The organism is Kitasatospora sp. NPDC089913, from assembly GCF_044748625.1.
Lineage (GTDB): Bacteria > Actinomycetota > Actinomycetes > Streptomycetales > Streptomycetaceae > Kitasatospora.
This window is the reverse complement of sequence record NZ_JBIVGI010000001.1, coordinates 113525-227751: the sequence shown is the minus strand read 5'-3', so window position 1 is coordinate 227751 and position 114227 is coordinate 113525. Positions and strand designations below refer to the sequence as shown.

Here is a 114227-nt window from a genome sequence, read left to right as displayed (position 1 = left end):
AGCCGAACCACCCCTCCGGAAGGCGCCCGCCATGGCCGCTCAGCCCGCTCCTCCCGCCGCCCCGGAGCCCGGGCTCCGCGCGCGGAAGAAGCAGCGCACCCGGGACGCCCTCATCGAGGCCGCGCACCGGCTGTTCCTCGGGCAGGGCTTCGCCAGCACCACCGTCGACGAGATCGCCGCCGCGGTCGACGTCTCGCAGCGCACCTTCTTCCGCTACTTCGCCAACAAGGACGAGGTCGCCCTCGCCGTCCTCGCCGAGGCCGAGGACCACTTCATCGAACTGCTGCGGGCCCGCCCCGCCGAGGAGGGCCCGCTCCGGGCGCTGCGGGCCGCGATCGTCGGCTCCTGGCGCGAGCGCGGCTCCGCCCACCCCACCGGACCGTGCTCGGTGACCGCCGCGCTGGAGCTCATCCGGATGATCGAGGACACCCCCACCCTGCTCGCCGCCCACCTGCGCCGGGTCGCCGAGCAGGAGCGCGTGGTGATCCGGGTGCTCGCCGAGCGCGAGGGCCTCGACCCGGCCGAGGACCTCCGGCCCGCCGTCCTCGCGGCCGCGTTCGGCGCCGTGCTGCGCGCCGCCCACCTGTCCTGGACCGCCGACCAGGAGGACATCGGACCGGAGGGCATGGTCGCGCTGATCGACCGCCACCTGGACCAGCTCGGCCCGGCCCTGGTCGGCGACTGGCGCTCCTGAGCCGCCCGCCCACCCCCTACCGGGGTACTACGCGGGACCCGGGACCTCGGGGGGACGCCCGGCGGCCCGGCCCGCCCTAGGCTGACCGGATGATCGAGCCGTCCCCCGGGCCCGCCCCGACCGGTCCGGTGCGCGCGCTGCTCGCCCCGCTGACCCGCCCCTCCGCGGACCACACCCCGCTGCTCGGCCACGCCGCGCGCCCCTGGGTCCGCCGCCTCCCCCAGCTCGCCGCCGTGGCCGCGATCGCCTCGCTGCTGCCCAGCGGGATCAACGTGCTCAGCAACGACTACGGGATCTCCGGCGGCCTGGCCGCCGCCCTCTCGGTCGCCCAGACGGTGCCGCTGCTGCTCGCCGTCACCCGGCCGCTGCCCGCCTGGTGGATGATCGGCGGCGCCGACCTGCTGACCGCGCTGGCGGTCCTCGTCGTCGGCACCGGCCCCACCGGCCCCTGGCCGTGGCCGCCTCCCGTCCTGGTCGGCTACCTCCTGCTGATGCTGACGCTGGCGCTGCGCGAGCCCCGCCGGACGCTGGTCGCGGTCTGGCTCACCACCGCGGCGGCCGGCCTGACGATGTCCTTCCTCGGCTTCACCGACCGGTTCGGCGGCGACAACAACCTGCTCGCCACCGCCCTGGCCGGCGCCGTCCTGGTCCTCGGCGGGGCACTGCGCGAACGTGCCGAGGCCGCCCGGCGGCTCGCGGAGCAGGAGCACATCAGCGAGGCCGAGCGCGAGCGCCGCACCCTGCTGGAGGAACGCGCCCGGATCGCCCGCGAGCTGCACGACGTGGTGGCCCACCACATGTCGGTGATCGCCGTGCAGGCGGCCAGCGCGCCGTACCGGATCGCCGGGGTCCCGGACGAGGCGGCGGAGGAGTTCACCGCGATCGCCGGAACGGCCCGCGAGTCGCTGACCGAGATGCGGCGGCTGCTCGGCGTGCTGCGCAGCGAGGACTCCGGCGCCGAGACGGCGCCCCAGCCGGGCATCGGCCAACTGGCCCAGCTGGTCGACACGGTGCGCCGGGCCGGGGTGGCGGCCGAACTCGCCGTCGACCCGGGGCTGACGGACGACGCGCTGCCGCCGGCCGTCGGCCTCTCCGTCCACCGGATCGTCCAGGAGGCGCTGGCCAACGTGGTCCGGCACGCCCCGGGCGCCAGGGCCTGGGTCTCGCTGACCGTCGACGAGGGGTCCCTGCTGGTCACCGTGGTCAACGCGGCCCCGCCCGAGCGCACCGGGTCGCTGGAGGGTTCGGCCGAGGGCACCGGCCACGGGCTGGTCGGCATGCGGGAACGGGTCCGGCTGCTGGGCGGGCGGCTGGACACCGGCCCGCTGGCCGACGGCGGGTTCCGGGTGGCCGCCGTGCTGCCCGTCGACGGTCTGACGGATACTCGGTCGCAGGACAGCCGGCCGAGCGGCACCGCGTCCCCCGATCCGGACGGGACGCCGGCCGGGCCGTAGCGCGCCCCGGGGAGAGCACCGTATGACCATCCGCGTGATCATCGTCGACGACCAGGCGATGGTACGGGCCGGATTCGCCGCCCTGCTGGGCGCGCAGAGCGACATCGACGTGGTGGGGGACGCGGCGGACGGCGCCCAGGCCCTGGAGGTGACCGGCCGCACCCACCCGGACGTCGTGCTGATGGACGTCCGGATGCCGGTCATGGACGGCCTGGAGGCCGCCCGGCGACTGCTGGACCCGGCGGTGCCCGGCGCCCACCGCCCCAAGGTGCTGATGCTCACCACCTTCGACGTCGACGACTACGTCTACGAGGCGCTGCGGGCCGGCGCCAGCGGCTTCCTGCTCAAGGACGCTCCGCCGGCCGACCTCATCGCCGCCGTCCGGGTGGTGGCGGCCGGCGAGGCGTTGCTCGCACCCTCGGTGACCCGCCGGCTGATCGAGGACTTCGCCCGCACCCGGCCGGCCCGGCGCCGGGACCCGAAGCTGCGGCTCAACGGCCTGACACCGCGGGAGACCGAGGTGCTGGAGCTGATCGCCCGGGGCCTTTCCAACCAGGAGATCGCCGCCGGGCTGGTCCTCGCCGAGCAGACCGTGAAGACCCACATCGGCCGGATCCTGGCCAAGCTGGACCTGCGCGACCGCGCCCAGGCCGTGGTACTCGCCTACGAGTCCGGCCTGGTGACCCCCGGGCAATGACGCCTCCCCCCGGCCCGCGGTGGGGTTCTCCCCCGGGGGAGAACCTCCTGATACCCGGGTAGCACAGGGGAGTTGGCCCCGCGGTGTGACGTCCGCAGGGCCGCCCCGCTCCTACCGTCCCCTCCTGTCGAAGCCGAAACGGCCCGGGAGGGAACGGACATGGGGAAGCAGCGGATCCGGCGCGCACTGGCGGCCGCCACGCTGGCACTGGTCGCGGCACTCGGCGCGGGCGGCTGGGCCGCCGGCGGCGAGCGGGCGGTGACCGGGCCGCCGCCCGGCAGCACCGAGTGGCTCGCCGACACCACCCTCGGCCTGCCGCTGCCGGACCCGGCCACCGCCCGCCCCGCCGAGGTGGCCGCCTTCTTCGCCCGGCTGCCGCCCGCCGCCCGGGAGGAACTGGCCGTCCGCCATCCGCTGGTGGTCGGCAACCTGGACGGCGCGCCCGTCGAGCTGCGGCTGCGGGCCAACACCCGGGCGATCGCCGCCGAACGCGACCGCGCCGCGGCCCGGGCCGTCGACCCGGCACTCACCCCGCAGGACCGCGCCGACGCCCGGGAGCGCGCGGAGCGCTGCCGCACCCTGCTCGACGGATCGGCGCCCGGCGGTCCGCGCCGGTTCCTGGCCTTCGACCCGCGCGGCCGGGGCCTGGTCGCCGAGGTGTCCGGCGACCTCGCCACCGCCGGACGGGTCGCCGTGGTGGTCCCCGGCTCCGACATCGACCTGCGCACCTTCGACCGCGCAGGCGACCCCTACGGCACCCCCGCCGGAATGGCCCGCGCCCTGTACGGGGCGACCGGCGGACGGACCGCGGTGATCGCCTGGGCCGGCTACACCACCCCGCTCGGGCCGGGCCCGGACGCCGCCACCGAGCGGCTGGCCCGGGCCGGCGCCGGGAGGCTGACCCGGCTGCTGGACGGACTCGCCGTCAGCACCCGCCCGGACGCCCCGCCCACGGTGTTCTGCCACAGCTACGGCTCGGTGGTCTGCGGGCTGGCCAGGCCGGGCCCGGACCTCACCTCCGGTGTGGTGGTGCTCGGCTCACCCGGCCTCGGCGTCGACTCGGCCGCCGAGCTCGACCCGCGGGTCCCGCTCTGGGCCACCACCCGCAACGACTCCGACTGGATCGGCCGGGTGCCGTTCGTCCGGCTGCTCGGCCTCGGCCACGGCGCCGACCCGACCGACCCGGCCTTCGGCGCCCGGCCGCTGCCGTCCACCGGCTCGCACGGCCACAGCGGCTACTTCGCCCCGGGCACGGCCTCGCTGGCCGCCTTCGCCGGGCTCGCCCTCGGCCGCTGAACCCTCCCCTTCCTTCCGCTCCACGACCGCCGCGCCGCACCCCGCGAACGGAGACCTCGTCATGCCCGGTTCCCCGCTGGCCCCCGTACTGGCCCCCCTGCACCGCGCCGCCCGCCGGGTGGACGCCCGCACCCCCGAGAGCCGCGACCGCGCCCTCGACGGCCTGCGCGCCCTCGCCCTGCTCGCCGTCCCGGTCGGCCACTGGCTGCTCGGCGGCTTCACCCGCTCCGCCGACGGCGCCCTGCACAACGCCAGCCCGCTGTCCTCCCCCGCACTCGGCTTCTTCGCCCCGGCCAGCTGGGGGCTGCAACTGCTCGGAGTGTTCTTCCTGGTCGGCGGGTACTCCGCGGTCCGCTCGCTGGAACGGGCCCGGGCCCGCGGCACGGGCCCGGCCGGCTGGCTGCGCGGCCGGGCGGTGCGACTGCTCCGCCCGGTGCTCGGGGTGGCCGCCGTCTGGGCCCTGCTGATCCCGCTGCTGCCGCGCCTCGGCGTGCCCGCCGACACCGTCCGGACCGGATCGACGCTGGTGGTGCAGCCGCTCTGGTACATCGCGGTCTACCTGGGGCTGACCGCCCTCACCCCGCTCTGCGCGGCCGCCGCCCGCCGGCTCGGCGGCTGGTCCGCCGGCCTGCCGCTGGCCGCGGTCGCCGCGGTCGACCTGCTGCGGTACGGGCCGTGGGCGGAGGCGGTGCCGTCCTGGGTCGGGCTGCTGAACATCCTGCCGGGCTGGCTGTTCGGCTACCAGCTGGGCGTGCTCTGGGCCGGGGGCCGGCTGGGCCGTCCGGCGGCGCGACTGCTGCTGGGCGGGGGCGCGGCGCTGTTCGCGACGCTGCTGCTGGTGTTCCACTACCCGGCGTCGATGGTCGGAGTCCCGGGCGCCGCCCGGACCAACTCGCACCCGCCGTCCCTGCTGGTGCTGGCGCTGGCCTCGGTCCAGTGCGGCGCGGCGGTACTGCTGCGCGACCGCCTCGGCCAGCTGCTGGCCGGGCGTCCGCTGCTGTGGCTGCCGGTGGTGGCGGTCAACCTGTCCGCGATGACGATCTTCTGCTGGCACCAGAGCGCGATGCTCGCCGTCGCGGTGCCCGGCGCGGCCGCCTTCGGCGCGGTGCCCGGACTGACGGTGGCGCCGGACTCGCTCGGCTGGGTGGCGCTGCGGCTGGCGCTGCTGCCGCTGTTCGGCGCGGCGCTGATCGGGATCGGGTGGTTCACCCGCCGGTTCGACGGCCCGTGGACGGCGCTCTCCCGGCCGGCCAAGGCGGCGGCCGGCGCGGCGGCGGCGTTCTTCGCCGCGTACGCGCTCGGCGTGGTCTGAACGCGCGGGCCGGAAGCCGTTTCGACGGGCGGCGGCTGCGGACCGGTCAGGGGGGACGAACCGGTCCGCAGCCGACGATTTCCGCGCGAACGACCGAAACCCCTCCGGGACACCCCGCGTTCATGTGATCCATCCCACAGTTTAAGGCGCTCCAGGTGCTGCTCCGGCCCCCTAGGCTTGCGCTGAAAGTTGGCAGTCGTACCACCCTCGGGCCCCGTCCGGGATCGGTGACGGGACTCTCTGGGAGCTGAGACGATGCGCCGTCGACGGTGGAAGCACGTCCTGATCGGCGCCTTCGCGGGCGCCGCCGTCCTCGCCGACGCCGGTGCGGCCGCCGCCCAGGCCGCCGCCGCCACCGAGCAGTTGGCCATCTCGACCCCGCCGGCCGGCAGCGCCGCCTGGGTCGAGGACCACTCCTACGGGCACGACCTGCCCGACCCGGCCACCACCGCGCCGGCCGCCGCCGCCGAGTTCTTCGACCGGCTCTCCCCGGCCGAGACCGACCGGCTGGTCGCGGCCTACCCGCTGGTCGTCGGCAACTACGACGGCGCGCCGCTCGCCCTGCGCTACCGGGCCAACCGGGTGGCTCTGGCCGCCGAGCGCGACCACGCCCGGGCCCGCGCCGCCGACCCGGCGCTCGACCAGGACCAGCGCGCACTGGCCGTCTCCCGCGCCAACGACGTGCAGAGCCTGCTCGCCCCCGGCCGGCAGATCCTCGCCTTCGACCCGCGCGGCCGCGGCCTGCTGACCGAGGTCTGGGGCGACCTCGGGGCCGCCGACCGGATCGCCGTGCTCGTCCCCGGCTCGGACGCCGACCTCGGCCACTTCGACCAGGCCGTGGAACCGCTCCGCTCCCCCGCCGGGATGGCCCGCGCGCTGTACGAGGAGGAGCACCGGCAGGTCCCGGGCTCCCGCACCGCCGTCGTCGCCTGGACCGGCTACGTCACGCCCTCCGGCCTCGGCCCGGACGCGGTCACCTCCCGGCTCGCCGACGTCGGCGCGCCCCGGCTGCGCCGCCTGCTCGCCGGGCTGAAGGAGACCACCCGCCCGCAGGCGCCGCCCGCGCTGTTCTGCCACTCCTACGGCTCGGTGGTCTGCGGCACGGCCGCGCCGGACATCCCCCGGGCGGCCGCCTCCCCGGCGGACACCGACGGGGTGACCGACATGGTGGTCTTCGGCTCCCCCGGCATGGGCGTGGAGAGCCGCTCCGAACTGGGCGGCGGGGTGCGGGTCTGGGCGACCCGCAACGAGACCGACTGGATCGGCAACGTGCCGTACCTGGAGGTCGGCGGGCTCGGCCACGGCGCCGACCCGACCTCGGTGGACTTCGGCTCCGAACGGCTCTCCTCGGCCCGCTCCTCCGGCCACAACGGCTACTTCGCGACCGGCACCGACAGCCTGTACAACTTCGCCGCCGTCGCCCTCGGCCGGGACCAGGACGTGGTCCGCCCGGCCCCCGAGGCCTGAGGCCCCCGCCACTCCGGCCGCCGACCACCGGCTGCCCGCCCGCCGCAGGCCGCCCGCCCCGGCCGCACGGCCCCCGAGGCTCCGCGCCGCCCCGGGCCGCCCCGCATCGCCCGTCCCCGATCAGACCGGGTCGGGCCGGCGCGGCTCCTGGTAGAGCCGGACGGCGTCGGCCGCGGTGCGGGCCATCTCCCGGCGGGCGGCGGGCGGGTGGAGCACCTCGGCGTCCGCGCCGAACGCCAGCAGGGCCCGCACGGCCGGCAGCGACTGGAAGCCGAGCGCCAGCTCGACCCACTCCTCGGGCGCGCCGCCCCCGCTCTCCGGCGGCGGCGCGGTGAGCCGGGAGCCGTGGATCCGGACGAACATGTCCAGCCGCCCGCGCCGGACCCGCACCTTCACCGTCAGCTCCTTGGGCAGTCGCTCGACCTGCTCGCGCAGCACCGTCCAGACGTCACCGAGCCCCACCCCCGGCCGTCGCCGCACCGACTCCTCGGCGGTCTCGGCGTACAGCACCCGGTCGGCCCGGAACAGCCTCGGCTCGCCGCGCAGATCGGCCACCAGGTACCAGACGGCGGCCTTGCTGACCAGGCCGTAGGGGTCCACCGTGTACTCCGCCGGGGCCGGCGAGCCGCTGTGCCGGTAGCGCAGCCGCAGCCGGCGGTCGGCGAACACCGCGTACTGCAGTTCGCCGAGGTCGGGCCCGGGCGCGGCGCCGGCCTGGAGCCAGCGCGCCGGGTCGACCAGGATCCGCTCGCTGATCCGCTCGGCGCCGGGCCGGTGCGGGGCGGGCAGCGCGGCCATCACCTTGCGCAGCGCCGAGCCCAGCGCGCCGTCCAGCCCGAGGTCGCTGTGCGCGCCCTGGGCGGACAGCACGAACAGGGCGCGCGCCTCGTCGGCGGTCAGGCCGCTGACATCGGTGCGGTAGCCGGGCAGCAGGCTGATCCCGCCGTGCCGGCCGCGTTCGGTGTAGACGGGCACACCGGCGGTGGAGAGCGCCTCGACATCGCGGTAGATGGTGCGGACCGACACCTCCAGCCGTTCGGCCAGTTCGGTGGCGGGCACCCGGCCGCGGGTCTGGAGCAGCAGCAGGATCGAGAGCAGGCGGTCGGCCTTCATGTCCCGAGGATCCCAGAAAACATGACGGCGCTTGTCAGGTTTTACCGGGAGATTGCCTCCGTACCGCAAAACCTTCCGCACCAGTGGAGTTGAACATCCCCATGGACACCACCCAGGACCCGCGCCCGCTGTACCTGCTCGCCCTCGACCAGCTCGAGAAGCTGATCGCCGAGGCCGCCCCGGAGACCCTGGACCGGCCCACCCCGTGCACCGCGTACGACCTGCGGACCCTGCTCAGCCATGTGGTCGGCGGCATCCACCGGCTCGCCTACATGGGCGAGGGCGGCCGCTGCGAGGACGTCGTGGCCGCGACCGGCGAACTCCCCGACGACGGCTGGCCGGCCGCCCTCGGCCGGGCCCGCGCCCGGGTGACCGCCGCCTGGGCCGAGGACGCCAAGCTCGACCGTCCGGCCTTCGCGCCCTGGGGCGAGGTGCCCGGCCGGGCCGCGGTCGGCGGCTACGTCCTGGAGACCGTCACCCACGCCTGGGACATCGCCCGCGCGCTCGACACCGACCCCCCGCTGGACGAGCGGCTGGACGCACGGCTGGCCGAGGCCGCGCTGGGGATCGCCCTGGCCGTGCTGCCGGCCGAACCGCGCGGCGGCGCCGTGCCGTTCGGCCCGGTCCGGCCCGCCCCGGCCGGCGCCGACGCGTACACCCGGCTCGCCGCGTACCTCGGCCGGGAGGTCTGACGGCGGCGACCGACCCCCGCGCACCGCACGGCTACAGGCACGCGACCCGGCCGTCGTACAGCTCGATCTTGTGGTCGAGCACGGCCAGCGTCGCGTGCAGGTCCGCGATCCGCTGCCGCACCTCCTCCCGGTGGGCGAGCAGCAGATCGCGCCGGTCGGCGGAGGTCCGGTCGCCCTCGCGGGCCAGTTCCACGTACCGCAGCATGTCCGCCACCGGCATCCCGGTCAGCCGCAGCCGCCCCAGGAAGGCCAGCCGGTGCAGGTCGGCGTCGCTGTAGCGGCGCTGCCCCGAGGCCGAGCGGTCGACCGGGTCCAGCAGGCCGATCCGCTCGTACCAGCGCAGGGTGTGCGCGGTCAGCCCGCTGGCCGCCGACACCTCGCCGATGGTGTGCCGCGGCGTCCGGTCCGGCGCCCCGACCGGATCACGGAACACCTCGCCGCAGGTGCGCTGTCCGGCCTCGATCGCCGCCAGTACGGTCATGTCGGTCCCCCCGGTGCTGAACGTGCCGACGCCACCGGCGCCGTGCAGTGCGGTCGGACCAAGCCTGCCATCCCGGCGGGGCGGGCGGCCCGGTCCCGTTAGAGTCGGGCCCATGGAGAGCTTGCGGAAGATCGAGACCTGGCCGGTGCCGCACGCGGCGGCGGCCGTCGTACGGGGCGCGGACGGCGCGCTGCTGGGTGCGCACGGGCCCCAGGAGCACCTGTTCCCGCTGGCGTCGGTGACCAAGCTGCTCACCTCGTACGCCGTGCTGGTCGCGGTCGAGGAGGGCGTCTTCGAGCTGGACGACCCGGCCGGGCCCGAAGGTTCGACCGTCCGGCACCTGCTGGCCCACACCTCCGGGCTGGCCTTCGACGAGCACCGGGTGATGGCCGAGCCCGGCAACCGCCGGCTCTACTCCAACGCCGGCTTCGACGTGCTGGCGCGGACCCTGGAGGAGGCGGCGGGCATCGAGTTCGGCCGCTACGCCGCCGAGGCCGTGTTCCAGCCGCTCGGCATGCACGCCACCCTGATCAACACCGCGCACCGCACCCCGGCCGGGGCCGGCGGCCTGTCCACCGTCGCCGACCTCGCCCGTTTCGCCGCCGAACTGCAGTCGCCCAAGCTGCTCGACCCCGGCACCCTGCGCACGGCGACCCGCGAGGTGGCCTTCCCGGGCACCGGCGGCGTGCTGCCCGGCTTCGGCCACCGCCGGCCGAACGACTGGGGCCTCGGCTTCGAGATCCGCGACGGCAAGACCCCGCACTGGACCGGCACCACCAACTCCCCGGCGACCTTCGGCCACTTCGGCCAGTCCGGCACCTTCCTGTGGGTGGACCCGGAGGCCGGGGTGGCCTGCGTCGCGCTCACCGACCTCGACTTCGGCCCGTGGGCGGCCGAGGTCTGGCCGGTGCTCTCCGACGCCGTCCTCGCCGAACTCCGGGGCTGACGGCTCCGCTCACGGCCGCACCGGCCGTACCGCGGCGGCGCCGTCAGCCGTACGAGACCGGCGAGTGCATCTCCCACAGGAGCAGCTCCGCGCCGGCCTGGCCGGCCGTCGGCGCCGCGAAGGCGTCCCCGGTGATCCGCACGCTGTCGCCGGGCACCATCGACCGGCCGCCGCCCTGGGGCCCGGGGACCGTCCGGTAGCCGAGCGAGCCCGCCGTCAGGTGGGCGTAACGGTAGGCGGCGGCCGGCAGCGCCGGCAGCGGCTGCCACGGCCCGGCGGTCACCAGCCACAGCGCGGCGTCCCCGCGGCGCAGCCGCAGCGCCCGCGTGCCGGCGTCCCGCGCCATCCCGGAGGCGAGCAGCGTCAACCCGTCGACCGACCGCTCCACCCCGCGGAGCCCGTAGACCGGCGGCGCGTCGAAGACGTCCGGCTGGAGCCACATCTGGACGAAGCGGACCGGGCCGTCGGCGCCGCCGGCATTGCGCTCGGTGTGGCTGACGCCGGAGCCCGCGCCCAGGTGCTGGACCATGCCGGGCCGCACCACCCCGCTGTGCCCGTGCGAGTCCCGGTGGGCCAGCGCGCCCTCCAGCACCCAGGTGAGGATCTCGGTGTCCCGGTGCTTGTGCTCGTCGTACCCGGCGCCGGGGGCGAGCTGTTCCTCGTTGCACGCGAGCAGGGCCCCGAAGTGCGTGTTCTTCGGGTCGTAGTGCCCGGAGAAGGAGAACGCGTGCCGGGTCTCGACGCCCTCGGCGGGGGTCGAGAGGTAGCGCTCGGCGGTACGGCGGAGATCGGCCCTGGGACGGGCTGGGGCATCGGTCACGGCCCCACCGTAGTGCCGGGTCCGGCGGGTGTGACCGTCACCACCCCGCCCGTCCGCCGGGGCCTGTGCACGAGCAGTCGCTCCGGTGAGGCAGTCTTGTCCCTGTGCCAGCCGCCTCCGCGAACTCCAAGAGCGATCCGACCGCCCCCGACAGGAACGGGAAGAGCCCGACGTCCGGTGCCGGAAGAGACCGGCCCGGGCGGGCGGCACCGCGCCTGACCGCGCAGGAGCGCCGGCTCGCCGCCGACCGCGCCGAGCGCCGGGCCGCGACCCTCAAGCGGCTGGAGAAGTCCTCCGGCAAGCTCGCCTCCGCCGCGATCGCCAGGATGGACGACCAGCTCGGCTGGTACCGGCGGATGCCGCCGGAGCACCGGTCCTGGATCGGCCTGGTCGCCCAGGCCGGTATCGCCGCCTTCACCGAGTGGTACCGCAAGCCGGACGCCCCGCAGGCGATCTCCACCGATGTCTTCGGCACCGCGCCGCGCGAGCTGACCCGGGCGATCACCCTGCGCCAGACCGTCGAGCTGATCCGCACCACCATCGAGGTGATGGAGGAGGCGATCGAGGAGGTCGCCGCCCCCGGCGACGAGGCCGACATGCGCGAGTCGGTGCTGGTCTACGCCCGGGAGATCGCCTTCGCCACCGCCCAGGTCTACGCCCAGGCGGCCGAGGCCCGGGGGGCCTGGGACGCCCGGCTGGAGGCGCTGGTGGTCAACTCGCTGCTCTCCGGCGACGCCGACGAGGGCGTGCTGTCCCGGGCCGCCGCACTCGGCTGGGGCCAGCCCAGCCAGGTCCGGGTGGTGATGGGCTCCGCCCCGGACGGTGACAGCGAACTGGTGGTGGAGGCGATCCGCCGGGCCGCCAGGTACGCCAAGCTGCACGTGCTGACCGGGGTGCTGGGCAAGCGCCTGGTGGTCGTGGTGGGCGGCGACAAGGAGCCGGTGCACGCGGCCCGGGCGCTGATCGGCCAGTTCGCGGCCGGTCCGGTGGTGGTCGGCCCGACCGTGCCCGACCTGCTCTCGGCCACCCGCTCGGCGCACGCCGCCGCCGCCGGCCTGCGGGCCTGCGCGGCCTGGCCGGACGCCCCGCGGCCGGTACTGGCGGACGATCTGCTGCCGGAGCGGGCGCTCGCGGGTGACCAGGCGGCCCGGCGGCAGCTGGTGGAGGAGATCTACACACCGCTGGACGAGGCAGGTTCGGCACTCCTGGAGACCTTGAGTGTCTACCTGGAGCAGGCCTCCTCACTGGAGGGGGCCGCCCGAATGCTCTTCGTCCACCCCAACACGGTGCGCTACCGGCTCCGACGTGTGACCGACGTCACGGGCTACGCTCCCTCCGACGTGCGTTCGGCCTTCACCCTGCGTATCGCACTGGCGCTGGGACGGCTCACGGCCACGGGAGAGTCGGGCTGACCACGCTGTAGGGACCTTACAATCCCGGATGCTTTTCTTCGTTACCGTCGCCTACCCGCCCCCGGGCGCCTGGCGAGAGAGGGTTGAACCGTGCTCGTAATCGTCGCCCCTGGACAGGGTGCCCAGACCCCCGGTTTCCTCAGCCCCTGGCTGGAGCTCGACGGCGTCGCCGACCGCCTCCGCGGTTGGTCGGAGGTCGCCGGGCTCGACCTCGTGCGCGCGGGCACCGAGGCGGACGCCGAGGAGATCAAGGACACCGCCGTCGCGCAGCCGCTGCTGGTCGCCGCCGGCCTGGTGACCGCCCGCGCGCTGTTCCCGGACGAGAAGGCCGCCCGCGGGCTGGTCGGCGCCGTCGCCGGCCACAGCGTCGGCGAGATCACCGCCGCCGCCGGCGCCGGGGTGCTGAGCGCCCACGACGCCCTCACCTTCGTCCGCGAGCGCAGCCTGGCCATGGCCGAGGCCGCCGCCGCCACCGAGACCGGCATGGTCGCCCTGCTCGGCGGCGACGCCGAGGAGGTCGCGGCCAAGCTGGCCGAGCACGGCCTGACCGCGGCCAACAACAACGGCGGCGGCCAGATCGTCGCGGCCGGTACGCTGCCGCAGCTGGACGCGCTGCGCGAGGACCCGCCGGCCGGCTCCCGGCTGGTCGCGCTGAAGGTGGCCGGTGCCTTCCACACCTCCCACATGGCCCCCGGCGTCGAGCGGCTGGCCAAGCTCGCCCCGACCCTGACGGTCGCCGACCCCGAGGTCGCCTACGTCTCCAACCAGGACGGCCAGGTGGTCGCCTCCGGTGCCGAGGTGCTGAGCCGCCTGGTGTCGCAGGTGTCCAACCCGGTCCGCTGGGACCTCTGCATGGAGACGATCCAGCGGCTGGGTGCGACCGCCGTCATCGAGCTCGCCCCGGCGGGCACCCTCACCGGACTGGTCAAGCGCAACCTCAAGGGTGTGGCGACGCTTGCCCTCAAGACCCCCGCCGACCTGGACAAGGCACGCGCCCTGGTCGCGGAGCACGGCGGTCAGGAGCAGGAGCAGGCATGAGCAACACCCCCCAGATCCGCCCCGTCACCGGTGCGCAGTACTCGCGCATCCACGGTGTGGGCGGCTACCGGCCGGTCCGGGTGATCCCGAACGCCGAGGTGCTGACCTGGATCGAGTCCTCGGACGAGTGGATCCGCACCCGCAGCGGGATCGCCGAGCGCCGCTGGGCCGGTCCGGAGGAGTCCGTCGCCGAGATGTCGGTGCAGGCCGCCGGCAAGGCGATCGCCCAGGCCGGGATCGACCCGGCGCGGATCGGCGGCGTGATCGTCGCGACCGTCTCGCACCTCAAGCAGACCCCGGCCGTCGCCACCGAGATCGCCGAGCGGCTCGGCTGCGGCACCGCCCCGGCCTTCGACATCTCGGCCGCCTGCGCCGGCTTCGGCTACGGCCTGGGCCTGGCCGACGGCATGGTGCGCGGCGGCAGCGCCGAGTACGTCCTGGTGATCGGCGTGGAGCGGCTCAGCGACCTGACCGACACCTCGGACCGCTCGACCGCGTTCATCTTCGGCGACGGCGCCGGCGCCGCGATCGTCGGCCCGTCCGACACTCCCGGCATCGGCAAGGTCGTCTGGGGCTCGGACGGCTCGCAGAAGGACGTCATCTCGCAGACCGAGGCCTGGGACACCGCCTTCGCCAAGGAGGACGCCATCAACGGCGCCGGCGCGGAGACCAGGTGGCCGGCCCTGCGGATGGAGGGTCAGACGGTCTTCCGCTGGGCGGTCTGGGAGATGGCGAAGGTGGCCCAGCAGGCACTGGACGCCGCCGGGATCACCGCCGACCAGCTCGGCGCGTTCATCCCGCACCAGGCCAACATGCGGATCACCGATGCCATGATCAAGGCCCTCAAGCTGCCCGAGTCGGTGCCGGTCGCCCGCGACATCGCGGAGACCGGCAACACCTCGGCGGCGTCCATCCCGCTCGCGATGGAGCGCATGCTGGAGAGCGGCGAGGCCCGCAGCGGGGACCTCGCTCTGATCATCGGGTTCGGGGCGGGTCTCGTGTACGCCGCGGCGGTCGTTACGCTCCCCTAGGCGTTTTCCGCCCGATCCACCACAAACCTGCGTCCGTCCGCCGGGCGGCCGCATTCAACACCGAAGAGGAGCAGCCAGTATGGCTACCAAGGACGAGGTTCTGGAAGGTCTCGCCGAGATCGTCAACGAGATCGCCGGCATCCCGACCGAGGACGTCGAGCTCGACAAGTCCTTCACCGACGACCTGGACGTCGACTCGCTGTCCATGGTCGAGGTCGTCGTGGCCGCCGAGGAGCGCTTCGACGTCAAGATCCCGGACGACGAGGTCAAGAACCTGAAGACCGTCGGCGACGCGGTGAACTACATCCTCACCAACGCCTGAGCCGTCGACTCCGTCGATGCCTGAGATCGGCCGACTCCACCGGGTCGGCCGACCCGCCGGCCGGGACGCCCACCGGGCGCCCGGCCGGGCCCACCTTCGGCCCGCCGCCGACCCCCCGCACGAACGTGAGAGAAGAAGATCCAGTGACCGTTGAAAACCGTACCGTGGTCGTCACGGGTATCGGCGCCTTCACGCCGCTGGGCGGCGACGCCGCCACCACCTGGGAGAACCTGCTCGCCGGGCGCTCCGGGGTGGCTGTCCTGACCGAGGAGTGGGCCGCCGAGCTGCCCGTCCGGATCGCCGCGCGCACCGCCGTCGAGCCGGGCGAGATCCTCCCCCGTCCGCTGGCCCGCAAGCTGGACCGCTCGGCGCAGTTCGCGCTGATCGCCGCCCGCGAGGCCTGGGCCGACGCCGGTTTCGAGACCCCGGCCACCGACGAGTCCTCCAAGCTGGCCCCGGAGCGCCTGGGCGCCGTGATCGCCTCCGGCATCGGTGGCGTCACCACCCTGCTCGACCAGTACGACGTGCTGAAGGAGAAGGGCGCCCGCAAGGTCTCCCCGCACACCGTCCCGATGCTGATGCCCAACTCCCCGGCGGCCAACGTCGGTCTGGAGGTCGGCGCCCGCGCGGGTGTGCACACCCCCGTCTCCGCCTGCGCCTCCGGCGCCGAGGCGATCGGCTACGCGATCGAGATGATCCGCAACGGCCGCGCCGACGTCGTGGTGGCCGGCGGCACCGAGGCGGCGATCCACCCGCTGCCGATCGCCGCGTTCGCCAACATGATGGCGATGTCCAAGAACAACGACGACCCCGAGCGCGCCTCCCGCCCGTACGACAAGGGCCGGGACGGCTTCGTCCTCGGCGAGGGCGCCGGCGTGGTCGTGCTGGAGTCCGTGGAGCACGCCGAGGCCCGCGGCGCCCGCATCTACTGCGAGGCGGTGGGCCAGGGTCTGTCCTCGGACGCCCACCACATCGCCCAGCCCGAGCCGACCGGTGCCGGCGTGGCCCGCGCGCTGGCCGACCTGTTCGAGCGCAACCAGCTCGACAAGGCCGAGATCGTGCACGTCAACGCCCACGCCACCTCGACCCCGCAGGGTGACACCGCCGAGCTGAAGGCGCTCCGCAAGGAGCTCGGCGAGGAGCTCGACCACATCGCGATCTCGGCGACCAAGTCGATGACCGGTCACCTGCTGGGCGGCGCCGGCGGCATCGAGACCGTCGCCACCGTGCAGGCGCTCTACCACCGCCTCGCCCCGCCGACCATCAACGTCGACGAGCTGGACGACGACGTGGACGCGGACATCGTCCGCGGCGAGGCCCGCCCGCTGCCCGAGGGCCGGATCGCGGCGCTGAACAACTCGTTCGGCTTCGGCGGCCACAACGTGGTGCTGGCCTTCCGCTCCCGCTGACCCGGGCGGTCCGCACCCGGGCCCAGCACCAGGGTCCCGCGCCCGGAACAGGACCCGCACCCGGACCCGCGTCCGACGAGGAGGAGGGGCCGGCGCTCAGTACGAGCGCCGGCCCCTCCTCCTCGTCGTCCCGCGGCGGGTCAGACCACCTGGTGCAGCCAGCGCACCGGGGCGCCCTCGCCGGCGTAGCGGAAGGGCTCCAGTTCGTCGTCCCAGGGCTTGCCGAGCAGCATGGCGATCTCGGCCTCGAGGTCCGCCCCCTCGCTGCGGGCGCGCAGCAGGACGGCCCGCAGCCGGTCCTCGGGGATGAGGATGTCACCGTGGATGCCGGTGACGGCGTGGAAGATGCCGAGCGAGGGCGTGCTGCTGTAGCGCTCGCCCTCGGCCGTGGCACAGGGCTCGCTGGTGACCTCGTACCGCAGCAGCTGCCACCCGCGCAGTGCGGAGGCGAGCTTCGAGGCCGTGCCGGGCTCGCCCTGCCAGGAGAGCTCGGCGCGCCAGTGTCCGGGCGCGGCCGGCTGGCGGATCCAGTCCAGGCTCACCCGCACACCGAGCACCCCCGCGACGGCCCACTCGACGTGCGGGCACAGCGCGCGGGGCGCGGAGTGGACGTACAGGACTCCACGTGTCGTCACCGGGACCTCCAGGCTGTGGACGAGGGTCGCCTTCCCCAGCTGCCTCGCGTTCGTGCCCGTAGTTGATCCACAGTTACCCACGTTAGCCGACATTAAGCCACTAAATTGAGCAAAACGGACAGGCTTTCGCTCAATGCTAGTCGAATCCGCAACGAGGTCCACCCCCCGGTGGGATCTCTCCCCCGAACGGCCCCATCGCCAGGCGGAACCACCGTACCGCGCCTCCCCGCAGCGGTGCTGACGCACTTTCGGATCCGGCCGGAATGCGGTAGTGCGGCCTGATCCCCTCCGCCGGGTACGCAAACCGCCTCGCACCGGCGACAGCCGGTACGAGGCGGGGGCGGAACCGGACGGGAGCGGAACCCGAGGAGGCGTCAGCCCTTCAGCCGGACCACCATCTTGCCGGTGTTGGCACCGCGCAGCATGTCCAGGAAGGCCTGGGCGGCGTTCTCGAAGCCGTCCACCACGGTCTCCTCGGAGCGCAGCTTCCCCTCCTGGAGCCAGCCGCCCACCTCGGCGACGAACTGCGGGCGGAGCGCGTCGTGGTCGCCGACCAGGATGCCCTCCAGACGCAGCCGCTTGCCGATGACCTGCATCAGGTTGCGCGGGCCGGGGGCGGCGGCGGTGTCGTTGTAGTGGGCGATCGCACCGCACAGCACGGCCCGGCCGTGCACGCCCAGGGCGTTGATGGCGGCCTCCAGGTGCTCCCCGCCGACGTTGTCGAAGTAGAGGTCGATGCCCTCGGGGGCGACCTTGGCGAGCTGCTCGCCGACCGGGCCGTCCTTGTAGTTGAAGGCGGCGTCGAAGCCGAACTCCCCGGTCAGCCGGTCGACCTTCTCCGCCGAGCCGGCCGAACCGACCACCAGCGAGGCGCCCTTGAGCTTCGCGATCTGGCCGACGATCGAACCGACCGCGCCGGCCGCGCCGGACACGAAGACCCGGTCGCCCTCCTTGAGGGCACCGACCGCGAGCAGGCCCGCGTAGGCGGTCAGGCCGGGCATGCCGAGCACGCCGAGGTAGGCGGAGAGCGGGACGCCCTCGATCTCCGGCACCTTGACCGCGTGCTTGGCCGGCAGGGTGGCGTACTCGCGCCAGCCGAGCCCGTGCAGCACCGCGTCGCCCGGGGCGAAGCCCTCGGCCTCCGAGGCCACGACGTAACCGACGGCGCCGCCGTCCATGGCCGCGCCGAGCTTGAACGGCGGGATGTAGGACTTGGCGTCGTTCATCCGGCCGCGCATGTAGGGGTCGACCGAGAGGTCCGTGTTGCGGACCAGGATCTCGCCCGGACCCGGGGTCCGGACCGGCGCCTCGACCAGGGCGAAGTCGGCCGGGACGGGCCAGCCCTCGGGGCGGGCGGCGAGGTGCCACTCACGGGCGGTGGCGGGGGCTTCCGGAGCGGCGGTGGGCTCGGCGGCCATGATGATCTCCCCACATAAAAGGTTGAGTCGGTGAAGTAACAATGGGCATGAAAGGTTCATGTTGTCAACTGTTCAGGTATGATGGGAACCATGGACACCCAGCACAGCCGGGAAACCGCACCGCAGGCCGACGAGATCACCCGCGAGGTCGTCGATCTCATGGCCAACGTGGTCGCGCTCTTCCATCGCGAGTACGAGGAGGCCGCCGCCGCCCGCTCGCTCACCGGGGCGCAGGCCAAGGTCCTCGCACTGCTGCGGCGCGGCCCGATGCCCATGCGCCAGATCGCCCAGACGCTCAGCTGCGAGCCCTCCAACATCACCGGCATCGTGGACCGGCTGGAGACCCGCGGCTTCGTCACCCGCCAGCCCGACCTCCAGGACCGCCGGGTCAAGCTGGTCGCCGCCACCGAGACCGGAGCGGGCGCCTCCGAGGAGCTCCGCGAGTCGCTGAACTTCGCCCGCGAGCCGCTCGCCGCGCTCGGCCCCGAGGAGCGGACGCAGCTGCGCGACCTGCTCCGCCGGATGCTCACCGGCGCCACCACCACCGGCACGTGAGGAGCATCACAGCTCGGGCCCCCGTTTTGTCCGCCGGTCGGAGGTAACCGAACACTCCCCCGAAACGTCTAACGTTCGAAGACGAGGCACCCGCCCGCCGACCGGCGGCCGGGTGGGATCCCAGAACGGAAAACGGGGGGACGGGAAGGATGAGCGGCAGCTCGCGCCGTCGGCGTGTCGTACGGACCGTCATAGGACTCGCGGCCGTCCTGGTACTGACGGTGGCCGGAGCCGGGGCCTGGTTCTACCACCGGCTGGACACCAACATCAGCACCTTCGACGCCGACGGCGTCGCCACCGAGCGCCCGCCCGCGCCGGTACCCACCGCCCCCGGGGCCTCGGTCCCGGTCAACGTCCTGCTGCTCGGCTCGGACACCCGCAACGACGGGAACGACGACCTCGGCGGCGGCGACGTGGGGGTGGGCCACTCGGACACCGCGATCCTGCTGCACGTCTACGCCGACCGGAAGCACGCCGTCGGCGTCTCCATACCCCGCGACGCCCTGGTCACCGTCCCGTCCTGCCGGCTGCCCAGCGGCGACTGGACGAAGCCGCGGACCAACCAGATGTTCAACGAGGCCTTCACCGTCGGCGAGTCCCCCAAGGGGAACCCGGCCTGCACCCAGAACACCGTCGAGGCGCTCACCGGGCTGCGGATCGACCACACCATCGTGGTCGACTTCAAGGGCGTCGCCGCGATGACCGACGCCATCAACGGTGTCGAGGTCTGCGTCCCGAACGACGTCAACTCGCACAACATCAAGCTCCGCAAGGGCCTGCAGAAGATCGCCGGCCAGCCGGCCGTCGACTACCTCCGCGCCCGCTACGGCTTCGGCGACAACTCCGACATCGGCCGGATGAAGCGCCAGCAGGCCTTCCTCTCCTCGATGATCCGCAAGATCCAGTCCCAGGGCTTCTCACTGCCGACCCTGCTCCCGCTCGCCGACGCCGCCACCCGCTCGCTGACCGTCGACGAGGGCCTCGGCACCGCGATGAAGCTGGTCGACTTCGCGCAGTCGCTGCAGCAGATCAAGCTGTCGGACATCACCTTCGTCACCACCCCCTGGCGGTTCTCGGTCGTGCAGAAGGGCCGGGTCGACCTGGTCCGCCCCGACGTGGACACCCTGTGGCGACTGCTCCGCGAGGACCGCACCCTGGACGGCCAGAGCACCGGCCTGCTCCCGGAGGCCGACACCGCCGCCCCCTCGGCCGCCGCCACCGACGGCGCCGCGACCCCCGCGCCGGCCGCCACCCCGCTGAGCCCCGAGCAGCTCGCCACCACGATCACGGTGGTCAACGGCGTCGGCACCGACGGACTCGCCGGCGCGGGCTCCGCCGCGATCCGCGCCCAGGGCTTCACCAACGTCTCGCTGGGCGCCACCACCGGCGGCCGGCTGCGCACCGAGATCGCCTACGACCCGCCCTTCAAGGCCGTCGCCGACCAGCTCGCCACGCTCTTCCCCGGTGCCAGGACGACCGTGGAACCGGGCTCCGAGGGCGTCACGGTCACCCTCGGACGCGATTACCGCCCGGCCGCCACCGCGACCGCCACCGCTCCGGCCTACCGGCCGGTGCCCGGCGGCAAGGCCGCCGCCGTGGGGATCGCCGCCGCCACCGACACCCCCACCGGCGCTCCCACCGCACCGCCGGCCGCCACCGGACCGCTGCCCACCGGCGTGCCCAGCGCCATCGCCGAGAACAGCCGCAGCGCCGACGCCGACCCCTGCGCCAACCTCACCTTCGGCTGAGGCCGGCACCGGGGACGAGGCCGGGGCGACGAGGCCAGGGGGACGAGGCCGGGGGCGGGAAGGCCGGGACCGGAGCCAGGACCGGCCTTCCCGCCCGCCCCTCACCGCTGCGCCGGGCCCGGCCCGGCCGCCGTCACGGCCCGACCGGGTCGGGCAGCCCGGTGACCACGGCCGTCAGCCGGGTGCCGGGCGGGAAGGCGCCGGCCCCGGCCAGGTCGTGCACGGCGGCCAGCAGCTTGGCCACGTAACGGCGCTCCAGGGCGATCCCGTGCCGCCGCTCGAAGCCGGCCGCGAACTCCTCCAGCTCGGCCGGCACCCGGCCGTACCCGCCGCCGTGGTGGCCGTGGTCGATCCGCCAGCCGTCGAACTCCCGCCCGTACGCCTCCCGGTGCAGCCGGGTCACCTCGGCCTCCAGGTACCCCTCGCCGCCGCGCAGCACCGCCACGCCCAGCGCCCGCGCCCCCGGCGGCAGCCCGGCCGCGATCCCCGCCAGCGTGCCGCCGGTGCCGACCGGGCAGCAGACCACGTCGCGCCCGCCCAGGTCGTCGAGCTCCGCGACGATCTCCGCCGCGCCGGTGACCGCGAGGCCGTTGGAGCCGCCCTCCGGCAGCACCAGACCCGGGCCCCAGCGCCACCCCGGCCCCTCCCCGGCCCGGCCGGCGGCCTCCCGGTACTCGGCCCGGGTCAGGAACACCAGCTCCATCCCGGCCGCCTCCGCGGCCCGCAGCGACCAGTTGCGCGGCCGGCCGGCCAGCTCCTCGCCGCGGACCAGCCCGACGCTCTCCAGCCCGAGCACCGCGGCCGCCACCGCGACCGCCCGCAGATGGGTGGAGTACGCCCCGCCGAAGGTCACCAGCCGGCGGTGGCCCCCCTCGACGGCGGCCGCCAGGTTCGGCGCGAGCTTGCGCCACTTGTTCCCCGGCACCAGCGGGTGTGCCAGGTCGTCCCGCTTGAGCCGCAGCTCCACCCCGGCCCGGGCGAGCGTCTCGTCGGTGCAGTCCGCCAGCGGGGTCGGCAGCAGCGCGGGTTCGAGCATCCGGCCAGCTTACGGGCGACCGGTGGGGGTGAGCAGGCCCAGGTTGAAGCCGGCGGCGACGGCCGAGGCGCGGTCCTTGACGCCGAGCTTGGCGTAGACGTGGATCAGATGGGTCTTCACGGTGGCCTCGCTGACGAACAGCCGGGCCGCCGCCTCCCGGTTGGTGGATCCGGCGGCGACCAGCTCCAGCACCTCCAGTTCGCGCGGGCTCAGCGGCTCCCGCGCCGGCTCCCGGACCGGCTCCCGGACCTGGCCGAGCAGCTTGGCGGCGACGGTGGGCGCGATCACCGAGGCACCGCGGGCGGCCTCCCTGACGGCGTGGAAGAGGTCCTCCCTGGCGGCGTCCTTCAGCAGGTAGCCGGTGGCGCCGGCCCGGACGGCGGGGAGCACGTCGGCGTCGGTGTCGTAGGTGGTGAGCACCAGGACCCGGCCGGGCAGGCCGCGCTCGGCCAGCTCGCGGATCGCCGTGACACCGTCCATCCGCGGCATCCGCAGGTCCATCAGCACCACGTCCGGCCGCAGCGCGGCGACCAGCACCAGTGCCTCGGCGCCGTCCCCGGCCTCGCCGACCACCTCGAAGCCGGGGGCGGCGGCGAACATGCCGCGCAGCCCGTCCCGGACCACCGGGTGGTCGTCCACCAGCAGCACCCTGATCGTCGTCGCGTCGTCCACGGTCCTACTCCTCCGCACTGATCGCCGGCAGGGTCGCCGACACCGTCGTCCCGGCGCCCGGTTCGGTCTCCAGGTCCAGCCGTCCGGCCAGTCGTGCGACCCGGCGGCGCATCACGTCCAGCCCGTAGCCGCCGCCGGTGGCCCGGGAGGCCGGCTCGGCCCTCGGGTCGAAGCCGACGCCGTCGTCCCGGACGTCCAGGGTGACCAGCCCCGGCATGTACGAGAGGGTCAGCCCGACCCGCGAGGCCCGGGCGTACCGGCCGGCGTTGGCCAGCGACTCCTGGGCGATCCGCAGCAGCGTCACCTCGACCTCGGGATGCAGCGGGCGGGCGTCCCCGGTGACGGTCAGCGAGGCGGCGGCGCTGTTGCGCCCGCGCCACTGCTCGACCAGCTCGGCGACGGCCTCCGGCAGCGCGGCCCGTTCGAGCTCCAGCGGGCGCAGCGCGTGCACGGCCCGGCGGGCCTGGGTGAGGCTCTCCCGGGCGATGCCGACGGCGTTGGCCAGGTGCCGGTCGGCGTCCGCCGCGCTGCGCTCCCGGACCTGCTCGGCGGCCTGGAGCTGGGTGACGATGCCGGCCAGGCCCTGGGCCACGGTGTCGTGCATCTCCTGGGCGAACCGGCGGCGCTCGTCGGCGGCCCCGGCCTCGCGGGCCTGGACCAGCAGTTGGGCGTGCAGTCCGGCGTTCTCGGCGAGCATCCCGGACAGCCGCCGGTTGGCCTCGGCGAGTTCGGCGTTGGCCCGTTCGCGCTGGCGGCCCAGCCGGTCGGCGACCTCGCTCAGCGCGAGCAGCACCCCGACCACCACCAGGTTGAAGGCGAGGACGGCCAGGAAGCCGCCGGCCCGCCCCGGACTCGTCGGCAGCGCCCCGCCGCTCTGGGCGAGCGCGGTGGGGACGGCCGCCACCACCGTGCCCAGCACCCTGGCCGGACCCCGCAGGTACTGGGCGGCGTGCAGGTAGCAGCTGAAGGCGAAGAAGCCGTAGAGCGGGTTGTCCAGCACCAGGACGGTGGTCACCGCGAGCAGTCCGAGGAAGTGGGCGACGGCGAACCGCGCCCCGCCGTCGGGCCGGGTGCGGCGGTCCAGCGCCGAGCGCAGCAGCAGCCAGAGCAGGGCGAGCGCCGCGGCCGGCAGGGTGACCCGGACGGACCGCGCGGTCGGCACCGGCACCAGCAGCACGAGCCCGGTGGCGATCAGCAGCCCGACGTAACCGAGCAGCCCGGCAGCGCGGTCCAGCCGCCGCTGCCAGGCCCCGAGCGCACCCCCGCCCGCCGGGTCGGCCTTGATCATTCCCACCGGAACAGCCTGGCAGCCGCGGCACCGGCGAGCAGGGCGTACGCGGCGAGTGTGAGCAGGGACACGACGTGCGGGAAGCGGCCGTCCCAGGAGTCCTGCAGGGCCTGCGCGGCGGCCCCGCCGGGGGTGAGGTCGCCGATCCGGTTCAGCACCGCGGGCGCGAACTCGCGGGGCAGCCAGAGTCCGGAGAAGAACATCATCGGGAAGAGCGCCAGCGCGCCGACCGCGTTGCCGGCCTTCGCGGACGGGACGACCGCGGCGAGCAGCAGGCCGACCGAGAGCATCGCGGCGGCGGCGAGCAGGAAGGCCAGCGCGAAGGCCGCCGGCCGCCGCGGCAGCCCCACCCCGAGCACCGGTGCGAGCGCCGTCACCAGCAGCATCGACACGGTGGCGATGCCCAGGTACAGCGGCAGCAGCGCCCCGAACAGCAGCGCCGGGCGCACCGGGCTCGCCGACATCCGGCGCAGCACGCCGCGCTCGCGGTAGGTGGCCAGCAGCGAGGGCAGGCCGTTGAGGCCGAGCATCATCAGCGCCAGGACGGCCAGGATCGGCGCGTACAGCTGGACCGTGCTCAGGCCGTGTGCGCCCGGCGAGGCCTTGCGCAGGGCCGGGACGGAACCCAGGACGCCGAACAGGGCGACCGGGAAGAGCAGGGTGAAGAAGGCGGTCATCGGGTCGCGCAGGAACAGCCGGGTCTCGGCGACGGCCAGGCTGCGGACGGCGTGGGCGGTGCGGTTCACGGTGGTGGTCCCATCGGGTGCGGTGGTGGTGGCGGCTCCCGGCCCGGGAGCGGTGCGGCGCGGACGCCGTCGGACGCCGTCGGACGCCGTCGGGCGCGGGCGCCGTCGGGCGCGGGCCTCGTACGGTCAGGACTCGTGCCGGGTGAGCGCCAGGTAGGCCTCGTCCAGGCCGTGCTCGCGGATCCGCAGACCGGTGACGACGATCCCCTCGCGGGCCAGCAGCCCGGTGACCCGGTCGGCGAAGTCCCCGGTGCCGGTGACCTCGATCCGGCCGCCCCGCTCCTCCACCGAGGTCACCCCGGGCAGGGCCGCCAGCCGGGCCGGGTCCAGCGGCACGGAGGGACGGAAGCCGAGCGTGCCGCCGGCCCCGGAACGGGCGACCAGCTCGGCGGGGGTGCCGGCGGCGACGATCCGCCCGCCGTCGAGCACCGCGGCACGGTCGCACAGCGCCTCGACCTCGTCCATGAAGTGCGAGACCAGCACCACCGTCACGCCGTTGTCGCGGATCCGGCGGACCAGCTCCCAGGTGTCGCGGCGGCCCTGCGGGTCGAGCGCGGTGGTCAGCTCGTCCAGGAACACCACCTCGGGGTCGCCGATCAGCGCGAGCGCGACGAACAGCCGCTGGCGCTCGCCGCCGGAGAGCTTGTCGAAGGGGGTCCGGCTCCGGTCGGCGAGCCCCCACTCGTCCAGCAGCTCCCGCGGGTCCCGGGGGGCCGGGTAGAGCCCGGCGTACAGCTCCAGCGCCTCACCGACCCGCAGCGCCCCCTGCAGCTGGGCCTGCTGGAGCTGGACGCCGATCCGGGGCCGCAGCCGGCGGGCGTCCCGGACCGGGTCCAGGCCGAGGACCCGGACCGTTCCGGCGTCGGCCCGGCGCAGGCCCTCGCAGCACTCCACGGCGGTGGTCTTGCCCGCGCCGTTGGGTCCGATCAGGCCGAACACCTCGCCCCGCTCCACCCGGAACGAGACCTCCTCCAGCACCTGCCTCCGCCCGTACGCCTTGCTCAGCCCCGCCACCTCGATCACGGCCATGGTGCCGCTCCCCCCTCGTTCCGCTCGGCCGGCCGTGTTCCCGGCCTGCTCCGAGCCTCCCGCGCGGGGCCCCGCCGGCGGATCGACCGAACGGTCCCGGCGGCGGGCGGGCGCGGTGGAGGGGGGATCAACCGATCGGTGGACCGGGGAAGGGCGTCCGGGAACCACGCCTCGGACGGAGGGGGTGGCGGGACGGCCGGGCGATGCCCACGAGCGGGTGAATTCCGGCGCGTCGTGGCGTGCGGGCGGGCTTGATCCCCTAGGGTTTTCCCAGCCGGGGGCCGCTCGCGCGGGCGAGAGAGGTGGGGCGGGTGGGACTCGAACCCACGACCAAGGGATTATGAGTCCCCTGCTCTAACCGGCTGAGCTACCGCCCCGGTTCGCAGCGCGCGACGGCAGGCCGGTCGCGGCAGCAGCAGACGGCCCCGAAAGGCCGTCCCGGGCAGCATAGCCGGTCGATCACCCGTGGTGCGCGCCGGGGGCGCACACGGGTGCGCACCGGGGGCGGCCGACCCCGGTCGACGCTCCGGCGGGGCCGGGTGACGGGGGGTCGGGAGTCGGGCGGCGGCAGTGGCGCGGCCGGGCCCGGCCTGATAGATCTTGCTCTCGAACGGCGGACGCATGACCGGCGGCGACCGCCCCCGAGGACCAGACGGAGCACCGATGCCCTCCCGCCCGGTTCGACCCGCGCGCGCGGCCAGGACGCTCGCCCTGTCGGCCCTGCTGCTGGCCGCCGCCATCGCCTGCGGCGGGGGCGAGGAGGGCCGGACGGCCTCGGTCGCGCCGCCGAACCCCGCCTGGGACCGGATCGGCACCCTGTCCGTGCACACCCCGGAGGGCCCCAGGGCGTGCACGGCGAGCGTGGTGAGGAGCCCTCGGCGCAATCTGCTGGTCACCGCCGCGCACTGCGTGCAGAGCCGCCGGATCGGCCTGCTGGACGGGCTGGTGTTCACTCCCGGCTATCGCAACGGGTATTCACCCTACGGGAGTTGGCCGGTGGAGTCGGTCACCGTCGATCCGCACTGGGAGACCGACGACGATCCCGAGTACGACGTGGCGTTCGTCACCGTGCGGCCGGTGAACGGCCGCCAGGTGGAGGACGCCGTCGGCGGCAACCCGCTCGGCACCGACCAGGGCTTCGGCCTGGCCGTCTCGGTCACCGGCTACCCCAACGAGCGGGACGAGCCGATCACCTGCTCGGGCCTGACCGCCTCGCAGAGCCCGACCCAGGAGCGGTTCGACTGCGGCGGCTACACCGACGGCACCAGCGGCAGCCCGTGGCTGACCACCAACGGCCGGGTGATCGGGGTGATCGGCGGCTACCAGGAGGGCGGCGCGACGCCGGAGACCTCGTACAGCGTCACCTTCGACGAGCGGGTCTCCGAGCTGTACCAGCAGGCCCTCGCCTGAGCAGGTCCGCCGAAGGCCGACCCGCGGGGGCCGGCACCGGAACCGGGAACCGGGGCCGCGGCGGGGAGCCGGAGTCCGGCGGAGCGGGGGACCCGGGCGGGCCCGGGCAACACGAAGGCCCCCCGGTCTACCGAGGGGCCTTCGCTCTGAGCAGTCACCGGGCGGACCCGGCGCAGCTCCCGCAATTGGACTCGAACCAATAACCTGCCGATTAACAGTCGGCTGCTCTGCCAATTGAGCTATGCGGGATCGCGGTACGCAACAGCCGTACCACGTACGGGTGATGGACCCGGAGGGCCAACACCTCGGCTCCCCCAATTGGACTCGAACCAATAACCTGCCGATTAACAGTCGGCTGCTCTGCCAATTGAGCTATGGGGGATCGAGCTTCCGCTTCGGCCCCCGGTCTCCCGGGCTCCTCGGCGCTCGCTGCGGGACATACATTAGCGCACTCGGGGGGGTGGTCCGCCAATCGCTTTCCCCGGCCGCCACCGGCCGGTCCGCCGGGCGCGCTCCCCGCGCGCTCCGGGCCCCGTCCGTGGATGCTGGGGTCACCGACGGTTCACCGTCCCGACAGACGGGTAGGGCAACGCGGCAATGGCCGCCAGGAGAGGGTGGAATCCGACCATGTGGAAGCTGTCGTTCGGCGTCGGACTCGCAGCGGGCTACGTACTCGGCACGCGGGCCGGTCGCCAGCGGTACGAGCAGATCGCCAGGGTCACCCGGCAGGTCGCCCAGAACCCCAAGGTCCAGGGCGCGACGGACAAGGCCCGCCAGCAGGCCGGCGCGGTCGCCGGGAAGGCCGCCGGGGCCGTGGCCGACAAGGTCGGCGACCGGCTGCCCAACGCGGTCACCGACCGGGTGCCGTACTTCAACCGGCCGAAGGCCGAGGACGACGCCTGGGGCACCTTCCGCCCCTGACCGTCCTGCCCGGCACCCGCCCCGGACCCGCCCCGACCGCCGTGCCGCGGGCGGGTCCGGGGAGCCGGGCGGCACCCCGGTGGCGCCCGGCCGCGAGCGGGCGTCCGGACGCGGTACCGAACGGGCAAAACTTGCCCGGCCGGGCCGCGTCCGGACGCCCGCTGAGGCATGATCTCGACTATGGCCATCGTCGCGGGGATAGACAGCTCCACCGGTCGCACCAGGATCGTCGCGTGCGACTCCGCAACCGGCGCCGTCCTGCGTTCCGGCAAGGCCGAGCACCCCGCACCGGAGGACCCGGACACCCGCCCCGGCGAGGCCGATCCGCAGCTCTGGCTGCACTCCCTCGGCGACGCGGCGGCCGGCGGCCTGCTGGAGGGCGTCCGGGCGATCGGCGTCAGCGCGCAGCAGCACGGCATGATCGGTCTGGACGCCGGCGGCGTGCTGGTCCGGCCGGCGATCCTGTGGCACGATCCGCGCGCCGGCGGCGCCGCCGCGGCCCTGGTGGACGAGCTGGGCGGCCCCGCGGCCTGGACCGCGGCGATCGGCGCCGTCCCCGGCCCCACGTACACCGTCGCCAAGCTGCGCTGGCTCGCCGAGTTCGAGCCGGCCAACGCCCGGCGGGTCGCCGAGGTGCTGCTCCCGCACGACTGGCTGGTCTGGCAGCTGCTCGGCCACCCCAGGCGCCGCACCACCGACCGGGGCGACGCCTCCGGCACCGGCTACTGGTCCCCGATCACCGCCGAGTACCGCCAGGACCTGGTCGAACTGGCCCTGGGCCACCAGCTGAAGCTGCCGGACGTGCTCGGCCCCGCCGAACCCGCCGGCCACACCCCCGAGGGCCTGCTGATCTCGGCCGGCACCGGGGACAACATGGCCGCCGCGCTCGGCCTCGGCCTCGGCCCCGGGGACGCGGTGGTCTCGCTCGGCAGCTCCGGGACGATCTTCGCGGTGCACGAGCAGGCCGTGGTGGACGCCACCGGGCTGGTCTCCTCGTTCGCCGACGCCACCGGCCGCCACCTGCCGATGGTCGCCACCCTGAACGCCGCCCAGGTGCTGCGGTCCACCGCGGCCCTGCTCGGCCGCGACCTGGAGGGTCTCAGCGACCTCGCGATGCAGTCCTCCCCCGGCGCGTACGGGCTGGTGCTGCTCCCCTACCTGGACGGCGAGCGGACGCCCGCGCTGCCGCACGCGGCCGGCACCCTGACCGGCCTGCGGGCCGAGTCGATGTCCCCGCAGCACCTGGCCCGGGCCGCCGTCGAGGGCATGCTCTGCAACAGCGCGGACGCCCTGGACGTGCTGCGCGCCCGCGGCGTCGAGGTGAACCGGGTCTTCCTGCTGGGCGCCGCCGGACGGCTGGCGGCGGTGCGGCACGTCGCGCCGCAGCTGTTCGGCGTCCCGGTGGTCGTCCCGCCGCCGGGCGCGCACGCGGCCCGCGGCGCGGCCCGGCAGGCGGCCTGGGCGCTGGCCGGGACGCCCGAGCCGCCGCGCTGGGAGCTGCCGGGGGCCGTCACCGTCGCCCCGGACGCCGACCACGACCCGGCGGTCGGTTCCGCCGTCCGCCAGCAGTACCGGGCCGCGCGCGAGCAGATCCACCCCGAGACGGCCGGCTGAGAGCGCCGGGGCCGGGGGTACCGGGCCGGGGGTACCGGGCCGGGGGTACCGGGGCGGGGGTACCGGGCCGGGGGTACCGGGCCGGGGGTACCGGGGCGGGGTGTCCCGGCCTCACGGCCCGCCCCGCAGCGGATGCGGCACCCGGCGACCGGTGGCAGCGTGGAGAGCGATCCCGGCCACCGGACGGAAGGGCGGCGGATTCGCGATGGCACTGCACAAGGGCGCCGGTGACGACCGCCGGCTGACCGTCGGACCGTTCGTCGGCACCGCCGCCGACCCGCTCGGCGGGATGGCGCTGTCGCCCCCGCTGCACCGGCTCTCCGACGGCCCGGTCCCGGCCGACACGGCCTACCAGCTGATCCACGACGAGCTGCTGCTGGACGGCAACGCACGGCTCAACCTGGCGACCTTCGTCACCACCTCGATGGAGGTCCAGGCCACCCGGCTGATGACCGAGTGCCTCGACAAGAACATGATCGACAAGGACGAGTACCCGCAGACCGCCGAACTGGAGCGGCGCTGCGTGTCGATCCTCGCCCACCTGTGGAACGCCCCGGACCCGGACGCCGCCGTCGGCTGCTCCACCACCGGCTCCAGCGAGGCCTGCATGCTGGCCGGACTCGCGCTCAAGCGCCGCTGGATGGCCCGCAACGCCGAGCGCTACGCCGCCGGTGCCCGGCCCAACCTGGTGATGGGCGTCAATGTGCAGGTCTGCTGGGAGAAGTTCTGCACCTTCTGGGAGGTCGAGGCCCGCACCGCGCCGATGGACGGCGAGCGCTTCCACCTCGGCCCCGAGCAGGCGGTGGGGCTCTGCGACGAGAACACCATCGGCGTGGTCGCCGTGCTCGGCTCGACCTTCGACGGCTCCTACGAGCCGGTGGCGGCGATCTGCGCCGCGCTCGACGACCTCCAGCGGCGCACCGGCCTGGACGTGCCGGTGCACGTGGACGGCGCCTCCGGCGCCATGGTCGCGCCGTTCCTGGACGAGGACCTGGCCTGGGACTTCCGGCTGCCCCGGGTCGCCTCCATCAACACCTCCGGCCACAAGTACGGACTGGTCTACCCCGGCGTCGGCTGGGCGCTCTGGCGGGACCACGAGGCGCTGCCCGAGGAACTGGTGTTCCGGGTCAACTACCTGGGCGGCGAGATGCCGACCTTCGCGCTGAACTTCTCCCGGCCCGGGGCCGAGGTGGTCGCGCAGTACTACACCTTCCTGCGGCTGGGCCGGGCCGGCTTCCGGGCCGTCCAGGGCGTCTGCCGGGAGGTGGCCGGATACCTGGCCGGGGAGATCGAACGCCTCGACGGCTTCCGGCTGATCACCCGGGGCGACGAGCTGCCGGTGTTCGCGTTCACCACCACGGACGAGGTGCCGTTCGACGTGTTCGACGTTTCGCGGCGGCTGCGCGAGCGGGGCTGGCAGGTGCCCGCGTACACCTTCCCGGCGAACCGGGAGGACCTCGCGGTCCTGCGGGTGGTCTGCCGCAACGGGTTCTCCCGCGACCTCGCCGACCTGCTGCTCGCGGACCTGGAACGGCTGCTGCCCGAGCTGCGCAGCCAGCCGGTACCGCTCAAGGAGCTCGGCATTCCCGCCACGACGGCCTTCCACCACTGAGTCCCGCGGCGGAGGCTTCCCCGGCGGGCGTCTCCCGGCGGGGCGGGCGGACGGGCCGGTGGGACCGACCGTGGGACGGGCCGACGGGACGGCGGAAGGGCGGGCGGACCGGCGGGAACCGCCGGAAGCGGGCGCTCGGGGTCGTGGGCACGGTGGGAAGGGCCGCTCGAGAGAGTCGGAGACGCCCTTCCCACCGTGCTTCCCTGCGGTCCGGGGCAGTATCCCCCCGTGAGACTGTCTCGGACCGGTGGGGGTCAGGGAACGACGGCACCAGGGCCGTAGGGGACGGCACCCGGGCAGTGGGACCGGGGTGGCGGACCGTCCCGGCGGAAAGAACAATGCCCGACCGCCATATGAATGTTCGAGCGTCTCCCGGTGTTGTGAGACACTTCCGTCCGTCTCAGAGCCAGGACCTGGGTCTTGGGACACCGGGCCGTCGAGGGTTGAGACGCGGACACCTCACCGGGGCCCGGACCGGTTCCAGCACCGCCCGCCCGCCCGCCTCGTACGTTTGGAAGAGACCGCATGGGTTCCGCCTGGAAGCAGCTGCCCGACGACCTGTCCGACCCTGCCAGGCGCCTCACGGAGGAGCTGCGGGCCGTCAAGGACGCCACCGGACTCTCGCTCTCCGAGCTGGCCGCCCGGACCCACTACAGCCGGGCGTCCTGGGAACGCTGGCTGAACGGCAAGCGGGTCATCACCGAGCAGGCGCTCGACGCGTTGGTCGGAGCCGTCGACTGCGACGGGCCGAAGCTGCGGGCGCTGTGGGAGCTGACCGCGGCCGAGGGAGCCACCTCGGGCGACACGACGGCGGACGACACGACCGCGGCTGACACGACCGCGGACAACGCCGCGACGGGCGCCGAGGAGGCCGCGGCGAGCGCCGCGGAGCCGGCCCTGCCCGAGCGGGCCCGGAGCACCGGCGCGGAGTCCGCCACGGCCGACGGCTCGCCGGCCGGCGGCACCGGGCCGGACAGCCCGGCCGAGGACGCGGACAGCCCGGCCCAGGACGGGACCGGGAGCGCGGCCGCCCCCGGCTCCGTTCCCGCCGTCGAGCCCGACCTCGACCGTGCCGCCGCCACCGACCGACCGGCCGGCCCGGTGCGCCGCCGCTCGGTGACCCTGGTCGCCGCCTCGGTGGTCGTGGTCCTGCTGCTGGCCCTCGCCGGGGTGCGGTACTTCTCCGACGGCGCCGACGAGGACAGCGTCGGCCCGACCGCCGCCACGGTGCTGTCCTCTCCCCCGGTGACGCCCGTCGACTCCGCCTCGCCGAGCGCCTCCGCGCCCGCCGTACCGGCCAACCCCGCTCCGGCGGTCCCGGCCTGCCAGGCCCTCGGCTGCGCGCACAAGGACCCCAAGGCGGCCGGCTGCGGCGGTGACGCCCGCACCCTGCTGACCACCAACATCGGCAAGGTCGTCGTCTACCTCCGGTACAGCCAGAAGTGCCAGGCGGCCTGGGCCGCCATCACCGAGGGTCAGCCCGGCGACCAGGCGACCATCACCACCACCGCCGGTGACTCCGAGACGGCGCTGATCCACTGGGGGTACGACAACTACTCGCAGATGGTGAACGCGGGCGACCCCTCGACCGTCCTCCAGGTCTGCGGCAAGCAGGCCCAGCCCGAGGGCGGCTCCTGCACCGCCAGCATCTCCGACCTGGCCCGGGTGGTCGCCAACACCCCGATCCCGGTCGGCCCGGCCTCGCCGCCGGCGGTCGCCACCGACGCCGCCCCGTCGCCGACCCCGTCCGGCTGACGGTCCGCCCGGCAGCCTCCGGCCGACCGGCCGCGCGGCGCACCCCCGGGTGCGTCGTGCGGCCGACCGCTATTCGAGGTACCCGCGGAGCTGCGCGGCGAAGGCGTGGTCGCGGAGCTTGACCAGGGTCTTCGACTCGATCTGGCGGATCCGCTCCCGGGTCACCCCGAACAGCACGCCGATCTCCTCCAGCGTGCGGGCCCGCCCGTCGTCCAGGCCGTAGCGGAGCTGGACCACCTGGCGCTCGCGCTCGCCGAGGGTGGCCAGCACCGCCTCCAGGTGCTGGCGCAGCAGCAGGAAGGCGGCGGATTCGGCGGGTGAGGCCGCGTCGGCGTCCTCGATGAGGTCGCCGAGCGCGACGTCGTCCTCCTCGCCGACCGGGGTGTGCAGGGAGATGGGCTCCTGGGCGAGGCGGAGCAGCTCCCGGACCCGTTCCTCGGTGAGCTCCAGGGCGGCCGCGATGTCGGCCGGGCCGGGCTCGGTCCCGCGCTCCTGGAGCAGCGAACGCTGCACCCGCACCACCCGGTTGATCAGTTCGACGACGTGCACCGGCACCCGGATCGTCCGGGCCTGGTCGGCCAGGGCGCGGCTCATCGCCTGACGGATCCACCAGGTCGCGTAGGTGGAGAACTTGTAGCCCCGGGTGTAGTCGAACTTCTCGACCGCCCGGATCAACCCGAGGTTCCCCTCCTGGACCAGGTCGAGCAGGGTGAGGCCGCGGCCGATGTAGCGCTTGGCGACGGAGACCACCAGCCGCAGGTTGGCCTCGATCAGCCGGCGCTTGGCGAGCCGGCCGATCAGCACCAGGGTGCCGAGTTCGGCGGCCAGCCGGTCGGTGGGCGGCGGATCGCGGTGCAGTCGCTCCTCGGCGAACAGGCCGGCCTCGATCCGGCGGGCGAGGTCGACCTCCTCGGCCGCGGTGAGCAGCCGGATCCGGCCGATCTCGCGGAGGTACTGGCGGAGCAGGTCGGCGGCGGGCCCGCTCGGGTCGGCCACCGGGCGCGCCCGGCCGGTCGTCCCCTCGGGGTGGTCCTCGGGCCCGTCCCGGCCGGCGCCCTCGGCGGCCTCGGCGTCGTCGGAAGCCCCGGTGTCCTCGGCGGCCTCGGCGTCACCGTCCTCGGGTTCCTCGGTGTCCCCGGGTTCCTCGGTGTCCCCGGTGTCCCCGGGGCCGCCCGCCCCCTCGGCCCGGGGGTGCCCCGGCGGGTGGCCCTGGGCGGACACGCGCGCGCCGTCCGCGGGCGGCGCCCCCGCCCGGCCGTGGTCCTCCGGCGGGTCGGCGGTGCCGTCGTACGGCGGAGGCGGGGCGAGCGGATCGGTGGTCGGCTGGGCGGTCGCGGCGGGGCCTCGGTCCACGGGCATCCCCTCTGGGCGGGCGCGACTCTGGCGGACCCGCGCTGTACGGAGGCAGGACGCCCTCCAGTGTGCGGCACGCCACGCTCCGTGGCCGAGACTCGTGCGCGGACTTTCTGAACGGGGGCGGGGGCGCGAACGGGCCCGGGGGGAGCGGGTCTTCGCCAGGTGGGCCCGGTCCGGGGGCCGGACGCCCCCCGGGTCCGGACGAGCCCTAGGGCGTGTCTTCAAACCCGCGCCTGCGGGGCGACGCCGGGGCACGCACCTCGCCGGCTTCTCGTCGGTCGCCGATGCTCCGCATGGACTCTCTCCTCGGCGCCGCCGATGCACGCACCCCAACGCCGCCCCGCCCGCCCTTCGGGCGGACGGCGGGGGTTTGAAGACACGCCCTAGAGGGCCGCGGAACCGCCGCTGCGCAGGGACTGCCCGTACTGCTGGAGCTGCCACAGCTCGGTCTGCACCGCGTGCAGGTCCTCCGCGGCCGCGCGGTTGCCGAGGCGCTGGAGGTGGGCGCGGACCTCGTCGACCCGCCGGTCGACCGCCAGCAGCCGCAGCTTGACCAGGAACTCCCCCGCGTAGATTGCGTCGACCTTGCGGCGCGAGCGCACCGGCTCCACGGTCAGCTCGGTGACCAGCGAGCGCACCCGGTCGTCCGGGCAGATCTCGCGCACCACACTGGTGAAGTCGGCCAGGGTGGCCCCGTAGGCGGCGCCGCCGGCCTGGCCGATGGCCCGCCGCACGGCGGTGTAGGGCGGGGTGGGGAACTCGTCCTCGGCGTAGTTGTCGAAGGCCGGCGAGACCAGGTCCGGGTACTGGAGGGCCAGTTTGAGCAGTTCGCGCTCGACGAACTGGGCCGGGTCGCGCGGGTTGAGCACGAAGGCGGGCCGGGCCGGGCGGACCGGCTGCGGCGGCTCGGGGCGGCGCTGGCCGTTGGCCCGGGGGTTCTGCTGGCGCTCGCGGTCCCAGCGGGCCAGCTGGGCCACCCGGCGGACCACGAACGGCTCGTCGAGGATGCCCAGCATGCCGGCCAGCCGGACGGCGTACTCGTGCTGGATGGAGCGGTCCTTGATCCTGGCGACGATCGGTGCCGCCTCCTCCAGCGCCGCCGACCGGCCCTCGGGGGTGTCCACCCGGTGCTTGGCGACGGCCGAGCCCAGCGCGAACTCGAAGAGCGGGACGGGGTTGTCGATCAGTTCGCGGACCGCGTCGTCGCCCTTGGCGAGGCGCAGCTCGCACGGGTCCATGCCGCCGGGGCTGACCGCGATGGAGGTCTTGGCCGCGAACTTCTGGTCGTCCTCGAAGGCCCGCAGCGCGGCCTTCTGGCCGGCCGCGTCGCCGTCGAAGGTGAAGACGGTCTCGCCCCGGTACTGCGAGGTGTCCATCAGCAGCCGACGGATGATCTTGATGTGGTCCTCGGCGAAGGCGGTGCCGCAGGTCGCCACGGCGGAGGTGACCCCGGCCAGGTGGCAGGCCATCACATCGGTGTAGCCCTCGACCACCACCGCGCGGCCGGACTTGGCGATCTCCTTCTTCGCCAGGTCGATGCCGTAGAGCACGTGCGACTTCTTGTAGATCGGCGTCTCGGGGGTGTTGAGGTACTTCGGGCCGTTGTCGTCCTCGCGCAGCCGCCGGGCGCCGAAGCCGATCACCTCGCCCGCGATGTCCCGGATCGGCCAGACCAGCCGCCCCCGGAAGCGGTCGATCAGCCCGCCGCGCTGGCCCTGCGAGGCCAGGCCGCCGAGCAGGATCTCCTTGTCCGTGAAGCCCTTGCCGCGCAGGTAGCGCACCAGGTGCTCCCAGCCGACCGGGGCGTAGCCGACGCCGAAGGTCCGCGCGGACTCCTCGTCGAAGCCGCGCTCGGCCAGGAAGCGGCGGCCGATCTCGGCCTCGGGCGAGGCCAGCTGCTCCTGGTACCAGGCGGCGGCCACCTTGTGCGCCTCGACCAGCCGGGTGCGCTCGCCCTGCTGGTGCCGGGGGCTGTAGCCGCCCTCCTCGTACCGCAGGGTGATGCCGGCCTGGGCCGCCATCCGCTCGACGGCCTCGGCGAAGGTGAAGTGCTCGATCTTCATCAGGAAGGCGATGGTGTCGCCGTTCTCCTGGCAGCCGAAGCAGTGGAAGACGCCCTTGGCCGGATTGACGTAGAAGGAGGCGGACTTCTCGTCGTGGAAGGGGCAGACGCCCTTGTACTCGCCGCCGCCACCGTTGGTCAGCTGTACGTAGTCGCCGACCACGGCGTCGATCGGCAGCGCGCTCCGCACCGCCTGTACGTCTTCGTCCCTGATCCGCCCGGCCACCCCGGAAGTCTACTGGGGCGGCCGGGTCGTCCGGCGGGTCCGCCCGGCACCGCCCGTCAGGACCCGGCCGGGCCGGTCAGCCGGGCGTGCAGGGCCAGCGCCGAGGCGTCGGTGAGGGTCGCGATCTGGTCGATCACGGTGCGCAGGGCCGCGCGGTCGTCCTCCGCCTCCTCGTACATCGCGGCGAACACCGGGTCCAGCACCTCGGGCGCACGCCGGGTGAGGACCTCGGCCAGCTCGGCGATGACGATCCGCTGCCTGGCCCGCAGCTGGGCCTGCTCGTCGCGCTGCATGACGTACCGGACCGCGACAGCCTTGAGCACCGCGCACTCCAGCCGGACCTCGCGCGGCACCACCAGCTCGGCCCCGTACCTGGTCAGCGGGCCGGGGCCGTAGCGGGCCCGGGTGGCCTGCTCGGCGGCCAGGCAGAACCGGCCGATCAGCTGGCTGGTGAGGTCCTTCAGCCCGGCCCGGGCGCGGGCGGTGCCGTCGTAGGACTCGGGCCACCAGTCCTTGTCGAGCAGCCGGTCCAGGGCCTCCGCCAGCTCCTCCGGCTCGGCGTCCCGGGCGTAGCGCTCGGCGACCTTGAACAGCTCGGACCGCTCGCTCGGGGCACGCAGCGCGACCGGGTCGATGTGGCCGGCCTGCAGGCCGTCCTCGACGTCGTGGGTCGAGTAGGCGACGTCGTCGGACCAGTCCATGACGGTGGCCTCGAAGCACTTGACCCCGGCCGGGGCACCGGCCCGCAACCAGCGGAAGACCGGCAGGTCGTCGGCGTAGACGCCGTACTTGGGCGAGGCCGGGTCGGCGGGGTGGGCGCCGTGCGGCCACGGGTACTTGGTGGCGGCGTCCAGGGCGGCGCGGCTCAGGTTGAGGCCGACGCTGCGGCCCGGCCAGGGGGCCAGCCGGGCCGGCGACCCGTCCTGCGGGGCGAAGCGCTTGGGCTCCAGGCGGGTCAGGATCCGGAGCGACTGGGCGTTGCCCTCGAATCCGCCGCAGGTCTCGGCGGCCTGGTCGAGCGCTTCCTCGCCGGTGTGGCCGAACGGCGGGTGGCCGATGTCGTGGGCCAGGCACGCCGTCTCGACGAGGTCCGGGTCGCAGCCGAGCGCCGCGCCCAACTCCCGGCCGACCTGGGCGCATTCCAGCGAGTGGGTCAGCCGGGTGCGGGGGAAGTCGCTGCGCATCGGGGCGACCACCTGGGTGGTGCCGGCCAGCCGACGCAGCGCGGCGGAGTGGAGCACCCGGGCGCGGTCGCGCTGGAACGCCGTCCGGCCGGGGCGTTTGTCCGGTTCGGGCACCCAGCGGGCCTCGGCGGCGCGGTCGTACGGGGTCGGGGTCGTGGCGGCGGTGAGGCGGTGCGCGGTGTCGTCCATATGCCCCTCACCGTACGCCGCGGCTGTGACACCGGAAGTGTGCCGCGCGCGACCGCGCGCGGGCCGGGGCGTGAACCCTTGGGCGCCCGCCGTTCGGCCCGTTCGCCGGGCCCTGCGGCGGCCGACGGGGGCGGGGCGGACCGGGGCGGCCGACGGGGGCGGGCCGGACCGGGGCGGCCGACGGGGGCGGGCCGGGCGGACGGCCCGGGGACGGACGGAGTGGACGGCCCCGCGACCGGGCGGACCGCCCCCGGGTGGGTGGCGGGCCCCGGTCAGCCCCGCAGGGCCTTGAGGACGGCCGCGGCCGCGCCCTCCTGGCCCTTGGCGTTGGGGTGGATCGCCGCCAGGCCGTGGGTGGGGAACGGCGGCTCCACCCATCGGGCGGCCTCGCCCGCGCACATGTCGTGGCCGGACGAGGGCCCGGCGAGGTCCACGAAGACCGCTCCGGCCGCCTCCGCCCGGCGCTTGAGCATCGCGTTGAGCTGCTGCTCCTTCTCCACCAGGAAGCCGAGGTCCCCGCCCGCGACGGTCGCCCCCAGCACCGGGACGCAGCTCGCCGGGTCGGCGGGCAGCAGCGCCGGGTAGCCGACCACGTAGACCCTGGCCTTCGGGGACCGCCGCTTGACCTCCTCGAGGGTCTCGCCGAGCCGCTCGCCGGCACTGTCCACCTTGCGCTGCACCTGGTCCCCGCCGTCCGCGACCGCGTAGGAGTCCCGGCAGGGCGCCGCCGCGCGGTCCGAGCCGACCAGCCCCTTGAGCGCGTCCACGAGGTTCTCCTTGGCGCACTGGCCGACGATCTCCATGAACCCGGCGTCGTTGCCGCCGATCCCGAGGGTCACCAGCCGGGTGGCCGGGGTGAGCGCGTCCAGCTGCGGCGGGTTGACGCCGCCGTCGGTGCTCTGGGCGCCGGTGAGGTCGCCGGTCCGGGCGCCGCTGCAGCTCACGTCGCGGAACCGCTCGCCCGCCAGGCCGAGCGCCCGGGCCACCAGCGAGGGGTAGTTGACCGCCGAGCGGGAGCAGCCCCTGGGTTCGCCCACCTGGGGGCTGATCTTCAGACCCGCCGTGTAGGAGTCGCCGAGCGCCACGTACGGCCCGGTGGGCGTCGGGGTCGGCGTCGGGGTCGGGGTCGGTGACGCCGCGGCCCCGGTGGCGGCGGCGCGCGGCGGAGCCGAGCCGCCCGCGGCGGCCGCCGCGACGGTCTCCGAACCGGACGAACCGGAACATCCGGCGACCAGCACGGCGGCGAGGCCCGCGCTCAACACGCCGCCGAGCGTGCCGATCGGGCGTACGGACAGTGACACGGGAACCCCCCGGTAGGAGCCGCTGGCATTCTCCCTACGACGGCCCGTCCCCCGGGCACCGCAGTCACCAACGGACGGGCGGGCGGGATCGCTCCCGTCCGGAGCCGGAAATTTCGGCGGTGCGGGACGCCCCGACAGCCCGACAGCGGGCGGCCCCGGGTGACGGCGTCCGTCACCCGGGGCCGCGTCGTCGCACGGAGCCGCCCGGCCGGCTACTCCGGCCCGCGCTCGTGCTCGGCCAGGAACTGCTCGAAGCGGCGGCCCAGCTCGTCCGCGGACGGCAGGTCCACCGGCTCGGCCAGCAGGCTCTCCCGCCCCTGCGAACCGGCCACCGCGTCGTACTGGCCCTCCATGCCGCGGATCGCCGAGCGGAGGTCGCCGTCGCCCTGCGCCAGCTGCTCCTCGATGTCGGCGTACACCTCGTCCACCCGCTCGCGCAGCAGCGTGCCGGGCAGCACCAGCCCGGTCGCCGACTGGACGGCCTCCAGGATCAGCACCGCGGCCGCCGGGTACGCCGAGCGCGCCACGTAGTGCGGCACGTGGGCGGCGAAGCCCAGCACGTCGTGCCCGGCCTCGGCCAGCCGGTACTCCAGCAGCGCCTGGGCACTGCCCGGGACCTGCGCCTGCTCGAACCACTGCGGGTAGCCGGCCGCGAGGTCCAGCCGGTTGCCGTGCGGGGTCAGACCGACCGGGCGGGTGTGCGGCACGCCCATCGGGATGCCGTGGAAGTCGAGGGCCAGCCGGACGTCGAAGCGCTCGACCAGCTGCCGGACGGCGGCGGCGAAACGCTCCCACTCGACGTCCGGCTCCGGCCCGGTGAGCAGCAGGAACGGGGAACCGGCCGCGTCGTGGAGCAGCTGGAGCAGGATCTCCGGCGGCTCGTAGGACGACCAGTGCTCGCGGTCGAAGACCATCGCGGGGCGACGGGCCCGGTAGTCCACCAGGCGGTCGTGGTCGAAGCGGGCGACGACCTGGGGCTCGCCCGTCTCCAGCAGGTGGTCGACCACCTGGGCGCCCGCCTCGCCGGCGTCCATGAAGCCCTCGAAGTGGTGGAGCAGCACCAGGCCGGCACCGGTGTCCGCCAGCGCGGCCCTCGCCGCGGCCACCGCGGCCACACCCTGCTGGTCCAGCTCGTACAGCGCCTGGGGATCACGCACCGCTCACCCACACCCCGTTTCTTTCCTCGTCGCGGTTCGCCGCGCACGCCCCCGCGCGGCCGCCCGCGCTGGGACTCCTGCCCGGCTCTCCTCGTCCAGCGTGCGGAGTGCCGCCGGAATTCCCGCCGGGCCGGGCCCGTTTCCCGGCGCCGCCCGTCGCGCGCCCCCGCGAGGCCGACCGGACCATGATCGCACCCGCCCCGGAAGTCCCTGGTCAGGAGGGTGCGAACGGTCGTCGCGACAGGCCCCGGACCAGCCCCGACGGCCATTCGTGTGCCGCGAAGTGACGCATTGCCTTCTGGCGGGTATCGTCCTCTCGCTGCCTCGCATCGTCGCGTCGTCGTCACGTCGTCCGTAACGCCGTCGATCACGACCCGGACCGGTGCTCGGCCAGTCACCCACGACGCATCTTGCCTTCACCTGGCCGCCTGCTTCCCTTCGCGCTCTCGTTTCCTCTTCGGCCATCTCGCGGACGCACACTGTCCCCTCGCTCATCCCGCCGGACCGGTCCGTCGACCCGTGTCCGTTCCGGCACCGCGCTGCCCGACTCCGGGCCGTCGCTCCCCGCCCCGCTCGACCGGCCTCCGGCGTGCGCGGGCCTCGGTGGGCACACTCCGGAGCGGGGCGAACCGTCCACTGCTGACCCTCGCCGCACCCCGGCACGGGCCAGCGCCCTCCGACCGCCGAAGGACCGAAGGTTCCGTGCCCGTACCTGTCATCCTCACCGGCCGCACCGTGCGGCTGGAGCCCCTCGCCGCGCACCATGCCGAGGCCATCGCCCAGGCCGGCGCCGAGGACCGTACGACTTACGCCTTCACCCCCGTCCCGCACGGCCTGGAAGCTGCCCGGGAGTACATCGCGCGCGCCCTGGCGGACCAGGCCTCCGGCCGGTCGCTGCCGTTCGCGACGGTGAACCAGGCCGACGGCCGAGTGGTGGGTTCCACCCGGTTCCTGGAACTCGACTACTGGCAGGGCCCGCTCGTCTGGCCGCCGGTCCCCGGCGTGCCGTTCGGCGACCCGGCCACGGCCGTCCCGGACGCCGCCGAGATCGGCAACACCTGGCTGTCCCCGCGGGCCCAGGGCACCGGCATCAACACCGAGGCGAAGCTGCTGATGCTGCGGCACGCCTTCGAGGTGTGGGGCGTGCAGCGGATCTCGCTGCGCGCCGACGCCCGCAACATGCGGTCGCGGGCCGCGATCGAGCGGCTGGGCGCGACCGCCGAGGGCGTCCGCCGGGCGCACTCGCGCGGGCTGGACGGGGTGGTCAGGTCCACCGCCTTCTACTCGATCCTGGACAGCGAGTGGCCCGCCGTGCGGGACATCGTCGAGCTGCGGATCGCCGCCGCCACCTCGCCGAGCGCCCCGGACCCGGCGATCAACCAGGAGTGCCTTAGACACGGCGGCGGTGCGGGGCATCTGATCACGGCCTGAGGCTCACGGCCCGAGGCTCACGGCCCGAGGTCTCCGCCCGGGCTTCGCCCGGGGGATCCGGTGGTCCGGGCGCTCCGGTGGTTCGGTGCCGGAGGGTTCGTTGCCCGAGTGTCCGGACCCCGCGCGGGGTCCGGACACTCGGGCCGGGGTCGTTCCGCGACCGGCACGCCCGTGACGGCGGCCCGCAGCAGACGGTCCAGCAGACCGGTGCCCCGGCCCTCGTCCGGTCCGGGCGCCCGGTCGGGGCAGGCCTCGACCACGGCCGACACCGGGCGCAGGCCGGCCCGGTCCCGCACCAGTGCCAGTTCCCACTGCGGGTGGCCGTCCGGACCGCAGAGCCGGAGCGTGCCCTCGCGGGTGTGCACCGCCAGGCGGCGGCCCCCGAGCAGCGGCCCGGGCCCGGTGCGCAGCCGCTGCCACTGCTCGTCCGTCCACAGCACGTCCGGCACCGGGCACGGCCGCGGCACCAGCATCTCCGCACGGCCCCGGCCGGCGGACACGCTGCCCGGGTCGGCGAAGGCCCAGGCCGGCAACGGCTCCCGGGCGGCCAGCCAGGCGGCGGGGATGCCGGCCGTGCCGGTGTGCGCGGCGACCACGCCACCGGTGATCGCGGCCACGGTGTCCGCGTCCCCGCCGGCGGCCACCGCCGTCCACACCGCCGCCGGGTAGTCGGCGAGGTGCCGGGCCGCGCACCACAGCGCGTAGGGCACGGTGTCGGCGGCGCTGGTCCGGCTGCCGTTGCCGAGCACCCGCGCGACCACCGTGAGGTCCGGCTCGGCGAGCAGGGCGACCGCCTCGGCCAGACCGTCGTGGACGGCCCCGCGCGGGGTCAGCCGGCGGACCTGCGTCAGGAAGGCGTCCGGCGCCGTCCGGGTGCCGCGGGCCCGCGCCGCGCAGGCGGCGGCCACCGCGACGGCGACCGCGCCGTCCACCGCCTGCGGGTGGGTGTGGGTGATCAGCGCCGTCTCGACGGCCGGGCGCACCGCCTCCGCCGGGTCGGCCGCGTACGCCGCCCCGAGCGGGGCGACCCGCATCGCGGCACCGTTGCCGTACGACCCCTGGCCGTCGAACAGCGCCGAGGCCAGCTCCCGGGCGTCACCGCCCTCCCGGACCAGCCGCAGCAGCCGGTTGGCGGCCGGACCGTAGCCCCGGTCGAAGTCGTGCCGGCGGGCGAAGGCACGGGTGAGGTCGAACACGTCGATCGCGCCGCGCTCGGTGTGCGCGGCGTGCACCGAGCACGCCATCTCGGTGTCGTCCGTCCACGGCCAGGGGCCGGGCGGGGTGGTGCGGGCGGCGAGGTGGGCCCGCGCGGTGGCGGGGACGAAGAACTGCGCGCCGAGGGCGTCGCCGACGGAGAGGCCCTCGAGCGCGTCGAGCGCGGGGCCGGGGTGAGGAATCGTCATCTTGGTCACCAAGCCCACCGTCCGACCGGTCCGGCGTCAAGCCGGTTTGACCGGGCATTCCCCGGGTGGGCGATGTTTCGCATACCTCCGATCCGGGCGGGAAACACCCCGGCATGACCCTCGCCGCCCCTCCCACCATTCCGGTCGCTGCCCCGCCCGGCGCTCCGCCCGCCGCCGTTCCGCGTCCGTCCGGCGCCGCTCGGGCGCGGGCCGCCCCCGGGTCGGTCGTCGACCCGCTGCGGCTGCTCGGCGGCGACCAGCAGCACGTCGTCACCCGCGCCCAACTGCGCGCGCTCGGAGTGCCGTCCGGAACGATCGCGCACCGGCTTCGACCCGACGGCCCGTGGCAGCGGGTGCTGCCACGGGTGATCTGCCTGCAGACCGGCCGGCTGACCGCGCATCAGCGACTGCGGGCCGCGCTCGCCTACGCCGGCCCCAAGGGCCGGCCCGCGCCGCAGGCCGGGGAAGTACTGCTCACCGGGGCGGCGGTACTCGCCGACGCGGGCCTCCCCTCCGCCGGGCACCCGGCCGACCTCGCCGAAGTGGACGTCCTGATTCCCGGTCGGCGACGGGTCGCCGACCGGGGGTTCGTCCGGATCCACCGCGCGAGCGGGGCGATGCCGGCCGGTTTCGAACGCGACGACGGGCTCTGGAGCACCTCGGTCGCCCGGGCGCTGGCCGACCTCGCGCCCCGGGAGAGCGGACGGCGCCGGTTCCGCGCCCTCTGCGCCGAGGCCGTCCAGCGGCGGCACTGCGAACTCGGCGAACTGCTGGACCAGTTGCTCGCCCGGCCGGACGCCCGCGACCTGGCCGGACTGGCCCGGGTGGTGGAGGAGCTGACGGCCGGAGTGCGGTCGGTGGTCGAGGGCGAGGCCCGGGACGCGGTGCGCGCTGCCGGGCTCCCCGAACCGCTCTGGAACCCGGTGCTCCTCCTGGACGGGCGTTTCCTCGCCGTGCCGGACGCGTACTGGCCGCAGTCCTGCGTCGCCCTGGAGATCGACTCCCGGGCCTGGCACCTGCGCCCTGCCGACCACGAGCGGAGCCTGACCCGGGCCAATCGGCTGACCGCCGCCGGCCTCCCGGTCGTCCGCACCACCCCCGTCCAGCTGCGCCGCGACCCGGGGCCGGTGCTGCACGAGCTGGCCGTGCTGCTCTCGGCCGGTCCGCACGGGCCGCACGGCCGGGTCAGCTGGCGGCGGGCCCGGTGAGGGGGTGGTGGCCGGGCGGCTCGGCAGCCGTGCGGCTCTGCGGCGTGCGCCCCGGGAGCTCACGGTTGCCGGTTCTCCGCCTCCCGTCCGGCCGTCTCGGCCGCCGCCACCAGTTGCTGCAGGACGCCCAGGTGCTCGGCGAGCGCCCGGCGGCCGGCCCGGGTGGCGGCCAGCCAGGTGCGCGGGCGCTTGCCGACGTAGCCCTTCTTCACCGACAGGTAGCCGGCCTCCTCCAGCGCACCGGCCGCCTTGCTGAGCACCGAGTCGGAGACCTGGCAGTAGTCCCTGACGGCGGAGAACTCGGCCTCGATGCAGCCGCCGAGGAACGCCACCACGGTGAGCCGGGTGGGGTGCTGGAGCAGCGGGTCGAGCCCGGCCATCAGACCTCCTCCGCCTCGCGGCGGATCCGGGCGTTCACACGCGCCGTCGTCAGCCAGAACAGCACCCCCGCCGTGACACCGGCGCTGCCGAACGTCCCCCGGGGATCGGCGCCCAGCAGTCGGACGACGGCGGCCACCACGAGGGCTCCGGCGAAGACCAGCACCACCCAGCGCGTCATCGGTCCGCCCAAGCCGGGCGTCCAGCCCCTCGCCACACCGCCGCGACGGGTCACCACGGCTCCCAGGGCACCACTGACCGCCGCGAAGACCGCGCCCAGCACGCCGCCCAGCCAGCTCAGGTCGGCCCACAGCGCGTAGCCGATCCCGAGGCCGTAGAGCGAGAAGCCGACCGCGAAGGTGGCGCCGTACCAGGCCGGCACCGGCTGCGGCGCCCGGGCGGCGGCGCGTGCCCGGGCCGCGAGGCCCAGCGCCTCGGTCGCGGACAGCTCGACGGGCACGGAATCGGTCATGAAGTCCCCCGGTGGTGATCGCGGTGATCGTTGATCTTCGTTCCACTATGGCACGTACTTTCCGTCATGGAAAGTACTTTCAGCTCGGGGTCGGCGGCTCCCCCGTCGTCAGCAGCGGGAGTCGATCTCCTGGAAGGTGGCGTAGTGGTCAGCGGTCCAGTACTGCTCGCCGGAGCCACCGGTGACCACCCGGCGGGCGCCCCGGTCGCCGGAGCCGGGAGTGACGACGGTGAACTCGTGGTAGTAGCCCGAGGTCTTGCGCGGGAGGCGGCTCTCCCGGTTCTCGAAGACGATGCCGTCCGAGCGGTAGGGGTAGGGGCCGCCCTTGGCGATCAGTCCGAGGGTGTCGCGGGCCTGGTCCGGGAGCCCGGTGCGGCAGACGTCGGCCAGCGCCGGGTCGGTCGGAACCCATCCGGTGCCGGCGGCCGTCGCCGGCGGGGTGGCCGGGGCCGAGGACCGGGGTGCGCTGGGCTTCGGCGCCACCGGAGCGCTCGAGGCCGCGGCCGGGCCGGTGCCGGTGGGGCCCGTGGCGGTGGGGCCCGTGGCGGTCGCGGCGGCTCCGGGCGCACTGCTGCCGGTGTCGTCCGAGAGCAGGTAGCCGACCGCGGCGGCGAGCACGCAGATCAGCACGGCGAGGGCGGTCCACAGGCGGTTTCTGCTGGTCATGGGCCCAGCTTGGCAGTCGGCGGGCCGGGTCCCGGCCAGCCACACGCGTGGCCGGCACCACAACGGGGGCGGGCCCCTTCGGGGTGACGGCCCACCGGAGGCCGGGTCCGGGCGAGGCGGGCGGGCCGGAGAAGCACGCGGCCGGGGCGGGTACGGACGCCATTGTCCGTTCCCGCCCCGGCCGCTTCACGTACGCCGGTTCTCCTGCGCCGAGCTCCGGTGTACGCCCCTCCCCGATGGAGGGGACACGGTCAGCGATTCGGCCGTGCCGAGGGGCTCATGACGAGCCCCCGGCCTCAGCGCGAGTCGCTGCCCGCAGTCTCGATGGCGGCGCGACCGGCCTCCAGACGCGCCACCGGGATCCGGAAGGGGGAGCAGGAGACGTAGTCCAGCCCGACCTCGTGGAAGAAGTGCACCGACTCCGGGTCGCCGCCGTGCTCGCCGCAGACGCCGAGCTTGAGGTCGGGGCGGGTGGCCCGACCGGCCTGGACGGCGTGCTTCACGAGCGCGCCGACACCGTCGCGGTCGATGGTCTCGAACGGCGAGACCCCGAAGATGCCCTTCTCCAGGTATGCGGTGAAGAAGGAGGCCTCGACGTCGTCGCGGGAGAAGCCCCAGACCGTCTGGGTGAGGTCGTTGGTGCCGAAGGAGAAGAACTCGGCGGCCTCGGCGATCTGGCCGGCCGTCACGGCGGCGCGCGGCAGCTCGATCATGGTGCCGAGCTTGATGTCCAGCCGGACACCGGTGGACTGGGAGACCTCGGCGAGCACGCGCTCGCACTCGTCGCGGACCAGCTCCAGCTCCTGGACGGTGCCGACCAGCGGGATCATGACCTCGGGACGCGGGTCCGCCCCGGCCAGCTTGCGCTCGGCGGCGGCCTCGGCGATGGCCCGGACCTGCATGCCGAACAGGCCGGGGATGACCAGGCCGAGGCGCACACCGCGCAGGCCGAGCATCGGGTTCTGCTCGTGCAGCTTGTGCACCGCCTGGAGCAGACGCAGGTCGTTCTCGTTCGGGTCCTTGCGGGCCTCGGCGAGGGCGACGCGCACCGACAGCTCGGTGATGTCGGGCAGGAACTCGTGCAGCGGCGGGTCGAGCAGGCGGACGGTGACGGGCAGTCCGTCCATCGCCTGGAACAGCTCCAGGAAGTCGCCCTTCTGCAGCGGCAGCAGGGTGGAGAGCGCGGCCTCGCGGTCCTTGTCGTTGTCCGCGAGGATCAGGTGCTCGACCTCCTTGCGGCGCTCCTCACCGAGGAACATGTGCTCGGTGCGGCACAGGCCGATGCCCTGGGCGCCGTAACGACGGGCGCGCGAGCCGTCCTCGGAGTTGTCGGCGTTGGCGCGCACCGCGAGGCGGCGGCGGCCGTCGGCGTGGGACATCAGCCGGTGCACGGCCTGGACCAGACCGCCCTGGACGTCGGCGCCGGCGTGCAGGGTGCCCTCGAAGTACTCCACCACCGCGGAGGGGAGCACGGGCACCTCGCCGAGGTACACCTTGCCGGTGGCGCCGTCGATCGAGACGATGTCACCTTCCTCCAGCTCCAGGCCGTCGGCGGTGGTCATCCGGCGGCGCTTGGTGTCGACCTCCAGCTCCTCGGCACCGCAGACACAGGTCTTGCCCATGCCGCGGGCGACGACGGCCGCGTGCGAGGTCTTGCCGCCGCGCGAGGTGAGGATGCCCTCGGCGGCGATCATGCCGTCCAGGTCGTCCGGGTTGGTCTCGCGACGGACCAGGATGACCTTCTCGCCGGAGCGCGACCACTTCACCGCGGTGTAGGAGTCGAAGACGATCTTGCCGATCGCGGCGCCGGGCGAGGCGGCGAGGCCCCGGGCGATCTGCTTGGACTCGGCATTGGGGGCGAAGCGCGGGAACATCAGCTGGGAGAGCTGGCCGCCGGTGACCCGCATCAGGGCCTCGTCCAGGTCGATCAGACCCTGGTCGACCAGCTGGACGGCGATCCGGAAGGCGGCCGCGGCGGTGCGCTTGCCGACCCGGGTCTGCAGCATCCAGAGCTTGCCGCGCTCGATGGTGAACTCGATGTCGCAGAGGTCCCGGTAGTGGGTCTCGAGCGTCTGCATGATCGCCATCAGCTCGTCGTACGACTTCTTGTCGAGCTTCTCCAGCTCGGACAGCGGCAGGGTGTTGCGGATGCCGGCGACGACGTCCTCGCCCTGGGCGTTGGACAGGTAGTCGCCGTAGACGCCCTGGGCACCGGTGGAGGGGTCACGGGTGAAGGCGACGCCGGTGCCGGAGTCCTCGCCGAGGTTGCCGAACACCATGCTGCACACGTTGACCGCGGTGCCCAGGTCGTTCGGAATGCGCTCCTGGCGGCGGTAGAGCCGGGCGCGGTCGCCGTTCCAGGAGTGGAAGACGGCGTGGATGGCGAGGTCCATCTGCTCGCGCGGGTCCTGCGGGAAGGCCCGGCCGGTCTCGCGCTCGACGATGCCCTTGAACACCTCGACCAGCTGCTTGAGGTCCGCGGCGTCGAGGTCGAGGTCGCTGGCGGTGCCCTTGGCGTGCTTGGCCTCGTCCAGCGCCTCCTCGAACAGCTCGCCGTCGACGCCCAGCACGGTCTTGCCGAACATCTGGACCAGGCGACGGTAGGAGTCCCAGGCGAAGCGCTCGTTGCCGGACTGCGCGACCAGGCCGACCACCGAGGTGTCCGAGAGGCCGATGTTCAGGACGGTGTCCATCATGCCGGGCATGGAGAACTTGGCGCCCGAACGCACCGAGACGAGCAGCGGGTTGTCGGCCTGGCCGAGCTGCTTGCCCATCTCCTGCTCGAGCGCGTCCAGGTGGGCGCTGATCTCCTCGTGCAGCGAGGTGGGCTCGGTGCCGGTCTCCAGGAAGACCTTGCAGGCCTCGGTGGTGATCGTGAACCCCGGGGGGACCGGAAGACCCAGGTTGGTCATCTCGGCCAGGTTCGCGCCCTTGCCGCCAAGAAGATCCTTGAGGTCCTTGTTTCCTTCAGTGAAGGAGTAAACAAACTTCTGCTGGGACGCCACGGGTCGGTCTCCTCGCGCACGGTTGCCCTGACGCCGGAGAACATACCCATTTCGAAGGCGCTTCTGCGCCGCCAATAGGCCGTACGTGGTCAGGAGCAGCAGGTAACCCGCTAGATCGAATGCATAGAACGGCGTTCACCTCTGGAGGTGAAATCGTCCGGATGACGCTAGCGAGCGTTCAAGTCTTGAAGGCGCGGAAACCGGAAGATCACATATCCGGAACACACGGTAGCCACCGGCGGTCCGGCCTGACGGCCCGGCTTGATTTCCTGCACCCTCAGTGCCGATCCACCGCCGCCCCCCTTCGGGAAGCGATCCACCGTCGACTTGTTCATTTCGTCCTGTCGGACCCCGGGGGCACACAGGGTATGTGGCAAGCGTCACGGACACATCTCACCGATCGAGCGTAGGCCGACCCCGCCCATCGTCGCACTGTGTCCAGAAACGTGCTCGTTCCGTGACATTCGAATGCCAAAAAGGAGCCCTCTTGTCCAGAGTGGCCAAGAGGGCTGGGACGGGGTGGCCATCGGCCCAAGGGGGCCGATTTCACCACCCCGTACAGTTCACCCGCCAGAGGTGTCCGATTCGGCGTCTTCGCCCGGTCGGGCGCAGTCGTACGGATCGTCCAACCAGCCTTCGGGCAGGACCACGCGGTTGTTGCCGCTGGTCCGCCCCCGCGGGCCGTCGGCACCGGCCGGCCAGCTCTGCGACTGCTCCACCAGGGCCAGGGTTTCGGCCAATTCGGCCAACGAGGACGAGTTCGCCAGCTTCACCCGCAGTTCCGAGCCCACCGAGAAGCCCTTGGTGTACCAGGCGACGTGCTTGCGGAAGTCGATCACGCCGCGGGCCTCGTCGCCCAGCCACTCACCGAGCAGCTGCGCGTGGCGGACCATCGCCCGTGCGACGTCGGCGAAGGTCGGACGCGCGTAGTCCACCTCGCCCTCGAAGATCGCCACCAGGTCCCGGAACAGCCACGGCCGGCCCAGGCAGCCACGGCCCACCACCACGCCGTCGCAGCCGGTCTCGCGCATCATCCGCACCGCGTCGTCGGCCGACCAGATGTCCCCGTTGCCGAGCACGGGGATCCCCGCCGGGACGGCCTCGCGCAGCCGGGCGATCGCCGACCAGTCGGCGGTACCGCCGTAGTGCTGGGCGGCGGTGCGTCCGTGCAGGGCGATCGCGGAGACACCCTCCTCGGCACCGATCCGGCCGGCGTCCAGATAGGTGAGGTGGTCGTCGTCGATGCCCTTGCGCATCTTCATGGTGACCGGCAGGCCACCGGCGTTGGACACGGCCTCGCGGAGGATCTCCCGCAGCAGGTTGCGCTTGTACGGGAGCGCCGAGCCGCCGCCCTTGCGGGTCACCTTGGGGACGGGGCAGCCGAAGTTGAGGTCGATGTGGTCGGCGAGGTTCTCGTCCGCGATCATCCGGGCCGCCTTGCCGACGGTCACCGGGTCCACGCCGTACAGCTGGATCGAGCGCGGCTTCTCGCTCGGGTCGAACTTGATCAGCTGCATGGTCTTCGCGTTGCGCTCGACCAGGGCCCGGGTGGTGATCATCTCCGACACGTAGAGGCCCTTGCCTCCGCTCTGCTCGCGGCAGAGGGTGCGGAACGGCGCGTTGGTGATACCGGCCATCGGCGCCAGGACCACAGGCGGCCAGACCCGCATCGGGCCGACGGTCAGCGGCGCGAACTCGGCGCCGGCCGCGGAGGCGGTCGGAGCGACGGCCGAGGCGGAGGCCGTCGGGGCGGCGGTCGGGGCGGCGGCGGTCGGGGCATTGGTGGACACAGCGCCGATGAGGCCGGTCACCGCAGTGCCGGTCGTGCCGGTGGCGCTGGTCGCGGTGCTCGGCTCGGTGGGTGCGGGCGGGACTGTCATGCGCGGCTGACCTCGGGGACGGCGATTCGGGGACTCTCCATTGTCCCCCACCCGCCGTGCCTGCCCCGGGGGGCCACCGGCCCGGGCTCACCTCCGGCCCTGCCCCGCCGCCGGCCGGTCCCGCCCTGCCGGTCACGGCCCGACCTGTCACCGTCCGCCCTGTCACCGTCCGCCCTGTCACCGTCCGCCCCGGTCCGGTCGGCTCTCACTGGTTGCCGTCGGTGTCACCGCCCCTCGGGAAGACCGAGACCGAACCGGAGCTGACCGAGATCCTCACCTTGTGCGGGCTGGAGCGGTCGGCCAGCGCCGGATCGATCCTGCCGTGGGGGGCCGAGCCGCCCTCGAAGTCGTACTGGGATCCTGGCGGCAGGGCCAGGACCACCGATCCCGAGGTGACGCCGATGTCCACGGCCGAGGGCTCCGAGACGAACCGCAGGTCCACCGAACCCGAGGTCGCGGCCGCGTTGGCCCGCGGGGAAGTGAGACGCTGACCGTGCACGGACCCGGAGGTGGTGCGCACGGTGAGCGGACCGGACACATCGGCCAACCGGACCTCCCCCGAGGTGGAGACGAGATCGATCGGCCCCCTCATCCCGGCGATGTCGATGCCGCCGCTGGACTGTCGGCCGGTCACCGCGACCCCGGGCGGCACCTCCAGCTCGATCACCGCTCCGCAGCCGATGTCGCTGAAGGGCATGACCTGGTTGCAGTACATCCGGACGTCGAGCTCGTCCTGGTCGAACAGCGCCGAGACCACCGGCATCCGGACCTTCCAGTTCAGGATCTGCCGGACCACCACCTGACCCTCCCGTCCGGGCCTGATCCGGACGGTGGCCCGGCCGGTGTCCAGCCGCAGCTTGGTCACCGCGACGCCGTAGGTCCGCTCCGAACGGGTCTGCTGCCGCACCGCCGTCGCCCAGGTCTGTACGGCGCCCGTCAGTATCACGACGACGAGCACCACGGTCCCGAGCACCCGCCAGCCCCGGTGGCCGCCACGCACGGGCCCGGGTACCGGTTCCGCCCGGCGCTCCGCCGCCGTCCCCTCGTCGCGGGCCGGGCCGGTGCCCGTCCTGCGACCGGTACCCGGCATCCTCATGCCACCTCCAGGAAGCGCAGCACCGCCATCACCCGGCGGTGGCTGTCGTCCGCCTGCGGCAGGTCGAGCTTGGCGAAGATCGAGTTGATGTGCTTGGCCACCGCGCTGTCGCTGACCACCAGGGAGCCGGCGATGGCCGCGTTCGACCGGCCCTCCGCCATCAGGGCGAGCACGTCCCGCTCGCGCGGGGTCAGCCGCTCCAGCGGATCGCGGTGGCGCCGCACCAGCAGCTGGGCCACCACCTCCGGGTCCAGTGCCGTCCCGCCCTCGGCGACCCGCTGGAGGGCGTCCACGAACTCGTCGACATTGGCCACCCGCTGCTTGAGCAGGTAGCCGACCCCGCTGGTGTTGCTGGTCAGCAGGTCCGCGGCGTAGCGCTCCTCGACGAACTGGGAGAGCAGCAGCACCGCCACCTCCGGCCACTGCCGACGGATCACCAGTGCGGCCCGCACCCCCTCGTCGGAGTAGCCGGGCGGCATTCGGACGTCCGCCACCACCACCCGCGGACGGTGCTCCTCCACCGCGACGAGCAGCGCCTCGGCGTCCCCGACGGCGGCGGCCACCTCGAAGCCCACGGCCTCCAGGACCTTGACCAGACCGACCCTGAGCAGGACCGAGTCCTCGGCGATCACAGCGCGCACGGCAACTCCACGGTAATGGTGGTCGGGCCCCCGACGGGGCTGAGCAGGGACAGGGATCCGTCGACCGAGGCGGTGCGCTGCCGAAGGCCGGTCAGGCCGGTACCCCGGGCCGCGTCCGCCCCGCCCACGCCGTCGTCGCTGACGACCAGGCGCAGCCGGCCGCCGACCGTCCGCACCGACACGTCCACCCGGGAGGCCCGGGCGTGCTTGGCCACATTGGTCAGCGCCTCGGAGACGGTGAAGTAGGCGACGGCCTCGACCGTCGGTGCTATCCGCTCGGACAGGTCGACGTCGAGCCGGACCGGCAGCGGGATCCTGGCCGCGATGCCGGAGAGCGCCGCGTCCAGCCCGCGGTCCTCCAGTACGGCCGGGTGCAGGCCGCGGACGAGGTCCCGCAGCTCGTCGATGGCCGCCTGGGCCTCCTCGTGCGCCTCGACTATCACCTGCATCGCCTCGGGCGGAACGTCCTTGAGGGTGCGCCGGGCCAGGCCGAGGTTCATCGCCAGGGAGGTGAGCCGCTGCTGGGCCCCGTCGTGGAGGTCGCGCTCGATCCGGCGGCGCTCGGCGTCGACCGCGTCCACCAGGCCGGCCCGGCTCTCCACCACCTCCTCGATCCGGTGCTCCAGCACGGCCGTCCGGCCCGGGCCGAGCATGCGCACCGCGAGCGCCTCGTCCAGGGCGGCCAGCAGCCGGACCGCCCTGGGCAGGACCGCCAGCACCAGCACGCCGCCGACGGTGAGCGCGATGTCCAGCTCGACCCAGTGGTCCGCGACCGGTGAGGTCGGCGGCATCATCCAGGCCCAGCCGAGGACCGTCGAGGCCACCACGGCCCCGCCCCACGCCCACAGCACGGCCAGCGCGCCGAGCGCGACCAGCGGACCGACCACCAGGTGGTAGCCGACCTGGCGCCAGCTCACGGCGGTGCGCAGCTTGGTCACCGCACCGGCGGAGGTGCCGGCGGGCCGGAGCAGCGGCGGGACGTCCACCCCGCGCAGCTCCCGCAGCCGGGCGCGCTGCGCGGTGGAGAGCAGACGGATGCCGAGCAGGATCACGCCCGCGAGGAACAGCGACACCTTGGGAACGGTGACGGCCAGCCAGACAGGAAGGGAGAGTGGGATTCCGGCAGCGAGGAACCGGGCGTCCCGCCAGAACGCCGCAGGCCACGGGGACCGGGCGGCGCTCCCGAGGAGCGCACGGCGCGGCTTCGTGGAGAGCATGGCGGACAGCCTAGAGTGCCGTGATCGGCCGTCACCATGAAGGTCGCTGCCGAGAAATGGTGAAGCTGGGTACACCCCCGATTCGGATCGGTGCACTACCGACAGCGCCTCCCGGGACGGTCAGTCTTGAGGGCATGACGAGCTACGCATCGCACTCCGCCGATCTGCCGCACGGGCGTCCGACCCTCGGCGCCACCGCCGCGGCCGGCCGGGCAGAGGGCCGGCTCCCGGTCGGACCCGCCGGCCTGCGGGGGCCGGCCCACCCGGCCGCCGGGCCGTGGTCGGTGCGCAGTGTCCGGGCCGGCCGGACTCGCGGCCGCGCGGCCCTGGAGGTCTACGAGCACGACGAGCTGGTGGACGTCCTGGTCGCGGCCCGCCTCGCCGGCGGTCTGCTGCGCGGTGCCCGCGCCTGGGCCGCGGCCGGCCCGGGCGGGCGCCGCCGTCCCCGGCACGGTCTCGCCTGGGGGCGGCTGCCGCGGGGCGGGGCGGTCCCGGTCGTCGGGTTCACCGGCGGGCGGCTGCTGCGGCTGCCCGGCCGGCCCGCCCCGGTCGTCCACGCGGCCGAGGTGGTCACCGTCGGCGGGGAGTTCTGGCTCGCCTGGGGCGAGGGCGTGTTCGGCGGCGTTCTGGTCGAGGCGCGCGGTGCCGCCCCCGAGCGGTCGCCGCTGGTCCGGGCCCGCGTCGGCGGCGGCACCGGGGGTACCCGATGAGCACCGGCGTCCTCGGCCTCGCCCCGGCCCGCGCGTCGCGCGCCGCCCGGGCCGGCCGCCGCCTGCTCGGCCCGAGCGCCGAGTGGGTGCCCGCGCTCGCCGCGTTCCTGCTGCTGCCCTGGACGGCTCTGCTCGTGGCCGCGGGCGACACCGGGTGGGCCGCCCTCGACCTGTGCGAACTGGCCGCCCTGCTCCGGCTCGACGCCGGGCTGCGCCGCCGCGGCGCGGCCGCCGCCGGACCGGCCGCGGTGGTGGCCCTGCTGCTCGTGGGCGACGCCCTGGTCGACATCGCCACCGCGCTGCCGGGCCAGGAGACGCTCGCCGCGCTGGTCATGGCGGGCTGTGTCGAGCTCCCGCTGGCCGCGCTCTGCCTGGCCCTCGGCCTGGCCCGCACCGGGCTGCCGTCAGCCGAGCGGCACCCCCGCGCCCGCCACGGCCGACGGCAACCGGGTGGGAAGCCGCGACAGCAGCGCGGCCGTCTCCTCGTCCTTCGGGGTGTAGACGACCATCCGCGGCCCCTGGACCGGACCGAGCCAGAAGCTGGTGTAGTCGAGCCGCAACAGCCCCACTTCCGGTACCAGGAAGCGCTTCAGGCCGTTGCCCGGCCGCAGGACGTCGTGCCGCTGCCAGGCCGCGTCGAACACCGGCGAGGCCTTGCGCAGCCGGCAGAGCAGCGCCCGCCAGGCGGGCTCGGCCCCGTGGTCGCCCATCCCGGACCGGAACCGGGCGACCATGACGTCCCGCTCCTCCTCGTGGTCCACCAGCACGTCCCGGAAGCGCGAGGGGGTGAAGGCCAGCCACATCAGATTGCGGTCCTCGGGCGGCAGTGCTGCCAGGTCGCCGACGATCCCGGTGTACTGCGCGTTGTGGGCCAGCACGTCGTAGCGGGAGTTGATCACCGCGGCCGGGTAGGGGGCCATCCGGTCCAGCGTCATCCGGACCGCAGGCGTGACGGTCGGGCACTCCCGCACCGGCGCCGGATCCTCCGCGCCGGCCAGGGTGAACAGATGGGCCCGCTCACTGGGGTCGAGCAGCAGGGCGCGCGCCACCGCGTCCAGTACCTGCACGGACACCTGGATCTCGCGCCCCTGCTCCAGCCACGTGTACCAGGTGACCCCGACGGCGGCGATCTGCGCCACTTCCTCACGGCGCAGCCCCGGCGTCCGCCGCCGACCGGTCGGCGGCAGCCCCACCTGCTCGGGGGTGATCCGCTCCCGGCGACTGCGCAGGAACGCCGCCAGCTGTTGCCGCCGATCGTCGGCGGGCACTTTCCCGGTGGTTGCCGTGACGGCGGTCAGACTCATTCCACCAGCATGCGGCACGGCTCATCCTGTTGCCAGGTACTTCTTATACCTGGATAAGCACACTCTGGTACCAGGTTGCGGCACGGCGCATCGTATGACCGTGACCCAGCAACTGACCGCCACCAGGCCCCTCGTCCCCACCGCCTCAGCCGCCTCCTCCGACGCCACCGCCCCTTCCTCTCCTTCCTCTCCCTCCCTCGGCACAGCCGGACTGGTCACCGTCCTGCTCGGGGCCTTCCTCCCGATGCTTGACTTCTTCATAGTGAACGTCGCTCTGCCGACCATCGACCACGACCTCGCCGCCGGACCCGCCGTCCTGGAGCTGGTCGCCGCCGGGTACGGCATCGCCTTCGCCGTCCTGCTCGTCCTCGGCGGACGACTCGGCGACCTCTTCGGCCGGCGCCGCCTCTTCGTGGTCGGGGCGGCCGCCTTCGCCGTGACCTCGCTCGCCTGCGGACTCGCCCCCGGTGCGTGGAGCCTGGTCGCCGCCCGGGCCGCCCAGGGCGCGTCGGCCGCCCTGCTGATCCCCCAGGTCCTCGGCACCATCACCGCCGCCACCCACGGCGCCCGGCGCGGGCGCGCCCTCTCGGTGTACGGCGCGGTCGGCGGCATCTCGGTGGTCATCGGGCAGGTGCTCGGCGGGATGCTGGTCGCCGCCGACCTCTTCGGCACCGGCTGGCGCTCGGTCTTCCTGCTGAACGTCCCCTTCGCCCTGCTCGCCCTCGTCCTGGCGTTGCGCTTCGTCCCGGAGAGCCGCGCACCGCAGGGCGCCAAGGTCGACATCGCCGGCACGGTCCTGCTCACAGCCGCCCTGCTCGCCCTGCTGGTGCCGCTGATGGAGGGCCGCGCCGCCGGCTGGCCGCTGTGGTCCTGGCTGCTGCTCGCGCTGTTCCCCGTGTTCGCCACCGCCTTCGCCCTGGTCGAGCGCCGGGCCGAGCGCCTCGGCGGCGCCCCGCTGGTGCCGCCCACCCTGCTGCGCATCCCCGAGATGAGGAGGGGCCTCGGCATCGCCCTCCCCTACTTCGGCGGCTTCGGCGGCTTCATGTTCGTCATCGCCGTCGCCCTCCAGCAGGGCCTGCACCTCGGCCCGGTCGCGGCGGGCTGGGCACTGGTCCCGATGGCCGTCGGCTACTTCACCGCCTCGCTGTCCGGCCCGCGCCTGATCGGCCGGTTCGGCAGCCGGGTCCTGACCGCCGGCGCGGCCGTCCAGGCCCTCGGCCTCGTGACCCTGGCCGCCACGGTGCTCACCGACTGGAACGGATTCTCCCCGCTGCGGATGGCCCCCGGCGTCGCGCTCGCCGGCATCGGCCAGGGCCTGATCGGCACCCCGCTGTTCCGCGTCGTCCTCTCCAAGGTCCCCGCCGCGCGGGCCGGTGTGGGCAGCGGTGTCCTCGCCACCGGTCAGCAGGCCAGCCTCGCCCTGGGCGTCGCCACCCTCGGCACCCTCTACCTGAGCCTCTCCCCCACGCTGGGCATGGACCGCGCGCTGGCCCTCTGCCTCGGCGTCCAGCTCCTGGGGTCCTTCACCGTCCTCTACCTGACGACCCGCCTCCCCCGCTCCATCGGCTGACGGCCGGTCCTGGGTCCCCTTCCGTCGTGGCCACCCGCCCCGGGTGGCCACGACCGGGCCTACTCCGCCCCGGCGGGGCGCAGCTCGCACCGCCCGTCGACACACTCACGCCGCAGCCGCCCCCGCGACACCGCCTCCAGCAGTCCGATCACCCAGCAGGTCGGACACCCGCGCAGGGCGACCAGCCCGAGCGGCACCAGGAGCAGCGCCACCGGACCGGCGAACGGCAGCAGCACGAACGCCCCCACCAGCGCGCCGAACCCGACCCCACCCCGCAGCAGGTGCCCCGCCACCGTCCGGCCGGCGTAACCCGAAGCGCCGTCCTTCACCACTCCCCTCCCACCGCGGCCGCCCGGACCGCCGCCCGCGCCCGGTGCAACCGCGACTTCATGGCCGCGGTGCTCAGCCCCAACGCATCGGCGACCGTCCGCCCGCTGAGCCCCTGAACGTCCCGCATGACCAGCACCCGTCGCTGATCCTCCGGCAACGCCGCGATCGCCTCCGCCACCCGCCCGGCCTCCAGCCGTCCCAGCACCTCGTCCTCGGCCGACCGGTACGGGGCCACCCCGGTCGCCGGACGCTCCCCCAGTGCCGAACGCGCCCGCCGCAGGCACTCGTTCCGCACGATGCGGAACATCCACGAGGCCAGCGCCCCGGTCGCCCGCAGCATCCCGATCTTGCGATAGAGGATGATCAGCGCCTCCTGCGCCGCGTCCTCGGCGTCCTCCGGCGTGGCGCAGAGCGACCGCGCGAACCGCCGCACATGCGGATGCGCTCCCGAGACCAGCGCGGCGATCGCCTCCACATCACCGTCCTGAGCCGCGGCAACCACCGAACTCCCCGGCCACTCCCGCACCTCAGCCACGCCGCCGCCCCCACTTCCGCAGCACCGTCACGCTGCACGCCCCGACCAGCAGCACACCGACCGCCACAGCCGCCCAGACCATCGTCACAACCTCCTCGTCCGCCCCGGTCCTCACCGGAGCCGTCCATAAGAGGCGGCGACCCCCGGAAAGGATTCGCCCCGCCAGCACGAATGGTGCCGGGGGCCAGCAGGAACTCGGGTCCGAGAACCACGGGCACCCCTGTCGCAGGCCGCAGCCTGGCCACGGGACCCGGGCCGAAGCGCCGTCCGAGTATCACTCCGAGACCGGGTCACCGCCCCCACCGTCGACCTCACCTCCCTCACCGAGTTCGGTGAAGAGGGTGAGCTGAAGGGCCCCCGGGGCTTCGAGGCGGGAGTTGAGGGAGTTCCAGGGAGTGCGGACGGGTTCGGCGATCACCTCGGCACCGGCAGCGGCGAGCTTCGCGGTGGCGGCGGCGGAGTCGTCGACCTGGAAGGCGACCCGGAGGTGCCCGGCGACACGTCGGCCCACCTCGACCTCGTCGATGAAGTCGGCCTGCCCCGGATCGGCGATCTCAAGGGTGGCGCGCCCGGCCTCCAGGATGGTGACCCGCCCATCGGGCGAGGCGAAGGCGGCACGTTCGGGCAGACCGAGGACGTCCCGATAGAAGTGCAGCGCCTGCTCGTAGTCGGCAGCCGTGACCACCAGTCGGAGCTCACGTACGGGGCTGGCACTCTCGGTCGGCTGAGACATATCGGTTCCTCCGAGGGGAAGCGGAAAGCGGCCCCACCGACAACTGCGGTGGGGCCGCCTTCATTTCAGGGGCGGTGCGTCAGTGCCGGTGGCGCCGACGGCGGGAGGCGAGCAGGAGCAGCACGCCGCCGAGCACGGCGACCGCGGCGAGGCCGCCGATCAGCGCGACGTGGCTGCCGGTCGCGGCGAGGCCGCCACCCGGGTTGTTCGGCTTGCCGGTGGACACCGGGCCGGGGCTGTGGCTGTCGGTCGCGGTGGGCGAGGGCGAGTCGGTCGACCCGGGCGAGGGGGAACCGGTCGGCGAGGAACTCGGCGACCCGGGCGAGGGGGAACCGGTCGGCGAGGAACTCGGCGACCCGGTCGGGGAAGCCGTCGCCGACGCGGTCGGCGAGGCGGTCGGCGAGGCGGTCGGCGAGGCGGTCGGCGACGACGTGGCCACCGTCACCGTCGCGGTGCACTCCCCCGCCGTCCCACCGGGCGGGCAGTTGCCGCCGGGCTGGTCGGCCGCCACCGTGTTGCGCAGCGTGCGGTCGCCGGCGGCCGCGTCCTTCACCTTCACCGTGTATGTCATCCGGGCGCTGCCGCCGACCGCCAGGTCCCCGGTCCAGCTCAGCACCGGCTGCGTGTAGGAGGGGGCACCGACCGTCGCGGTGGCATCGCCGTTGTAGGTCGCGTCGTCGAGGACGGCGCTCAGATCGTCGGTGACGGTCAGTCCGGTGAGCGCGGAGCTGCCGGTGTTGGTGAGGTCCACGCGGTAGGTCACCGTGTCGCCCGGCGCGGCCTGCGCCCGGTCGGCCGTCTTGACGAGCCGGTAACCGGGCTTCTCGACGACGGTGTTGCGCACGGTGTTGCTGGTGCGCTGCTGGTCGCGGTCGGTCTGGGCAGCCCGGTAGGCGAGGGAGGCGGTGTTGTCGAGCTTGGTGCCCGGCGCGGCTCCGGCGTCGACCCGGACCCGGAAGGAGAGGGTGGTCCCGGCCCCCGCCCCGAAGTCGGGGGCGGTGCAGGTGACGGTCCGCCCGGAGGCGGTGCAGCCGGTGCCTGAGCCGTCGACGTAGGTGGTGCCGGTGGGCAGCACGTCGGTCATGGTGATGCCGGTGGCGGTGCCGATGTAGTCGACCGTGCCGTCCTTGTGTCGGTTGGCGAGGACGAAGCGGTAGGTGATCTCGGCACCGGGGTCGACGAGTCCGGGCGGGGCGTCGGTGGTGGAGCCGGCCGGCTCGTTGGCCATGGTGAACTGGAGGTCGGGCTCCAGGGCCTGCCGGGCGTTGAGCACCTTGGCGCCGGGCGGGACGGTGAGGGTCGCGGAGGAGGCCGTGTTCCCGGGGGCGTTGGGGTCGGTCTTGACCCAGTTGACCCGGTTGTTGTTGTAGGCGTTGAGGTCGCAGAGGCTGTCCTCGGGGTCGCAGGAGACCACCGAGTTGGACGCCATCGTCAGATTGCCGTGGGCGAGGAGGTCGACCACCGGCTCCGGGCCGATCGACCGTTCGACGCCGAGCCCGCGGGCCGAAGACCCGGCCGGGGACACGGCCGAGGCAGGGCTCGCCAGCGGCGCGGACAGCGCGAGGGTCGAGGCCGCGAGTGCGCCGAGAACCGCCCGGCCGGGCAGGCGCCAGGGCCGGGGCCGGGGCCGGGGCTCGGATATTGGGCGTTTCCCGGATATGGGCGGCGTGCGATCACTCACAGTAAGACTCCTGGGTGTTCGAGGGCACGGAGGGCGAGGGCACCCTTCGGGGAGAGTTCATGACGATAAGTCCGAATTCGTCCGATTGGACAATGTGTCACACGCATACAAACGGAGATCACCCCGCCCCCCTGTCCGACGGCTCGACAGAAACCCGGTCGCCCCACCGAACCCCTTCGTGTCAGCATGACGATATGAGCGACGAACGCACGACCGACCCCGCCGACACCCGTGACCGCGCCGCCCTGACCGCGGCCGTGGCGGCCGGCGCCCGGGCCAAGTGGCTGATGTTCTGGGGACACCAGCCGCAGCAGGACGGGTCGTTCGGCCCCGGCGTGCTGAGCCAGTGGTGGCCCGACCACCCGTTCGCCGTCGACGGCGTCGAGTACCGCACCGCCGAGCACTGGATGATGGCGGGCAAGGCCCGGATGTTCGACGACAGCAGGACGCTCGCTCTGATCCTGGCCGCGCCGAGCGCCGGCGAGGCCAAGAAGCTGGGCCGCCAGGTCCGCGGCTTCGACGACGCCGTCTGGCGTGCGGGCCGCTTCGAACTGGTGGTCACGGGCAACGTCGCCAAGTTCGGCGGCCACGCCGGACTCCGCGACTATCTGCTGTCGACCTCCCGGCGGGTCCTGGTGGAGGCCAGCCCGCTCGACCGGATCTGGGGCATCGGCCTCGGCGCGGAGAACGAGCGCGCCGAGCGACCCGCCGAATGGCGCGGCGAGAACCTGCTCGGCTTCGCCCTCATGGAGGCCCGCGCCCGGCTCGCCGCGGCCGAGCACTGAGCGGGACCGGCACCTCCGACCGGGAGGCGCACGGGTAGCAAGCGCACGCCGGGTCGCTCACGATCCGTGCGCCCCGTGCGCCCCCGGACACCACTCGCAAGACTGTGGACGCACTGCCGTAACTCCAGCGCCGCATTCCAACGCCAGGATGACTGGCCGTCAGGGCCAAGTTGGACAGGTTGCGGTGATCATGCGTACACGGCACACGGAACAGCCCCTCGTCCCGGACACGGGCATCGGTGCGAGCGAGCAGGACGCTCTCGAACTCAGGTCCCAGTTGGACGAATTACTGCGCGCCAGACAGTACGCGGTGCAACGCGAGCGACGGCTCGACGAAGCCGTCCGATCGTTGCCCGACCGGCAGCGGGTGGACGGTGAACTACTGCGGCAGCTGACCCAGGCACGGACGCTGCGCGAGGGGCTGGGCGCACGCTGCCTGGAACTGAGCGACCGGCTGAAGGCCCTGGAGGAGCACCTGCGGCAGCCGTCACCGAGGGCCGGGGGCGGGGAACGGCCCGGGACCGGCGCGCACACCCCGGACGGCATACCGGACGCCGTCCACGGCGATGTCCACCACGACGCCCGGCAGCACGTCCGCCACGACGCCCGCCGAGCCCCGGTCGACGACAGCCCCCACCGCACGCCCGCCGGCCCCGCACCCTCGCCCTCACCCGAGCCCGGGCCCGGGCCCTCACCGGCGCCGGCACCCCTGCGCCACCGCACCCCCGGTGAACTCGCCGCCCTCGCCGAGCGCATCGCCGGCCTGTACCGGAAGACGTCACCGGCCGAGGCCGCCGACATCCTCGGCCAGGCCGCCGAGCACCTCACCCCGGAGGACACCGCCGCGCTGGCCGCCCGGCTCGCCCACCGGGGACCGGCCGGCGCCTCCCTCCCCCTCGCCCGCAGCGCCGTCCACGGCAGCCCCCACCACGCCGCCGCCACCCTCGCAGAGCTGCGCCGGGCCGGGCTGGCCGAGGAGGCCGGGGAACTGTTCAACGCGCTGCGCTCCTGCCCCGCCGCCGACCTGCCGGCCCTGCTGGACGGGTTGGAGCGGGCCGGGCAGCACGCCGACGGCGCCACCCTGCTCTGGGAATGGGGCTCCGCCCCGACCGCCGAGCTGGCCGCCCTCGCCACCGCCCTCCACCAGGCGGACCGCGCCACCGACGCCCGGACCCTGCTGCGTCAGGCCGCAGGACGTCCCACCGGCGACCTCACCGCGCTGGCCACCACGCTCCCCGCGCCGCTGCCCGCCCTGTTGCTGGGCGAGCTGGCGACACTGCGCCCGCCCGCCGAACTGGTCCGGCTGGCCGGCGCGCTGGCCGGTCGGACCGACCTCTACGAGGCGCTGCTCACGCCTCTGCTCGCGGACCCCGGGCAGCACCGCACCACCATCGCCGCGCTCCGCACCGCCGGTCTCCCCACCACCCCGGCCACCCGTCCCCGCTCCCGCTGGGGCCGCCGCTGAGTCCCGGGCCCACCACCACTCAGCCCCACACCCACCAGGCGCCGAGTCGCGGGCCGTCCCGAGCCGGCCCTGTGTCCGCTGTCCGCCCCTCCCGGCGCCCCCTCACGAGGCCGGGGCGGACTCCCCCTGCGGGGGAAGGGCCACGGGGGCCGGCGTCGGCATGACCCCGGCCGAGCGCAGCGCCCCGGCGAGCGCCTCGAACTTGGCGGAGAGACCCCGGTCGCGCAGCTCGTCGCCGTGGACCTCGGCCAGGGCCCGGTTCAGCCGCAGCCGGATCTCCGGCAGGTTCCGCTCCCAGCTCGCCACATGCATGGCGAGGGCTTCGTCGAGGAAGCGCACGGGAGAGCTGCGGCGTACCCGGTCGAGCGGCGACCGGATCATGGACCGTCGGCCCTGGAGGACACGCTCGAAGCACCACAGCATCGTGAAGTAGGCCGCGAGCACCTCGGGTCCGTACGGCTGCTGCCCACGACGGAAGGCCACCAGGACGTAGCGGGCCAGGGCCACTTCACCGCTCGTCAGGTCGAGGTGGAGGGTCCGGGCCAGCTCGAAGTCCACCTGCCGGGTCTGTCCCCGGTAGACCGCCCAGGCTCCCGCGACCGATGCCAGGGCACCGACACCCGACGCGATCGTCCACGGATCCGCCATCCCAACCTCCCCGTAGCCGGGGCCGGTCCGACGGCCCGGAGCGGAGACTAGCCGATCATCACCTCGACCGGACCCCGAAGCGGAAACCCGGGAAGCGGAGACCCAGGAAGCGGCGCCCCAGGAGACAGCAGCGCAGGAGACACCAGCGCAGCAAGCAGCGCCGCAGACAACGGCGCCCCCACACAACGCCGGACCCCCGCCCGCCCCGGGGAACCGGGGCGAACGGGGGTCCGCACGGAAGACCGCGGGCGCCGGGCCCGCCGACGTCAGCAGCCGATGAGTCGCGCCGCCAGGTAGGACTTCACCTGGTCGAGCGAGACGCGCTCCTGCGCCATGGTGTCGCGCTCGCGCACGGTCACCGCGTTGTCCTCCAGGGTGTCGAAGTCGACCGTCACGCAGAACGGCGTGCCGATCTCGTCCTGGCGGCGGTAGCGCTTGCCGATGGCACCGGCGTCGTCGAACTCGACGTTCCAGGCGGTGCGCAGGTCGGCGGCCAGGCCGCGGGCCTTCGGCGAGAGGTCGGCGTTGCGCGACAGCGGCAGCACCGCGACCTTGACCGGGGCCAGCCGCGGGTCGAGCCGCATGCCGACGCGCTTCTCCATGACGCCCTTGGCGTTCGGCGCCTCGTCCTCGAAGTAGGCGTCGATCAGGAAGGCCAGCATGGCGCGGTTGAGGCCGGCCGCCGGCTCGATGACGTACGGGAAGTACCGCTCGCCGGACTCCTGGTCGAAGTACTTGAGGTCCTGGCCGGAGGCCTCGCTGTGCACCGTCAGGTCGTAGTCGGTGCGGTTGGCGATGCCCTCCAGCTCGGAGAACTCGGTGCCGCCGAAGTTGAAGCGGTACTCGATGTCCACCGTGCGCTTGGCGTAGTGGGAGAGCTTCTCCTTCGGGTGCTCGAACAGGCGCATGTTGTCGGTGCGCAGGCCGAGGCCGACGTACCAGTCCCAGCGCTGCTGGAGCCAGTACTCGTGCCACTGCTCGTCCTCGCCCGGCTTGACGAAGAACTCCATCTCCATCTGCTCGAACTCACGGGTCCGGAAGATGAAGTTGCCGGGGGTGATCTCGTTGCGGAAGCTCTTGCCGACCTGGGCGATGCCGAACGGCGGCTTCTTGCGCGAGGTGGTCTGGACGGCCTTGAAGTTGGTGAAGATGCCCTGGGCGGTCTCCGGGCGCAGGTAGGCCAGGCCGCTCGCCTCCTCGGTGACACCGAGGTGGGTCTTCAGCATGCCCGAGAAGTCCTTGGGCTCGGTGAACTGGCCCTTGACGCCGCAGTCCGGGCAGTTCACGTCCTGGAGGCCGTTCGGCGGCGGGAAGCCGTGCTTGGCCTCGTACTTCTCCTCCAGGTGGTCGGCCCGGTGGCGCTTGTGGCAGGAGAGGCACTCGGTCAGCGGGTCGTTGAAGGTCTTGACGTGGCCGGACGCCTCCCAGACCTCACGGGCCAGGATCACCGACGAGTCGAGTCCCACGACGTCCTCACGGGCCTGCACCATCGCGCGCCACCACTGGCGCTTGATGTTCTCCTTGAGTTCGACGCCCAGCGGACCGTAGTCCCAGGCGGCACGGGTGCCGCCGTAGATCTCGCTGCAGGGGTAGACGAAGCCACGGCGCTTGCTCAGGCTGACGATCGTCTCGATCTTGTCGGCTGCCACAGTGCTCTCTTCAGTACGTACGGCACGGTCAGGGCACGGCTGGTTGCGCGTACCCGAATACCTCAGGTTACCGGCCATATGGGTACGGGATTCAAATCGGTATCTCCGGCACCGGCCCACTCACCGTCACCACCCGTTCACCCGTCCGAGTGATTTGACAATCATTTCCATCTAATCTGAGAATGGTTGTCATGATGATCCGACGACGTACTCGCGGCGCCATAGCCCTGACCGCCACCGCCCTCACCGCCGGCCTCACCCTGACGGCCTGCGGCAGCAGTGGCGGCACCCAGGGCGCGGAGGGCAAGCTGAACGTCGTCGCGTCCTTCTACCCGATGGAGTTCCTCGCCGACCGGATCGGCGGCGAGCACGTGAAGGTCACCGACCTCACCGCCGCCGGCGTCGAGCCGCACGACCTCGAACTCACCGCCAAGCAGGTCGGAACGGTCAAGAAGGCCGACGCGATCGTCTACCTCAAGGGCCTGCAGCCCACCGTCGACAAGGCGGTCGCCGGCTCCGGCGCCAAGCACAAGATCGACGCCACCGCGGCCGCCCCGCTGGAGGACCACCACCTCGCCGAGGGCCACACCGAGGGCGACGGGCACGACCACGGCGGCGACGGGCACAGCGGCGACGGGCACGACGGCCACGACCACGACGGGGCCGCCGGCGACCCGCACATCTGGCTCGACCCGACCCGCTACGCGGCCGTGGCCAGGAGCGTCGGCGCCGAGTTCGCCAAGGCCGACCCGGCCCACGCCGAGGACTACCGGAAGAACACCGACGAGCTGGTCGGCCGGCTCACCGCCCTGGACCAGGAGTTCAAGGACGGCCTGAAGGACGTCCGGAGCCGCACCTTCGTCACCAGCCACGCCGCCTTCGGCTACCTCGCCGGGGCCTACGGCCTCACCCAGGTCGCCATCAACGGCGTCGACCCCGAGTCCGAGCCCACCCCGGCCCGCCTCGCCGACGTCCAGAAGGCCGCCAAGGAGAACGGCGTCACCACGATCTTCTTCGAGACCCTGGTCAGCCCCAAGCTCGCCGACACCGTCGCCAAGGACCTCGGCCTCAGGACCGCCGTCCTCGACCCGCTGGAGGGCGTCAAGGACCCGGCCAAGGACGACTACCTCTCGGTCATGCGGCAGAACCTGGCCAACCTGCGGACCGCCCTCGGCGCCGAGACACCGGCCGCGCCCGCCCCCGCCGACGCGTCGACCGCACCGACCGCGACCACCGCACCGACCGCCCCCGCCGCACCCACCAGCTGACGGGACCACCGACATGACCTCCTCGGCACCCCCGGTACCCCCGGCCCACCCGGCGCCCCCGGCCGTCCGCCTCCACGACGCCGTCGCCTCGCGCGGCGGACGGCCGGTGCTGCGCGGCGTCGACCTCACCGTCCGCCCCGGCGAGGTGGTCGCCCTGCTCGGCGCCAACGGCTCCGGCAAGTCCACCACCGTCAAGGCCGTGACCGGGGCCGTCCCGCTGGAGCGCGGCGCGCTCGAACTGTTCGGCACCCCGCTCGCCCGGTTCCGCGCCTGGCACCGGATCGGCTACGTGCCGCAGCGCACCACCGCCGCCTCCGGCGTCCCGGCCACCGTCCGGGAGGTCGTCTCCACCGGCCGGCTGCCGCTGCACCGGCTGCTGCCCTTCCGCCGCGCGGACCGCGCCGCCGTGGACCGCGCGCTGGCCGCCGTCGGCATGCTCGACCGGGCCCGGGACGGGGTCGCCGACCTCTCCGGCGGCCAGCAGCAGCGGGTGCTGATCGCCCGCGCGCTGGCCGGCGCCCCCGATCTGCTGATCATGGACGAGCCGATGGCCGGGGTGGACGCCGCCAGCCAGCAGGTGCTCGCCGACACCCTGCGCGCCGAGGTCGCGCGCGGCGCCGCCGTCCTGCTGGTGCTGCACGAGCTCGGGCCGCTGGAGCCGTTGATCGACCGGGCCGTGGTGCTGCGCGACGGCTGCGTCGCGCACGACGGCCCGCCCGTTCCCAATACCGGTCTGCACGCCCTGCCGGGCCACGACCACGTCCATCCGCACGCCGACCACGGCCACGAACACGACCGACCCCGGGGACTGCTGTCATGACCGAGATGCTCAGCTACGACTTCATGCAGCGGGCACTGATCGCCGCCGTGCTGGTCGGCATCACCGCCCCGGCCGTCGGCATCTACCTGGTGCAGCGGCGCCAGGCGCTGATGGGCGACGGCATGGGCCATGTCGCGATGACCGGTGTCGGCCTCGGCTTCATCTTCCAGACCAGCCCGGTCTGGATGGCCGTGGCGGTCTGCGTGCTCGGCGCCGTCACCATGGAGCTGGTCCGCGCGCGCGGCAACCAGCGCGGCGACATCGCCCTCGCGATGCTCTTCTACGGCGGCATGGCCTGCGGCAAGCTGCTCGTCTCCAAGTCCGCCCAGGCCGGCGCCGGTTCGCTGGAGAGCTACCTCTGGGGCTCCATCCTGACCGTCTCCCCCGCCGACCTCGCCACCATCGGCGCACTCGGCGCCGTCGTCGTCGCCGTCACCCTGGGCCTGCGCCGCCAGCTGTTCGCGATCTGCCAGGACGAGGACTTCGCCCGGGTCACCGGCGTCCCGGTACGGCTGCTCAACCTGCTGCTCGCGGTGATGGCCGCGGTCACCGTCACCGTCGCCATGCGGGTGGTCGGACTGCTGCTGGTCAGCGCCCTGATGGTGGTTCCGGTCGCGGCCGCCCAGCAGCTCACCCGCTCCTTCGCCGCCACCCAGGCCGGCTCGATCGCGGTCGGCGTGCTGGTCGCCCTGGCAGGCGTCACCGGCTCCTACCAGCTGGACGTGCCCTCCGGCCCGGCCATCGTGCTGCTGGCCATCGTCGTGTTCGCGGTGTTCGGCGCGATCGCCGCCCCCCTCGCCCGCCGCCGCCACCGCGACACCGCGGAGAACGGACCGCAGGTCTGCGACGTCCGGCTGCCCGGCCCGGAGCGGGTCGAGGCGAGCACTCCGGCGCCCAGTGCGGGGCTGGCACAATGAGGTGCCATTCGCCCACACCAGCAGGAGGACCCACGGTGACCACCGCAGGCCCGTCGCCGCGAGCCCGATCGACCCGGCAGCGCGCCGCCGTCTCGGCGGTCCTGGACGAGATCGAGGACTTCCGCAGTGCCCAGGAGCTCCACGACATGCTGAAGCACCGGGGGGACTCGGTCGGTCTGACCACCGTCTACCGGACGCTCCAGTCGCTCGCCGACGCCGGCGAAGTGGACGTCCTGCGCACCGCCGACGGTGAGGCCGTCTACCGCCGGTGCAGCAGCGGGCACCACCACCACCTGGTCTGCCGCCAGTGCGGCGCCACCGTCGAGGTCGAGGGTCCGGCCGTCGAGCGCTGGGCCAACTCGGTCGCCGCCGAGCACGGGTTCAGCGACATCGCGCACACCCTGGAGATCTTCGGCACCTGCGCGGAGTGCGCCGCGAAGGTCTGAGCACCGGTACGCCGAAGGGCCCGCGGGGATCAACCCCCGCGGGCCCTTCTCCGCACGCGGACACCACGCCGGACCGACGCAACACCGCACCAACGCCACACCGGACCGACGCAACACCGCGCCGACGCGACACCGCGCCGACGCAACACCGCACCAACGCAACACCGCACCAACGCAACACCGCGCCGAACGCCGCCGCTCCAGCCCCGAACGCCGCGGCTCAGCGCTGCGCCGGCACCTCGGTGACCAGCTCCGCCGGCGCCTCGTTCGGGATCGCCCCGCCGAACCGGCGGTCGCGCATCGCGTACTGCTCGCAGGCCCGCCACAGGTCACGGCGGTCGAAGTCCGGCCAGAGCACGTCCTGGAACACGAACTCGGCGTAGGCCGACTGCCAGAGCAGGAAGTTCGACGTCCGCTGCTCGCCACTGGGGCGCAGGAACAGGTCCACGTCCGGCATGTCCGGGTGGTACAGGTACTTGGTGAGGGTCTTCTCGTTGACCTTCTTCGGGTCCAGCCGGCCCGCCGCGACATCGGCCGCGATCGCCGCCGCGGCGTCCGCGATCTCGGCCCGGCCGCCGTAGTTGACGCACATGTACAGCGTGACGGCGTCGTTGTCCTTGGTCTGCTCCTCGGCGACCTGGAGCTCCTGGACGACGCTCTTCCACAGCTTGGGCATCCGGCCGGCCCAGCGCACCCGCACGCCCATCGCGTCCATCTCGTCGCGGCGGCGGTGGATGACGTCGCGGTTGAAGTTCATCAGGAACTTCACCTCGTCGGGTGAGCGCTTCCAGTTCTCGGTGGAGAACGCGTACAGCGAGATGTTCTTCACTCCGAGCTCGATCGCGCCCTTGAGCACGTCCAGCACGACGGACTCGCCGACCTTGTGGCCCTCGGTGCGGGGCAGCCCGCGCTCCTTGGCCCAGCGGCCGTTTCCGTCCATGACGATCGCGACGTGGCCCGGGACGAGCTCTCCGGGGATCTTCGGGGGCCGGGCGCCGCTGGGGTGCGGGGTCGGGGGGAGGTACTCCCTCTGCTTGCCGCCGCCGAAGAGCCGTCGCGCTGCCATGTGCTCACTTCTCCACGTATCTCATCGAGCGGATACCCCGCTCCAGGTGCCACTGCAGATAGGCCGCGACCAGTCCGCTGCCTTCCCGCCAGTACCTCGGCTCGCAGGCGTCCGCCGTCTGCCAGTCCCCTGACAACAACGCGCCGAGCAGTACCAGTGTCTCAGGGGAGGGTACGGCACATCCGGGCACGCGGCAGTCCGGGCAGAGCACGCCGCCGGCCTGGAGCGAGAAGAACCGGTTGGGTCCCTCCATCCCGCACTTGGCGCAGTCGTCGAAGGTCGCGCCGTACCCGTTGACCGCGAGCGACCGCAGCAGGAAGGCGTCCAGCACCAGGTGGGACTCGTGCAGCCCGGCGGCCAGTGTGCGCAGACCGCCGACCAGCAGCAGGTACTGCTGGACGGCCGGCTGGCCCTCGTTCTCGGCGAACCGTTCCGCCGTCTCCAGCATGGCCGTCCCCGCGGTGTACCGGCCGTAGTCGGTGACGATCGAGCCGCCGTACGGGGCGATCGTCTCCACCTGGGTGCAGAGCGGCAGGCCGCGGCCGATCAGTTCGCTGTTGCGGCTGAAGAACTGCACGTCCACGTGCGAGAACGGCTCCAGGCGCGCGCCGAACTTCGACTTGGTCTTGCGCACCCCGCGCGCCACCGCGCGCACCTTGCCGTGGTGGCGGGTGAGGAGGGTGATGATCCGGTCCGCCTCGCCGAGCTTCTGCGCCCGGAGCACCACGCCGTCGTCGCGGAAGAGACTCATGCGCCCGCCTCACCGCCGCGGCGGCCCTGGAACAGTGTGGACATCCCACCATTGTCCCCCAGCCTCGGACAGCCGTGTGCCCGCACCGGGGCCGTGGGGGCCTGCCGAGCGGTGCGGGTCACGGCGGGCCCCGGCCGTGGGGACGCCACCGGCCGGGAGCCGGGGGCGGAAGGGCCCGGTTGTGGGGGTCTGGGGGGGGGAGAGGTTCCGACGGAGGAGCGGGGATCGGGTGTCCGGCGGGAGGCTCCGTCGGAGGACCGGGAGACCGAAGAGCGATGGAGAAGGACCGGGAGAACCGGAAGAACACCGGGAGAACAGGAGGAACAGCAGAACCGGGGAGACCGGGCAGGAGCGGAGCGCTAGTACGGCGCCCGGGTCGCCGCCTCCAGCAGCGCCCCGACCCGCGCGTGCGGCAGGTCCAGACATCGCCCGATCGCGGCCAGCGCCTCCCGCTCCTGCGGCCGGTAACGGCCGTCGGCCAGGGCGATCGCCGCCCCCTGCAGCAGCAGCCGCTCCCGGCCGGGCCGGGCCAGGTGCGGGGCCAGCGGCTCCAGGGCCGCGTGCAGTTCCACGGCCAGCCCGCCCGACATGCCGTGCGCGTCGTACAGTTCGCCGCCGAGGCCGGACATCGCGGCCAGTGCCGCCAGCACCTGCGCCTCGCCGCAGTCCTCGAAGCCGGCGTCCCGGACCGCCCCGCAGGCCGCCTCGCGGGCCGCCCGGTGGGCGGTGCCACCGGCCGCCAGCATCGCCAGCGCGACGGTGTACTGCGCGTCGCGCAGCATCCCGCCCAGGCGCACGCAGGTGGGCTGCTCCAGGCTCTCCACCCCGAACCGGCCGTGGCAGCTGGTGCACTGCACGCTGCCGATCACCGGTCCGAGCGGAAGCACCGGGGTCCCCAGCAGCCGCAGCCACCGCCGGCCGTGTTGCCGGCGGTAGTTGCGGTCCCCGCCGCAGCCCGGGCAGAAGAAGTCACCGAGAACATCAGTCCGCCACCGCGGGCGAACACCCCACATCCCTGTCACGGCGCCACTCCCCAGACATGGCAGGCGGCCTGCACAACAATGGGCAGGTCACGCGACCGGCCACCGGGCCGTCCCACCGACCCGGCTTACCGGTGGGACGATGTTGCCACGGTTGCCGACACGTGTCAGTACCTCGAACGGCCCGATCCGGCAAAAAATGTGGCGCAGGACACAGCCGGGGCACCTCCGGCCGGACGGCCGCCCCGCGACGTCCGGGAACGCCGCCGGGCCGCCCCGCAGGGGACGGCCCGACCACTTTTACCCGTACGAACTAACCGCGCTGCGCCCGGTTGACAGCGCTGATCATCGCCTTCAGCGAGGCCAGCACGGTGTTGCTGTCGATCCCGACGCCCCACAGCACCCGGCCGTCCACCGCGCACTCCACGTACGCGGCGGCCTGGGCGTCGCCGCCCTCGCTCAGCGCGTGCTCCGCGTAGTCCAGCACCCGGACGTCCACGCCGATCTGCGCCAGCGCGTCCGCGAACGCCGAGACCGGGCCGTTGCCGGTACCGGCCAGGCTGACCGTCGCCCCGTCCACCACCGCGTGGGCGGTCAGCGCGTCCCGGCCGTCCTCGGTGGTCAGGGTGCGCGAACCGGTCAGCGAGATCCGGCCCCACGGGTTGCCCGTGGTCGGCAGGTACTCGTCCTCGAACACCCGCCAGATCTCCGCCGGGGTGACCTCGCCGCCCTCGGCGTCGGTCTTGGCCTGGATGATCCGGGAGAACTCGATCTGCATCCGGCGCGGCAGGTCCAGCTTGTGGTCGTTCTTCAGGACGTACGCCACACCGCCCTTGCCGGACTGGCTGTTGACCCGGATGACCGCCTCGTAGGTGCGGCCGACGTCCTTCGGGTCGATCGGCAGGTACGGCACGCCCCAGGTGTGCTGCTCCACCGGCACGCCCGCGGCGGCGGCGTCCGCCTCCAGGGCGTCGAAGCCCTTCTTGATGGCGTCCTGGTGGGAGCCGGAGAAGGAGGTGTACACCAGGTCACCGGCGTACGGGTGGCGCGGGTGCACCTCCATCTGGTTGCAGTACTCGGCGGTGCGGCGGACCTCGTCGATGTCGGAGAAGTCGATCTGCGGGTCGACGCCCTGCGAGAACAGGTTCATGCCCAGGGTCACCAGGTCGACGTTGCCGGTCCGCTCGCCCTGCCCGAACAGACAGCCCTCGATCCGGTCGGCGCCGGCCATGTAGGCCAGCTCGGCGGAGGCCACGGCGGTGCCCCGGTCGTTGTGCGGGTGCACCGACAGACAGACGAACTCCCGACGGGACAGGTTGCGCGACATCCACTCGAACTGGTCGGCCTGGACGTTGGGGGTGGCCCGCTCGATGGTGGCCGGCAGGTTCAGGATGATCTCGCGGCCCTCGCCCGGCTGCCAGACGTCCATCACCGCCTCGCAGACCTCCAGCGCGAAGTCCAGCTCGGTGTCGACGAAGATCTCCGGCGAGTACTGGTAGCCGAAGGCGGTGTCGTCGCCCAGCAGCTTCTCCGCGTACTCCATCACCAGCCGGGTGCCGTCGACGGCGATCGCCTTCGTGGCCGCCCGGTCGTTGCGGAACACCACCCGGCGGAACAGCGGCGCGGTCGCGTTGTACAGGTGCACGGTCGCCCGCGGCGCCCCGACCAGCGACTCGACGGTCTTCTCGATCAGTTCCTCGCGCGCCTGGGTCAGCACCGAGATGGTGACGTCCTCCGGGATCGCCCCCTCCTCGATCAGCGAGCGCACGAAGGCGTGGTCGGTGGCCCCGGACGACGGGAAGCCGACCTCGATCTCCTTGTAGCCCATCGCCACCAGCAGGTCGAACATCTTGCGCTTGCGGGCCGGCGACATCGGGTCGATCAGCGCCTGGTTGCCGTCCCGCAGGTCGGTGGACAGCCAGCGCGGCGCCTTGGTGATCACCTGGTTCGGCCAGGTGCGGTCCGGCAGGTCGACGGTGCCGAACGGCAGGTAGCGGCCGTGCCGCATCCCGGACGCCTGCTGGCGTACCGAGGCGGCGGTGATCGGGGTCGCACGGTCGACGAAGGCGCGGGCGGCGTGGATGGGCGCGGCGGAACTCTGCTCGGTCATGGAGGTGAGTCTCGGCTTCCTGTGATGCGTGGTGCGGGCGGGTCGGGGTGAGGTGTCACCCGACTCGGCCGGCCTGCTGCCGCTCACGACCCGCTCACGGATCGCCCGAATTTCAGCGCGCAGCACAGTCCCCGCGGCGAGGGAAGCCGGCCCTTGACGGACTACAGGCCCTCGACGCGGCAGCTAAGAAGAAGCAGCCCGATGCGCATGATGCGATCCAGCCTAACCCAGCGCCGCGCGACCCCGAAGCGGCCCGGGCGGTCTTCCCACCCCTTGAGACGGCCCTCCGGCGGCGCGCGACCCGGCCCGGGCGGCGCGCAATCCTGTCCGCGCCGGTGACAACACGTCATCAATGCCTCACCCTGGGCCACATGACAGCCGAACCGACGCTCTGCGCGATCGTTCCGCCGTACGTCCTGGACCGCCTCGCCGAGGACGGTCACGAGCCCGCCGCCCGCTCCCTCGCCCTCGACGCCGCGCACCGGGCCGCGCGGCTCACCGCCGCCCTGCCGGACCGGGCCTCCGCCGACCGGCTGGAGCGGGTGGTCTCCGACGCCGCGCACCGCGAGCGCCTGCCCGGCCGCACCGTCCGCCGGGAGGGCGAGGGCGCCGTCCCGGACCAGTCCGTCAACCACGCCTACGACGGCCTCGGCGCGACCTGGACCCTGTTCTCCGCCGTCTACGGCCGGCACTCCATCGACGACCGGGGGCTGCGCCTGGACGCCACCGTCCACTACGGCCAGGACTACGACAACGCCTTCTGGGACGGCCGGCGAATGGTCTTCGGCGACGGCGACGGCGAGGTGTTCGGCGACTTCACCGCCTGCATCGACGTCATCGGCCACGAGCTCGCGCACGGCGTCACCCAGTTCACCGCGGGCCTGGAGTACCGGGACCAGCCGGGCGCGCTCAACGAGTCGGTCTCCGACGTCTTCGGCTCCCTGGTCAAGCAGTACGCGCTGCTCCAGGACGCCGCCGAGGCGGACTGGCTGATCGGCGCCGGACTGCTCGCCCCCGGTGTGCAGGGCGTGGCGCTGCGCTCGATGAAGGAGCCCGGCACCGCGTACGACGACCCGAGGCTCGGCAAGGACCCCCAGCCCGCACACATGCGCGACTACGTGCGGACCGGCCAGGACAACGGCGGCGTGCACATCAACTCGGGCATCCCCAACCACGCGTTCTACCTGCTCGCCACCGCGCTCGGCGGCCCGTCCTGGGAGCGCGCGGGCCGGATCTGGTACGACGCGCTGACCGGCCGGCGGCTGCCCGCCGACGCCGACTTCACGGCCTTCGCCCGGGCCACCGTGGCGGCCGCGAAGGCCCGCTTCCCGGAACCGGAGGTCGCGGACACGGTGACCGCGTCCTGGGCGAAGGTGGGCATCAGCCCGACCTGAGTGCGGATTGGGTCAAGGTCCGGAAAAACACCGGCAAACGCCATCCCTGGGTAGCACCATGGACACCATGCGTATCCAGGTGACCCGGACCGGCGGCCTCGCGGGACACGTCCGCCGCGCTGAGCTCGACACCACCGAGCGGGTGGACGCCCCGCACGTGCACGCGCTCGCCCGCGAGGCCGTCGCGGGCGGGTTGCGCGCGCCCTCCTACGGGGTGCCGGACGGCTACCACTACACGATCACCGTCGACGGGCGCACGGTGCACTGCGCGGACCCCAAGCTCACCGAGTCCCAGCGGGAGCTGGTCTCGCTGGTCCTGCGCGAGGGCGCCTGACCGGCCGCGGCACCCGCCGTCGCCGACCGCCGCTGCCCACCACCCGCCGCCGACCACCGCTGCCCACCACCGCCGGGGCGGGGCGGGGCGGGGCGTCAGAGCCAGCCGTCGAGCGAGGCCAGGAAGCCCGGGAGGTCGTCCCGGTGGATGGTGTGCCCGGCGCCGGGCACCGTCCGGACCTCGTAACCCAGGCCGCGCAGCGTCGCGGCGTCCTCGGGCCCGATCAGCCAGCTGTTGTCGGCCAGTTGCACCAGGGACGGCACCACCGGGGCGCCGGGCAGCGCGGCCAGGTCCGCGAGGGCGGAGAGCGCGAGCGCGGTGTCCGGGTCCCAGGCGGCGAGGGTGGCCAGCTCGACCTCGACGTCGGCCGCGTCCCAGCGCGGGCTGAGCGCGCCGATCTGCTCCCGGGTGGCCGCCTTGAACTGGGTGAACACGGCGGGGTCGAAGAGACCGGGCCGGACGAACCGCCAGGCCGGGTCGGAGTAGACGGCCCGGGCCGGCCGGAGCCGGTCCACCGCGTGCAGCAGGGTCAGCGCGCCCAGGGAGTGGCCGATCGCGAGGTCCGCGCCCGCCGGCAGGGTGTCCACCAGGTCCTGGGCGTAGTGCTCGGGCCCGTAGCGGTCCTCCGGGGCGGCGCCCTCCCCGCGCGGGCTGGCGCCGTGGCCGCGCAGGTCGACCGCGATCACCCGGTAGCCGCGTCCGGCCAGCGCCGGGCCGACCGACCGCCAGCTGCGGTGGTCGGACATGATCCCGTGGACCAGCAGCGCCACCCGGTCGCCGGTGCCCCACTCGCGCGTGTTCAGCTTCATCGCCGCCCCCTCGCCCCCCGCTGTCGATCAGAACCCGCGGCCGGTCAGAACCCGCCGCCGGCCGGAACCCGCCGCCGGTCAGAACCCGAGCTTGCGCAGCTGCTTCGGGTCCCGCTGCCAGTCCTTGGCCACCTTGACGTGCAGGTCCAGGTAGACCGGGGTGCCGAGCAGCGCCTCGATGTGCTTGCGGGCGGTGGTGCCGACGTGCTTGAGCCGGGCGCCCTTGGCGCCGATGACGATCGCCTTCTGGCTCTGCCGCTCGATGTACACATTGGCGTGGATGTCGAGCAGCGGCCGGTCGGCCGGGCGGCCCTCGCGCGGCAGCATCTCCTCGACCACGACGGCCAGCGAGTGCGGCAGCTCGTCGCGGACGCCCTCCAGGGCGGCCTCGCGGATCAGCTCGGCCACCATGATCTGCTCGGGCTCGTCGGTCAGGTCGCCGTCCGGGTAGAGCGGCATGCCCTCCGGGAGCAGCTTGGTGATCAGCTCGGCGACCAGGTCGACCTGCTTCTCGCCGACCGCCGAGACCGGGATGATCTCGGCCCACTCGATGCCCAGCTCGGCGCCGAGCTGGTGGACGGCGATCAGCTGCTCGGCGAGCCGCTTGGAGTCGACCAGGTCGGTCTTGGTGACGATGGCGACCTTGGGGGTCTTCTTGATCTCGGCCAGTTCCTTGACGATGAACTTGTCGCCGGGGCCGAGCTTCTGGTCGGCGGGCAGGCAGAACCCGATCACGTCGACCTCGGCCCAGGTGCTGCGGACCAGGTCGTTGAGGCGCTCGCCGAGCAGGGTGCGCGGCTTGTGCAGGCCGGGGGTGTCGACCAGCACCAGCTGGGCGTCCGGGCGGTGCACGATGCCGCGGACGGTGTGCCGGGTGGTCTGCGGACGGTCGGAGGTGATCGCGACCTTCGTCCCCACCAGAGCGTTGGTCAGGGTCGACTTGCCCGCGTTGGGCCGGCCGACGAAACACGCGAAGCCGGAGCGGTACGAGGAGGAAGGGGCACTCATGGACCCCATTCTCCCTGATCACCCGGGAGGGGGCCGCCACCGGCGTCCGGGCCGGTCATTTCTTCCCGCCGAACAGCGCGCCCAGCCCCCAGCCGAGGACGATCAGCAGGAAGGTGACCGAGCCCCAGAGCCAGAACGGCGAGCCGGTCTCCTGCCACTTGCCCATGCCCATCACGCCCAGCAGCAGTCCCGCGAAGAACGCGTACGGCCCCATCGCCCAGCCCCCTCACCGTGCGGATTCCCCGCCCGTCCCCGGTGAGATTATCCGCCGAATCTGGGGTCCCGGACGCACGGGTGCCCGGGGCGCGAACCCCGGGCACCCGGCCACGCCCCCGAGCGGTCAGCGGGCCTCGACCGAGACCCGCAGCACCCCGTCCGGCCCGGCCAGCAGCAGCGGGGTGCCCGCGCCGCCGAGGTCCCGCACGGCTGCCAGATCGGCCTCGGCGGGCTGCTCGGCCTCCGACACCACGGCCGCCGCCTCCAGCGACTTCGCGCCGCTGGCCACCGCCATCGCCACCGCCGTCTGCACCGCGCTCAGCCGCAGCGAGTCCAGCGCGACCGTCCCGGCCACGTACGTCCGGCCGGTCTCGTCACGCACCGCGGCCCCCTCCGCGACGCCGTTGCGGGCGCGGGCGGAGCGGGCCAGGGTGATGATCTTCTTGTCTTCGGGGTCCAGCTCCACGATGTCACTCATGCCCTGGAGCATAGGCCCCGCCGGCCGGGGCCCTCAGTGGCCGACCGGGTTGGGCGGACCGGGCCGGATCACCTTCACGAAGGTCTTGGGACCGTTGGGCATCGCCACCTCGTCCGCCGCCCGCTTGCGCCAGTAGGGGTTGTCGTGCGGCAGGTGGCTGCTGACCCGTCCGTACATCCCGAAGGTGGTGATCACCACGCCGAAGGCGAAGGCGAAGATCACGTTGTGGATGCCGAAGTTCAGGATGTTGGCGTCCGTGCGGCCGAGCACGGTCAGCCCGTAGAACCCGGACAGCACGAACAGCACGCCGACCGCCATGTTCACGTTGGCGGCGACATTGCCGCCGATGACCGCGGCGACCACCAGTACCCCGCCCATCACGATGGACAGCACGCTCAGCGCGCCGTTGGTGGACATGCCGGCGATGTCGTTGCCCTCGGTGGACAGGAATCCCGGGTGGTCGGCCAGCCCCAGGCAGCCGAACACGATCAGGAACACCCCACCGAGACCCGCCCCGATCCGCCACACCAGCACCAGTTTGTGGTCGACGGGCAATTCGTCCTGCAGCTTCATGGCGACCTCCGACTCGGTCGTAGCGCCTGGCTGTTCTGTCGTCGGGCCCGGGCCCGCCTAGCTGTAGGGGTGGCTCCCCTGCATGTGCGGCACCTCGTGCATGTACAGCGAACCGCACTGCTGGCAGCACCGGAGCCCGGTCCCCCACTCCTGGTCCGACCGGGTCTCCACGTCGGCGGGCATGCTCCGGCCGCACAACGCCGTGGCCGGATCCCCCTCCCGCACGACGTGCCAGACCTTCACCCCGCCCGCCGCCCCCTGCGGGCCGTACTCCGCGCGAAGTTGGTGACTCATGCCCCCATCGTCGCTCCGGACGTACCCGAACGCTACTCGTCGGCCCCGGGGGCCGGATCCTCGGCCGCCCGGACCGGGGCGGCGACGACGGAGCCGATGCGGTTGCGGCGGCCGGCCGAGCTCTCGGCGGTCAGGCGGATCGCGGTCAGGCCGCCCGGGACCTCCTCGGGGAGCGGGATCGCGCAGGAGGAGCCGGGGATCGGCACCCGGCCCAGGTGCTTGGCCAGCAGACCGCCCACCGTCTCGACGTCCTCGTCCTCCAGCTCGATCCCGAACAGCTCGCCCAGGTCCTCGACCAGCAGCCGGGCGGTGATCCGGTAGGAGCCGTCCCCGAGGTCCTCCACCGGGGCGATCTCCCGGTCGTACTCGTCGGTGATCTCGCCGACGATCTCCTCCAGGATGTCCTCGATGGTGACCAGGCCGGCCGTGCCGCCGTACTCGTCGATCACGATCGCCACGTGCGAGCGCATCTGCTGCATCTCGCGCAGCAGGTCCGTGGCGGGCTTGGAGTCCGGGACGAACACCGCCGGGCGCATCACGGCGCCGACCTCGTCCGACTCGGAGTCCCGGTTGATGTGGGTGCGGCGCACCAGGTCCTTGAGGTAGACGATGCCGACCACGTCGTCCTCGTTGTCGCCGACCACCGGGATCCGGGAGAAGCCCGAGCGCAGCGCCAGGGTCAGCGCCTGCCGGACGGTCTTGTGCCGCTCGATCATCACCAGGTCGGTGCGCGGCACCATCACCTCGCGGACGATGGTGTCGCCCAGCTCGAAGACGGAGTGCACCATCCGGCGCTCCTCGTCCTCGATGACGTCGTTCTTCTCGGCCAGGTCGACCAGGGCCCGCAGCTCCGCCTCGGAGGCGAACGGTCCCTCCCGGTAGCCCTTGCCGGGCGTGAGGGCGTTGCCGAGCAGGATCAGCAGCCTCGGGATCGGGCCGAGGATCCGGGCCAGCGGCAGCAGCACGAAGGAGGCCGCGGTGGCGGTGGTGAGGGGGTGCTGGCGGCCGATCGTGCGCGGGGAGACCCCGACCGCCACGAAGGACACCAGCACCATCACGCCGAACGCCAGCAGTACGGCCTGCCAGGTCGTGTCGATGTTGCGCACGCACACCACGGTGACCAGCACCGCCGCCGCCATCTCGCTGGCCACCCGGATCAGGGTGGCCAGGTTGAGGTAGCGGATCGGGTCGGAGGCCAGGGCCAGCAGCCGGGCCGAGCCCCTGCGCCCGGACCGGACCGCTTCCTCGGCCCGGAACCGGGACACCCGGGAGATGCCCGCCTCGGCGCACGCCGCCAGCCAGCCGAGCACGACCAGCGCGACCGCGCCCAGGATGAAGCTCGTACTTTCACCACTCACAGGGGTTCGGGCTCCGCGCTCAGTGGGTGGTGGGGGCCGGGGAGATGCCGCCGAGGCCCCGCTCGGCCCGCCAGCCGTCGAGGATCGCCTTCTGGAGACCGAACATCTCCTCCTCCTCGTCCGGCTCCTCGTGGTCGTAGCCGAGCACGTGCAGCACGCCGTGCACGGTGAGCAGCTGCAGCTCCTCGTCCATCGAGTGCTTGGACGGGGCCGCCTTGCCCTGCTGCTCGGCGACCTCGGGGCAGAGCACGATGTCGCCGAGCAGCCCCTGCGGCAGCTCCTCGCCCTCCTTGCCGGGGCGCAGCTCGTCCATGGGGAAGGACATCACGTCCGTGGGGCCCGGGAGGTCCATCCACTGGATGTGCAGCTCCTCCATCGCCGCCCCGTCCACGAGGATCACGGACAGTTCGGACTGCGGGTGGATCCGCATCTTGTCCAGGGCGTAGCGGGCGACGGCGAGGACGGACTCCTCGTCGACGTCCCAGCCGGACTCATTGGCGATGTCGATCGACATGACGGGCTGGTTACTCAGCTTTCGGTGCGATGGGACTGTCGGGGTGCGCGCGAGCCGCGCCGCTGGGCGGGCTTGACCGGGAGACGGCGCTCGTCGGTCTCCTGGGCCTCCTGGAGGGCGTCCCAGCGCTCGTACGCGTCCACGATCCGGCCGACCAGCTTGTGGCGGACCACGTCGGTGCTGGTGAGGACGGAGAAGTGGATGTCGGGCACGTCGACCAGGATCTCCTGGACGACCTTCAGGCCGCTGCGGGTGCCGCCGGGGAGGTCGATCTGGCTGGTGTCGCCGGTGACGACCACCCGGGAGTTGAACCCGAGGCGGGTGAGGAACATCTTCATCTGCTCGGGCGAGGTGTTCTGGGCCTCGTCGAGGATGATGAAGGCGTCGTTGAGGGTGCGGCCGCGCATGTAGGCGAGCGGCGCGACCTCGATCGTCCCGGCGGCCATCAGCCGCGGGATGGAGTCGGGGTCCATCATGTCGTGCAGCGCGTCGTACAGCGGCCGCAGGTACGGGTCGATCTTCTCGTAGAGGGTCCCGGGCAGGAAGCCGAGCCGCTCGCCCGCCTCGACGGCCGGGCGGGTCAGGATGATCCGGTTGACCTCTTTGGCCTGGAGGGCCTGGACGGCCTTGGCCATCGCGAGGTAGGTCTTGCCGGTGCCGGCCGGGCCGAGGCCGAAGACGATCGTGTGCTTGTCGATGGCGTCGACGTAGCGCTGCTGGTTGAGGGTCTTCGGACGGATGGTCCGGCCCCGGTTGGACAGGATGTTCGCGGTGAAGACCTTCGACGGCGCCGGGCTGTCCGGGTCGTCGACGCCGCTGCGGATCATGGCGATGGAACGCTCCACGGAGTCCTCCGTGAGGGGTTGGCCGGTGCGCAGCACCAGCATCATCTCGCTGAACAGCTGCTTGACGAGGGCGACCTCGGCGCGCTCGCCGGTCGCGGTCACCTCGTTGCCCCGGACGTGGATGTCGGCGGCGGGGAAGCCCTGCTCGATCACTCGCAGCAACGAGTCGGCGGCGCCGAGCAGGGTGACCATCGGATGCTTCTCGGGGATGACGATCCGGGCGCTGACGCGGCCGTCCTCGGCCGGTTCGGGGCGCGGCTGTCCGTTGGAACGGGTCTGCGATGTGTCACTCATAGGTCGGCGCTGGGGCCTGCCTCATCCCATCCGTGTCTCGTGTGCCGCTCGGTCCTTCCGGGGCACCAGGGTACGCCGCACACGTGATCGCTGCGGCGGGCGGCGGGGCCGCACCCGACGATGCTGCGGCAGATCGCCGGGCGGCGCGAGCGGTTTTCCACGCTGTTCACCACGGCTCCGACGGGTGGGCGCCTCACTTGTGCCGGGGCGGTACCGGTACCCGGGCGAGGTCCTCGGCAAGCACGATCGGCCCGTCGAAGTGCTTGCGGGCGTCGGCGAGGTGCTGGCCGAGGTCGGGGTAGCGCTGCGAGAAGTGGGTGAGCACCAGGGTGCGGACACCCGCCTCGGCGGCGACCTTGGCGGCCTGCCCGGCGGTGAGGTGGCCGTGGTCCTCGGCCAGCCCGGCGTCCGCGTCGGAGAAGGTGGCCTCGACGACCAGCAGGTCGGCGCGCTCGGCGAGCTCGTACACGCCCTCGCAGAGCCGGGTGTCCATGACGAAGGCGAACCGCTGCCCGGGCCGTGGCTCGCTGACCTCCTCCAGGGTGACCCGCCGGCCGTCCGCCTCGATCTCGCCCCGGTGCTGGAGCCGACCGGTGTCGGGGCCGGCGATGCCCAGGGCGGCCAGCCGTTCGGGCACCAGCCGGCGGCCGTCCGGCTCGCTCAGCCGGTAGCCGAAGGACTCGACCGGGTGCGAGAGCCGGACCGCCTCCAGCGCGAAGCGGGCGCCCGGCACGGGCAGCGGGCCCGGTTCCTCGATCGGACGGGGCCGCAGCACCGCCGTCTCGTGGAAGGCGGTGGCGTGCCGCAGCCGCTCGAAGTACACCTCGCCGGAGGCCGGGAAGTAGATGTCCACCGGGTGCGGGACCCGGTCCAGGTTGATCCGCTGGATCACCCCGGCCAGGCCCAGGCTGTGGTCGCCGTGGAAGTGCGTGACGGCGATCCGGGTGAGCTGGGTGGCCGAGACCCCGGCGCGCAGCATCTGCCGCTGGGTCCCCTCGCCGGGGTCGAACAGCAGGCCCTCGCCGTCCCAGCGCAGCAGGTAGCCGTTGTGGTTGCGGTGCCGGGTCGGGACCTGGCTGGCGGTCCCGAGGACGACGAGTTCGCGCTGGGACACCGACTAGACCATGCGCTCGGTCATCGACGTGCCGCCGAGCACGTGGACGTGGGCGTGGAAGACGGTCTGGCCCGCGCCCGCGCCGGTGTTGAAGATCAGCCGGTAGTCCTCGAGGCCCTCGTCCGCGGCGACCCGGCCCGCCTCGGCGAGCAGCTCGCCGGCGACATCGGGCTCCGCGTCGGCCAGCGCGGCCGCGTTCGGGTAGTGGGCGTGCGGGATCACCAGGACGTGCACCGGGGCCTTCGGGGCGATGTCGCGGAAGGCGAGGGTCCGGTCGGTCCTGCGGACCACGGTGGCCGGGATCTCGCCCGCCACGATCTTGCAGAACAGGCAGTCGGGCTGCGCCTCGCCGGCCATCGGGATCTCCTCGCGGGATGCTGGTGCTGGTCTGGTGGGAGCGTACGGCGGCATGCTAGCCGAGCCCCGCCGCCGCCCGCCGGTACTCGCGCGGGCGCTGCCCCCGCGGTACGCGCGGCGACGGCCGCCCCGGCGGTGGGAGGACGGACAGCGGTCCGTCCTCCCAGCGGCGCCGGACCGCCGCTACCGCTCCCAGGGCAGCGCCGGCGGGGTCCTGGCCGGCTGCTCGGCGAGCGCCGCCAGCGCGATCCGCACCCCCTCGGCGAGCTGCGGGTCCTCGCCCGCCGCCCAGGCGTGCGGCGGGAACGGCACCTCCACGTCCGGGTCCACCCCGTGGTTCTCCAGGCCCCAGCCGAGCCGCTCCGACCAGAACGCGTACTTGGGCTGGGTCACCAGGGTCCCGTCCACCAGCGAGTAGCGGCTGTCGATGCCGATCACCCCGCCCCAGGTGCGGGTGCCGACGACCGGGCCGATGCCCAGCGCCTGGATCGCCGCGTTGACGATGTCGCCGTCCGAGCCCGAGTACTCGTCCGCCAGGGCGACGACCGGACCGCGCGGCGCGTCCTCCGGGTACGGCGCGGGATTGGCGACGTCCCTGCCCACGCCCCAGCCGACGATCCGCCGCGCCAGCTTCTCCACCACCAGCTGCGAGGTGTGCCCGCCCCGGTTGCCCCGGATGTCGACGACCACGCCCTCCCTGGCCATCTCCGAGCGCAGGTCGCGGTGGATCTGCGCCCAGCCGGTGGTCTGCATGTCGGGGATGTGCAGATAGCCGAGCCGGCCGTCGGACAGCTCCCGGACGACGGCCCGCCGCCCGGCCACCCAGTCGTGGTAGCGCAGCGCCTCGTCGTCGGCGAGCGGGACGACCACCGGGTACCGCTGGTCGGTGCCGTCCTTGCCGGCCACCGTCAGTTCGACCGGCTGCCCGGCGGTGCCGGCCAGCAGGGGCGCCGGGCCGGTCACCGGGTCCACCGGACGGCCGTTGACCGCCAGCACCGCGTCCCCGGGCCGGACCGCCGCGCCCGGGGCGGCCAGCGGCGAGTGCGCCCGGGGGTCGGAGGACTCCCCCGGCAGGATCCGCGCGACCCGCCACACCTCGCCGTCCCTGACCAGGTCCGCGCCGAGCAGGCCCTGCCGGCGGGCCGGCTCGGTGTGCACCCCGTGCGCCACCACGTACGCGTGGGAGGTGCCCAGCTCGCCGTGCACCTCCCAGAGCAGGTCCACCAGGTCGTCGTGCGAGCCGAGCCGCTCCACCAGCGGCCGGTAGCGGGCCAGCACCCCGGCCCAGTCCACCCCGCCGAGGTCGGGACGCCAGAAGTTGTCCCGCATCAGCCGGCCGTTCTCGTCGTACATCTGCCGCCACTCGGCCGCCGGGTCGACCGTCACCCGCAGCCGGTCCAGGTCGACGTCGACCTCGTCGTCCTCGCCGGACGCCTTGTGGTCGGCGGGCACGATCCGCAGCTCGCCCTCGTCCAGCACGGCGAGCCGGGTGCCGTCGCCGCTCACCGCGAACGCGTCCAGGCCGTCCACCAGCTGCTCCGCCCGGCGCTTGCGGAAGTCGAACCGCTCCAGGGTCGGCCGCGGGCGCTCGTCCTCCAGCGAGGCGGCCTCGTCGCCCAGCTCGCCGACCAGCGGCAGCCTGGTCCACAGCACGCCGTCCTTGGCCGCCCGCAGGACGCCGAAGCGGCCGCCCTCCACCGGGAACGGCACGATCCGGTCGGCGATGCCGTCCAGGTCGACCCGGGTCGCCGGCGGCACGTCGGCCGCGCCCTCCTCGCCGTCCGCCCGGCGGCCCTTCGACTCGTCCTCCTCCCCGCCGGCCGTCCGGCCCGCCCGGCGCGGCCCGAACGGCGACGGCGTGTCGGCGGCCAGCGTGATCAGGTACGGGCGGCAGCCGTTGGGGAACGACAGGTCGAAGACGTGCGAGTCGTACACCGGGTCGAAGCTGCGCACCGACAGGAACGCCAGGTGCCGGCCGTCCGCGGTGAACGCCGGGGAGGTGTCGACGAACCGCTCCGGGGTCGCCTCGGAGACCGTCCGGGTGGCCAGGTTGGCCAGCACGATCCGGCGCAGCGACCACGCCCCGAGGGTCGGCTGCGACCAGGCCAGCCAGGCCGAGTCCGGGCTGAACGCCAGCCCGGAGACCTCGCCGTCGGTGCTGTGCGCCAGCTCGTGCACGGCGCCGTCGGCCAGGCCGACCAGCAGGACCCGGCCGTCGTGCGCGCCGACCGCGAGCTGCTTGCCGTCCGGGGAGACCAGCAGCGAGCGGACCCGGCCCAGCTGCCCGGCGGCGAGCCGGCGGCGCTCGGCGCCGAGCACCGCGGGGGCGTACTCGATCGCGTCCTCGCCCTCGGCGTCGGTCACCCAGACCACGCCCTGGGCGGCGTCCTCACCGGCCGGTCCCGGCACCACCCGGGCCAGCCGGCCGCGGACGCCCGGCGTCTCGTCCAGCACCCGGGCCGGTCCCTCCCGGTGGGTCAGCCAGTGCACGGAGCCGCGCACCACCACGGCCCCGGCCCGCCCGGTGCGGTCCGGGGCGGCACCCTCCAGCCAGTGCGCGGCGGACACCGGGCGGGGGCGGCGGCCGGTGCGCGGGCCGGCCGGGCGGACGTCCAGGCGGCGCGGCTCGGCGCCGTCGAGGTCCTCCAGCAGCCACAGGTCGCCGGCGCTGTGCCAGACCACCCGGCTCCCGTCGGTGGTGGCGGTGCGGGCGTAGAAGCCCTCCGGGGAGATGCCGTGCCGGCGCAGGTCGGAGCCGTCCGGGAGGCTGGAGTAGAGCGCGCCGACACCCTCGTGGTCGGAGAGGAAGGCGATCCGCCCGCCCACCCACAGCGGCGACTCGATGTGCCCGGCCAGGTCCTCGTGGACGCGCTCGAAGCGGTCGGTGCCGATCCACAGCCGGCCGGTCCGGCCGCCCCGGTAGCGCTTCCACCAGGCCGGCTCGGTGGCGTAGGCGGAGACCAGCAGCACCCGGTCGCCGCCGGGCTCGAAGGCCAGCCCGCCGACCGGGCCGTACGGCAGCCGGGCCGCCTCGCCGCCGTCCAGCGGCACCGCCCGCGCCCAGGTGCGGCGCAGCGAGGCCTGCCCGGTGGCGGTGGTGGCGATCGGCCGGCCGTCGGCGGTCCAGCCGCGCAGCTGGGTCTGCGCGTCGCCCCAGTGGGTCAGCCGCCGGGACGGCCCGCCTTCCACCGGGGCCACGTGCACCTCCGGGGCGCCGTCCCGGGTGGAGGTGAAGGCGACGTGGCGGCCGTCCGGGGAGAACATCGGTCTGCGGACCGGACGGTGGTCGGCGGTCAGCCGCCAGGCCCGGCCGCCGTCCAGCGGGGCGAGCCACACGTCGTTCTCGGCCACGAAGGTGATCAGGTCGCCGTGCAGGTGCGGGTGGCGCAGGTAGGCGCCCTCGGGGGTGCTCTCGGGTTCGCTCACGCTCGCCACCCTAGGCAGGCGGGAGCGCGGCGCGCCCGCAGTTCGCGGTCCGCGAACCCCCACGGGGGACGCCGGTCCCGGGCCCGGCCGCCGGTGCCGGGCCCGGCGGCCCGTACGGCCCGGCGGCGGCCGTCAGGCCCAGCGGCCGGTGCGGCCCAGCAGCAGCGCGCCGGCCGCGACCCCGGCCGTGGAGGTGCGCAGCACCGAGGGGCCCAGCCGGAACGGCTTCGCGCCGTCCTCGGCGAAGGCGGCCAGCTCCTCCGGGGAGACGCCGCCCTCCGGGCCGACCACCAGCACCAGGTCCCCGGTGTCCGGCAGGACCGCCCCGGCCAGCGGCTCGGAGCCCTCCTCGTGCAGCACCGCGGCGAACGCGGCGCCGAGCAGCACCGGGGCCAGCTGCCGGGTCGTCATCACGTCGCGGACGACGGGGAAGCGCAGCCGCCGGGACTGCTTGCCGGCCTCGCGCGCGGTGGCCCGCCACTTGGCGAGCGCCTTGGCGCCGCGCTCGCCCTTCCACTGGGTGATGCAGCGCGAGGCCGCCCAGGGGATCACCACGTCCACGCCGACCTCGGTCATGGTCTCCACCGCCAGCTCGCCCCGGTCGCCCTTGGGCAGCGCCTGGACGACGACGATCCGCGGCGACGGCTCCGGCTCCCGGCGCACGGCCGTCACCGCCACGTCGATCGCGTCCTTGCCGTGCACCGCCGCGACGGTGCCGTCCGCGCCGAGGCCGAGGCCGTCCGTCAGGGTGACCGCCTCGCCCGGCTCCAGCCGCTTCACCGCGGCCGCGTGCCGGCCCTCCGGCCCGTCCAGGCGCACCGTCGCGCCCGGCGCGGCGGCGGCGATCCGCTCGGGGTCGGCGAAGAACACGGGCGCGGTCATGCGGGGAACCTCCGGGGTGGGAACGGGAACGGGAACGCGAAAAGGGTGCCGAGGAAGCCTCGGCACCCCCGCGCGGGACGGCTACCGGCCGTTGAAGGCGTCCTTCAGCCGGGAGAACAGCCCCTGCTGCCCGGGCGCGAACTGGCCGGACGGCCGCTCCTCGCCGCGCAGCACCGCCAGGCGGCGCAGCAGCTCCTCCTGCTCGGCGTCGAGCTTGGTGGGCGTCTGCACCTCGACATGCACTATCAGGTCACCGCGGCCGCCGCCGCGCAGGTGGGTGATGCCGCGGCCGTGCAGCGGGATCGACTGGCCGGACTGGGTGCCGGGCCGGATGTCGACCTCCTCGATCCCGTCCAGGGTCTGCAGCGGCACCTGGGTGCCGAGCGAGGCCGCCGTCATCGGGATGGTGACCGTGCAGTGCAGGTCGTCGCCGCGCCGCTGGAAGGTCGGGTGGCTGGTCTCGGCGATCTCGACGTAGAGGTCGCCGGCCGGGCCGCCGCCGGGGCCGACCTCGCCCTCGCCGGCCAGCTGGATCCGGGTGCCGTTGTCGACCCCGGCCGGGATCTTGACGGTCAGGGTGCGCCGGGCGCGGACCCGGCCGTCGCCGGCGCACTCCGGGCACGGGGTCGGCACGACGGTGCCGAAGCCCTGGCACTGCGGGCAGGGGCGCGAGGTCATGACCTGGCCCAGGAAGGACCGGGTGACCTGGGAGACCTCGCCCTTGCCGCGGCACATGTCGCAGGTCTGCGCGGAGGTGCCGGGCGCGGCGCCCTCGCCGCTGCAGGTGGTGCAGGTGACGGCGGTGTCGACCTGGAGTTCCTTGGTGGTGCCGAACGCGGCCTCCTCCAGGGTGATCTCCAGCCGGATCATGGCGTCCTGGCCGCGCCTGGTCCGGGAGCGCGGTCCGCGCTGGCCGGAGGCGGCGCCGAAGAAGGCGTCCATGATGTCGGAGAAGCCGAAGCCCGCCGCGCCCGCGCCGAAGCCGCCCGCGCCGCCCCCGCCGTTCGGCGAGAGCGGGTCGCCGCCGAGGTCGTAGACCTGGCGCTTCTGCGGGTCGGAGAGCACCTCGTAGGCGGCGTTGATCTCCTTGAACCGCTCCTGCGTCTTCGGGTCCGGGTTGACGTCCGGGTGCAGTTCGCGTGCCAGGCGCCGGAACGCCTTCTTGATCTCGTCCTGCCCCGCATCCCGTCGGACGCCGAGTACCGCGTAGTAGTCCGTGGCCACCAAATGCTCCGCTTGTTCCGCCTGTGTGAGTGCTTGCGACTTCGGGCGCCGTCAGCTGTCCGACGACGACCGTTCCTACGACTCGGCCAGAATCTGGCCCACGTACCGTGCCACCGCTCGCACCGCCCCCATTGTGCCCGGGTAGTCCATCCGGGTCGGACCGATCACCCCCAGTTTGGCCACGCTCTCGTCGCCCGAACCGTAACCGACCGAGACGACCGAGGTGGAATTCAGCCCTTCGTAGGCGTTCTCCCGCCCGATCCGGACCGTCATCCCGGCGTCCGCGGTCTCACCCAGGAGGCGGAGCAGGACGACCTGCTCCTCCAGTGCCTCCAGCACCGGCTGGATGGTCAGCGGGAAGTCGTGGCCGAAGCGGGTCAGATTGGCCGTGCCGGCCAGCATGATCCGCTCCTCGCGCTGCTCGGCGAGGGTCTCGAAGAGCGTCGCCAGCACCGTGGACACGGTCGGCCGGTCGGCCGCCTCGAACTGCGCGGGCAGCTCCTCCAGCAGCCCCGGGACGTCCGGGAGCCGCTGTCCGGCGGCCCGGGCGTTGATCCGGCCCCGGAGGTCCGCCAGCACGGTCTCGCCGACCGTACCCGGGCAGTCCACCAACCGCTGCTCGACGCGGCCGGTGTTCATGATCAGCACCAGCATCACCTTGGCCGGGGCCAGCGCCACCAGCTCGATGTGCCGCACCGTGGAGCGGCTCAGCGAGGGGTACTGCACCACCGCGACCTGGCGGGTCAGCTGGGCGAGCAGCCGCACCGTGCGGGCGACCACGTCGTCGAGGTCCACCGCGCCGTCGAGGAAGTGCCGGATCGCCCGCCGCTCGGGCGCGCTCATCGGCTTGACCTCGGCCAGCTTGTCGACGAACAGCCGGTAGCCCTTGTCGGTGGGGATCCGCCCGGCGCTGGTGTGCGGCTGGTGGATGTACCCCTCCTCCTCCAGCGCCGCCATGTCGTTGCGGACGGTCGCCGGGGAGACCCCGAGGTTGTGCCGCTCGACCAGGGCCTTGGAGCCGACCGGCTCCTCGGTGCCCACGTAGTCCTGGACGATCGCGCGAAGCACCGCGAGTTTGCGGTCGTCGAGCTGGCGGACCTCACCGGCCATGGGCACGCACCTCCGTCTTCACGCGTTGTCCGTTGTGACACACCGTCGTGGCATGTGTCCGTGTTCGAGCTGTCCGGTCCGACCCCGAGGGGCCGGGCCTTGGCACTCTGAACACACGAGTGCCAGAACCGTACCTGCCAGTGTAAGGCCCGGGTCCGACGGCAGGAACGGCCCGGCCGGGGTGATCCTGCCCGCAGTCCGCGGCGCGCGGGTGATGCCGCGGGGCCCGCCCGGTGGCAGCATCGGAAGCGGACGGCGAACGGAGGAGCAGAGATGTCGAGCTCGGGCCAGCACACCCGCTTCGCCCCCGACCGCGGCCTGACCGGCCGCATGGTGGGGACGATGTTCCTGATCGGGCTGCTGTACGTGGGATTCACCGGTCTGCTGATCGTGCTGCTGCGCGGCGCCTGGCCGATCGTCGTGCTGATCTCGGGCGGCCTGTTCGTCGCCCAGTTCTGGTTCAGCGACCGCATCACCGAACGGGCGATGGGTGCCCACCGGGTCACCCCGGAGCAGTACCCGCAGCTGCACGGCGCCGTCGACCGGCTCTGCGCGCTCGCCGACATGCCCAAACCCCGGGTGGCGGTCGCCGACAACGACATGCCGAACGCCTTCGCCACCGGCCGCAACCCGCAGAACGCGGTGGTCTGCGTGACCACCGGCCTGCTGCGCCGGCTGGAACCCGAGGAGCTGGAGGGCGTGCTCGCCCACGAGCTGTCCCACGTCGCCCACCGCGACGTCGCCGTGATGACGGTGGCCGGCTTCCTGGGCGTACTGGCCGGCGCGATGACCCGGATCGCCGTGTACGGCGGCTTCATGGGCGGCGGGCGCAACAACAACGACTCCAACGCCGCGATCGCCGCCCTGGTGATCCCGCTGGTGTCGATCGCCGTCTACGCGATCAGCTTCCTGCTGACCCGGCTGCTCTCCCGCTACCGGGAGCTGGCCGCCGACCGGGCCGCCGCCCAGCTCACCGGGCGGCCCAGCGCGCTCGCCTCGGCGCTCACCAAGGTGACCGGCCAGATCGCCGCCATCCCGACCCGGGACCTGCGCCAGTCGCAGGCCTACAACGCGTTCTACTTCGCGCCGGCCCTCAGCGCCCGGGAGGCCGCCACCCAGCTGTTCTCCACCCACCCGTCGCTGGAGCAGCGACTGGCCCAGCTGGCGAAGATCTCCTCCGACCTCGGCCGCTGAGCCGCCCGTCGCCCGCGCCGCTCCCATCCCTCCCCGCACCGCACCGCACCGCACCGTTCTCCGACCGGAAGGACCGCCGTGGGCATCCTGGACACGCTGTTCGGCCGCACCAAGCCCGTCAAGCCCGACCTCGACCAGCTGTTCGGCGTACCGTCCGCCGCCCTCACCCTGGAGGCCGCGGCCGGCTTCCGGCCCACCGGACTCGGCTCGGTCTGCTTCGCCTCCGTCGAGGGCGGCGCCTTCGACGAGGTCGAACGGCAGGTCCGGGCCCTGCTCGACGCCGACACCGAACGCGGCGGCGTCCCCGTCGAGGCCTCCCGGGACTCCTACGGCTACTCCTGGCTGCTCGCCCGGCACGAACCCGGCGAACTGCCCGCACTGGTCAACGACCTGCACGCGGTCAACAGCGAACTCGAGGCGCACGGCTTCGGCCCCCAGCTGCTCTGCTCCCTGGTCGGCTTCCGCGACGCCGACGGGCGGCGGCCGCTCGCCCTCGTCTACCTGTACAAACGCGGCACCTTCTACCCGTTCGCACCGATGCCCGGCGGCGGCGAGAAGCGCGACAACCCGCTGGAGCTGGAGGTCAACGCGATGCTCGGCAACGACCTGCGGCTGGAGAAGGACCTCACCCGCTGGTTCCCGGTCTGGGGCGCGCCGGGCCTGTGAACCGGGGGGCCACCGGGCCGGCGGTGCCGCCCCCGGGCCCGGAAATCCGGTGGCCCACCGGCGCCCCCGCCCCTAGGGTCCGCCCGTGATCAACTGGACCGCTCTCGAATCCGCCGCCCCCACCCCCGACACCCTCGCCGCCGTCAGCGCCGCACTGCGCTCGCCCGACCCGCACGTCCGCGACAGCCTCGCCTACGAGCAGTTGTGCCGCTGGGTACCGCAGCTCACCCCCGCCGAGCGCCTCGCGCTCGGCGACGAGATGGCCGAACGCCTCACCGGCCCCGAGATCCAGGCCCGCACCTTCGCCCCGCTGATCCTCGCCGACCTCGCCGACCTCGGCACCCACCGCCCGGCCTGGCTGGACGCCTTCGCCCGCTGGTACACCGGCGAGAGCGACCTGCGCGGCTTCGACCCGGAACTCGGCTGGCTGCACGCGGTGGCGCACGGCGCCGACTACCTGGCCGCCCTCGGCCGCGGCCCGCTGCTCGCCGACCCGACCCCGCTGCTGGACCTCGTCGCCGCCCGGCTGCTCGCCCCCACCGACCACGTGCTGGACGCCATGGAGGACGACCGGCTCGGCCGCGCCGTCGCCCAGATCCTCACCCGCCCGGAGCTGACCGAGCGCCAGGCCCTCGGCTGGCTCGACCCGATCGCCGCCCAGCCGCCGCGCCGGCCCTCCGCGACCACCGGCGCCGTGCCCGCCGTCGTCTCCAACACCCTGCGCACCCTGCGGGCCGTCTACGTGCTCGCCGACCGGGGCGTGCGCACGGAGCGCGGCGGCGCGCCGGTGCCGCTGCCGCACTCCGCCGCCCTGCGCGCGCGGATCGCCGAGCTGCTGGTGGTGAACTCGCCGTTCACCGGCTGACGGCCCGTGGGCTCCGGGAAATAGACTCCGGGGAATGCGCAGCCGCCAGTACGGACCCGACCTGACCCCGCCGTGGAAGAAGCAGGCGCCCGCCCCCGAAGTGCCCGCCGAACGGGACCTCGTGGTCGAGGAGGCCGCATCCGGCTTCTGCGGGGCGGTGGTGCGCTGCGAGAAGACCGCCGAGGGCCACACCGTCACCCTGGAGGACCGGTTCGGCAAGCACCGGGTGTTCCCGCTGGTCCCCCGCGGCTTCCTGCTGGAGGGCCGGACGGTCACCCTGGTCCGCCCCTCGGGCCCCGCCCCGGCCCGCACCCCCGCGCGCACCGCCTCCGGCTCGGTCGCCGTCCCCGGCGCCCGGGCCCGGGTCGCCCGCGAGTCGCGGATCTACGTCGAGGGCCGGCACGACGCCGAGCTGGTGGAACGGGTCTGGGGCGACGACCTGCGGATCGAGGGCGTGGTCGTCGAGTACCTGGAGGGCGTCGACGACCTGCCCGCGATCGTCGCCGAGTTCGCCCCCGGCCCGGAGCGCCGCCTCGGCGTGCTGGTCGACCACCTGCTCCCGGGCACCAAGGAGCACCGCATCGCCGCCCGGGTCACCGGCCCGCACGTCCTGGTCGTCGGCCACCCCTACATCGACGTCTGGCAGGCCGTGAAGCCCTCCTCCGTCGGCATCCCGGCCTGGCCCGCGGTCCCGAGGGGCGAGGACTGGAAGACCGGCACCTGCCGCCGTCTGGGCTGGCCCGAGGACACCCCGGCGGCGTGGAAGCGCATCCTGTCGAAGGTGAACTCCTTCAAGGACCTGGAGCCCGAGCTGCTGGGCCGGGTCGAGGAGCTGATCGACTTCGTGGCCCTGCCGGAGTGACACCCCGGCGTATATCCTTTTCTCCAACCGGATATACGCCGCTGGAGGTCACCATGTCCCGCACCGTGATCGACCTGGATGACGAGGCACTGGCCGATGCCGCCCGCTACCTCGGCACCACCACCAAGAAGGACACCGTCAACGCCGCCCTGCGGGAGATAGCGGACCGCCGGCGCCGGACCGCGGCGCTGGCCCGGATGCGGGAGATGGTCGCCGAGGGCGAGATCGACTTCTCGGTCATCGGCTACCCCGACGACATTTCGGGCGCGTCCGGAAGGCCGGCCGCGTGACCGAGGAGTTCCTGATCGACACCAGCGCGCTGGTCCGGCTGATGCGCGGCCGGACCGGAGCGGCCTGGGACGAGGCGGTGACGGCGGGACTGGTACTGCTCTGCGAACCGGTACGCCAGGAGTATCTGCGTGCGGTGGGCGGCCGAGCCGCGTACTTCGAGGCGACCGGCCTGCTGCGGGAGCTCTTCCCGTACCAGCACCTGCACGACAGCGCCTGGCAGGACGCCGCCGAACTGCAGGAACGGCTCGCCCAGTCGGGTGCCCACCAGTGCGCGAGTCCGGTGGACCTGCTGGTCGCCGTCACCGCCGCCCGCCACAAGCTCACGGTGCTGCACCAGGACGCCGACTTCGAGACGATGGCCCGGTTGACCGGGCAGCCCGTCCGTCGGATCGACCAGTAGTGCCGGGCCCCGGCCGGGTCAGGAGCAGGGCTGGAACTCCGTGGTGTCGAGCGTGATGCCGAGCAGGTCCAACGGGATCGGCTCGCCGAACCTGGTGGTCCGCTCGGCCACGTAGTCCGGGGGTCCGGAGGCGGCGGCCACGGTCGGTTCGGTGAGCAGGACGCAGACACCCTTGACCGGGTCGACGATCAGGTAGGCGGGCACGGTGCCCTCGGCGTAGAGCTCCCGTTTGGTCCGGTAGTCGCGCAGCACGCTGGTCCTCGACACGACCTCGACCACCAGTGTCACCGCCGGAGCGGGGATCGCACGCCCCCGGACCTCCGCGGCGCCTCGCGCCCAGACCACCAGGTCCGGCTGCAGCTCACTCACCCGCCCCGGGATGCTGACGTCCTGTGTGGTCACGCTGTGCCAGCGACGATGCGGAATCCGGTCCCGAACGGATTCGACGATGAGGTTGGCGGTCAGGTCCGAGCTCATGCTCAGCACGATCTCGCCCCGGACGAGTTCGGCTCTCCACCCCTCCGGAGCCTCCAGCCCTTCGAAGAAGGTCATCGCCCTGTGTGTGTCGGTCGTCACGGAGAAAAGCTATCGCGGCTCAGTCCACCAGGTCACGTACCACCCCGTCGGCCAGCAGGCGGCCCCGGAGGGTGAGGGCGGCGCGGCCGTCGGCCCAGGGCTCCGGGGCGAGGAGGCCGTCGGCCAGGTGCTGCCGGGCGGCCTTCAGACCGGTCTCCGTGAGCAGGTCCAGCGGGATGCCCTCGGCCAGACGCAGCTCCAGCAGGATCCGCTCGACCCGGCGGTCCTCGGCGGCCAGGCGTTCGCGGCCCTGGGCGGGGGTGCGGCCCTCGGCGAGGGCGCGGGCGTAGGCGGCGGGGTGCTTGGCGTTCCACCAGCGGACGCCGCCGACGTGGCTGTGCGCGCCGGGGCCGGCGCCCCACCAGTCGCCGCCGGTCCAGTACAGCTCGTTGTGGCGGCAGCGGCCCTCGGGGGTGGTGGACCAGTTGGAGACCTCGTACCAGGAGTAGCCGGCCGCGGTCAGCGCCTCCTCGGCGATCAGGTAGCGGTCGGCGTGCACGTCGTCGTCGATCATCGGCAGTTCGCCGCGCCCGACCCGGGCGGCCAGCCGGGTGCCCTCCTCGACGATCAGCGAGTAGGCGGAGACGTGGTCCGGGCCCGCGCCGATCGCGGCGGCCAGGGAGGCCCGCCAGTCGTCGTCGGACTCGCCGGGGGTGCCGTAGATGAGGTCGAGGTTGACGTGCTCGAAGCCCGCCGCGCGCGCCTCGGCGACGCAGGCCTCGGGGCGGCCGGGGGTGTGGTGGCGGTCGAGCAGCTGCAGCACGTGCGGGCGGGCCGACTGCATGCCGAAGGAGATCCGGTTGTAGCCGCCCTCGCGCAGCTCCGCCAGGTACGCCGGGTCCACGGACTCCGGGTTCGCCTCGGTGGTGACCTCGGCCCCCTCGGCGAGCCCGAACTCCTCGCGGATCGCGGCGAGCATCCGCACCAGGTCGCGGGCGGGCAGCAGGGTCGGGGTGCCGCCGCCCAGGAAGACGGTGCGCACCGGCGGGGCGGCGTCGCCGAGCACCCGTCGGGCCAGCCGGACCTCGGCGACCACGTTGTCCGCGTAGGTCTCCTGGGAGGCGACCGTGCCGGAGGAGCGCAGCTCGGTTGCGGTGTAGGTGTTGAAGTCGCAGTAGCCGCAGCGGCTGGCGCAGTACGGCACGTGCAGGTAGAAGCCGAACGGACGCGAGCCCAGCCCGTCGAGGGCGTGCGCGGGCAGGGAGCCGTCGGACGGTACCGGTTCACCGTCGGGGAGTGCGGAGGGCATGACCCCATTGTCCCGTACGGCCGGAGTGATCCCCCCGGGCCGTACGGGACGGCGTGAGCACGCGGCGCAGCCGGGCCGGGCTCAGGCCTCGTTGGCGCCCGCGTACATCGCGGTGACCGCGTCCGCGTAGGTCCGCTCGACCACCGGGCGCTTGATCTTCAGGCTCGGGGTGAGCTCGCCGTGCTCGACGTCCAGGTCGCGCGGCAGCAGGTGGAACCGCTTGATCGTCTGCCAGCGCTGCAGCGAGCCGTTCAGCCGCCGGACGAAGCCCTCGATCAGCTCGTGGGTCCGCGGGTCGGCCGTCACCTCGGCGTACGAGCTTCCGGCCATTCCGTGCTCGGCGGCCCACGGCATGATCACGGCCTCGTCCAGGCCGATCAGCGCGGTGCAGAAGTTGCGGCCGTTGCCGATCACCAGGATGTTGCTGACGAACGGGCAGACCGCCTTGAACTTGCCCTCCACCTCGCTCGGCGCGACGTACTTGCCGCCGGAGGTCTTGAACAGGTCCTTCTTGCGGTCGGTGATCCGCAGGAAGCCGTCCGGGGACAGCTCGCCGATGTCCTCGGTGTGGAACCAGCCGTCCGACTCCAGCACCTCGGCGGTCTTCTCCGGCAGGTTGTGGTAGCCGCGCATCACCCCGGGACCGCGCAGCAGGATCTCGCCGTCCTCGGCGATCCGCACCTCGGTGCCCGGCAGCGGACGGCCCACCGTGCCGACCCGGATGTCCTCGGCCCGGTTGACGCAGGACCCGGCGCTGGTCTCGGACAGGCCGTAACCCTCCAGGATCGGCACACCCGCGCCGACGAAGAAGTAGCCGATCTCGGGCGCCAGCGCGGCACTGCCGGACACCGCCCCGCGCAGCCGGCCGCCGAACGCGGCCCGGATCTTCGAGTACACCAGCCGGTCGGCGAGCGCGTGCTTCAGCCGCAGCCCCAGCGGGGCGGTGCCGACCCCGGTCGCCACCCGGCTCTCCTGCACCGCGCGGGCGTGGGCGCGGGCCGTGCCGGCCGCCCACAGGAAGATCTTGTACTTGGCGCCGCCCTCGGCCCTGGCCTTGCCGGCGATGCCGTTGTAGACCTTCTCGAAGATCCGCGGCGCCGAGGCCATCACGGTCGGCCGGATCACCGGCAGGTTGTGGATGATCCGGTCCACCCGGCCGTCCAGCGCCATCACGTGGCCGGTGGCGATCTGCCCCGAGATCAGGGTCTTGCCGAACACGTGCGACAGCGGCAGCCACATGAACTGCACGTCGTCGGAGGCCAGCAGCCCGCTGGCCTCCTGGGCCCGCCCCTCGTACGCCCAGCAGTCGTGCACCAGCCGCACGCCCTTGGGGCGGCCGGTGGTGCCGGAGGTGTAGATCAGGGTCGCCAGCTGCTCCTTGTCGAGCGCGGCGACCGCCTTCTCGACCGCGTCCGGGTGCGCGGCCAGGTGCTCGGTGCCGAGCACCTCCAGCTCGGCGAAGGAGAGCACCCTCAGCCGGCCGGCCTCCGGCGGCCCGTCGGGCGCGTCGAAGAGCACCACCGTCTCCAGCGCGGGCAGCCGGTCCAGCTCCGCGACCACCTTGTCCAGCTGGGCGGTGTTCTCGGCGAACATCGCCCGGGAGCCGGAGTCGGAGAGGATGAACGCGGTCTCGTCGGCATTGGTGCTCGGGTAGACGGCCGTGGTGGCCGCGCCCGCGCACATGTTGCCGAGGTCGGCCAGGACCCACTCCAGCCGGGTGGAGGAGGCCAGCGCGACCCGGTCCTCGGCCTCGATGCCCAGCGACAGCAGACCCGCCGCCACCGCGTACACCCGGGTCGCGGCCTGCGCCCAGGTCAGCGACCGCCACTGCTCGGCGCCGGGGGTGCTGTCCGCCGCGTGCTCGTCCACCGGCACCGGGTAGCGGTAGGCCTCACCGCCGGGGGTCAGCGCGACCCGCTCCTGGAACAGATGGGCGACGGAGGTCGGGCGCCCGGCGACGAGGTCGGGACGGCCGGAGTCGATCAGGGACTGCGCGGAACTCAACGAGGACCTCCGGGGGCGGGTGGCCGTCCGATGGACGTGGAGGGACGGGTCTGCGGCTGGGACCGGCACCGCGGACGGGACGCGCGGCGGCCGTGGGGGCGGTCGCCGGCCCGCCTGACGCAAACCGGGCCGGTACCAGTGAGTAACAAGAGGGCTGTCAGCAGCCTAGGGGGAAACCGGTCATTCCGTAAGAGGGCGGGCCGAGCTGGCACCCTCCCGAACCATCGGTGCACGGCACCACCCCGCCGCCCGGAACGTTCGGCAAAGAGCCGGACAAAGATCCGGCTCGCTTGCCCGGAATCGGCTGTACGAGCCCTCCGAACAACGAGAATTGGGATGCCAAAGCCGCCGCCGACGACAAGAGTGAGCCAGTGCTGATCAGACTGCTAAGGGCGTATCTCCGCCCCTATTCCCGACCGATCACCCTGCTGGTGCTGCTCCAGCTGGTGTCCACCCTCGGGCTGCTCTACCTGCCCACGCTCAACGCCGACATCATCGACAGCGGCGTGATCAAGGGAGACACCGGCTACATCCTGCAGGTGGGCGCCGTGATGATCGGCGTCACCGTCCTCCAGACCCTCTGCTCGATCTGCGCCGTCTACTACGGGGCCCGCACCGCCATGGCCGTCGGCCGCGACATCCGCGCCGCCGTCTTCGACCGCGTGCAGGGCTTCTCCGCCCGCGAGGTCGGCCAGTTCGGCGCCCCGTCCCTGATCACCCGCACCACCAACGACGTCCAGCAGGTCCAGATGCTGGTCCTGATGTCGTTCACCATGATGGTCGCGGCACCGATCATGTGCGTCGGCGGCATCATCATGGCCCTCAACCAGGACGTGCCGCTCTCCGGCCTGCTGCTGGCCGTCGTCCCCGCCCTCGCGGTCGTGGTCGCCGTGCTCGTGCGCCAGCTCCGCCCGCGCTTCCGCAGCATGCAGGAGAAGATCGACACCGTGAACCGGGTGCTGCGCGAGCAGATCACCGGCATCCGGGTGATCCGCGCCTTCGTCAAGGACGACCACGAGCAGAACCGCTTCGCCGACGCCAACGAGGACCTCACCGGCGTCTCGCTGCAGGTCGGCAAGCTGATGGCCTACCTCTTCCCGAGCGTGATGCTGGTCGTCAACGTCTCCAGCGTCGCCGTCCTGTGGTTCGGCGCCCACCGGATCAACAGCGGCGACATGGAGATCGGCGCGCTCACCGCGTTCCTCTCCTACCTGCTGCAGATCCTGATGAGCGTCATGATGGCCACCTTCATGTTCATGATGGTGCCGCGCGCCGAGGTCTGCGCCGAACGCATCCAGGAAGTGCTCGGCACCGACTCCAGCGTCGTACCGCCCACCGACCCCGTCACCGAGGTGCTGCGCCGCGGCCACCTCGAACTGCGCGAGGTCGACTTCCGCTACCCCGGGGCCGAGGCCTCCGTCCTGCGCGGCATCGACATCACCGCCCGCCCCGGCGAGACCACCGCCGTCATCGGCTCCACCGGCAGCGGCAAGTCCACCCTGCTCGGCCTCGTCCCCCGGCTCTTCGACGTCAGCTCCGGCCAGGTCCTGCTCGGCGGCGTCGACGTCCGGGAACTCGACCCCGGCGCCGTCTCGGACAGCGTCGGGCTCGTCCCGCAGAAGCCCTACCTGTTCACCGGCACCGTCGCCAGCAACCTCCGTTACGGCCGGCCCGACGCCACCGACGAGGAGCTCTGGCACGCGCTGGAGATCGCGCAGGCCAAGGAGTTCGTCGAGAAGTTCCCCGAGGGACTCGACGCGCCCATCGCCCAGGGCGGCGGCAACGTCTCCGGCGGCCAGCGCCAGCGCCTGGCCATCGCCCGCACCCTGGTGCGCCGGCCCGACATCTACCTCTTCGACGACTCCTTCTCCGCGCTCGACTACGCCACCGACGCCAAGCTGCGCAAGGCGCTCGCCCGCGAGACCACCGAGGCGACCGTCGTGATCGTGGCCCAGCGCGTCTCCACCATCCGCGACGCCGACCGGATCATCGTCCTCGACGAGGGCTCCGTGGTCGGCACCGGCACCCACGGCGAGCTCATGGCCGGCAACCCGACGTACCGGGAGATCGTGCTCTCCCAGCTCACCGAGCAGGAGGCGGCGTGACCAGCCCCGACAGGCCCGCACCCGGGTCCGGCAACACCCCCGGCGGACGGCCGGGCGGACCGGGAGCACCGGGCGGCCCGGGCGGCCCCGGCGGACGTCCGGACTTCGCCAAGGCGCCGGGCGGAGGACCCGGCGGGCGGCCCGGCGGACCGGGCGGCCCGGGCGGCGCGCCGGCCGGTGACTCCCAGTCCGCCGCCGCGCGCCGCGGCCCCGCCGGACCCGGCCGCTTCATGGGCGGTCAGGGCGCCGAGAAGTCCATGGACTTCAAGACCTCCGGCAAGCGGCTGCTCAAGCTGCTCCGCCCCGAACGCGCCCTGATCGCCGGCGTCCTCGGCCTCGGCGTCCTCAGCATCGGCGCCGCCATCGTCGGCCCCAAGATCCTCGGCCACGCCACGGACCTCATCTTCGCCGGCGTCGTCAGCACCCGCTTCCCGGCCGGCTCCTCCAAGGAGCAGATCGTCGACGCCATGCGCGCCCGCGGCGACGGCGACCTCGCCAACCTGATCTCCTCGGTCGACTTCACCCCCGGCCAGGGCATGGACTTCGACGCCATCGGCGGCGTCCTGCTCTGGGTCCTCGCCATCTACGTCGCCTCCGCCGTCTTCGGCATCGTCCAGGGCCGCCTCGCCGCCCGCGCCATCCAGCGCGTCGGCTACCGGCTGCGCCAGGACACCGAGGCCAAGCTCGCCCGGCTGCCGCTCAGCTACTTCGACAAGCAGCCCCGCGGCGAGGTCCTCAGCCGCGTCACCAACGACATCGACAACATCAGCCAGACCATGCAGCAGACCACCGGCCAGGTGATCAACTCGCTGCTCACCGTCGTCGGCGTGCTCGCCATGATGTTCTGGATCTCCTGGCTGCTCGCGCTGATCGCGCTGATCGCCGTCCCGCTGTCCGTCGTGGTCGCCACCCGGGTGGGCAAGCGCGCCCAGCCCCAGTTCGTCCAGCAGTGGCGCTCCACCGGACAGCTCAACGCGCACATCGAGGAGATGTACACCGGCCACACCCTGGTCAAGGTCTTCGGCCGGCAGAAGGAGTCCGCCGAGACCTTCCGCGAGCACAACGAGGCGCTCTACGCCTCCAGCTTCAAGGCCCAGTTCATCTCCGGCATCATCCAGCCCGCGATGATGCTCATCGGCAACCTCCAGTACGTGCTCATCGCCGTCGTCGGCGGTCTGCGGGTGGCCAGCGGCGCCCTGTCCATCGGCGACGTCCAGGCCTTCATCCAGTACTCCCGGCAGTTCAGCCAGCCGCTCACCCAGGTCGCCAGCATGGCCAACCTGGTGCAGTCCGGTGTCGCCTCCGCCGAACGCGTCTTCGAACTCCTCGACTCGGCCGAGCAGACCCCCGAACCGGCCATGCCGGAACGCCCCGACACCCTGCGCGGCCGGGTGGTCTTCCAGGACGTCGCGTTCCGCTACGACCCCGACAAGCCGCTCATCGAGGACCTCTCGCTCAAGGTCGAACCCGGCCAGACCGTCGCCATCGTCGGCCCCACCGGCGCCGGCAAGACCACCATGGTCAACCTGCTGATGCGGTTCTACGAGGTCAGCTCCGGACGGATCACCCTCGACGGCGTCGACATCGCCGCCATGTCCCGCGAGGACCTGCGCTCCGGGATCGGCATGGTCCTCCAGGACACCTGGCTGTTCGGCGGCACCATCGCCGACAACATCGCCTACGGCGCCGAGGGCGCCACCCGCGAGCAGGTCGTCGAGGCCGCCCGGGCCGCCCACGTCGACCGCTTCGTCCGCACCCTGCCGGACGGCTACGACACGGTCATCGACGACGAGGGCACCGGCGTCAGCGCCGGCGAGAAGCAGCTCATCACCATCGCCCGCGCCTTCCTCGCCCAGCCGTCGATCCTGGTCCTCGACGAGGCCACCAGCTCCGTCGACACCCGCACCGAGGTGCTCATCCAGCGGGCCATGGCCCGGCTGCGCACCGGCCGCACCAGCTTCGTCATCGCCCACCGGCTCTCCACCATCCGGGACGCCGACGTGATCCTGGTGATGGAGAACGGCTCCATCGTCGAGCAGGGCGACCACGACGAGCTGATCGCCGCCGACGGGGCCTACGCCCGGCTCTACCAGGCGCAGTTCGCCGAGGCGGTCGCCGAGGTCGAGTAGCACCCCGCCGCGGCCGCGCGTCCTCCGCGCGCGCCGCCCGCGTCCCGTCCCGTCCCGGCGAACCCGGGGCCGTCCGGCCCGACGGCCGGACGCCCCGGGTTCCCGCACGTCCGGGGCCGTCCCACCCGGCCGCTCCGAAGGGCGGGGCGCTACCGTGGGGCCGTGAGTGACGACCCGTCGGCGAGGAACGCCGCGCCCAGCACCGGCAGCAGTGCCACCGGCAGCACCGGCCGCAGCAGCACCGGCAGCAGTGCCACCGGCAGCACCGGCCGCAGCAGCACCGGCCGCGGCGGCACCGAAGCGGCGCCCGCCGGCCGCACCGCCCCGGACGCCTTCGAGGCCAACCGGCACTACCTCGGCTCCGTCGCCTACCGGATGCTCGGCTCCTTCACCGACGCCGAGGACGTCCTCCAGGAAGCCTGGCTGCGCTGGCGCGCCGCCGACCGCGCCGACGTCGCCGACCCCCGCGCCTTCCTCACCACCGTCGTCACCCGCCTCTGCTACGACCAGCTCGGCTCGGCCCGCGCCCGCCGCGAGTCCTACTACGGCGAATGGCTGCCCGAACCGTCCGTCTCCTACCAGAGCGGCCCCGCCTCCCCCGCCGAACTCGCCGAACTCGGCGAATCCGTCTCGCTGGCCCTGCTCGCCGTCCTCGAACAGCTCACCCCCGCCGAACGCGCCGCCTTCGTGCTGCACGACGTCTTCGCCGTCGGCTTCGACGAGATCGCCGCCTCCCTCGACCGCAGCCCCGACGCCGCCCGGCAGCTCGCCTCCCGCGCCCGCCGCCGGGTCAAGGACGGCAGCCGCCGGGCCACCGCCGACCCCTCCGAGCACCGGCAGGCCGTCGAGGCCTTCGCCGCCGCCACCGCCCGCGGCGACATCGAGGGCCTGCTCGCCGTCCTCGACCCCGAGGTGGTCTGGCACTCCGACGGCGGCGGCCTCGTCACCGCCGGCGCCCGCCCGGTGTTCGGCGCCGACAAGGTCTCCCGGCTCGTCGCCGGCCTGGTCGCCAAGTGGGGCACCCCCGACACCGTCATCGAGTTCGCGCTGGTCAACGGCGAACCCGGCCTCGTCTGGTACCTGCAGCCGGGCGTGGTCGGCGGCGTGGTCGGCTTCACCGTCGCGGACGGCCGGATCACCTCGGCGTACACCGTGGTCAACCCGGAGAAGCTCACCCACCTCAACCCCGCCACCGCCACGCCGGAGGTGTGACGCAGGTCACCGTCACACTCCGACGGGCTCCGTCGTCCCCCTTCCGAACACGCGGAGAGCGCTCCCCGGGCCACCCCGGGGGCGCCGGGAGGACGCCGCCGACGGCGCCACGAAGGAGCGGGACGACATGACCGAGAAGCAGATCGTCGTACTGGGTGCCGGCTACGCGGGCCTCGCCGCCGCCACCCGCGCCGGAAAGCGCGGGCAGGTCACCCTGATCGCCCCCGAGCAGCGGCTCCTGCACCGCATCCGGCAGCACGAGACCGCCGCCGGGCACCCCGAGCACCGGCCCGCCCTCACCGAGGTGCTGCGCGGACGCGCCGTCCGCCACATCGCGGCCCGCGCCACCGCGATCGACCTCGACGGCCGCAAGATCGTCCTCGACACCGGCGAGGTCGTCGCCTACGACACCCTCGTCCACGCCCTCGGCAGCCGCACCGCCTGGCACGGCGTCCCCGGCGCCGCCGAACACGCCTACCCGGCCGAACGCGCCGCCGGGATCGCCGAACGGCTGCGCACCGCCGACCGCCCCGGCACCGTCGCCGTGGTCGGCGGCGGCGCCACCGGCATCGAGATCGCCGCCGAACTCGGCGAGGCCCACCCCGACTGGACCGTGCGGATCGTCGCCGCCGACCAGGTCGGCGGCTGGTTCTCGGCCAAGGGCCGCGGCCACGTCCACCGGGTGCTGCGCGGGCTCGGGGTCGCGATCCACGAGCACACCGCCGTCACCGCCGTCGACACCGGGGGCCTCACCACCACCGACGGCCGGATCCCCGCCGACCTCGTCGTCTGGGCCGCCTCGATGGAACCGCACCCGCTCGCCGCCGAGGCCGGTCTCGCCGTCACCCCCGCCGGCCGGGCGATCGTCGACGACCACCTGCGGTCGGTCTCGCACCCCGAGGTGTACGTGATCGGCGACGCCGCCGAGGTCACCGTCCCCGGCACCGGCACCCTCCGGATGGGCTGCGCCACCGCCCTGCCGCAGGGCCAGTACCTGGGCAAGGTGCTCGCCGGACGCACCGACAAGCCGTTCGCCTTCCGCTACGCCGTGCAGTGCCTGAGCCTCGGCCGGCGCGACGGACTGGTCCAGCTGATCCACGGCGACGACTCGATGCGGCCCGGCGCGCTGACCGGGCGGACCGGACGGCTGGTCAAGGCGGCGATCCTGAAGACCGTGGTGATGTCGCTGCGCTGACGGGCCCGGGCGGCGACGCGGGGATGCGGGCGCCCGGCGACGCGGGCGTCCGGCGACTCACGCGTGAGGGGCCCGGGACGCGGTCTGCGTCCCGGGCCCCTCGTGGTGGCGCCGCGGGCTACTTCTTCTCGCCCTTGGGGGTCTCGGCGTCGGTGGACAGCGCGGCGATGAAGGCCTCCTGCGGGACCTCCACCCGGCCGACCATCTTCATCCGCTTCTTGCCCTCCTTCTGCTTCTCCAGCAGCTTCCGCTTGCGGGAGATGTCACCGCCGTAGCACTTGGCGAGGACGTCCTTGCGGATGGCGCGGACGGTCTCACGGGCGATCACCCGGGAGCCGATCGCGGCCTGGATCGGCACCTCGAACTGCTGGCGCGGGATCAGCTTCTGCAGCTTGCCGGCCATCATCACGCCGTAGCCGTAGGCCTTGTCCTTGTGCACGATCGCGGAGAACGCGTCCACCGCGTCGCCGTGCAGCAGGATGTCGACCTTGACCAGGTCGGCGGTCTGCTCGCCGATGGGCTCGTAGTCGAGGGAGGCGTACCCGCGGGTCTTGGACTTCAGCTGGTCGAAGAAGTCGAAGACGATCTCCGCGAGCGGGAGGGTGTAGCGCAGCTCGACCCGGTCCTCGGACAGGTAGTCCATGCCCTGGAGGTTGCCGCGGCGGGACTGGCACAGCTCCATGATCGCGCCGACGAACTCGTTCGGCGCCAGGATGGTGCCGCGCACGACCGGCTCGTACACCTCGGCGATCTTGCCGGCCGGGAACTCGCTCGGGTTGGTGACGGTGTGCTCGGTGCCGTCCTCCATGATCACCCGGTAGACCACGTTCGGGGCGGTGGAGATGAGGTCGAGGTTGAACTCGCGCTCCAGGCGCTCCCGGATGATCTCCAGGTGCAGCAGGCCGAGGAAGCCGCAGCGGTAGCCGAAGCCGAGCGCGACCGAGGTCTCCGGCTCGTAGACCAGTGCCGCGTCGTTCAGCCGCAGCTTGTCCAGGGCGTCGCGCAGCAGCGGGTAGTCCGAGCCGTCCAGCGGGTAGAGGCCGGAGAAGACCATCGGACGCGGGTCCTTGTAGCCGCCCAGCGCCTCGGTCGCACCCTTGTGCATCGAGGTGATGGTGTCACCGACCTTGGACTGCCGGACGTCCTTCACACCGGTGATGATGTAGCCCACCTCGCCGACGCCCAGGCCGTCGGCGACCTTCGGCTCCGGCGAGATGACGCCGATCTCCAGCAGCTCGTGGGTGGCGCCGGTGGACATCATCGCGATGCGCTCGCGCTTGGTCAGCTGGCCGTCCACGACACGGACGTAGGTGACCACGCCGCGGTAGGAGTCGTACACCGAGTCGAAGATCATCGCGCGGGCCGGGGCGTCCTTGACGCCGACCGGGGCCGGGACGGTGTTGACGATGTGGTCCAGCAGGTCCTCGACACCGAGACCGGTCTTGGCGCTGACCTGGAGCACGTCGGACGGGTCGCAGCCGATGATGTGGGCGATCTCCGCGGCGTACTTCTCCGGCTGCGCGGCCGGCAGGTCGATCTTGTTCAGCACCGGGACGATCGTGAGGTCGTTCTCCAGCGCCAGGTACAGGTTGGCGAGGGTCTGTGCCTCGATGCCCTGGGCCGCGTCGACGACCAGGATGGTGCCCTCGCAGGCCGCGAGGGAGCGCGACACCTCGTACGTGAAGTCCACGTGGCCCGGGGTGTCGATCATGTTGAGGATGTGCGTGTTCCCGGCGTGGGGACCGGTCCTCGGCGCCCACGGGAGACGGACGGCCTGCGACTTGATCGTGATGCCGCGCTCGCGCTCGATGTCCATGCGGTCGAGGTACTGGGCGCGCATCTGCCGCGGGTCGACCACACCGGTGATCTGCAGCATCCGGTCGGCGAGGGTCGACTTGCCGTGGTCGATGTGGGCGATGATGCAGAAGTTGCGGATCAGCGCCGGGTCGGTACGGCTGGGCTCTGGCACATTGCTGGGGGTCGCGGGCACCTTGGTCCGATTCTCCGTTGGTCCGGGGGCCGGGGGTGTCCGGATCATCGCTGACCGGCTTCCCGGGCGACCGGACGGTCGTCCGATCGAGATAGTTCCTCCCATCTTCCCACCTCCCGCGGGCGGACCGCGCGCCACCCGTCGGCTTCGGGCCGCCCGGGGGCCCGCAGGGGCTGCGCCGCGGGGTGACCGCGGGGTGGCTGCGGGGCGCGCCGGCAGGGGGTCGGGGTAGCGGGGCGGCGGGGTGGGGCTGCGGGACGAGGGGCCGGGCGGGGAGGCAGGATGGCGGGCCATGATCCTCGAAAGCGCTCTGCTCGACGTCCTGCCCGGCCAGGAGGAGGAATTCCTCGCCGCCTTCACCGAGGCCCGCCCCCTGATCGCCGGCCGGCCCGGATTCCGCTCGCTGGCCCTGCGCCGCTGCCTGGACGAGGGGCGCGGCTCCCGCTTCCTGCTCCAGGTGGAGTGGGAGAACCTCACCGACCACACCGAGGGGTTCCGCCGCTCCCCCGAGTACCAGCGGTGGCGCGAGCTGCTGCACCACTTCTACCGGCCGTTCCCCGAGGTCGAGCACTACGGCGAGCCGCTCCTGCGGGCCTGACCGGCACCCGGCGCGCGGCCCGCGTCCGCGGTACGTCCACCGCGCGCCCGCGCCGTGCCCGCCCGGTTTGGGCCGGGCCCGCCCGCCCTGGTAGCGTTGGCGGCTGCACCTGGCCCCGGCATGCCCTCTCAGCTGGTCCGAGCGCCGCTGGTGCAGCCCTCCCAGCCTCCGGCCGGGAGACCCCCAGAACCGATTTCACAGACTGAGGCACTTTCGTGGCGAACATCAAGTCCCAGATCAAGCGCAACAAGACCAACGAGAAGGCGCGCCTGCGCAACAAGGCCGTCAAGTCCTCGCTGAAGACCGCTCTGCGCAAGGCCCGTGAGGCCGCTGCCGCCGGCGAGACCGAGAAGGCCACCGAGCTGGCCCGCGCCGCCTCCAAGGCGCTGGACAAGGCCGTGAGCAAGGGCGTCATCCACGCCAACCAGGCCGCCAACAAGAAGTCGGCCATCACCAAGCGCGTCAACACCGCCGTCCAGGCCTGACGCCTCGGGGCCGCACGACGGCCCCACCCCTCGGGACGCCCGGCCCTCTACCCGGAACCCCCGAGGCGCACAACAGACTTCGCACCGCACGCGGCCTGCGTTCGCCACGCGGGTGCGGTGCACAGGGATTGACCGGAAGTACCTGCCCGCAGGACTTCCCGCCACTGCCCGCCCGGTACACACCGGGCGGGCAGTCGGCGTTTCCGGGGCCCGTCCGGGCGGGGGCGGGAACCGGGGCGGGCGGGGGCGGGAACCGGGGCGGCCCGCTCGCCGTCGCTTTCCGGGAACGGTCACCCGGCCAGGCGGATAGGGTCGGGTCTCCGGCACCCACGTCGCAGGCCCGAGGGGGGCACACATTGGGGACACCGCCGCCGCCGTCATCACCTTCACCGGCACCGTCGCCGTCGCCGCAGAACGGATCCGGTTTCGCCGGCTTCCCGCAGCAGCCGCCGGCTCCCAGCAGCCCGCCCGGCTTCGGCCCGCCACCCGGCCTCCCCAGTGCGCCCGGCGCACCTGGAGGACCTGGAGCACCCACGGTGCCCGGTGCGGCGGCGGTGGCCGGCGCTCCCGCCCCGGGCGGCCGCCGGAGCGGCGGGCTGCGGCGCAACGCGACCTGGGCGTTCGTCGGCGCGATCCTCGCCTCGGCGGTCTGGACCGGCACCGTGCTCGTGGTGCCCGGCCTCGTCGACGACGGGTCCGCGGCGAAGAGCCTCCGCGGCTACCACGCGGTCGACCGGATCTGCGACTCGGGCAAGCTCACGGCGTTCCGCGGCAAGTACAAGATGGTGGACAACTACCCGCTGGAACACGTCGGCCGCACCGACTCCATGGACGTCATGCGCTGCTACGCGCTGATGAAGCGCACCCCGTCCGACAGCGAGACCACCGACTACGCCACCCTCGACATCCGGGCCGAACTGCACCGGACCGTCGACTCCGCCCCGGAGTTCGCCGCCCTGCGGCAGTACTTCGAGCAGCAGAAGTACGAGATCACGCCCGTGCCGGGCCTCGGTGAGGAGGCCTACCTCGCCTACGGCGACGAACCGACCAGCTCGGACAAGACCTTCCACGACATCAACTACTACCTGCAGGTCCGGGACGGCGGCATGACGTACTCGCTGTACTGGACGGACAACTACCAGGTCGGCAAGAACCACACCCTGGACCGGGAGGCCGTGCGCAAGGCCATGCTCGACGACACCCGGGACATGCTCAAGGCGATCGGCGGCCCGTAGCCGGGGGCGGGGCCGTCGCCCGGGGGCCGGGGCCGTCGCCGGGCCCCGGCGGGCTCAGTACGAGGGCTGCCGGGAACCGGCCCTGGCGGCCCTCGCCACCGCGACCACCGCGCGCTCGAGGGCGAAGGCCGGGTCGTCGGAGCCGCCCTTGACGGCGGCGTCCGCCTGCGCGATCGCCGTCAGCGCCACGGCCACGCCGTCGCCCGTCCAACCGCGCATCTGCTGGCGGACCCGCTCCACCTTCCACGGCGGCATGCCCAGCTCACGGGCCAGGTCGCCCGGGCGCATGTTGCGCCCGGCCGTCGCCAGCCGCCCGATGCTCCGCACGCCGGACGCCAGCGCGTAGGTGATACCGGTCGGCGGCTGGCCGACCGCCAGGGCCCAGCGCAGGCGCTCCAGCGCCTCGGCGGCCCGGCCGGTGACCGCCAGGTCCGCCACCTCGAAGCCGGTGGCCTCGGCCCGGCCGCTGTAGTAGCGGGCCACCACGGTCTCGTCGATGGTGCCCTCGACATCGGAGGTCAGCTGGCTGCACGCGGCCGCCAGCTCGCGCAGGTCGCTGCCGAGCGCGTCCAGCAGGGCCTGGCAGGCCTCCTGCGTCGCCGATCGGCCGAGGGTGCGGAACTCGCCCTTCACGAAGGTCAGCCGCTCGCCCGCCTTGGCGAGCTTGGCGCAGGCCACCTCGCGGCCGCCGGCCTTTCGGCCCGCGTCCAGCAGGCCCTTGCCCTTGGCACCGCCCGCGTGCACCAACACCATGATCACTTCTTCGGCGGGGGCATCGATGTACGCCTTGACCTCCTTCACGGAGTCGGCGGAGAGGTCCTGCGCGGCCCGGACCACGATGACCTTGCGCTCGGCGAAGAGCGAGGGGGTCGTGAGCTCGGCCAGGCTGCCGGGCTGAAGGCCCCCGGGCGGGAGGTCCCGCACGTCGGTGTCCGGGTCGGCGGCCTTCGCCGCGGCCACCACCTGCGCCACCGCGCGGTCCAGCAGCAGCTCCTCCTGGCCGACCGCGAGGGTCAGCGGGGCGAGCAGGTCGTCGGGTGCACTCTTCCTGGCCATCGCCTACCAGCATCCCACGGGGCACGGACAGCTCCGGCCGCCCTGGAGAATGGACGGGTGACCGAACACTCCACCACCGAGCCCGTGGCCGAGCCCACTGCCGATCCCAGCGCCGAGTCCGTTGCCGGCGACGCGGCCGCGGGCGCAGCCGACGTGCCGGACGACTTCGACCCGCACGCCCGGCAGCTGCTCGTCCTGCCCGACCGCGATGCCGCCGAGGAGGCCGCGGAGGAACTCGGCGCAGACCATCCCGACCTCGACGAGCCGGAGATCGTCCGGGACGCCCTCGCCGGGGAGGACGACGCCGAGGACGCCCAGTGGCTGGTGGTCGTGGAACCCCCCGAGCACGGCTGGACCCCGGCCCTCCTTCAGGCCCTCGACGCCGTCGCCGCCTCCCACGACGGTTGGCGCGAGCAGCACTGACCCGTCCCCTCGGGTGGGGCACCTCGCGTGGGAAGTCGGCCGGGCCGACTTCCCACGCGAGGTGCTCGGCGCTCCTGGTGCGTCGGCCCGCTCCGGTTCGTCCCTCCCCGTTGCGCTCCGGGCGGGCCCGGAGCGCAACGGGATGCCTTCTCCTGGCCTCGGCCGGCGGGGCCCGCGGTCCGGCCGGGCCTGGCCCGGCCCGGCCGCATCTGCTCTCCCCTCGCCGGCTGCCTGTCCTCGCCGGGCCCGAGCGCGCCGCTCGGGCCCGGCTGGAAGAATCGTTTCTGCTGGGCCCGCCCCCGCTCCTCCTCCCCAACCCCGACCCCCGATTTCCCACCCCCACTCTCGGGGTCGGGGAGGAAGGCGGTGGTGGACGTCACCCGGGCGGCGCGCGGGGGCCGTGGCCCCCGCGCGCCGCCTGCCCGGTGCCGGGCGCTGCCGCCCGGGTGGAGCGGGGCCCGGACCGGCCGTGGCCGGGGCGGTCCCCGCGCGGGTGGACGGAGGCACCGAGGTCACCCGGGCCGGCACCGGTCACGGCGATGTCGCCCGCCCGGTCCGTACGCAGCACCGTGGCGCCCAGAGCCCTCAGCCGGTCTACCGTCCGCGGCGACGGATGACCGTACGGATTGCCCTCCCCGCAGGAGATCAGAGCCAGCCGAGGGCTCAACGCCCCGATCAGGGACCAGTCCTGATAGGCCGAGCCGTGGTGCGCCACCTTCAGCACGTCCACCTCGTTCTCCTTCCCGGCCACCCTCAGCCGGCTCAGCAGCGCTTCCTGGGCCGGCGGCTCCAGGTCGCCCAACAGGACGAAACGCAGACCTCCCGCCACCGCCACCCTCAGCACGACACTCGCGTTGTTGGGACCCGACACCACCGCGGACTCCTCTCCGTCCGGCCACAGCACCTCCCACGACACCCCCGGCCCCGCCGACCGGCGCTCCCCCGGAGCGGCCCGTACCAACGGGATCTCGGCCCGCGCCACCCAGTCCGCGACCCGGGCGGCCTCGCCCGGCGGATCGTCCACCGCCGTGCCCTCCACCACCCCGACCCTCCGGCCGCGCAGTACTCCCGGCAGCCCCTCGACGTGGTCCGCGTGGAAGTGTGTCGCCAGGAAGAGCGGCACCCGGTCGATCCCGAGATCACGCAGACAGCGGTCGGCCTCCTGCGGATCCGGCCCCGCGTCCACCACCACCGCGCTGTCCGGCGGTCCCCCGCCCTCGGGCGGCACCGGCAGCACCACCATGTCGCCCTGCCCCACGTCGCACATGACCAGCCGCCAGCCGGGCGGCGGCCAGCCGGTCGCGATCCGGGCCAGCGGCGGTGGCCGCAGCAGCACTGCCAGCAGGACCAGCAGCAGCGCTCCGGTCACCACCGGACGGGTCCATCCACCCGGGGAGCGCCATCGGCGGGGCCCGGGCGGGCGCCGGGGCAGCAGCAACGGAACCGTCCAGCACAGTGCGGCCGTGCCGACGGCGAGGCTCACCGTGCCGAACCACCCGACCGGCCAGGACAGTCGGCCACCGGGCAGTTCGGCGCCGTGTCGCGCCACCGAGGCCAGCCAGCCGGTCGGCACGGCGGCGGGCTCGGCGAGGAGCCGGGCCAGTGCCGGAGACACCGGGTCGGCGGTCAGGACCGCGAAGCCGAGCAGCGTGGCCGGGGCCACCGCCAGTTCGGCCAGCAGATTGCACGGGATCCCGACCAGGCTGACGTGTCCGGAGAGGAGCACCGTCACCGGCGCGCAGAGCGCCTGCGCCGCGGCCGTCGCACCGACCGCGCCCGCGAGGTGCCGCGGCCAGCCCCGTGCCCGGAGGGCGTCCGCCCAACGCGGGCCGAGCACCAGCAGCCCGGCCGTGGCGAGCACCGACAGCAGGAAGCCGAGGGAGCGGGCCAGGTACGGATCGAGGAGGACCAGCAGCAGCACGGTGCCGGCCAGCGCCGGCACCGCCCGGCGCGGACGGCCGGTGGCCAGCGCCAGCAGGCCGATCAGGCCGGTGCCGGCCGCCCTGAGCACGCTGGGCTCGGGGCGGCAGATCGTGACGAAGGCCAGGATCACGGCCGCCCCCACCAGGGCCGTGGTTCGCAGCGGGATCCCGAGCAGGGCGGCGAGTCCGCGTCGCTCGGCAGTCCCGGCACGACCCGGGGCGCCGAGCAGCACCCCCAGCACGATCGCGAGATTGGCCCCGCTGACGGCCACCAGGTGGGTCAGGTCGGTGTCCCGGAACGCCTCCCGGAGGTCGTCCGGCAGCCGGGAGGTGTCGCCCACGACGAGGCCCGGGAGCAGTCCGCGCTCGTCCGGCGGCAGGCCGTCGGTGGCCGAGCGCAGGCCCGACCGGAGCCGCCCGGCGACCCGCTGCGGGAGGCTCGGCGGCGCCGACACGCGCGGCTCGCCGTGCGCGATCAGCAGCGCCGCCGACTCGTGGTCGCCCTCCCCCGGTGGCCGGACGGTCACCTCGGCCACCAGCCGGGCCGACGGCAGCAGCGGCTCCCAGGCGGCCACGTCCTCGCCGCGCACCAGGACGGTGACGGGTGTGCGGGTCCGGACGATGTGCGGACCCGGTTCGCCCTCCGGCAGGCCGTCCGGGACGGTGACGCGGTCCACGACCGCCTCCACGGTGAGCAGGCTCTGCCCGGCACCGGACCCTGCGCTTCGGGAGACCCGGACCCGTGGGTCCCCGGTGATGGTGAGGTCGACGCCCACGTCCGGGACCGGGCCGCCGGAGCGGGCCAGTTCGGGCAGCGGCCCACGGCGCAGATCGGCGGTGTGCAGGAGGGTGGCGGCCGCAGCGGCGGCGGCCGTGAGCAGGACGACCGCCGCGGTCACGGCGACCGGGCGGCTCCCGGCAGGTCCGGTGAGCGCCCGGATCCCGAGAACGAGGAGGAACAACCCGAGAAGTGCCGCCGCGCCCGCCGCCACCGCGAGGGCCGCGCCGTGACCGGCCCCGGGCCCGAGGACCCCGGCGGTCACCGCCCAGGCGGCCCCGGCGGGCAGCAGCAGTCGAAGGTCCCCCGGCCGAGGTCCGGTGGAGGGACCGGTGACGGGCTCCGTGTCGGGGGTGGGGGCGTGGACGGTGGCCATGACGGCACCTCCTTTCGTCGGGCCGGAGAGGCGATGGGCCGGAGAGGCGATGGGACGGAGAGGCGAGAGGGGACGGGGCACGCGGGCACGGGGGACGCGGGGAAGCCGTCGCACAACAGTGGCGAACGACCCGTCAGAGGGTGAGCAGCGGCCGGAGTTCCGCGTAGGTGTGCTCGCCCACTCCGCTCACCTGGCGGAGTTGGTCGAGCGAGCGGAAGGCACCGCCGTGGGAGGAGCGGAAGGCGATGATGCGCTGGGCGAGGGTCGGGCCGACGCCGGGAAGCGTGTCGAGCTGCTCGAGCGTCGCGCGGTTCAGGCTGACCGGCTGCTTCGACGGCCCGGCCGGGGGCGGTCCCGGACCCGCTCCTGCGGCCGGCTGGGGGCCCGGCTCACCGACGAGGATCTGTTCGCCGTCCGCCAGGACCCGGGCCAGGTTGAGGCTCCTGGTGTCCGCCCCCGGCAGCGGTCCGCCCGCCACCCTCAGCGCGTCCGCCACCCTGGATCCGTTCGGCAGGGTGTGGACGCCCGGGGTGACGACCCGGCCGCCGATGTCGACCACCACGGCGGCGGGAGCCCCACCGCCGGTGCCGTCTCCCAGGGGTACCGGCCCTCCGCCGGACGGACTCGTGCCCGAGGTCCCGGTCGGCGCCACCGGGCCGACGGCGACCGTCGGCACCTCGACCGGTTGCGGCCGGGCGAGCCAGAAGTGCTGGACGCCGTAGCCGACGGCGAGCAGCAGGAGAACGAGCAGGCCGACCGCCGCCCGGCGTTCGAGCATCAGTGGATGCTCCGCTGGCAACGGCGGCAACGGCGGACCTGGCGGCACCGCACCCGCCACCGGGTCCGAGAGGCCCGGTTCACCGCCTTCGGCCCCGGCGCCCGGCGGCACGCCCTCGGAGACTCCGCCGGCGAACGGCCCGCCCGACCCGCCCCCGGGCCCGCCCTCGGTCGGCCCCTCGGAGGCGCCGCCTCGCGGTCCACCGCGCGGTCCACCGCGCGGACCGCCGTCGCCCCGGCCCGGCGGCGAGGCCGCGTACACCGAGGGCTCGCTGTCCGGCAGGTCGGCCGCCGCTGGCAGCAGGGCCGCCATCCGCAGCCGGGCGGTCTCGTTGGCCCGACGGAT

General features: G+C 73.9%; 103 protein-coding genes and 3 tRNA genes (1 of these 106 cut by a window edge). 46 read left to right on the top strand and 60 right to left on the bottom strand.

The window, feature by feature from the left end; genetic code table 11:
• Nucleotides 1-31: 31 nt before the first annotated feature.
• The 6 genes from ACIPYS_RS01035 (at nt 32) to ACIPYS_RS01010 (ending at nt 6920) form a co-directional block, all read left to right on the top strand.
• The gene (locus ACIPYS_RS01035; RefSeq protein ID WP_093862166.1) at nt 32-694 is read left to right on the top strand and encodes a TetR family transcriptional regulator; all 663 of its coding nucleotides are present in this window, start codon (nt 32-34) and stop codon (nt 692-694) included.
• An 89-nt stretch (nt 695-783) separates the two neighbouring features.
• Nucleotides 784-2148 (top strand): sensor histidine kinase, encoded by a 1365-nt coding sequence (locus tag ACIPYS_RS01030; protein ID WP_400741613.1) that lies wholly within the window; start codon nt 784-786, stop codon nt 2146-2148.
• 22 nt (nt 2149-2170) lie between these two features.
• Nucleotides 2171-2845: a response regulator transcription factor gene (locus ACIPYS_RS01025; protein ID WP_030395846.1), complete on the top strand. Its 675-nt coding sequence runs from the start codon at nt 2171-2173 to the stop codon at nt 2843-2845.
• A gap of 159 nt (nt 2846-3004) precedes the next feature.
• On the top strand, nt 3005-4141 hold the full coding sequence (locus tag ACIPYS_RS01020; RefSeq protein WP_400741611.1) for an alpha/beta hydrolase: 1137 nt from the start codon (nt 3005-3007) through the stop codon (nt 4139-4141).
• Between the two features lie 61 nt (nt 4142-4202).
• Nucleotides 4203-5453, top strand: coding sequence for an acyltransferase (locus tag ACIPYS_RS01015; protein ID WP_400741608.1), 1251 nt, complete (start codon nt 4203-4205; stop codon nt 5451-5453).
• Between the two features lie 255 nt (nt 5454-5708).
• Entirely contained in the window at nt 5709-6920 is a 1212-nt protein-coding gene (locus tag ACIPYS_RS01010; RefSeq protein ID WP_093862162.1) for an alpha/beta hydrolase, read from the top strand.
• 120 nt (nt 6921-7040) lie between these two features.
• Here the strand turns inward: ACIPYS_RS01010 and ACIPYS_RS01005 are convergent, their stop codons facing one another.
• Nucleotides 7041-8033, bottom strand: a complete 993-nt coding sequence (locus ACIPYS_RS01005; RefSeq protein ID WP_093862161.1) for a YafY family protein — start codon at nt 8031-8033, stop codon at nt 7041-7043.
• Between the two features lie 101 nt (nt 8034-8134).
• On the opposite strand from ACIPYS_RS01005, the gene ACIPYS_RS01000 reads away from it, so the two are divergent.
• Nucleotides 8135-8725 carry a TIGR03086 family metal-binding protein gene (locus ACIPYS_RS01000; RefSeq protein WP_093862160.1) on the top strand — a complete coding sequence of 197 codons (591 nt, stop codon included), beginning with the start codon at nt 8135-8137 and terminating at the stop codon, nt 8723-8725.
• Between the two features lie 31 nt (nt 8726-8756).
• Here ACIPYS_RS01000 and ACIPYS_RS00995 read toward each other — a convergent pair whose 3' ends face one another.
• Nucleotides 8757-9206: a MerR family transcriptional regulator gene (locus ACIPYS_RS00995; RefSeq protein WP_093862159.1), complete on the bottom strand. Its 450-nt coding sequence runs from the start codon at nt 9204-9206 to the stop codon at nt 8757-8759.
• A gap of 112 nt (nt 9207-9318) precedes the next feature.
• On the opposite strand from ACIPYS_RS00995, the gene ACIPYS_RS00990 reads away from it, so the two are divergent.
• The gene (locus tag ACIPYS_RS00990; protein WP_093862158.1) at nt 9319-10152 is read left to right on the top strand and encodes a serine hydrolase; all 834 of its coding nucleotides are present in this window, start codon (nt 9319-9321) and stop codon (nt 10150-10152) included.
• 43 nt (nt 10153-10195) lie between these two features.
• Here ACIPYS_RS00990 and ACIPYS_RS00985 read toward each other — a convergent pair whose 3' ends face one another.
• Nucleotides 10196-10972, bottom strand: coding sequence for a pirin family protein (locus ACIPYS_RS00985; RefSeq protein ID WP_400741603.1), 777 nt, complete (start codon nt 10970-10972; stop codon nt 10196-10198).
• Between the two features lie 215 nt (nt 10973-11187).
• Here ACIPYS_RS00985 and ACIPYS_RS00980 point away from each other — a divergent pair, with 215 nt between their 5' ends.
• The 5 genes from ACIPYS_RS00980 (at nt 11188) to fabF (ending at nt 16184) form a co-directional block, all read left to right on the top strand.
• The gene (locus ACIPYS_RS00980) at nt 11188-12384 is read left to right on the top strand and encodes a PucR family transcriptional regulator (RefSeq protein ID WP_400742810.1); all 1197 of its coding nucleotides are present in this window, start codon (nt 11188-11190) and stop codon (nt 12382-12384) included.
• A gap of 90 nt (nt 12385-12474) precedes the next feature.
• Complete coding sequence (locus ACIPYS_RS00975) at nt 12475-13422, top strand: ACP S-malonyltransferase (RefSeq protein ID WP_093862156.1); 948 nt, start codon at nt 12475-12477, stop codon at nt 13420-13422.
• Nucleotides 13419-14453, top strand: coding sequence for a beta-ketoacyl-ACP synthase III (locus ACIPYS_RS00970; protein ID WP_093862155.1), 1035 nt, complete (start codon nt 13419-13421; stop codon nt 14451-14453). The genes ACIPYS_RS00975 and ACIPYS_RS00970 overlap by 4 nt, the downstream gene beginning before the upstream one ends.
• Nucleotides 14454-14532: 79 nt before the next feature.
• Nucleotides 14533-14775, top strand: a complete 243-nt coding sequence (locus tag ACIPYS_RS00965) for an acyl carrier protein (protein WP_030310143.1) — start codon at nt 14533-14535, stop codon at nt 14773-14775.
• Between the two features lie 143 nt (nt 14776-14918).
• Nucleotides 14919-16184 carry a beta-ketoacyl-ACP synthase II gene (gene fabF / locus ACIPYS_RS00960; protein WP_045938512.1) on the top strand — a complete coding sequence of 422 codons (1266 nt, stop codon included), beginning with the start codon at nt 14919-14921 and terminating at the stop codon, nt 16182-16184.
• Between the two features lie 140 nt (nt 16185-16324).
• Here fabF and ACIPYS_RS00955 read toward each other — a convergent pair whose 3' ends face one another.
• Together ACIPYS_RS00955 and ACIPYS_RS00950 are read right to left on the bottom strand one after the other, a co-directional pair.
• Nucleotides 16325-16819 (bottom strand): DUF3145 domain-containing protein, encoded by a 495-nt coding sequence (locus tag ACIPYS_RS00955; RefSeq protein ID WP_093862154.1) that lies wholly within the window; start codon nt 16817-16819, stop codon nt 16325-16327.
• Between the two features lie 374 nt (nt 16820-17193).
• Nucleotides 17194-18237, bottom strand: coding sequence for an NADP-dependent oxidoreductase (locus ACIPYS_RS00950; RefSeq protein WP_400741597.1), 1044 nt, complete (start codon nt 18235-18237; stop codon nt 17194-17196).
• A gap of 81 nt (nt 18238-18318) precedes the next feature.
• Between ACIPYS_RS00950 and ACIPYS_RS00945 the strand changes: the two genes are divergently transcribed.
• On the top strand, nt 18319-18792 hold the full coding sequence (locus tag ACIPYS_RS00945; protein WP_093862152.1) for a MarR family winged helix-turn-helix transcriptional regulator: 474 nt from the start codon (nt 18319-18321) through the stop codon (nt 18790-18792).
• A gap of 149 nt (nt 18793-18941) precedes the next feature.
• Nucleotides 18942-20540: an LCP family protein gene (locus ACIPYS_RS00940; RefSeq protein ID WP_400741594.1), complete on the top strand. Its 1599-nt coding sequence runs from the start codon at nt 18942-18944 to the stop codon at nt 20538-20540.
• Nucleotides 20541-20673: 133 nt separating this feature from the next.
• Here ACIPYS_RS00940 and ACIPYS_RS00935 read toward each other — a convergent pair whose 3' ends face one another.
• The 6 genes from ACIPYS_RS00935 to ACIPYS_RS00910 form a co-directional block, all read right to left on the bottom strand.
• Nucleotides 20674-21576, bottom strand: a complete 903-nt coding sequence (locus tag ACIPYS_RS00935) for a 1-aminocyclopropane-1-carboxylate deaminase/D-cysteine desulfhydrase (RefSeq protein ID WP_400741591.1) — start codon at nt 21574-21576, stop codon at nt 20674-20676.
• A gap of 9 nt (nt 21577-21585) precedes the next feature.
• A complete protein-coding gene (locus ACIPYS_RS00930; RefSeq protein ID WP_286158584.1) occupies nt 21586-22248 on the bottom strand; it encodes a response regulator transcription factor in 663 nt (220 codons plus the stop codon).
• 4 nt (nt 22249-22252) lie between these two features.
• Nucleotides 22253-23536: a sensor histidine kinase gene (locus tag ACIPYS_RS00925; protein ID WP_400742807.1), complete on the bottom strand. Its 1284-nt coding sequence runs from the start codon at nt 23534-23536 to the stop codon at nt 22253-22255.
• Nucleotides 23533-24282: an ABC transporter permease gene (locus ACIPYS_RS00920; RefSeq protein WP_197698620.1), complete on the bottom strand. Its 750-nt coding sequence runs from the start codon at nt 24280-24282 to the stop codon at nt 23533-23535. The genes ACIPYS_RS00925 and ACIPYS_RS00920 overlap by 4 nt, the downstream gene beginning before the upstream one ends.
• Nucleotides 24283-24408: 126 nt before the next feature.
• A complete protein-coding gene (locus ACIPYS_RS00915) occupies nt 24409-25311 on the bottom strand; it encodes an ABC transporter ATP-binding protein (RefSeq protein ID WP_093862148.1) in 903 nt (300 codons plus the stop codon).
• A gap of 303 nt (nt 25312-25614) precedes the next feature.
• Nucleotides 25615-25688 (bottom strand) — tRNA-Ile (locus ACIPYS_RS00910).
• A 286-nt stretch (nt 25689-25974) separates the two neighbouring features.
• On the opposite strand from ACIPYS_RS00910, the gene ACIPYS_RS00905 reads away from it, so the two are divergent.
• Complete coding sequence (locus tag ACIPYS_RS00905; RefSeq protein ID WP_231977787.1) at nt 25975-26721, top strand: serine protease; 747 nt, start codon at nt 25975-25977, stop codon at nt 26719-26721.
• A 176-nt stretch (nt 26722-26897) separates the two neighbouring features.
• Here ACIPYS_RS00905 and ACIPYS_RS00900 read toward each other — a convergent pair.
• Both ACIPYS_RS00900 and ACIPYS_RS00895 read right to left on the bottom strand, forming a co-directional pair.
• Nucleotides 26898-26970 (bottom strand) — tRNA-Asn (locus ACIPYS_RS00900).
• 60 nt (nt 26971-27030) lie between these two features.
• A tRNA-Asn gene (locus ACIPYS_RS00895) sits at nt 27031-27103 on the bottom strand.
• Nucleotides 27104-27348: 245 nt separating this feature from the next.
• Between ACIPYS_RS00895 and ACIPYS_RS00890 the strand changes: the two genes are divergently transcribed.
• The 4 genes from ACIPYS_RS00890 (at nt 27349) to ACIPYS_RS00875 (ending at nt 32623) form a co-directional block, all read left to right on the top strand.
• On the top strand, nt 27349-27642 hold the full coding sequence (locus ACIPYS_RS00890) for a hypothetical protein (protein ID WP_037781098.1): 294 nt from the start codon (nt 27349-27351) through the stop codon (nt 27640-27642).
• A gap of 180 nt (nt 27643-27822) precedes the next feature.
• Nucleotides 27823-29256, top strand: a complete 1434-nt coding sequence (locus ACIPYS_RS00885) for an FGGY family carbohydrate kinase (RefSeq protein WP_093862146.1) — start codon at nt 27823-27825, stop codon at nt 29254-29256.
• A gap of 205 nt (nt 29257-29461) precedes the next feature.
• Complete coding sequence (locus ACIPYS_RS00880) at nt 29462-30868, top strand: glutamate decarboxylase (RefSeq protein ID WP_400741583.1); 1407 nt, start codon at nt 29462-29464, stop codon at nt 30866-30868.
• Between the two features lie 525 nt (nt 30869-31393).
• The gene (locus tag ACIPYS_RS00875) at nt 31394-32623 is read left to right on the top strand and encodes a DUF2690 domain-containing protein (RefSeq protein ID WP_400741581.1); all 1230 of its coding nucleotides are present in this window, start codon (nt 31394-31396) and stop codon (nt 32621-32623) included.
• 69 nt (nt 32624-32692) lie between these two features.
• Here the strand turns inward: ACIPYS_RS00875 and ACIPYS_RS00870 are convergent, their stop codons facing one another.
• From ACIPYS_RS00870 to ACIPYS_RS00850, 5 genes are all read right to left on the bottom strand, one after another.
• Nucleotides 32693-33982: a sigma-70 family RNA polymerase sigma factor gene (locus tag ACIPYS_RS00870; RefSeq protein WP_400741578.1), complete on the bottom strand. Its 1290-nt coding sequence runs from the start codon at nt 33980-33982 to the stop codon at nt 32693-32695.
• A 380-nt stretch (nt 33983-34362) separates the two neighbouring features.
• Nucleotides 34363-36267 (bottom strand): DNA primase, encoded by a 1905-nt coding sequence (dnaG, locus tag ACIPYS_RS00865; protein WP_400741575.1) that lies wholly within the window; start codon nt 36265-36267, stop codon nt 34363-34365.
• 56 nt (nt 36268-36323) lie between these two features.
• Nucleotides 36324-37640: a deoxyguanosinetriphosphate triphosphohydrolase gene (locus tag ACIPYS_RS00860; protein WP_093862141.1), complete on the bottom strand. Its 1317-nt coding sequence runs from the start codon at nt 37638-37640 to the stop codon at nt 36324-36326.
• Nucleotides 37641-37912: 272 nt separating this feature from the next.
• On the bottom strand, nt 37913-38941 hold the full coding sequence (locus ACIPYS_RS00855; protein WP_400741571.1) for an SGNH/GDSL hydrolase family protein: 1029 nt from the start codon (nt 38939-38941) through the stop codon (nt 37913-37915).
• A gap of 212 nt (nt 38942-39153) precedes the next feature.
• Nucleotides 39154-40098, bottom strand: a complete 945-nt coding sequence (locus tag ACIPYS_RS00850) for a PAC2 family protein (protein ID WP_093862140.1) — start codon at nt 40096-40098, stop codon at nt 39154-39156.
• Between the two features lie 702 nt (nt 40099-40800).
• Here ACIPYS_RS00850 and ACIPYS_RS00845 point away from each other — a divergent pair.
• The gene (locus ACIPYS_RS00845) at nt 40801-41529 is read left to right on the top strand and encodes a GNAT family N-acetyltransferase (RefSeq protein WP_093862139.1); all 729 of its coding nucleotides are present in this window, start codon (nt 40801-40803) and stop codon (nt 41527-41529) included.
• A gap of 17 nt (nt 41530-41546) precedes the next feature.
• On the opposite strand, the gene ACIPYS_RS00840 is transcribed toward ACIPYS_RS00845, so the two are convergent.
• On the bottom strand, nt 41547-42932 hold the full coding sequence (locus ACIPYS_RS00840) for an ADP-ribosylglycohydrolase family protein (protein WP_400741566.1): 1386 nt from the start codon (nt 42930-42932) through the stop codon (nt 41547-41549).
• A gap of 113 nt (nt 42933-43045) precedes the next feature.
• Here ACIPYS_RS00840 and ACIPYS_RS00835 point away from each other — a divergent pair, with 113 nt between their 5' ends.
• Nucleotides 43046-44140: a hypothetical protein gene (locus ACIPYS_RS00835; protein ID WP_400741563.1), complete on the top strand. Its 1095-nt coding sequence runs from the start codon at nt 43046-43048 to the stop codon at nt 44138-44140.
• Between the two features lie 59 nt (nt 44141-44199).
• On the opposite strand, the gene ACIPYS_RS00830 is transcribed toward ACIPYS_RS00835, so the two are convergent.
• From ACIPYS_RS00830 to ACIPYS_RS00795, 8 genes are all read right to left on the bottom strand, one after another.
• Nucleotides 44200-44520, bottom strand: coding sequence for a transcriptional regulator (locus tag ACIPYS_RS00830; RefSeq protein WP_093862137.1), 321 nt, complete (start codon nt 44518-44520; stop codon nt 44200-44202).
• Nucleotides 44520-44990: a hypothetical protein gene (locus tag ACIPYS_RS00825; protein WP_093862136.1), complete on the bottom strand. Its 471-nt coding sequence runs from the start codon at nt 44988-44990 to the stop codon at nt 44520-44522. The genes ACIPYS_RS00830 and ACIPYS_RS00825 overlap by 1 nt, the downstream gene beginning before the upstream one ends.
• A gap of 108 nt (nt 44991-45098) precedes the next feature.
• On the bottom strand, nt 45099-45656 hold the full coding sequence (locus ACIPYS_RS00820) for a ribonuclease (RefSeq protein WP_400741558.1): 558 nt from the start codon (nt 45654-45656) through the stop codon (nt 45099-45101).
• Between the two features lie 296 nt (nt 45657-45952).
• Nucleotides 45953-48661 carry a pyruvate, phosphate dikinase gene (gene ppdK, locus ACIPYS_RS00815; protein WP_093862135.1) on the bottom strand — a complete coding sequence of 903 codons (2709 nt, stop codon included), beginning with the start codon at nt 48659-48661 and terminating at the stop codon, nt 45953-45955.
• Between the two features lie 563 nt (nt 48662-49224).
• Nucleotides 49225-50331, bottom strand: a complete 1107-nt coding sequence (gene dusB, locus ACIPYS_RS00810; protein WP_400742804.1) for a tRNA dihydrouridine synthase DusB — start codon at nt 50329-50331, stop codon at nt 49225-49227.
• A gap of 415 nt (nt 50332-50746) precedes the next feature.
• The gene (locus ACIPYS_RS00805; RefSeq protein ID WP_400741554.1) at nt 50747-51637 is read right to left on the bottom strand and encodes a DUF4097 family beta strand repeat-containing protein; all 891 of its coding nucleotides are present in this window, start codon (nt 51635-51637) and stop codon (nt 50747-50749) included.
• Complete coding sequence (locus ACIPYS_RS00800; RefSeq protein WP_093862133.1) at nt 51634-52278, bottom strand: response regulator transcription factor; 645 nt, start codon at nt 52276-52278, stop codon at nt 51634-51636. The genes ACIPYS_RS00805 and ACIPYS_RS00800 overlap by 4 nt, the downstream gene beginning before the upstream one ends.
• Complete coding sequence (locus ACIPYS_RS00795) at nt 52266-53495, bottom strand: histidine kinase (protein WP_400741550.1); 1230 nt, start codon at nt 53493-53495, stop codon at nt 52266-52268. Before ACIPYS_RS00795 ends, ACIPYS_RS00800 begins: the two co-directional genes overlap by 13 nt.
• A 134-nt stretch (nt 53496-53629) precedes the next feature.
• On the opposite strand from ACIPYS_RS00795, the gene ACIPYS_RS00790 reads away from it, so the two are divergent.
• A complete protein-coding gene (locus ACIPYS_RS00790) occupies nt 53630-54205 on the top strand; it encodes a hypothetical protein (RefSeq protein ID WP_400741547.1) in 576 nt (191 codons plus the stop codon).
• 404 nt (nt 54206-54609) lie between these two features.
• Here ACIPYS_RS00790 and ACIPYS_RS00785 read toward each other — a convergent pair whose 3' ends face one another.
• Entirely contained in the window at nt 54610-55509 is a 900-nt protein-coding gene (locus tag ACIPYS_RS00785; protein ID WP_093862130.1) for a helix-turn-helix transcriptional regulator, read from the bottom strand.
• Between the two features lie 94 nt (nt 55510-55603).
• Between ACIPYS_RS00785 and ACIPYS_RS00780 the strand changes: the two genes are divergently transcribed.
• A complete protein-coding gene (locus ACIPYS_RS00780) occupies nt 55604-57079 on the top strand; it encodes an MFS transporter (protein WP_400741544.1) in 1476 nt (491 codons plus the stop codon).
• 59 nt (nt 57080-57138) lie between these two features.
• Here the strand turns inward: ACIPYS_RS00780 and ACIPYS_RS00775 are convergent, their stop codons facing one another.
• The 4 genes from ACIPYS_RS00775 to ACIPYS_RS00760 form a co-directional block, all read right to left on the bottom strand.
• Complete coding sequence (locus tag ACIPYS_RS00775; protein WP_400741541.1) at nt 57139-57408, bottom strand: hypothetical protein; 270 nt, start codon at nt 57406-57408, stop codon at nt 57139-57141.
• Nucleotides 57405-57884 carry an RNA polymerase sigma factor gene (locus ACIPYS_RS00770; protein WP_400741538.1) on the bottom strand — a complete coding sequence of 160 codons (480 nt, stop codon included), beginning with the start codon at nt 57882-57884 and terminating at the stop codon, nt 57405-57407. The genes ACIPYS_RS00775 and ACIPYS_RS00770 overlap by 4 nt, the downstream gene beginning before the upstream one ends.
• Nucleotides 57885-58218: 334 nt before the next feature.
• Nucleotides 58219-58677, bottom strand: coding sequence for a VOC family protein (locus tag ACIPYS_RS00765; protein ID WP_400741536.1), 459 nt, complete (start codon nt 58675-58677; stop codon nt 58219-58221).
• 79 nt (nt 58678-58756) lie between these two features.
• Complete coding sequence (locus ACIPYS_RS00760; protein WP_400741533.1) at nt 58757-60358, bottom strand: hypothetical protein; 1602 nt, start codon at nt 60356-60358, stop codon at nt 58757-58759.
• A gap of 194 nt (nt 60359-60552) precedes the next feature.
• Here ACIPYS_RS00760 and ACIPYS_RS00755 point away from each other — a divergent pair, with 194 nt between their 5' ends.
• Nucleotides 60553-61143: an NADAR family protein gene (locus ACIPYS_RS00755; protein WP_400741530.1), complete on the top strand. Its 591-nt coding sequence runs from the start codon at nt 60553-60555 to the stop codon at nt 61141-61143.
• A gap of 190 nt (nt 61144-61333) precedes the next feature.
• Nucleotides 61334-62608 (top strand): hypothetical protein, encoded by a 1275-nt coding sequence (locus ACIPYS_RS00750; protein ID WP_400741527.1) that lies wholly within the window; start codon nt 61334-61336, stop codon nt 62606-62608.
• A 102-nt stretch (nt 62609-62710) separates the two neighbouring features.
• Here the strand turns inward: ACIPYS_RS00750 and ACIPYS_RS00745 are convergent, their stop codons facing one another.
• Nucleotides 62711-63256: a hypothetical protein gene (locus ACIPYS_RS00745; protein WP_093862123.1), complete on the bottom strand. Its 546-nt coding sequence runs from the start codon at nt 63254-63256 to the stop codon at nt 62711-62713.
• Between the two features lie 266 nt (nt 63257-63522).
• Entirely contained in the window at nt 63523-64905 is a 1383-nt protein-coding gene (locus ACIPYS_RS00740; protein WP_093862122.1) for a glycine--tRNA ligase, read from the bottom strand.
• Nucleotides 64906-65096: 191 nt separating this feature from the next.
• On the opposite strand from ACIPYS_RS00740, the gene ACIPYS_RS00735 reads away from it, so the two are divergent.
• From ACIPYS_RS00735 to ACIPYS_RS00720, 4 genes are read left to right on the top strand one after another with little or no spacing between them, the layout of a single operon-like run.
• Nucleotides 65097-66173 carry a metal ABC transporter substrate-binding protein gene (locus tag ACIPYS_RS00735; RefSeq protein ID WP_400741522.1) on the top strand — a complete coding sequence of 359 codons (1077 nt, stop codon included), beginning with the start codon at nt 65097-65099 and terminating at the stop codon, nt 66171-66173.
• Nucleotides 66174-66186: 13 nt separating this feature from the next.
• The gene (locus ACIPYS_RS00730; protein WP_400741519.1) at nt 66187-66993 is read left to right on the top strand and encodes a metal ABC transporter ATP-binding protein; all 807 of its coding nucleotides are present in this window, start codon (nt 66187-66189) and stop codon (nt 66991-66993) included.
• Nucleotides 66990-67910, top strand: coding sequence for a metal ABC transporter permease (locus ACIPYS_RS00725; RefSeq protein WP_093862119.1), 921 nt, complete (start codon nt 66990-66992; stop codon nt 67908-67910). The genes ACIPYS_RS00730 and ACIPYS_RS00725 overlap by 4 nt, the downstream gene beginning before the upstream one ends.
• Before the next feature lie 35 nt (nt 67911-67945).
• The gene (locus ACIPYS_RS00720) at nt 67946-68356 is read left to right on the top strand and encodes a Fur family transcriptional regulator (RefSeq protein WP_045938470.1); all 411 of its coding nucleotides are present in this window, start codon (nt 67946-67948) and stop codon (nt 68354-68356) included.
• Nucleotides 68357-68576: 220 nt separating this feature from the next.
• Here the strand turns inward: ACIPYS_RS00720 and ACIPYS_RS00715 are convergent, their stop codons facing one another.
• The 4 genes from ACIPYS_RS00715 to leuA form a co-directional block, all read right to left on the bottom strand.
• Entirely contained in the window at nt 68577-69422 is an 846-nt protein-coding gene (locus ACIPYS_RS00715; protein WP_093862118.1) for an isoprenyl transferase, read from the bottom strand.
• A 4-nt stretch (nt 69423-69426) separates the two neighbouring features.
• Nucleotides 69427-70173 (bottom strand): DNA repair protein RecO, encoded by a 747-nt coding sequence (recO, locus tag ACIPYS_RS00710; protein ID WP_030395788.1) that lies wholly within the window; start codon nt 70171-70173, stop codon nt 69427-69429.
• Between the two features lie 359 nt (nt 70174-70532).
• Nucleotides 70533-71042, bottom strand: a complete 510-nt coding sequence (locus tag ACIPYS_RS00705) for a TerB family tellurite resistance protein (RefSeq protein ID WP_231977784.1) — start codon at nt 71040-71042, stop codon at nt 70533-70535.
• 424 nt (nt 71043-71466) lie between these two features.
• A complete protein-coding gene (gene leuA, locus ACIPYS_RS00700; RefSeq protein WP_093862116.1) occupies nt 71467-73263 on the bottom strand; it encodes a 2-isopropylmalate synthase in 1797 nt (598 codons plus the stop codon).
• Nucleotides 73264-73634: 371 nt separating this feature from the next.
• On the opposite strand from leuA, the gene ACIPYS_RS00695 reads away from it, so the two are divergent.
• Both ACIPYS_RS00695 and ACIPYS_RS00690 read left to right on the top strand, forming a co-directional pair.
• Entirely contained in the window at nt 73635-74657 is a 1023-nt protein-coding gene (locus tag ACIPYS_RS00695) for a M4 family metallopeptidase (protein WP_400741512.1), read from the top strand.
• 67 nt (nt 74658-74724) lie between these two features.
• The gene (locus ACIPYS_RS00690; protein WP_093865133.1) at nt 74725-74991 is read left to right on the top strand and encodes a protealysin inhibitor emfourin; all 267 of its coding nucleotides are present in this window, start codon (nt 74725-74727) and stop codon (nt 74989-74991) included.
• A gap of 95 nt (nt 74992-75086) precedes the next feature.
• On the opposite strand, the gene ACIPYS_RS00685 is transcribed toward ACIPYS_RS00690, so the two are convergent.
• From ACIPYS_RS00685 to hrcA, 15 genes are all read right to left on the bottom strand, one after another.
• Nucleotides 75087-75800, bottom strand: coding sequence for an alpha/beta fold hydrolase (locus ACIPYS_RS00685; protein WP_093862113.1), 714 nt, complete (start codon nt 75798-75800; stop codon nt 75087-75089).
• Between the two features lie 78 nt (nt 75801-75878).
• Nucleotides 75879-76808, bottom strand: coding sequence for a GTPase Era (gene era / locus ACIPYS_RS00680; RefSeq protein WP_045938463.1), 930 nt, complete (start codon nt 76806-76808; stop codon nt 75879-75881).
• A gap of 55 nt (nt 76809-76863) precedes the next feature.
• Entirely contained in the window at nt 76864-77022 is a 159-nt protein-coding gene (locus ACIPYS_RS00675; protein WP_159424997.1) for a hypothetical protein, read from the bottom strand.
• A 126-nt stretch (nt 77023-77148) separates the two neighbouring features.
• The gene (locus ACIPYS_RS00670) at nt 77149-77502 is read right to left on the bottom strand and encodes a cytidine deaminase (RefSeq protein ID WP_093865132.1); all 354 of its coding nucleotides are present in this window, start codon (nt 77500-77502) and stop codon (nt 77149-77151) included.
• Nucleotides 77503-77535: 33 nt separating this feature from the next.
• Nucleotides 77536-78075, bottom strand: coding sequence for a DUF4383 domain-containing protein (locus ACIPYS_RS00665; protein WP_093862112.1), 540 nt, complete (start codon nt 78073-78075; stop codon nt 77536-77538).
• A gap of 57 nt (nt 78076-78132) precedes the next feature.
• Nucleotides 78133-78369 carry a hypothetical protein gene (locus tag ACIPYS_RS00660; RefSeq protein ID WP_093862111.1) on the bottom strand — a complete coding sequence of 79 codons (237 nt, stop codon included), beginning with the start codon at nt 78367-78369 and terminating at the stop codon, nt 78133-78135.
• A gap of 32 nt (nt 78370-78401) precedes the next feature.
• Nucleotides 78402-79727 (bottom strand): hemolysin family protein, encoded by a 1326-nt coding sequence (locus tag ACIPYS_RS00655; protein ID WP_045938460.1) that lies wholly within the window; start codon nt 79725-79727, stop codon nt 78402-78404.
• Between the two features lie 19 nt (nt 79728-79746).
• Nucleotides 79747-80241, bottom strand: a complete 495-nt coding sequence (gene ybeY, locus ACIPYS_RS00650; RefSeq protein WP_030395777.1) for an rRNA maturation RNase YbeY — start codon at nt 80239-80241, stop codon at nt 79747-79749.
• 14 nt (nt 80242-80255) lie between these two features.
• The gene (locus ACIPYS_RS00645; protein ID WP_093862110.1) at nt 80256-81380 is read right to left on the bottom strand and encodes a PhoH family protein; all 1125 of its coding nucleotides are present in this window, start codon (nt 81378-81380) and stop codon (nt 80256-80258) included.
• A gap of 193 nt (nt 81381-81573) precedes the next feature.
• The gene (locus tag ACIPYS_RS00640) at nt 81574-82494 is read right to left on the bottom strand and encodes a ribonuclease Z (protein WP_093862109.1); all 921 of its coding nucleotides are present in this window, start codon (nt 82492-82494) and stop codon (nt 81574-81576) included.
• A gap of 3 nt (nt 82495-82497) precedes the next feature.
• A complete protein-coding gene (locus ACIPYS_RS00635; RefSeq protein ID WP_093862108.1) occupies nt 82498-82851 on the bottom strand; it encodes a histidine triad nucleotide-binding protein in 354 nt (117 codons plus the stop codon).
• A 183-nt stretch (nt 82852-83034) separates the two neighbouring features.
• Entirely contained in the window at nt 83035-86277 is a 3243-nt protein-coding gene (locus tag ACIPYS_RS00630) for a S41 family peptidase (protein WP_400741499.1), read from the bottom strand.
• Between the two features lie 132 nt (nt 86278-86409).
• Nucleotides 86410-87159, bottom strand: a complete 750-nt coding sequence (locus ACIPYS_RS00625) for a 16S rRNA (uracil(1498)-N(3))-methyltransferase (RefSeq protein WP_093862106.1) — start codon at nt 87157-87159, stop codon at nt 86410-86412.
• Between the two features lie 81 nt (nt 87160-87240).
• Nucleotides 87241-88383, bottom strand: coding sequence for a molecular chaperone DnaJ (dnaJ, locus tag ACIPYS_RS00620; RefSeq protein ID WP_093862105.1), 1143 nt, complete (start codon nt 88381-88383; stop codon nt 87241-87243).
• A gap of 75 nt (nt 88384-88458) precedes the next feature.
• Nucleotides 88459-89493, bottom strand: a complete 1035-nt coding sequence (hrcA, locus tag ACIPYS_RS00615; protein WP_030395770.1) for a heat-inducible transcriptional repressor HrcA — start codon at nt 89491-89493, stop codon at nt 88459-88461.
• Between the two features lie 273 nt (nt 89494-89766).
• Between hrcA and htpX the strand changes: the two genes are divergently transcribed.
• From htpX to ACIPYS_RS00585, 6 genes are all read left to right on the top strand, one after another.
• Entirely contained in the window at nt 89767-90687 is a 921-nt protein-coding gene (gene htpX, locus ACIPYS_RS00610) for a zinc metalloprotease HtpX (protein WP_093862104.1), read from the top strand.
• 78 nt (nt 90688-90765) lie between these two features.
• The gene (locus tag ACIPYS_RS00605) at nt 90766-91353 is read left to right on the top strand and encodes a hypothetical protein (RefSeq protein ID WP_093862103.1); all 588 of its coding nucleotides are present in this window, start codon (nt 90766-90768) and stop codon (nt 91351-91353) included.
• A gap of 85 nt (nt 91354-91438) precedes the next feature.
• Nucleotides 91439-92218: a DUF2785 domain-containing protein gene (locus ACIPYS_RS00600; RefSeq protein ID WP_400741492.1), complete on the top strand. Its 780-nt coding sequence runs from the start codon at nt 91439-91441 to the stop codon at nt 92216-92218.
• Between the two features lie 34 nt (nt 92219-92252).
• Entirely contained in the window at nt 92253-93080 is an 828-nt protein-coding gene (locus ACIPYS_RS00595; protein WP_093862101.1) for a DUF3097 domain-containing protein, read from the top strand.
• 53 nt (nt 93081-93133) lie between these two features.
• Nucleotides 93134-93370, top strand: a complete 237-nt coding sequence (locus ACIPYS_RS00590) for a type II toxin-antitoxin system VapB family antitoxin (RefSeq protein WP_093862100.1) — start codon at nt 93134-93136, stop codon at nt 93368-93370.
• Nucleotides 93367-93771, top strand: a complete 405-nt coding sequence (locus tag ACIPYS_RS00585; RefSeq protein ID WP_400741487.1) for a PIN domain nuclease — start codon at nt 93367-93369, stop codon at nt 93769-93771. The genes ACIPYS_RS00590 and ACIPYS_RS00585 overlap by 4 nt, the downstream gene beginning before the upstream one ends.
• 18 nt (nt 93772-93789) lie before the next feature.
• Here ACIPYS_RS00585 and ACIPYS_RS00580 read toward each other — a convergent pair whose 3' ends face one another.
• From ACIPYS_RS00580 to ACIPYS_RS00570, 3 genes are all read right to left on the bottom strand, one after another.
• Nucleotides 93790-94347, bottom strand: a complete 558-nt coding sequence (locus tag ACIPYS_RS00580; RefSeq protein WP_400741484.1) for a Uma2 family endonuclease — start codon at nt 94345-94347, stop codon at nt 93790-93792.
• Nucleotides 94348-94366: 19 nt separating this feature from the next.
• Nucleotides 94367-95596: a radical SAM family heme chaperone HemW gene (gene hemW, locus ACIPYS_RS00575; RefSeq protein ID WP_093862097.1), complete on the bottom strand. Its 1230-nt coding sequence runs from the start codon at nt 95594-95596 to the stop codon at nt 94367-94369.
• A gap of 81 nt (nt 95597-95677) precedes the next feature.
• A complete protein-coding gene (locus ACIPYS_RS00570; RefSeq protein ID WP_400741480.1) occupies nt 95678-97600 on the bottom strand; it encodes an AMP-dependent synthetase/ligase in 1923 nt (640 codons plus the stop codon).
• A gap of 371 nt (nt 97601-97971) precedes the next feature.
• Between ACIPYS_RS00570 and ACIPYS_RS00565 the strand changes: the two genes are divergently transcribed.
• From ACIPYS_RS00565 to ACIPYS_RS00550, 4 genes are all read left to right on the top strand, one after another.
• The gene (locus tag ACIPYS_RS00565) at nt 97972-99705 is read left to right on the top strand and encodes an ABC transporter ATP-binding protein (RefSeq protein ID WP_093862095.1); all 1734 of its coding nucleotides are present in this window, start codon (nt 97972-97974) and stop codon (nt 99703-99705) included.
• Between the two features lie 230 nt (nt 99706-99935).
• A complete protein-coding gene (locus tag ACIPYS_RS00560) occupies nt 99936-101834 on the top strand; it encodes an ABC transporter ATP-binding protein (RefSeq protein ID WP_093862093.1) in 1899 nt (632 codons plus the stop codon).
• A 162-nt stretch (nt 101835-101996) separates the two neighbouring features.
• Complete coding sequence (sigJ, locus tag ACIPYS_RS00555; RefSeq protein WP_400741476.1) at nt 101997-103046, top strand: RNA polymerase sigma factor SigJ; 1050 nt, start codon at nt 101997-101999, stop codon at nt 103044-103046.
• 127 nt (nt 103047-103173) lie between these two features.
• On the top strand, nt 103174-104241 hold the full coding sequence (locus ACIPYS_RS00550; protein WP_400741473.1) for an NAD(P)/FAD-dependent oxidoreductase: 1068 nt from the start codon (nt 103174-103176) through the stop codon (nt 104239-104241).
• 118 nt (nt 104242-104359) lie between these two features.
• Here the strand turns inward: ACIPYS_RS00550 and lepA are convergent, their stop codons facing one another.
• On the bottom strand, nt 104360-106231 hold the full coding sequence (lepA, locus tag ACIPYS_RS00545; RefSeq protein ID WP_093862090.1) for a translation elongation factor 4: 1872 nt from the start codon (nt 106229-106231) through the stop codon (nt 104360-104362).
• A 292-nt stretch (nt 106232-106523) separates the two neighbouring features.
• Here lepA and ACIPYS_RS00540 point away from each other — a divergent pair, with 292 nt between their 5' ends.
• The 3 genes from ACIPYS_RS00540 to ACIPYS_RS00530 all read left to right on the top strand — a co-directional run bounded on the left by ACIPYS_RS00540 (nt 106524) and on the right by ACIPYS_RS00530 (nt 108549).
• Nucleotides 106524-106829 carry an antibiotic biosynthesis monooxygenase gene (locus tag ACIPYS_RS00540; RefSeq protein ID WP_093862089.1) on the top strand — a complete coding sequence of 102 codons (306 nt, stop codon included), beginning with the start codon at nt 106524-106526 and terminating at the stop codon, nt 106827-106829.
• Between the two features lie 215 nt (nt 106830-107044).
• Nucleotides 107045-107314, top strand: coding sequence for a 30S ribosomal protein S20 (gene rpsT, locus ACIPYS_RS00535; RefSeq protein ID WP_030309778.1), 270 nt, complete (start codon nt 107045-107047; stop codon nt 107312-107314).
• A 536-nt stretch (nt 107315-107850) separates the two neighbouring features.
• Complete coding sequence (locus tag ACIPYS_RS00530) at nt 107851-108549, top strand: hypothetical protein (RefSeq protein ID WP_400741467.1); 699 nt, start codon at nt 107851-107853, stop codon at nt 108547-108549.
• A 54-nt stretch (nt 108550-108603) separates the two neighbouring features.
• Here ACIPYS_RS00530 and holA read toward each other — a convergent pair whose 3' ends face one another.
• Nucleotides 108604-109605 carry a DNA polymerase III subunit delta gene (gene holA, locus ACIPYS_RS00525; RefSeq protein WP_400741464.1) on the bottom strand — a complete coding sequence of 334 codons (1002 nt, stop codon included), beginning with the start codon at nt 109603-109605 and terminating at the stop codon, nt 108604-108606.
• 153 nt (nt 109606-109758) lie between these two features.
• Between holA and ACIPYS_RS00520 the strand changes: the two genes are divergently transcribed.
• On the top strand, nt 109759-110028 hold the full coding sequence (locus tag ACIPYS_RS00520; RefSeq protein ID WP_400742802.1) for a hypothetical protein: 270 nt from the start codon (nt 109759-109761) through the stop codon (nt 110026-110028).
• A gap of 376 nt (nt 110029-110404) precedes the next feature.
• On the opposite strand, the gene ACIPYS_RS00515 is transcribed toward ACIPYS_RS00520, so the two are convergent.
• Nucleotides 110405-113104: a ComEC/Rec2 family competence protein gene (locus tag ACIPYS_RS00515; protein WP_400741461.1), complete on the bottom strand. Its 2700-nt coding sequence runs from the start codon at nt 113102-113104 to the stop codon at nt 110405-110407.
• A gap of 133 nt (nt 113105-113237) precedes the next feature.
• On the bottom strand, nt 113238-114227 hold the 3' portion of the coding sequence (locus tag ACIPYS_RS00510; RefSeq protein WP_400741458.1) for a helix-hairpin-helix domain-containing protein. Its footprint extends 39 nt past the window's final position; 990 of the gene's 1029 nt are visible here — the last part of the coding sequence; the start codon falls outside the window, past its right edge; its stop codon occupies nt 113238-113240.

Excerpts from the sequence above, each read along its gene's own strand:
- ACIPYS_RS01035 (WP_093862166.1), top strand. The coding sequence starts at position 32 with ATGGCCGCTCAGCCCGCTCCTCCCGCCGCCCCGGAGCCCGGGCTCCGC.
- ACIPYS_RS01030 (WP_400741613.1), top strand. The coding sequence starts at position 784 with ATGATCGAGCCGTCCCCCGGGCCCGCCCCGACCGGTCCGGTGCGCGCG.
- ACIPYS_RS01025 (WP_030395846.1), top strand. The coding sequence starts at position 2,171 with ATGACCATCCGCGTGATCATCGTCGACGACCAGGCGATGGTACGGGCC.
- ACIPYS_RS01020 (WP_400741611.1), top strand. The coding sequence starts at position 3,005 with ATGGGGAAGCAGCGGATCCGGCGCGCACTGGCGGCCGCCACGCTGGCA.
- ACIPYS_RS01015 (WP_400741608.1), top strand. The coding sequence starts at position 4,203 with ATGCCCGGTTCCCCGCTGGCCCCCGTACTGGCCCCCCTGCACCGCGCC.
- ACIPYS_RS01010 (WP_093862162.1), top strand. The coding sequence starts at position 5,709 with ATGCGCCGTCGACGGTGGAAGCACGTCCTGATCGGCGCCTTCGCGGGC.
- ACIPYS_RS01005 (WP_093862161.1), bottom strand. The coding sequence starts at position 8,033 with ATGAAGGCCGACCGCCTGCTCTCGATCCTGCTGCTGCTCCAGACCCGC.
- ACIPYS_RS01000 (WP_093862160.1), top strand. The coding sequence starts at position 8,135 with ATGGACACCACCCAGGACCCGCGCCCGCTGTACCTGCTCGCCCTCGAC.
- ACIPYS_RS00995 (WP_093862159.1), bottom strand. The coding sequence starts at position 9,206 with ATGACCGTACTGGCGGCGATCGAGGCCGGACAGCGCACCTGCGGCGAG.
- ACIPYS_RS00990 (WP_093862158.1), top strand. The coding sequence starts at position 9,319 with ATGGAGAGCTTGCGGAAGATCGAGACCTGGCCGGTGCCGCACGCGGCG.
- ACIPYS_RS00970 (WP_093862155.1), top strand. The coding sequence starts at position 13,419 with ATGAGCAACACCCCCCAGATCCGCCCCGTCACCGGTGCGCAGTACTCG.
- ACIPYS_RS00965 (WP_030310143.1), top strand. The coding sequence starts at position 14,533 with ATGGCTACCAAGGACGAGGTTCTGGAAGGTCTCGCCGAGATCGTCAAC.
- ACIPYS_RS00950 (WP_400741597.1), bottom strand. The coding sequence starts at position 18,237 with ATGGCCGCCGAGCCCACCGCCGCTCCGGAAGCCCCCGCCACCGCCCGT.
- ACIPYS_RS00945 (WP_093862152.1), top strand. The coding sequence starts at position 18,319 with ATGGGAACCATGGACACCCAGCACAGCCGGGAAACCGCACCGCAGGCC.
- ACIPYS_RS00940 (WP_400741594.1), top strand. The coding sequence starts at position 18,942 with ATGAGCGGCAGCTCGCGCCGTCGGCGTGTCGTACGGACCGTCATAGGA.
- ACIPYS_RS00935 (WP_400741591.1), bottom strand. The coding sequence starts at position 21,576 with ATGCTCGAACCCGCGCTGCTGCCGACCCCGCTGGCGGACTGCACCGAC.
- ACIPYS_RS00925 (WP_400742807.1), bottom strand. The coding sequence starts at position 23,536 with ATGATCAAGGCCGACCCGGCGGGCGGGGGTGCGCTCGGGGCCTGGCAG.
- ACIPYS_RS00915 (WP_093862148.1), bottom strand. The coding sequence starts at position 25,311 with ATGGCCGTGATCGAGGTGGCGGGGCTGAGCAAGGCGTACGGGCGGAGG.
- ACIPYS_RS00905 (WP_231977787.1), top strand. The coding sequence starts at position 25,975 with ATGCCCTCCCGCCCGGTTCGACCCGCGCGCGCGGCCAGGACGCTCGCC.
- ACIPYS_RS00890 (WP_037781098.1), top strand. The coding sequence starts at position 27,349 with ATGTGGAAGCTGTCGTTCGGCGTCGGACTCGCAGCGGGCTACGTACTC.
- ACIPYS_RS00885 (WP_093862146.1), top strand. The coding sequence starts at position 27,823 with ATGGCCATCGTCGCGGGGATAGACAGCTCCACCGGTCGCACCAGGATC.
- ACIPYS_RS00880 (WP_400741583.1), top strand. The coding sequence starts at position 29,462 with ATGGCACTGCACAAGGGCGCCGGTGACGACCGCCGGCTGACCGTCGGA.
- ACIPYS_RS00875 (WP_400741581.1), top strand. The coding sequence starts at position 31,394 with ATGGGTTCCGCCTGGAAGCAGCTGCCCGACGACCTGTCCGACCCTGCC.
- ACIPYS_RS00870 (WP_400741578.1), bottom strand. The coding sequence starts at position 33,982 with ATGCCCGTGGACCGAGGCCCCGCCGCGACCGCCCAGCCGACCACCGAT.
- ACIPYS_RS00860 (WP_093862141.1), bottom strand. The coding sequence starts at position 37,640 with ATGGACGACACCGCGCACCGCCTCACCGCCGCCACGACCCCGACCCCG.
- ACIPYS_RS00840 (WP_400741566.1), bottom strand. The coding sequence starts at position 42,932 with ATGACGATTCCTCACCCCGGCCCCGCGCTCGACGCGCTCGAGGGCCTC.
- ACIPYS_RS00835 (WP_400741563.1), top strand. The coding sequence starts at position 43,046 with ATGACCCTCGCCGCCCCTCCCACCATTCCGGTCGCTGCCCCGCCCGGC.
- ACIPYS_RS00830 (WP_093862137.1), bottom strand. The coding sequence starts at position 44,520 with ATGGCCGGGCTCGACCCGCTGCTCCAGCACCCCACCCGGCTCACCGTG.
- ACIPYS_RS00825 (WP_093862136.1), bottom strand. The coding sequence starts at position 44,990 with ATGACCGATTCCGTGCCCGTCGAGCTGTCCGCGACCGAGGCGCTGGGC.
- ACIPYS_RS00820 (WP_400741558.1), bottom strand. The coding sequence starts at position 45,656 with ATGACCAGCAGAAACCGCCTGTGGACCGCCCTCGCCGTGCTGATCTGC.
- dusB (WP_400742804.1), bottom strand. The coding sequence starts at position 50,331 with ATGCGGGTCTGGCCGCCTGTGGTCCTGGCGCCGATGGCCGGTATCACC.
- ACIPYS_RS00805 (WP_400741554.1), bottom strand. The coding sequence starts at position 51,637 with ATGAGGATGCCGGGTACCGGTCGCAGGACGGGCACCGGCCCGGCCCGC.
- ACIPYS_RS00795 (WP_400741550.1), bottom strand. The coding sequence starts at position 53,495 with ATGCTCTCCACGAAGCCGCGCCGTGCGCTCCTCGGGAGCGCCGCCCGG.
- ACIPYS_RS00790 (WP_400741547.1), top strand. The coding sequence starts at position 53,630 with ATGACGAGCTACGCATCGCACTCCGCCGATCTGCCGCACGGGCGTCCG.
- ACIPYS_RS00785 (WP_093862130.1), bottom strand. The coding sequence starts at position 55,509 with ATGAGTCTGACCGCCGTCACGGCAACCACCGGGAAAGTGCCCGCCGAC.
- ACIPYS_RS00780 (WP_400741544.1), top strand. The coding sequence starts at position 55,604 with ATGACCGTGACCCAGCAACTGACCGCCACCAGGCCCCTCGTCCCCACC.
- ACIPYS_RS00765 (WP_400741536.1), bottom strand. The coding sequence starts at position 58,677 with ATGTCTCAGCCGACCGAGAGTGCCAGCCCCGTACGTGAGCTCCGACTG.
- ACIPYS_RS00755 (WP_400741530.1), top strand. The coding sequence starts at position 60,553 with ATGAGCGACGAACGCACGACCGACCCCGCCGACACCCGTGACCGCGCC.
- ACIPYS_RS00750 (WP_400741527.1), top strand. The coding sequence starts at position 61,334 with ATGCGTACACGGCACACGGAACAGCCCCTCGTCCCGGACACGGGCATC.
- ACIPYS_RS00745 (WP_093862123.1), bottom strand. The coding sequence starts at position 63,256 with ATGGCGGATCCGTGGACGATCGCGTCGGGTGTCGGTGCCCTGGCATCG.
- ACIPYS_RS00735 (WP_400741522.1), top strand. The coding sequence starts at position 65,097 with ATGATGATCCGACGACGTACTCGCGGCGCCATAGCCCTGACCGCCACC.
- ACIPYS_RS00730 (WP_400741519.1), top strand. The coding sequence starts at position 66,187 with ATGACCTCCTCGGCACCCCCGGTACCCCCGGCCCACCCGGCGCCCCCG.
- ACIPYS_RS00725 (WP_093862119.1), top strand. The coding sequence starts at position 66,990 with ATGACCGAGATGCTCAGCTACGACTTCATGCAGCGGGCACTGATCGCC.
- ACIPYS_RS00715 (WP_093862118.1), bottom strand. The coding sequence starts at position 69,422 with ATGGCAGCGCGACGGCTCTTCGGCGGCGGCAAGCAGAGGGAGTACCTC.
- recO (WP_030395788.1), bottom strand. The coding sequence starts at position 70,173 with ATGAGTCTCTTCCGCGACGACGGCGTGGTGCTCCGGGCGCAGAAGCTC.
- leuA (WP_093862116.1), bottom strand. The coding sequence starts at position 73,263 with ATGACCGAGCAGAGTTCCGCCGCGCCCATCCACGCCGCCCGCGCCTTC.
- ACIPYS_RS00695 (WP_400741512.1), top strand. The coding sequence starts at position 73,635 with ATGACAGCCGAACCGACGCTCTGCGCGATCGTTCCGCCGTACGTCCTG.
- ACIPYS_RS00690 (WP_093865133.1), top strand. The coding sequence starts at position 74,725 with ATGCGTATCCAGGTGACCCGGACCGGCGGCCTCGCGGGACACGTCCGC.
- ACIPYS_RS00685 (WP_093862113.1), bottom strand. The coding sequence starts at position 75,800 with ATGAAGCTGAACACGCGCGAGTGGGGCACCGGCGACCGGGTGGCGCTG.
- era (WP_045938463.1), bottom strand. The coding sequence starts at position 76,808 with ATGAGTGCCCCTTCCTCCTCGTACCGCTCCGGCTTCGCGTGTTTCGTC.
- ACIPYS_RS00675 (WP_159424997.1), bottom strand. The coding sequence starts at position 77,022 with ATGGGGCCGTACGCGTTCTTCGCGGGACTGCTGCTGGGCGTGATGGGC.
- ACIPYS_RS00670 (WP_093865132.1), bottom strand. The coding sequence starts at position 77,502 with ATGAGTGACATCGTGGAGCTGGACCCCGAAGACAAGAAGATCATCACC.
- ACIPYS_RS00665 (WP_093862112.1), bottom strand. The coding sequence starts at position 78,075 with ATGAAGCTGCAGGACGAATTGCCCGTCGACCACAAACTGGTGCTGGTG.
- ACIPYS_RS00660 (WP_093862111.1), bottom strand. The coding sequence starts at position 78,369 with ATGAGTCACCAACTTCGCGCGGAGTACGGCCCGCAGGGGGCGGCGGGC.
- ybeY (WP_030395777.1), bottom strand. The coding sequence starts at position 80,241 with ATGTCGATCGACATCGCCAATGAGTCCGGCTGGGACGTCGACGAGGAG.
- ACIPYS_RS00645 (WP_093862110.1), bottom strand. The coding sequence starts at position 81,380 with ATGAGTGACACATCGCAGACCCGTTCCAACGGACAGCCGCGCCCCGAA.
- ACIPYS_RS00635 (WP_093862108.1), bottom strand. The coding sequence starts at position 82,851 with ATGGCCGGCGAGGCGCAGCCCGACTGCCTGTTCTGCAAGATCGTGGCG.
- ACIPYS_RS00625 (WP_093862106.1), bottom strand. The coding sequence starts at position 87,159 with ATGACCGCGCCCGTGTTCTTCGCCGACCCCGAGCGGATCGCCGCCGCC.
- hrcA (WP_030395770.1), bottom strand. The coding sequence starts at position 89,493 with ATGGCCGGTGAGGTCCGCCAGCTCGACGACCGCAAACTCGCGGTGCTT.
- htpX (WP_093862104.1), top strand. The coding sequence starts at position 89,767 with ATGTCGAGCTCGGGCCAGCACACCCGCTTCGCCCCCGACCGCGGCCTG.
- ACIPYS_RS00595 (WP_093862101.1), top strand. The coding sequence starts at position 92,253 with ATGCGCAGCCGCCAGTACGGACCCGACCTGACCCCGCCGTGGAAGAAG.
- ACIPYS_RS00590 (WP_093862100.1), top strand. The coding sequence starts at position 93,134 with ATGTCCCGCACCGTGATCGACCTGGATGACGAGGCACTGGCCGATGCC.
- hemW (WP_093862097.1), bottom strand. The coding sequence starts at position 95,596 with ATGCCCTCCGCACTCCCCGACGGTGAACCGGTACCGTCCGACGGCTCC.
- ACIPYS_RS00560 (WP_093862093.1), top strand. The coding sequence starts at position 99,936 with ATGGGCGGTCAGGGCGCCGAGAAGTCCATGGACTTCAAGACCTCCGGC.
- ACIPYS_RS00550 (WP_400741473.1), top strand. The coding sequence starts at position 103,174 with ATGACCGAGAAGCAGATCGTCGTACTGGGTGCCGGCTACGCGGGCCTC.
- ACIPYS_RS00540 (WP_093862089.1), top strand. The coding sequence starts at position 106,524 with ATGATCCTCGAAAGCGCTCTGCTCGACGTCCTGCCCGGCCAGGAGGAG.
- holA (WP_400741464.1), bottom strand. The coding sequence starts at position 109,605 with ATGGCCAGGAAGAGTGCACCCGACGACCTGCTCGCCCCGCTGACCCTC.
- ACIPYS_RS00515 (WP_400741461.1), bottom strand. The coding sequence starts at position 113,104 with ATGGCCACCGTCCACGCCCCCACCCCCGACACGGAGCCCGTCACCGGT.